At 73.7% G+C, this 114339-nt stretch carries 101 protein-coding genes and 2 pseudogenes (1 of these 103 only partly in view); 58 read left to right on the forward strand and 45 right to left on the reverse strand.

Features of this window, described 5'->3' with window-relative positions; all coding sequences use genetic code 11:
• Positions 1 to 181 precede the first annotated feature (181 nt).
• The 3 genes from AB0J86_RS00005 to AB0J86_RS00015 all read right to left on the reverse strand — a co-directional run bounded on the left by AB0J86_RS00005 (position 182) and on the right by AB0J86_RS00015 (position 2040).
• On the reverse strand, positions 182 to 451 hold the full coding sequence (locus AB0J86_RS00005; RefSeq protein ID WP_363849998.1) for a DUF4229 domain-containing protein: 270 nt from the start codon (positions 449 to 451) through the stop codon (positions 182 to 184).
• A gap of 11 nt (positions 452 to 462) precedes the next feature.
• A complete protein-coding gene (locus tag AB0J86_RS00010) occupies positions 463 to 885 on the reverse strand; it encodes a hypothetical protein (RefSeq protein ID WP_363850001.1) in 423 nt (140 codons plus the stop codon).
• 99 nt (positions 886 to 984) lie between these two features.
• Entirely contained in the window at positions 985 to 2040 is a 1056-nt protein-coding gene (locus AB0J86_RS00015) for an aminofutalosine synthase MqnE (protein WP_363851544.1), read from the reverse strand.
• Between the two features lie 291 nt (positions 2041 to 2331).
• Between AB0J86_RS00015 and AB0J86_RS00020 the strand changes: the two genes are divergently transcribed.
• The 4 genes from AB0J86_RS00020 to AB0J86_RS00035 all read left to right on the forward strand — a co-directional run bounded on the left by AB0J86_RS00020 (position 2332) and on the right by AB0J86_RS00035 (position 8789).
• Complete coding sequence (locus AB0J86_RS00020; RefSeq protein ID WP_363850004.1) at positions 2332 to 3861, forward strand: NlpC/P60 family protein; 1530 nt, start codon at positions 2332 to 2334, stop codon at positions 3859 to 3861.
• A gap of 185 nt (positions 3862 to 4046) precedes the next feature.
• Positions 4047 to 5975: a hypothetical protein gene (locus AB0J86_RS00025; RefSeq protein WP_363850007.1), complete on the forward strand. Its 1929-nt coding sequence runs from the start codon at positions 4047 to 4049 to the stop codon at positions 5973 to 5975.
• Between the two features lie 259 nt (positions 5976 to 6234).
• Entirely contained in the window at positions 6235 to 8085 is a 1851-nt protein-coding gene (locus AB0J86_RS00030; protein ID WP_363850008.1) for a DEAD/DEAH box helicase, read from the forward strand.
• Between the two features lie 77 nt (positions 8086 to 8162).
• On the forward strand, positions 8163 to 8789 hold the full coding sequence (locus AB0J86_RS00035; RefSeq protein WP_363850011.1) for a putative glycolipid-binding domain-containing protein: 627 nt from the start codon (positions 8163 to 8165) through the stop codon (positions 8787 to 8789).
• A gap of 16 nt (positions 8790 to 8805) precedes the next feature.
• On the opposite strand, the gene AB0J86_RS00040 is transcribed toward AB0J86_RS00035, so the two are convergent.
• On the reverse strand, positions 8806 to 9897 hold the full coding sequence (locus AB0J86_RS00040) for a PLP-dependent cysteine synthase family protein (protein ID WP_363850013.1): 1092 nt from the start codon (positions 9895 to 9897) through the stop codon (positions 8806 to 8808).
• Between the two features lie 79 nt (positions 9898 to 9976).
• Positions 9977 to 10435 carry an Lrp/AsnC family transcriptional regulator gene (locus tag AB0J86_RS00045; RefSeq protein WP_363850016.1) on the reverse strand — a complete coding sequence of 153 codons (459 nt, stop codon included), beginning with the start codon at positions 10433 to 10435 and terminating at the stop codon, positions 9977 to 9979.
• A 276-nt stretch (positions 10436 to 10711) separates the two neighbouring features.
• Here AB0J86_RS00045 and AB0J86_RS00050 point away from each other — a divergent pair, with 276 nt between their 5' ends.
• The gene (locus AB0J86_RS00050) at positions 10712 to 10984 is read left to right on the forward strand and encodes a BldC family transcriptional regulator (RefSeq protein WP_363850019.1); all 273 of its coding nucleotides are present in this window, start codon (positions 10712 to 10714) and stop codon (positions 10982 to 10984) included.
• A 41-nt stretch (positions 10985 to 11025) separates the two neighbouring features.
• On the opposite strand, the gene AB0J86_RS00055 is transcribed toward AB0J86_RS00050, so the two are convergent.
• The 10 genes from AB0J86_RS00055 to hemL all read right to left on the reverse strand — a co-directional run bounded on the left by AB0J86_RS00055 (position 11026) and on the right by hemL (position 22244).
• Positions 11026 to 11670 (reverse strand): UbiX family flavin prenyltransferase, encoded by a 645-nt coding sequence (locus AB0J86_RS00055; protein ID WP_363850022.1) that lies wholly within the window; start codon positions 11668 to 11670, stop codon positions 11026 to 11028.
• 16 nt (positions 11671 to 11686) lie between these two features.
• Positions 11687 to 12709, reverse strand: coding sequence for a menaquinone biosynthesis prenyltransferase MqnP (mqnP, locus tag AB0J86_RS00060; protein WP_363850024.1), 1023 nt, complete (start codon positions 12707 to 12709; stop codon positions 11687 to 11689).
• Positions 12706 to 14169, reverse strand: coding sequence for a menaquinone biosynthesis decarboxylase (locus tag AB0J86_RS00065; RefSeq protein WP_363850027.1), 1464 nt, complete (start codon positions 14167 to 14169; stop codon positions 12706 to 12708). The genes mqnP and AB0J86_RS00065 overlap by 4 nt, the downstream gene beginning before the upstream one ends.
• 135 nt (positions 14170 to 14304) lie before the next feature.
• Positions 14305 to 15786, reverse strand: coding sequence for an ATP-binding protein (locus tag AB0J86_RS00070; protein ID WP_363850030.1), 1482 nt, complete (start codon positions 15784 to 15786; stop codon positions 14305 to 14307).
• Between the two features lie 175 nt (positions 15787 to 15961).
• On the reverse strand, positions 15962 to 16963 hold the full coding sequence (gene ccsB, locus AB0J86_RS00075) for a c-type cytochrome biogenesis protein CcsB (RefSeq protein ID WP_363850033.1): 1002 nt from the start codon (positions 16961 to 16963) through the stop codon (positions 15962 to 15964).
• Complete coding sequence (locus AB0J86_RS00080) at positions 16963 to 18699, reverse strand: cytochrome c biogenesis protein ResB (RefSeq protein WP_363850035.1); 1737 nt, start codon at positions 18697 to 18699, stop codon at positions 16963 to 16965. Before AB0J86_RS00080 ends, ccsB begins: the two co-directional genes overlap by 1 nt.
• Positions 18699 to 19580 (reverse strand): cytochrome c biogenesis protein CcdA, encoded by an 882-nt coding sequence (locus AB0J86_RS00085; protein WP_363850038.1) that lies wholly within the window; start codon positions 19578 to 19580, stop codon positions 18699 to 18701. Before AB0J86_RS00085 ends, AB0J86_RS00080 begins: the two co-directional genes overlap by 1 nt.
• A complete protein-coding gene (locus AB0J86_RS00090) occupies positions 19580 to 20158 on the reverse strand; it encodes a TlpA disulfide reductase family protein (protein ID WP_363850041.1) in 579 nt (192 codons plus the stop codon). The genes AB0J86_RS00085 and AB0J86_RS00090 overlap by 1 nt, the downstream gene beginning before the upstream one ends.
• A gap of 1 nt (position 20159) precedes the next feature.
• Positions 20160 to 20807 (reverse strand): histidine phosphatase family protein, encoded by a 648-nt coding sequence (locus tag AB0J86_RS00095; RefSeq protein ID WP_363850044.1) that lies wholly within the window; start codon positions 20805 to 20807, stop codon positions 20160 to 20162.
• Between the two features lie 60 nt (positions 20808 to 20867).
• A complete protein-coding gene (hemL, locus tag AB0J86_RS00100) occupies positions 20868 to 22244 on the reverse strand; it encodes a glutamate-1-semialdehyde 2,1-aminomutase (RefSeq protein WP_363850046.1) in 1377 nt (458 codons plus the stop codon).
• 181 nt (positions 22245 to 22425) lie between these two features.
• Here hemL and AB0J86_RS00105 point away from each other — a divergent pair, with 181 nt between their 5' ends.
• Together AB0J86_RS00105 and AB0J86_RS00110 are read left to right on the forward strand one after the other, a co-directional pair.
• Entirely contained in the window at positions 22426 to 22761 is a 336-nt protein-coding gene (locus AB0J86_RS00105; protein WP_363850049.1) for an STAS domain-containing protein, read from the forward strand.
• Positions 22762 to 22772: 11 nt separating this feature from the next.
• Positions 22773 to 23639, forward strand: a complete 867-nt coding sequence (locus AB0J86_RS00110) for a TrmH family RNA methyltransferase (RefSeq protein WP_363850051.1) — start codon at positions 22773 to 22775, stop codon at positions 23637 to 23639.
• A gap of 108 nt (positions 23640 to 23747) precedes the next feature.
• Here AB0J86_RS00110 and AB0J86_RS00115 read toward each other — a convergent pair whose 3' ends face one another.
• Positions 23748 to 25370 (reverse strand): ABC transporter permease, encoded by a 1623-nt coding sequence (locus AB0J86_RS00115; RefSeq protein ID WP_363850054.1) that lies wholly within the window; start codon positions 25368 to 25370, stop codon positions 23748 to 23750.
• A complete protein-coding gene (locus AB0J86_RS00120) occupies positions 25367 to 26320 on the reverse strand; it encodes an ABC transporter ATP-binding protein (RefSeq protein ID WP_363850057.1) in 954 nt (317 codons plus the stop codon). Before AB0J86_RS00120 ends, AB0J86_RS00115 begins: the two co-directional genes overlap by 4 nt.
• Before the next feature lie 87 nt (positions 26321 to 26407).
• Between AB0J86_RS00120 and AB0J86_RS00125 the strand changes: the two genes are divergently transcribed.
• The 13 genes from AB0J86_RS00125 to AB0J86_RS00185 all read left to right on the forward strand — a co-directional run bounded on the left by AB0J86_RS00125 (position 26408) and on the right by AB0J86_RS00185 (position 44916).
• A complete protein-coding gene (locus AB0J86_RS00125) occupies positions 26408 to 26887 on the forward strand; it encodes a MarR family transcriptional regulator (protein WP_363850059.1) in 480 nt (159 codons plus the stop codon).
• Between the two features lie 108 nt (positions 26888 to 26995).
• Positions 26996 to 30232 (forward strand): BTAD domain-containing putative transcriptional regulator, encoded by a 3237-nt coding sequence (locus AB0J86_RS00130; protein WP_363850062.1) that lies wholly within the window; start codon positions 26996 to 26998, stop codon positions 30230 to 30232.
• Positions 30233 to 30299: 67 nt separating this feature from the next.
• Positions 30300 to 31328: a DUF6177 family protein gene (locus AB0J86_RS00135; RefSeq protein WP_363850065.1), complete on the forward strand. Its 1029-nt coding sequence runs from the start codon at positions 30300 to 30302 to the stop codon at positions 31326 to 31328.
• A gap of 204 nt (positions 31329 to 31532) precedes the next feature.
• Entirely contained in the window at positions 31533 to 31868 is a 336-nt protein-coding gene (locus AB0J86_RS00140; RefSeq protein ID WP_363850067.1) for a hypothetical protein, read from the forward strand.
• A 19-nt stretch (positions 31869 to 31887) separates the two neighbouring features.
• Positions 31888 to 32193, forward strand: a complete 306-nt coding sequence (locus tag AB0J86_RS00145) for a pore-forming ESAT-6 family protein (RefSeq protein ID WP_363850070.1) — start codon at positions 31888 to 31890, stop codon at positions 32191 to 32193.
• A 21-nt stretch (positions 32194 to 32214) separates the two neighbouring features.
• Positions 32215 to 32685, forward strand: coding sequence for a DUF6507 family protein (locus AB0J86_RS00150; protein ID WP_363850073.1), 471 nt, complete (start codon positions 32215 to 32217; stop codon positions 32683 to 32685).
• A 3-nt stretch (positions 32686 to 32688) separates the two neighbouring features.
• Positions 32689 to 35811, forward strand: coding sequence for an alpha/beta hydrolase (locus AB0J86_RS00155; RefSeq protein WP_363850076.1), 3123 nt, complete (start codon positions 32689 to 32691; stop codon positions 35809 to 35811).
• 170 nt (positions 35812 to 35981) lie between these two features.
• Entirely contained in the window at positions 35982 to 36248 is a 267-nt protein-coding gene (locus tag AB0J86_RS00160; protein ID WP_363850079.1) for a hypothetical protein, read from the forward strand.
• Positions 36249 to 36257: 9 nt separating this feature from the next.
• Positions 36258 to 37577, forward strand: a complete 1320-nt coding sequence (gene eccD, locus AB0J86_RS00165; protein WP_363850081.1) for a type VII secretion integral membrane protein EccD — start codon at positions 36258 to 36260, stop codon at positions 37575 to 37577.
• A gap of 10 nt (positions 37578 to 37587) precedes the next feature.
• A complete protein-coding gene (locus AB0J86_RS00170; protein ID WP_363850083.1) occupies positions 37588 to 38937 on the forward strand; it encodes a hypothetical protein in 1350 nt (449 codons plus the stop codon).
• On the forward strand, positions 38934 to 42896 hold the full coding sequence (gene eccCa / locus AB0J86_RS00175; RefSeq protein ID WP_363850085.1) for a type VII secretion protein EccCa: 3963 nt from the start codon (positions 38934 to 38936) through the stop codon (positions 42894 to 42896). The genes AB0J86_RS00170 and eccCa overlap by 4 nt, the downstream gene beginning before the upstream one ends.
• Positions 42893 to 43294: a hypothetical protein gene (locus AB0J86_RS00180; protein ID WP_363850087.1), complete on the forward strand. Its 402-nt coding sequence runs from the start codon at positions 42893 to 42895 to the stop codon at positions 43292 to 43294. Before eccCa ends, AB0J86_RS00180 begins: the two co-directional genes overlap by 4 nt.
• A 95-nt stretch (positions 43295 to 43389) precedes the next feature.
• Entirely contained in the window at positions 43390 to 44916 is a 1527-nt protein-coding gene (locus tag AB0J86_RS00185) for a hypothetical protein (protein WP_363850090.1), read from the forward strand.
• 82 nt (positions 44917 to 44998) lie between these two features.
• Here the strand turns inward: AB0J86_RS00185 and AB0J86_RS00190 are convergent, their stop codons facing one another.
• Together AB0J86_RS00190 and AB0J86_RS00195 are read right to left on the reverse strand one after the other, a co-directional pair.
• Positions 44999 to 45553: a response regulator gene (locus AB0J86_RS00190; protein ID WP_363850092.1), complete on the reverse strand. Its 555-nt coding sequence runs from the start codon at positions 45551 to 45553 to the stop codon at positions 44999 to 45001.
• Positions 45554 to 45608: 55 nt separating this feature from the next.
• Entirely contained in the window at positions 45609 to 49979 is a 4371-nt protein-coding gene (locus AB0J86_RS00195; RefSeq protein ID WP_363850094.1) for a HAMP domain-containing protein, read from the reverse strand.
• A 252-nt stretch (positions 49980 to 50231) separates the two neighbouring features.
• Here AB0J86_RS00195 and AB0J86_RS00200 point away from each other — a divergent pair, with 252 nt between their 5' ends.
• Positions 50232 to 52286, forward strand: a complete 2055-nt coding sequence (locus AB0J86_RS00200) for a SpoIIE family protein phosphatase (protein ID WP_363850097.1) — start codon at positions 50232 to 50234, stop codon at positions 52284 to 52286.
• A gap of 116 nt (positions 52287 to 52402) precedes the next feature.
• Here the strand turns inward: AB0J86_RS00200 and AB0J86_RS00205 are convergent, their stop codons facing one another.
• A complete protein-coding gene (locus AB0J86_RS00205) occupies positions 52403 to 52747 on the reverse strand; it encodes a helix-turn-helix domain-containing protein (protein WP_363850100.1) in 345 nt (114 codons plus the stop codon).
• Between the two features lie 107 nt (positions 52748 to 52854).
• Between AB0J86_RS00205 and AB0J86_RS00210 the strand changes: the two genes are divergently transcribed.
• From AB0J86_RS00210 to AB0J86_RS00225, 4 genes are all read left to right on the forward strand, one after another.
• Positions 52855 to 53958 carry an FAD-dependent oxidoreductase gene (locus tag AB0J86_RS00210; RefSeq protein WP_363850103.1) on the forward strand — a complete coding sequence of 368 codons (1104 nt, stop codon included), beginning with the start codon at positions 52855 to 52857 and terminating at the stop codon, positions 53956 to 53958.
• Positions 53959 to 54164: 206 nt separating this feature from the next.
• Positions 54165 to 56309, forward strand: a complete 2145-nt coding sequence (helR, locus tag AB0J86_RS00215) for an RNA polymerase recycling motor ATPase HelR (RefSeq protein ID WP_363851547.1) — start codon at positions 54165 to 54167, stop codon at positions 56307 to 56309.
• A 279-nt stretch (positions 56310 to 56588) separates the two neighbouring features.
• On the forward strand, positions 56589 to 57398 hold the full coding sequence (locus tag AB0J86_RS00220; RefSeq protein ID WP_363850105.1) for a helix-turn-helix transcriptional regulator: 810 nt from the start codon (positions 56589 to 56591) through the stop codon (positions 57396 to 57398).
• Positions 57389 to 57583: a DUF397 domain-containing protein gene (locus AB0J86_RS00225; protein ID WP_363850108.1), complete on the forward strand. Its 195-nt coding sequence runs from the start codon at positions 57389 to 57391 to the stop codon at positions 57581 to 57583. Before AB0J86_RS00220 ends, AB0J86_RS00225 begins: the two co-directional genes overlap by 10 nt.
• Before the next feature lie 210 nt (positions 57584 to 57793).
• Here AB0J86_RS00225 and AB0J86_RS00230 read toward each other — a convergent pair whose 3' ends face one another.
• Complete coding sequence (locus tag AB0J86_RS00230; RefSeq protein ID WP_363850110.1) at positions 57794 to 58417, reverse strand: TetR/AcrR family transcriptional regulator; 624 nt, start codon at positions 58415 to 58417, stop codon at positions 57794 to 57796.
• Between the two features lie 63 nt (positions 58418 to 58480).
• Between AB0J86_RS00230 and AB0J86_RS00235 the strand changes: the two genes are divergently transcribed.
• From AB0J86_RS00235 to AB0J86_RS00245, 3 genes are all read left to right on the forward strand, one after another.
• Entirely contained in the window at positions 58481 to 59320 is an 840-nt protein-coding gene (locus tag AB0J86_RS00235) for a methyltransferase domain-containing protein (RefSeq protein WP_363850113.1), read from the forward strand.
• A gap of 154 nt (positions 59321 to 59474) precedes the next feature.
• Positions 59475 to 60143, forward strand: a complete 669-nt coding sequence (locus AB0J86_RS00240) for a class I SAM-dependent methyltransferase (RefSeq protein ID WP_363850115.1) — start codon at positions 59475 to 59477, stop codon at positions 60141 to 60143.
• A gap of 96 nt (positions 60144 to 60239) precedes the next feature.
• Complete coding sequence (locus AB0J86_RS00245; protein WP_363850118.1) at positions 60240 to 60695, forward strand: MarR family winged helix-turn-helix transcriptional regulator; 456 nt, start codon at positions 60240 to 60242, stop codon at positions 60693 to 60695.
• A 72-nt stretch (positions 60696 to 60767) separates the two neighbouring features.
• On the opposite strand, the gene AB0J86_RS00250 is transcribed toward AB0J86_RS00245, so the two are convergent.
• Positions 60768 to 61349 (reverse strand): hypothetical protein, encoded by a 582-nt coding sequence (locus AB0J86_RS00250; protein ID WP_363850121.1) that lies wholly within the window; start codon positions 61347 to 61349, stop codon positions 60768 to 60770.
• Positions 61350 to 61665: 316 nt separating this feature from the next.
• On the opposite strand from AB0J86_RS00250, the pseudogene AB0J86_RS00255 reads away from it, so the two are divergent.
• The 5 genes and pseudogenes from AB0J86_RS00255 to AB0J86_RS00275 form a co-directional block, all read left to right on the forward strand.
• A pseudogene (locus AB0J86_RS00255) lies at positions 61666 to 62190 on the forward strand (M23 family metallopeptidase); the annotation flags it as partial.
• 523 nt (positions 62191 to 62713) lie between these two features.
• Entirely contained in the window at positions 62714 to 63052 is a 339-nt protein-coding gene (locus AB0J86_RS00260; RefSeq protein WP_363850124.1) for a metalloregulator ArsR/SmtB family transcription factor, read from the forward strand.
• A complete protein-coding gene (locus AB0J86_RS00265; protein ID WP_363850127.1) occupies positions 63045 to 63548 on the forward strand; it encodes an SRPBCC domain-containing protein in 504 nt (167 codons plus the stop codon). Before AB0J86_RS00260 ends, AB0J86_RS00265 begins: the two co-directional genes overlap by 8 nt.
• On the forward strand, positions 63545 to 64063 hold the full coding sequence (locus tag AB0J86_RS00270) for a pyridoxamine 5'-phosphate oxidase family protein (protein ID WP_363850130.1): 519 nt from the start codon (positions 63545 to 63547) through the stop codon (positions 64061 to 64063). Before AB0J86_RS00265 ends, AB0J86_RS00270 begins: the two co-directional genes overlap by 4 nt.
• A complete protein-coding gene (locus AB0J86_RS00275; RefSeq protein ID WP_363850132.1) occupies positions 64060 to 64776 on the forward strand; it encodes an alpha/beta hydrolase in 717 nt (238 codons plus the stop codon). Before AB0J86_RS00270 ends, AB0J86_RS00275 begins: the two co-directional genes overlap by 4 nt.
• 2 nt (positions 64777 to 64778) lie before the next feature.
• Here the strand turns inward: AB0J86_RS00275 and AB0J86_RS00280 are convergent, their stop codons facing one another.
• A complete protein-coding gene (locus AB0J86_RS00280) occupies positions 64779 to 66101 on the reverse strand; it encodes an FAD-binding oxidoreductase (protein ID WP_363850135.1) in 1323 nt (440 codons plus the stop codon).
• 82 nt (positions 66102 to 66183) lie between these two features.
• Between AB0J86_RS00280 and AB0J86_RS00285 the strand changes: the two genes are divergently transcribed.
• The 5 genes from AB0J86_RS00285 to AB0J86_RS00305 all read left to right on the forward strand — a co-directional run bounded on the left by AB0J86_RS00285 (position 66184) and on the right by AB0J86_RS00305 (position 75104).
• Positions 66184 to 68271, forward strand: coding sequence for a S9 family peptidase (locus AB0J86_RS00285; protein WP_363850138.1), 2088 nt, complete (start codon positions 66184 to 66186; stop codon positions 68269 to 68271).
• Positions 68272 to 68386: 115 nt separating this feature from the next.
• Positions 68387 to 69616: a family 16 glycosylhydrolase gene (locus tag AB0J86_RS00290; protein ID WP_363850141.1), complete on the forward strand. Its 1230-nt coding sequence runs from the start codon at positions 68387 to 68389 to the stop codon at positions 69614 to 69616.
• A 119-nt stretch (positions 69617 to 69735) separates the two neighbouring features.
• Positions 69736 to 73143, forward strand: a complete 3408-nt coding sequence (locus AB0J86_RS00295) for a BTAD domain-containing putative transcriptional regulator (RefSeq protein WP_363850144.1) — start codon at positions 69736 to 69738, stop codon at positions 73141 to 73143.
• Positions 73144 to 73221: 78 nt separating this feature from the next.
• Positions 73222 to 74250, forward strand: a complete 1029-nt coding sequence (locus AB0J86_RS00300) for an ATP-binding cassette domain-containing protein (protein WP_363850147.1) — start codon at positions 73222 to 73224, stop codon at positions 74248 to 74250.
• A complete protein-coding gene (locus AB0J86_RS00305) occupies positions 74247 to 75104 on the forward strand; it encodes an ABC transporter permease (protein ID WP_363850150.1) in 858 nt (285 codons plus the stop codon). The genes AB0J86_RS00300 and AB0J86_RS00305 overlap by 4 nt, the downstream gene beginning before the upstream one ends.
• 334 nt (positions 75105 to 75438) lie before the next feature.
• Here AB0J86_RS00305 and AB0J86_RS00310 read toward each other — a convergent pair whose 3' ends face one another.
• Complete coding sequence (locus tag AB0J86_RS00310; protein ID WP_363850153.1) at positions 75439 to 76281, reverse strand: LLM class flavin-dependent oxidoreductase; 843 nt, start codon at positions 76279 to 76281, stop codon at positions 75439 to 75441.
• A 108-nt stretch (positions 76282 to 76389) separates the two neighbouring features.
• The gene (locus tag AB0J86_RS00315; RefSeq protein ID WP_363850156.1) at positions 76390 to 77319 is read right to left on the reverse strand and encodes a chlorophyllase; all 930 of its coding nucleotides are present in this window, start codon (positions 77317 to 77319) and stop codon (positions 76390 to 76392) included.
• 179 nt (positions 77320 to 77498) lie between these two features.
• Between AB0J86_RS00315 and AB0J86_RS00320 the strand changes: the two genes are divergently transcribed.
• Positions 77499 to 78146 (forward strand): TetR/AcrR family transcriptional regulator, encoded by a 648-nt coding sequence (locus tag AB0J86_RS00320; RefSeq protein ID WP_363850158.1) that lies wholly within the window; start codon positions 77499 to 77501, stop codon positions 78144 to 78146.
• Here the strand turns inward: AB0J86_RS00320 and AB0J86_RS00325 are convergent.
• The 3 genes from AB0J86_RS00325 to AB0J86_RS00335 form a co-directional block, all read right to left on the reverse strand.
• Positions 78143 to 79861, reverse strand: coding sequence for a thiamine pyrophosphate-binding protein (locus AB0J86_RS00325; protein WP_363850160.1), 1719 nt, complete (start codon positions 79859 to 79861; stop codon positions 78143 to 78145). The genes AB0J86_RS00320 and AB0J86_RS00325 overlap by 4 nt on opposite strands.
• A gap of 90 nt (positions 79862 to 79951) precedes the next feature.
• Positions 79952 to 80755 carry an alpha/beta hydrolase gene (locus tag AB0J86_RS00330; RefSeq protein WP_363850162.1) on the reverse strand — a complete coding sequence of 268 codons (804 nt, stop codon included), beginning with the start codon at positions 80753 to 80755 and terminating at the stop codon, positions 79952 to 79954.
• Between the two features lie 21 nt (positions 80756 to 80776).
• Positions 80777 to 81721: a threonine/serine dehydratase gene (locus tag AB0J86_RS00335; RefSeq protein WP_363850164.1), complete on the reverse strand. Its 945-nt coding sequence runs from the start codon at positions 81719 to 81721 to the stop codon at positions 80777 to 80779.
• Positions 81722 to 81853: 132 nt separating this feature from the next.
• Between AB0J86_RS00335 and AB0J86_RS00340 the strand changes: the two genes are divergently transcribed.
• Positions 81854 to 83104, forward strand: a complete 1251-nt coding sequence (locus AB0J86_RS00340) for a DUF4352 domain-containing protein (RefSeq protein ID WP_363850167.1) — start codon at positions 81854 to 81856, stop codon at positions 83102 to 83104.
• A gap of 24 nt (positions 83105 to 83128) precedes the next feature.
• On the opposite strand, the gene AB0J86_RS00345 is transcribed toward AB0J86_RS00340, so the two are convergent.
• From AB0J86_RS00345 to AB0J86_RS00385, 9 genes are all read right to left on the reverse strand, one after another.
• On the reverse strand, positions 83129 to 84574 hold the full coding sequence (locus tag AB0J86_RS00345; protein WP_363850170.1) for an FtsX-like permease family protein: 1446 nt from the start codon (positions 84572 to 84574) through the stop codon (positions 83129 to 83131).
• Positions 84571 to 85284: an ABC transporter ATP-binding protein gene (locus AB0J86_RS00350; protein WP_363850172.1), complete on the reverse strand. Its 714-nt coding sequence runs from the start codon at positions 85282 to 85284 to the stop codon at positions 84571 to 84573. Before AB0J86_RS00350 ends, AB0J86_RS00345 begins: the two co-directional genes overlap by 4 nt.
• A complete protein-coding gene (locus AB0J86_RS00355) occupies positions 85281 to 85817 on the reverse strand; it encodes a PadR family transcriptional regulator (protein WP_363850175.1) in 537 nt (178 codons plus the stop codon). The genes AB0J86_RS00350 and AB0J86_RS00355 overlap by 4 nt, the downstream gene beginning before the upstream one ends.
• A gap of 77 nt (positions 85818 to 85894) precedes the next feature.
• Positions 85895 to 87442 (reverse strand): fused response regulator/phosphatase, encoded by a 1548-nt coding sequence (locus tag AB0J86_RS00360; protein WP_363850177.1) that lies wholly within the window; start codon positions 87440 to 87442, stop codon positions 85895 to 85897.
• 3 nt (positions 87443 to 87445) lie between these two features.
• Complete coding sequence (locus tag AB0J86_RS00365; protein WP_363850180.1) at positions 87446 to 88810, reverse strand: sensor histidine kinase; 1365 nt, start codon at positions 88808 to 88810, stop codon at positions 87446 to 87448.
• Between the two features lie 52 nt (positions 88811 to 88862).
• On the reverse strand, positions 88863 to 89891 hold the full coding sequence (locus AB0J86_RS00370; protein WP_363850183.1) for a SpoIIE family protein phosphatase: 1029 nt from the start codon (positions 89889 to 89891) through the stop codon (positions 88863 to 88865).
• Positions 89888 to 90307, reverse strand: coding sequence for an ATP-binding protein (locus tag AB0J86_RS00375; RefSeq protein ID WP_363850185.1), 420 nt, complete (start codon positions 90305 to 90307; stop codon positions 89888 to 89890). The genes AB0J86_RS00370 and AB0J86_RS00375 overlap by 4 nt, the downstream gene beginning before the upstream one ends.
• On the reverse strand, positions 90304 to 90750 hold the full coding sequence (locus AB0J86_RS00380; RefSeq protein WP_363850188.1) for an STAS domain-containing protein: 447 nt from the start codon (positions 90748 to 90750) through the stop codon (positions 90304 to 90306). The genes AB0J86_RS00375 and AB0J86_RS00380 overlap by 4 nt, the downstream gene beginning before the upstream one ends.
• The gene (locus AB0J86_RS00385) at positions 90750 to 91613 is read right to left on the reverse strand and encodes an STAS domain-containing protein (protein WP_363850191.1); all 864 of its coding nucleotides are present in this window, start codon (positions 91611 to 91613) and stop codon (positions 90750 to 90752) included. The genes AB0J86_RS00380 and AB0J86_RS00385 overlap by 1 nt, the downstream gene beginning before the upstream one ends.
• A gap of 178 nt (positions 91614 to 91791) precedes the next feature.
• On the opposite strand from AB0J86_RS00385, the gene AB0J86_RS00390 reads away from it, so the two are divergent.
• From AB0J86_RS00390 to AB0J86_RS00420, 7 genes are all read left to right on the forward strand, one after another.
• The gene (locus AB0J86_RS00390; protein ID WP_363850194.1) at positions 91792 to 92151 is read left to right on the forward strand and encodes an STAS domain-containing protein; all 360 of its coding nucleotides are present in this window, start codon (positions 91792 to 91794) and stop codon (positions 92149 to 92151) included.
• 175 nt (positions 92152 to 92326) lie between these two features.
• Positions 92327 to 92758 (forward strand): large conductance mechanosensitive channel protein MscL, encoded by a 432-nt coding sequence (gene mscL, locus AB0J86_RS00395; protein ID WP_363850197.1) that lies wholly within the window; start codon positions 92327 to 92329, stop codon positions 92756 to 92758.
• 407 nt (positions 92759 to 93165) lie between these two features.
• Positions 93166 to 93399 (forward strand): hypothetical protein, encoded by a 234-nt coding sequence (locus AB0J86_RS00400; protein WP_363850199.1) that lies wholly within the window; start codon positions 93166 to 93168, stop codon positions 93397 to 93399.
• Between the two features lie 242 nt (positions 93400 to 93641).
• Complete coding sequence (locus tag AB0J86_RS00405) at positions 93642 to 94061, forward strand: hypothetical protein (protein ID WP_363850202.1); 420 nt, start codon at positions 93642 to 93644, stop codon at positions 94059 to 94061.
• Between the two features lie 110 nt (positions 94062 to 94171).
• Positions 94172 to 94789 (forward strand): hypothetical protein, encoded by a 618-nt coding sequence (locus AB0J86_RS00410; protein ID WP_363850205.1) that lies wholly within the window; start codon positions 94172 to 94174, stop codon positions 94787 to 94789.
• A complete protein-coding gene (locus AB0J86_RS00415) occupies positions 94786 to 95442 on the forward strand; it encodes a hypothetical protein (RefSeq protein ID WP_363850207.1) in 657 nt (218 codons plus the stop codon). Before AB0J86_RS00410 ends, AB0J86_RS00415 begins: the two co-directional genes overlap by 4 nt.
• A complete protein-coding gene (locus tag AB0J86_RS00420) occupies positions 95439 to 96326 on the forward strand; it encodes a hypothetical protein (protein WP_363850210.1) in 888 nt (295 codons plus the stop codon). The genes AB0J86_RS00415 and AB0J86_RS00420 overlap by 4 nt, the downstream gene beginning before the upstream one ends.
• Here AB0J86_RS00420 and AB0J86_RS00425 read toward each other — a convergent pair.
• Together AB0J86_RS00425 and AB0J86_RS00430 are read right to left on the reverse strand one after the other, a co-directional pair.
• Positions 96302 to 97870: a hypothetical protein gene (locus AB0J86_RS00425; protein ID WP_363850213.1), complete on the reverse strand. Its 1569-nt coding sequence runs from the start codon at positions 97868 to 97870 to the stop codon at positions 96302 to 96304. The genes AB0J86_RS00420 and AB0J86_RS00425 overlap by 25 nt on opposite strands.
• A gap of 63 nt (positions 97871 to 97933) precedes the next feature.
• Entirely contained in the window at positions 97934 to 99046 is a 1113-nt protein-coding gene (locus AB0J86_RS00430) for an AAA family ATPase (protein ID WP_363850216.1), read from the reverse strand.
• A gap of 63 nt (positions 99047 to 99109) precedes the next feature.
• Here AB0J86_RS00430 and AB0J86_RS00435 point away from each other — a divergent pair, with 63 nt between their 5' ends.
• The 6 genes from AB0J86_RS00435 (at position 99110) to AB0J86_RS00460 (ending at position 105959) form a co-directional block, all read left to right on the forward strand.
• Positions 99110 to 99832: a PP2C family serine/threonine-protein phosphatase gene (locus tag AB0J86_RS00435; protein WP_363850219.1), complete on the forward strand. Its 723-nt coding sequence runs from the start codon at positions 99110 to 99112 to the stop codon at positions 99830 to 99832.
• Between the two features lie 253 nt (positions 99833 to 100085).
• On the forward strand, positions 100086 to 101123 hold the full coding sequence (locus AB0J86_RS00440; RefSeq protein WP_363850221.1) for a tripartite tricarboxylate transporter substrate binding protein: 1038 nt from the start codon (positions 100086 to 100088) through the stop codon (positions 101121 to 101123).
• Between the two features lie 2 nt (positions 101124 to 101125).
• The gene (locus tag AB0J86_RS00445) at positions 101126 to 101800 is read left to right on the forward strand and encodes a tripartite tricarboxylate transporter TctB family protein (RefSeq protein WP_363850224.1); all 675 of its coding nucleotides are present in this window, start codon (positions 101126 to 101128) and stop codon (positions 101798 to 101800) included.
• Positions 101797 to 103332, forward strand: a complete 1536-nt coding sequence (locus AB0J86_RS00450; protein WP_363850227.1) for a tripartite tricarboxylate transporter permease — start codon at positions 101797 to 101799, stop codon at positions 103330 to 103332. Before AB0J86_RS00445 ends, AB0J86_RS00450 begins: the two co-directional genes overlap by 4 nt.
• Positions 103333 to 103448: 116 nt before the next feature.
• Entirely contained in the window at positions 103449 to 104447 is a 999-nt protein-coding gene (locus tag AB0J86_RS00455) for a DUF5937 family protein (RefSeq protein ID WP_363850230.1), read from the forward strand.
• A gap of 225 nt (positions 104448 to 104672) precedes the next feature.
• The gene (locus AB0J86_RS00460; RefSeq protein WP_363850231.1) at positions 104673 to 105959 is read left to right on the forward strand and encodes an epoxide hydrolase family protein; all 1287 of its coding nucleotides are present in this window, start codon (positions 104673 to 104675) and stop codon (positions 105957 to 105959) included.
• Between the two features lie 29 nt (positions 105960 to 105988).
• Here AB0J86_RS00460 and AB0J86_RS00465 read toward each other — a convergent pair whose 3' ends face one another.
• The 3 genes from AB0J86_RS00465 to AB0J86_RS00475 form a co-directional block, all read right to left on the reverse strand.
• Positions 105989 to 106561 (reverse strand): hypothetical protein, encoded by a 573-nt coding sequence (locus tag AB0J86_RS00465; protein WP_363850234.1) that lies wholly within the window; start codon positions 106559 to 106561, stop codon positions 105989 to 105991.
• Between the two features lie 69 nt (positions 106562 to 106630).
• Positions 106631 to 106927 (reverse strand): hypothetical protein, encoded by a 297-nt coding sequence (locus AB0J86_RS00470; RefSeq protein WP_363851549.1) that lies wholly within the window; start codon positions 106925 to 106927, stop codon positions 106631 to 106633.
• A 14-nt stretch (positions 106928 to 106941) separates the two neighbouring features.
• Positions 106942 to 107244, reverse strand: a complete 303-nt coding sequence (locus AB0J86_RS00475; RefSeq protein ID WP_363850237.1) for a hypothetical protein — start codon at positions 107242 to 107244, stop codon at positions 106942 to 106944.
• 512 nt (positions 107245 to 107756) lie between these two features.
• On the opposite strand from AB0J86_RS00475, the gene AB0J86_RS00480 reads away from it, so the two are divergent.
• Together AB0J86_RS00480 and AB0J86_RS00485 are read left to right on the forward strand one after the other, a co-directional pair.
• Positions 107757 to 108347 carry an XRE family transcriptional regulator gene (locus tag AB0J86_RS00480; RefSeq protein WP_363850240.1) on the forward strand — a complete coding sequence of 197 codons (591 nt, stop codon included), beginning with the start codon at positions 107757 to 107759 and terminating at the stop codon, positions 108345 to 108347.
• Positions 108313 to 108435, forward strand: a pseudogene (locus tag AB0J86_RS00485) (DUF397 domain-containing protein); the annotation flags it as partial. The gene AB0J86_RS00480 and the pseudogene AB0J86_RS00485, both read left to right, overlap by 35 nt.
• Position 108436: 1 nt before the next feature.
• Here AB0J86_RS00485 and AB0J86_RS00490 read toward each other — a convergent pair.
• Positions 108437 to 109069 carry a MarR family transcriptional regulator gene (locus AB0J86_RS00490; protein WP_363850243.1) on the reverse strand — a complete coding sequence of 211 codons (633 nt, stop codon included), beginning with the start codon at positions 109067 to 109069 and terminating at the stop codon, positions 108437 to 108439.
• 124 nt (positions 109070 to 109193) lie between these two features.
• On the opposite strand from AB0J86_RS00490, the gene AB0J86_RS00495 reads away from it, so the two are divergent.
• Both AB0J86_RS00495 and AB0J86_RS00500 read left to right on the forward strand, forming a co-directional pair.
• Positions 109194 to 109724 carry a cupin domain-containing protein gene (locus tag AB0J86_RS00495; protein WP_363850246.1) on the forward strand — a complete coding sequence of 177 codons (531 nt, stop codon included), beginning with the start codon at positions 109194 to 109196 and terminating at the stop codon, positions 109722 to 109724.
• Positions 109721 to 110830 carry an FAD-dependent oxidoreductase gene (locus AB0J86_RS00500; RefSeq protein ID WP_363850248.1) on the forward strand — a complete coding sequence of 370 codons (1110 nt, stop codon included), beginning with the start codon at positions 109721 to 109723 and terminating at the stop codon, positions 110828 to 110830. Before AB0J86_RS00495 ends, AB0J86_RS00500 begins: the two co-directional genes overlap by 4 nt.
• A gap of 41 nt (positions 110831 to 110871) precedes the next feature.
• On the opposite strand, the gene AB0J86_RS00505 is transcribed toward AB0J86_RS00500, so the two are convergent.
• A complete protein-coding gene (locus tag AB0J86_RS00505) occupies positions 110872 to 111546 on the reverse strand; it encodes a response regulator (RefSeq protein WP_363850251.1) in 675 nt (224 codons plus the stop codon).
• Positions 111543 to 113195 (reverse strand): ATP-binding protein, encoded by a 1653-nt coding sequence (locus AB0J86_RS00510; protein WP_363850254.1) that lies wholly within the window; start codon positions 113193 to 113195, stop codon positions 111543 to 111545. The genes AB0J86_RS00505 and AB0J86_RS00510 overlap by 4 nt, the downstream gene beginning before the upstream one ends.
• A 210-nt stretch (positions 113196 to 113405) precedes the next feature.
• Between AB0J86_RS00510 and AB0J86_RS00515 the strand changes: the two genes are divergently transcribed.
• Positions 113406 to 114339: the 5' portion of a tripartite tricarboxylate transporter substrate binding protein gene (locus AB0J86_RS00515; RefSeq protein ID WP_363850257.1), read on the forward strand. Its footprint extends 209 nt past the window's final position; the window shows 934 of its 1143 coding nt (coding positions 1–934); the start codon lies at positions 113406 to 113408; the stop codon falls past the right edge of the window.

Here is a 114339-nt window from a genome sequence, read left to right on the forward strand (position 1 = left end):
TCTTTCCCCTCACGACGCTCTTCCGATCCGGCGAAGACATCAAGCCTGACGGGATTCGCCGGGCACGGCGGCCCCACCCCCAGCCCGGCCCACCCCCAGCCCGGCCCACCCCCAGCCCGGCCCACCCCCAGCCCGGCCCACGCGAGCCCGGCCGGCGGAACCAACCCGCCCCCGAACCGGCTCAGGCGTCCTTGGAGGACCCCGCCTCGTCGTCGCCCGCCAGCGCCGACCGCAACCGCTCCTTCTCCGCCTTGCGCCGCTCCGCCGCGCTCGCCAACTGCTGGGCCATCTGGTCGCGCCAGCCGCGGAGCAGGAAGAAGGAGACCGCCGCCGAGAAGGCCAGCGCCACCATCAGTTTGAGGAACAGGTTCATCTGGACCGGCCAGAGGGCCAGCACCACCACCACGAACAGGCCCACCCGGCCCAGCGTGTACTTTGCCGCGGCACTCATCTTCGCTCCGATCAGCCCGTCCGGCGGTCCAGCCACCGGATGACGTGAAACCAGATCGCCGCGTACGCCCCGGCGGCGACCGTGGCCGCCAGCGCGCCGGACCAGAGCGTGGGCAACTCCTGGGCCAGGCCGGCGGCGAGCAGCCCGGCGGTCACCGCCACGGCGGCGCTCACCAGCGCGGTCACCACCCGAGCGGGCCCGGACGGCCAGGCCCGGAAATCCTCGACGAAGATCCACGCCGGCAGGATCAGGGCGAGCCAGCCGTTGGCGCGGCCGAACTCGCCGGTGCCCATGATGGTGACGACCCAGTCGAACAGCACCAGCGCCAGCACGCCGACGACCAGCCCGGCGAGGACGACGCCGAGCAGGTCGCCCAGCCCGCTGATCCGCCCGGCGGTGTCGCGCCGCGGAAAGGTGCTCTGCCCCTCAGTCATAACCAGTCGAGGGTACGTGAGCTGGCCGGTCGGCCGCCGCTGCCCCACCGGCCGCCGGAGCGACCGGGGGCCGGGACGACCGAGACCGGGGGCCGGGGACTACGCCCAGACCCGCTGCGGTTCGGCCCGGCGCTCGGCCAGCGACGGCGGCGCGTCGTACTCGCGGAGCACCTCGTAGCGGGCGTTCCGCTCGACCGGGCGGAAACCGCCGTCCCAGATGAGCTGCAACAGGTCGTCGCGGTGCAGGAGGTCCGGTTCGCCGCCCGTCGCGGCGGTCACGGGCTCCGCGCCGGGGGTGCTGTCGAGGTCGTCGACGCCGAAGCTCAGCGCGAGCTGGGCCGTCGAGATCCCGTGCCCCGCCCAGGCGCCGTTGAGGTGTGGCACGTTGTCCAGCAGCAGCCGGGAGACGGCGAGGGTACGCAGCGTGTCGGCGGCCGGCGGAACCTCGTGCCCCGTGGCCGCCGGGTCGGGCCGGCGCCGCAGCGGGACGAAGGTGGGGAAGCCACCCGTCTCGTCCTGGAGTTCGCGCAGCCGCAGCACGTGGTCGACCCGGTGGGGCGCCTCCTCGACGTGGCCGTACCGCATGGCGGCGGCGGTACGCAGGCCCTTGGCGTGCGCCAGCCGGTGGATCCGGGACCAGTCCGCCCAGTCGCACCCGTCCCCGCCGGAGCGGGCGCGTACCTCCGGGTCGAAGATCTCCGCGTCGGCACCGGTCAGCGCCGTCAGGCCCGCCTCGACCAGTTCGTCCAGCAGGTCGTCGGCGCTCCGGCCGGTGAGCCGCTCGAAGCGGCGCAGGCCGGTGGCGGAGAGCGCCAGCAGCGCCACCCCCGGCAGCGCGGTACGGAGTTCGGCCAGCAGCCGCGGGTAGTGCTCCCAGGACAGCGCCGGGTCCGGGCCCTCGACGAGGTACAGCGCGGTGGGTTCCTCGTCGCGCAGCCGGGCCGCCGCCGCCACCGGTTCGTCGCCGGTCAGCTCCAGCCGCCGGTCGACGCCGAAGAGCACCCGGTCGCCGCCCAGCGCCGTGCGCCGGTGGTGGGCCAGCCGGCCGAGCCAGGCGAGGTCGTCGCTGTCGTAGAGGGCGATGCCGTCGGCGCGGCTGAGGCGCTCCCCGGCGTACACCTTCGCTTCGAGTTCCCGCTTGAGTCCGGCGTCCATTCCGGCCACGCCCCTTCCACCTGTGGTACTCCGGCGAGCGTACGTGGCCGCGCCGACGGGACCACGGCCGGTCAGGGACCTGTGGCAGCGGATTCGTGCTCCCGATCACACCCGTTGCCCGAAGGAGCAGCGAGTCGGTTCACGGACTCTCAGTGTCCTGTTACCCGAAGGGCAATCGACATGGCTGGTGATTTGCGGTAAGAAATTTTGGGACGGGCGGTACCACTCGGCGCGATACCACGCCGCACCACGAGTGCGGGCGAGGCGAGCGCGATCTGGACGGGGAGCGGGATGGCGAAGAACAGACGCGGACGGGCATTCAGGCTGGATTCGACCATCAACCCCGTGCTCCGCCCGCTGCTCTGGTCCGCGGTGCTCGGTGCGGCCGTGGCGTTCGCCTTCACGAACCCGGTCCAGGCGGCTCCGGTCTACGCCGATCCGCCGCCGCCGAACAGCATCCCCGACACGGGCAGCCGGCCGCAGCTTCCGGACGGCATCCAGTCCATCCAGCTGCCCGGCGGGCCCGCCGTCCCCGGCGGCGCCCCGATCCTGCCGGTCGGCATCAACGGTCCACTCGCGACACAGATAAACAACCTGCAGGTCGAGGTCAACCAGCTCGGCGAGAACCTGCTGGTGCTCCGGCAGAGCAAGGACGCCGGGAACGTCGAGCTGCAGGCCGCCACGGAGGCCCTCACCCGCGCCGAGCAGGACCTGACCGTCGCGCGGCAGGCCGCCGACCGGTACGCGGAGGAGGCCCTCAAGGAGGCCGCGGCCCTGCCGCCGGGCGAGTTCGGCACCGACCTGCACGGGCTGGGCGCGCTCAGCCGGCTCCAGAAGGGCGAGGCCGCGGGTGGCGACACCGACGCCGCCGCCCGGGAACTGGCCCGCGCGACCGAGGCGCAGCAGCACGCGCTGCAGACCAAGCTCGACGCGGAGAGCCGGCTCGGGAAGCTGACCGAGGAGTTCACCAAGCTAGAGGCGACCTACAACACGAAGGCCGCCGCGCTGGTGAAGCTGCGGCAGGACAACGCCGCGCAGGTCGAGGCGATCGAGCGGGCGCAGGAGGCCGCGGAGCAGCGGAACGGGGCCCAGTACCTCAACGGCTCGTACCTCAACGGCAAGGCGGCCCACCCGCGCGCGCTCGCCGCCGTGAGCTACGCGCTCGCCCAGCTCGGCGACCCCTACCTCTGGGGCTCCGAGGGCCCCAACCGGTTCGACTGCTCCGGCCTGATGTGGGCGGCCTACCGCTCCAAGGGGGCGGACTACTTCGACCTGCCGCGCGTCTCCCGCGACCAGTACTACGCCACCCGCTTCCGCGAGGTGGACCGCTCGGCCCTGCTCCCCGGCGACCTGCTCTTCTTCGCCTCCAACAGCAGCTGGACCAGCATCCACCACGTCGCCATGTACATCGGCGGCGGCCGGATGGTGCACGCGCCGACCACGGGCGACGTGGTGAAGATTTCCCAGGTGCCGTGGTCCCGCCTCTACAAGGCGACCCGCATCTTCGGCGCGGTCGACGCCCCGAAGACGAACCCGCCGAAGCCACCCACGAACACCCCGAAGCCGCCCACCAACACGCCGAAGCCGCCCACGGACGACCCGACCACGCCGCCGGACACCGACCCGCCGACGACCCCGCCCGACACTCCGCCGGCGACCCCGCCGAAGCCGCCGGCCCCGCCGCGCCCGCCGAAGCCGCGCCCGACGGCGACCACGCCGAGCCCGACGCCGCAGCCGCCGAGCAGCGAACCGTCGAGCGAGGAGCCGAGCGCCTCCACCTCCGCCGAGTCCAGCCCGAGCGCGGAGTCGAGCGGCAGCTGAGGCGCGCGGCGGCGGGCGGGCCCCGCCGAGGCGCGTTCCCAATTCGCATCCGTCGCGGCACTCCGGCTGTGCTCCGGCGGCCGGATGTGGCACCGTGAGACCGGAGTGGGGCCAGGTGTGTCCGGTCCCGCGTGCCCGGTCTCGCGTGGTCGGCCCGGGCGCGATCGTGGGTGCGGGAGGCAGTGATGGACGAAGTACGGAATCCGGCTACCGGCGGAGAGGCGGGTAACGGCCCCGATGCCGCCGGGTCGTCCGTACCGCGCTCCGACGACGCGGCCGAGCTGACCCCGCTGCCGCCCCTGCCGCCCGTCGGCACCGCCCCCGCCACGGCCCCGGCGGAGGAGGAGCTGCCCGAGCCGTACGAGCCGCCGCCCGCCCCGCTGGCCGGCACGCTCTGGCCCGGCACGGTCGCCACCGCCGAGCCGGACGCTCCGGAGGGGGCCGATCGGGACGCGGGCGGCGCTGAACGAGAGACGCCGGCACCGGCCGAGCCCTCGGTCCGGGGACGGGCCAGCGTCGCGGCCGTCGTCCGGCCCAGCTCGGACGAGATCGAGCGGATCGCCCCGGCGGCGACCGGGGGCGGCAGGACCTACCGGGCCGGCGAACTCGACGCGGGCGACCTCGGCTCGGGCGGAGCCGACGCGGTCGCGGCCCCGGCCGGCGAACCGGGCGGCCCGGCACCCGACGCACCGGCGCTCGGGGGCTGGGAGCCCGGCAGCCCGCCCCTCGGAGGCCGCGAGTCCGACGGGCCAGCTCTCGGAGGCCGCGAGTCCGACGGGCCAGTCCTCGGAGGCCGCGAGTCCGGCAGTCCGCAGGCCGGTGATCGCCAGCCCGACGGCGGCGAGGGTGACGGCCGCGAGCCCTGGGCTCCGGTCCGGCCGGCCGAGCAGTCGGTGCCGCCGCTGGCCCGCCGCACGCCGCGTACCCCCACGGCCACCGGATCCTGGTCGGCCTTCGCGAAGGCGAACGAGAAGTCGGAGACGGCGGATCCGAGCGGCAGCGGTACGGGCGAGGACACCGGCGCCCGTGACGCGTCCGGCGCGCTCGGCCCGTCCGGCTCCGTCGAGTCCTTCCTCGGCGCGCGCGGTGCCTCGGGCGCCGGCGGTACGGCCGCGGCCGAGGGGCAGCCGGCTCCGGCGGGGTCCGCGCCCCCGCCCGGCTACACCGTCCCGGCCCAGCGGATGCCCAGCCCGATGGAGTCGAGCACGGCCCGGGCCAGCGCCTCGGTACCCCAGCTGCGCCGGGTGACGCCGGACGAGATCGGCGCGAACGTCCCGGTCGCGGCCGGGGGCGCCAACGTCTACCGGGCCGGCGCCGGCCCCGCCACGGCGAACCCACCCCGGCCGGAACCGGTCGAGCCGGTGCAGCCGCCACGGCCGCCCGCTCCGCCCATCCCACCCGTGCCGACCCCGCCTCCGCCGCCGGGCCCCGGACCCACCCCACCCGGACCGACCCCTCCGCCGCCCGGACCGGTGCCGCCGGTGCCGCCCACCCCGCCGCCGCCCGGGCCGGTACCGCCGGCACCGGCACCGCCGCACCCACCGGGCCCCGTGCCCGAGCCGGCGCCTCCGTTCCCGCCTCCGCCGGTCACCTCGGGCGTCTCGACCCTGCTCGGCGGCGGGCCCGTTCCCGCCCCGCCCACCTCCGCGCCACCGGCCGCTCCACCGCTCTCCACCGCCGCGCGGTCCACCACCCCGATGCCCAGCGCGCCGCCGGCCGCGTCCAGCGCGCCGCCGTCGAGCGCGCCACCGGTGGTTCCCGCCGCCGCGCTGCCGAGTTGGCCCCCGTCCGCCAGCCCGGCCAGCGTGGCCGGTGGCGGGTTTCCGCCAGCGGCGGCGCAGGGCGCCGCCTCCCGCCCGCCGGGCAACGTCTACGGCGGCGGCGACCCCGGGGAGCTGACCACCGCGATGTCGCTGCCGGACCCGGCGGTGGAGAACTCCGGCTCGCTGACCGGCCACATCCTCGCCCAGGGCTGGGCGGACACCCCGGCGTCGAAGGGGAACACCACCCGGGTCGTGCTGGTACTGGTGATCGGCCTCGGCATCCTGGTCGCGGTCGGCCTGATCGCGGTACTCGTCGCCGGTGACGCCCTGAGCGGCCTGCTCGGCGGCTGAGCGGTACGGGCGGGCCGACGAACGTCGCGGCGCTCAGCGGCCCCAATTCCGTTGCGCGAACGGTGGGGTGGTGCCAAGGTGAGCCTCCCCACTGGGAGTGTCGCGCGCGTGTCGGTACCGACCGGCACCCGTACACTCGTAGTGATCACTGACCTGGCGTGCCCGGCGCACGCCCACGGGCGATCTTGCTGGCGAATCAGCGGCGACCACTCGGCCGCGGCGGGCCATCGCGAAGATGCGCCCCGCTTGAGAGGTTTACTTGACGTCCTTCGCTGACCCCAGCACGTTCCCGTCCGTCTTCGACGCCCCCGTGGAGTCCTCCCGCGCCGACGCCACCCCGGACACCGCATCGACCGAGCCCGTCGCGGCCGCCGCGCCGGCCGGTACCGGACCGGAGATCCCGCGGCAGGCCCCACCGGCGGCGGCCGAGACCCGCACCACCGAACCGCCCGCGGCTGAACCGCCCGCGGCCGAGCCCGCCGCCGAGCCGGACTTCGCCGCGCTCGGGCTGCCCGGGCAGCTGGTCCGGGCCCTGCGCCGGGAGGGGATCACCGCCCCGTTCGAGATCCAGCGCGCCACCGTGCCGGACGCGCTCGCCGGCCGGGACGTGCTCGGCCGGGGCCAGACCGGCTCCGGCAAGACGCTGGCCTTCGGGCTGCCCGTGCTGGCCCGGCTCGCCGCCGGCGGCCGGGCCCGACCGGGCCACCCGCGCGCGCTGATCATGGTGCCGACCCGCGAGCTGGCCATGCAGGTCAACGACGCGCTGCTGCCGCTCGGCAAGGCGGTCGGGGTGTTCCTCAAGACGGCCGTCGGCGGCGTGCCGTACGACCGGCAGATCGACGCGCTGCGACGCGGGGTCGAGATCATCGTGGCGACGCCGGGCCGCCTCGGCGACCTGATCGAGCGGGGCGCGTGCAGCCTCGACGACATCGAGATCACGGTCCTCGACGAGGCCGACCAGATGGCCGACATGGGCTTCCTGCCGGAGGTCACCGAGCTGCTCGCGAAGACCCCGGCGGGCGCACAGCGGCTGCTCTTCTCGGCAACGCTCGACGGCGACGTCGACGCGCTGGTCCAGCGCTTCATGACCGACCCGGTGACCCACTCCACCGCCCCGCCGACCGCCGCGGTCTCCACGATGGACCATCACCTGCTGCTGATCCCGCCGCAGGAGAAGTTCGCGGTGGCCGCGTCGATCGCCGCGCGCGACGGCCGCACGATGATGTTCGCCCGTACCCAGATGGGCGTGGACCGGCTGGTCGAGCAGCTCGCCGCGGTGGGCGTACGGGCCGGCGCGCTGCACGGCGGCAAGACCCAGCGGGTACGCACCCGCACGCTGGCCGAGTTCAAGGAGGGCCGGACGAACGTGCTGGTCGCCACCGACGTGGCCGCCCGCGGCATCCACGTGGACGGGGTCTCGCTGGTGGTGCACGTCGACCCGCCGAAGGACCCGAAGGACTACCTGCACCGGGCCGGGCGCACCGCGCGGGCCGGCGAGTCGGGCGCCGTCGCCACGCTGGTCCTGCCCAAGCAGCGCCGGAGCACCCTCGCGATGCTCCAGAAGGCGGGCGTCGAGCCGGCGCAGCTGCGCGTCCGCTCGGGTGACCCGGCGCTGGCCGAGCTGACCGGCGCGCAGGCCCCCAGCGGCGTACCGGTGGTGGACGAGCCGGCCCCGCGCCGGTTCGACCGGCGTCACGGCGACCGGGACGGGCGTTCGTACCGCGACGGCGAGCGCCGCGACGCACGGCCGTACCGGGACCGCGACGGTGACCGCCGCGACGGCCGCCGCTTCGGCGACCGCGACCGCGACGGCGCGCGCCGCCCGCAGGGTGACCGGGACGGCGAGCGGCGCTTCGGGGACCGGGACGGCCGGACCGGTGGCGAGTACCGCTACGCCGGTCGCGCCGACCGTGGCACCGGGCGGCCGGGCGGCGAGTGGCGCGGTACCGAGCGCCGGGGCGGCGAGTGGTCCCCGGGCGAGCGCCGAGGCGGCCTCCGCCACGACAGCCGGCCCCGGGACGAGCGGCCCGCCGACGACCGCGCCCGCGACGACCGCCGGCCGCCGTCCGATCGGCGTTTCGGCACTCGGCGCCCGAGCCGCAGCTACTGACGCATCCGCAAGCCCGAGCGCGCGGGTGCCGCACCGGAAGCGGTGCGGCACCCGGGCCGGGCCGGTAACGTCGGTCCATGCCGAGCATGCCGAAATCCCTCTTCTGGGCCCGCAGCGACACGGCGGGCAGCGAACACGTGCTCCTGGACGACCGGCGCGGCCTCTCGGCGCGCGGCGTCGCCCTGGCCGCCGAGCCGCTGCCGCACACCTGCCAGTACGAGCTGACCACCGACGAGACCTGGTCGGCGACGCGGCTGGAGGTGACCGTCACGGGGGCCGGCTGGCTCCGGACGCTCCGGCTGGAACGGGCCGCCGGCCGCTGGCGCTCCAGCACGGCCGAACAGGGCGACCTGGACGCGGCGCTGGCCGCCGCCGGGCAGCCGGGCGCGGGACTGCCGGGCACCGAGCAGCCGGAGCGGCTGGAGGCCGCCCTGGACGTCGACCTGAGCGCCTCGGTGCTGTTCAACACGCTTCCGGTTCGCCGGTTGGGGCTGCTCGACGCGGAGCCGGGCAGCACGCACCGGATCAGGGTCGCCTGGGTGCTGGTACCGAGCCTGCTGGTGCTGCCGGTCGAGCAGGTCTACACGGCGCTGGGCGGTGGCCGGGTGCGCTTCGCCAGCGAGGGGTTCCTGGCCGAAATCGAGTTCGACCGCGACGGGTACGTGGTGCGCTACCCCGGCCTGGCCGACCGCGCCGGCCGCTGATTACGGGCCGGCCGGGTCACTCGGGCCAGGTGCCGGTGGCCAGGAAGCGTTCCACGATGGACCGGTACGGCGCCAGCTCCAACCCCTGCGCGGCGACCCACTCGTCCGAGTAGTACGTGTCGGTGTAGCGCTCACCGCCGTCGCAGAGCAGCGTCACCACCGACCCGGTACGGCCGGCCGCGCGCATCTGCGCGATCAGGTCGAACGCGCCCCACAGGTTGGTACCGGTCGAGCCGCCCAGCCGGCGGCCCAGCACCTCCGACGCGGCCCGCATGGTGGCGAGCGAGGCCGCGTCCGGTACCTGGATCATCCGGTCGACGACGGCGGGCTGGAACGACGCCTCGACGCCGGGGCGGCCGATCCCCTCGATCCGTGAGCCGCGGCCGGTGGTGGCCGACCAGTCGGCGTCGCGCCAGGCCAGGTAGTAGGCCGAGTTCTCCGGGTCCACCACGCAGAGCTTGGTGGGCAACCGCCGGTACCGGGCGTACCGGCCGATGGTGGCGCTGGTACCGCCGGTGCCGGCGCCGACCACGATCCAGTCCGGTACGGGGTGCCGCTCCAGGGCGAGCTGCGCGTAGATCGACTCGGCGATGTTGTTGTTGCCCCGCCAGTCGGTGGCGCGCTCGGCGTAGGTGAACTGGTCCATGTAGTGCCCGCCGAGGTCCTCGGCCAGCCAGCGCGCCTCGACCACCACCCGGGCCGGGTCCTCCACCAGGTGGCAGCGCCCGCCCTGGAACTCGATCAGCGCGATCTTCTCGGGCGAGGTGGTGGCGGGCATCACCGCCACGAAGGGCAGTCCGAGCATCCGGGCGAAGTACGCCTCGGAGACGGCGGTGGAGCCGGAGGACGCCTCGACGATGGTGCTGCGCGGTCCGATCCAGCCGTTGCAGAGGCCGTACAGGAACAGGGACCGGGCCAGCCGGTGCTTGAGCGAGCCGGTCGGGTGCACCGACTCGTCCTTGAGGTAGAGGTCGATCCCCCAGGCCCTGGGGAGCGGGAACGGCAGCAGATGGGTGTCGGCGGAGCGGTTCGCGTCCGCCTCGACGATGGCGATGGCCTCGATAACCCAGGCCCGGTCCGCGTCGTTACACCTATCGAGATGTTCCACGCGACGACCGTAACAACGACCGGACCCGAAACACGAAGATGATCATGCTCCCCGGCCCCGCCAGCGGCGGCCCGGCTGGTCAGGGCTGCGGCGGGCTGATCGGTTGGGGGCGATTCTCCCACTTTGTCGACAACGCGATGGCGGTACGGGTCGAGGCGACCCCGGCGACCCGGTTCAACCGCACGATCAGCTGTTCCAGCTCGACGATCGTACCGACGCGGGCCTTGAGCAGGAAGGACTCCACCCCGGCCATGAAGTAGCAGGACTCGATCTCGGGCATCAGCCGGAACGCCTCGAGCACGTCGTCGGTGTCGGCCCCGGAATCCTGGACGATGCCGATCAGAGCGGTGACGCCGAGCCCGATCGCCTCGGGTTCCACGTCGGCCCGGTAGCCGCGCACGACCCCGCTGGACTCCAGCTTGCCGACGCGTTCATGCACGGCCGGTGCGGAGAGCCCGACCTGGCGGGCGAGTTCGGCGTAGGAGAGTCGGGCGTTGCCGCGCAGCAGCTCCACCAGGCTCCGGTCGATGGCGTCCACGGACTACAGACCCTAATCGGCCCGGCTCGGGGCGCTCCGGGCGCGGTGGCGATGTGGCCGCTCGTGGCGCGTCACGGGCGAGAAGTTACCCTCTCAGAGCAGGCAAATCGGGCAAATCGATGGGGCTAACTACCCAGTCGGTACGTTTTCGCGTTCGCCGGACACGCCTCGCCCACGGTGTTGTAATTGCCGTACGTCCCTAACTAGGGCTCTGGCAGACACCTGTCCGGGGGGCAGTCTCACCAGTCTGGGGGCTTCGTCGAGCGAGGAGGGGCCGTGGACACTGGAGATCGTCTGCTGACGCCGGGCGAGGTGGCTGCGCTGTTCCGCGTCGATCCGAAGACCGTCACGCGGTGGGCCGCCGCCGGGCGGATCGGCAGCATCCGGACGCCCGGCGGGCACCGGCGCTTCCGCGAGTCGGAGGTACGGGCCCTGCTTGAGGGCGAGGGCATGCTCGACGAGGTCGACACGAACGTGGCAGACCGCCCGCGCAACGCGGGACCGGCGGCACCGGGCGGGCCCGGACCCGCCAACGCCGGCATGTACTGACCCAGCGAAGACCCCACCGTCACCGGCAGCGCCGCGAAGAATCAGCTCCGGTCCGCGTTGAGCCGGCCGGACCAGCGGGTGAAGAGCGAGTGCGGCACGCCGAGCCCGTCGAGCACCTTGCCGGCCACGAAGTCGACCAACTGTTGCGCACTCGCCCCGGCGCCCGCGCCGTAGAAGCCGGGACTGGCCGGCAGCACCACCGCCCCGGCGTCGTGCAGCGTGATCAGATGCTCCAGGTGACTGCGGGTCACCGGGGTCTCCCGGGGCACCACCACCACCCGCCGCCGCTCCTTGAGGTTCACCTCCGCCGCCCGTTGCAGCAGGTCCTTCGAGAGTCCGAGCGCGATGCCGGCGCAGGCCGCCGTGCTGGCCGGTACCACCGCCATGCCGCGCACCGGGTACGAGCCGCTGCTCGGCCCCGCGGCCAGGTCACCGGCCGGCCAGTAGCGCACGTCGGCCCCGCCGAGATCGCGGCCCAGCCAGGCGGCCAGGTCGTCGGCCCAGTGCGCGTCCCGGAACGGCCGGCCGGTCTCGTCCAGGATCGTCAGCCGGGCGGCCCGGGAGACCACCAGGTCCACCGGGTGACCGGCGTCGAGCAGCCCGCCGAGCACCGCCGCCGCGTACGGCGTACCGGAGGCCCCGGAGACCCCGAGCACCCACGGAATGCGGCGTACCTCGTCCGTCACGGCGTACCGGGCCGGGTCAGGGCCGCAACTCCAGCCGGAGGACGAGGTCCAGCAGGGCGAAGGCGAACAGGGCGATGCCGACGAAGCCGTTGGCGGTGAAGAAGGCCCGGTTCACCCGGGTCAGGTCGGTCGGGGTGACCACGACATGCTGGTACGCGAAGGCGAGCGCGGTCAGCAGCAGGCCGATCCACCACGGCCACGCGCCGAGCCAGTCGCCGCCGGCGTCGCCGCCCAGCCCGACCAGCGCGCCGAACCAGAGGAAGAGCGCGAAGGTGACCACGTGCGCGACCGTGGAGGCGACCAGGGCGAAGCGCAGCCCGTACCGGGCGGGCACGCTGTGCACCCCGATCCTCCGGTCGATCTCCATGTCCTGGCAGGCGTAGATCAGGTCGAAGCCGCCGATCCAGAGCCCGACCGCCGCGCCGAGAATCCAGGCCGGCCCGGAGCCGGCGAACGTGCCGGTCACCGCGAGCCAGCCGCCGACCGGCCCGACCGCCTGCGCCAGCGCCAGGATGGCGTGCGGCCAGTTGGTGAAGCGCTTGCCGTAGGGGTAGACGACCAGCGGTACCACCGCCAGCGGCGAGAGCACCAGGCAGAGCGGGTTGAGCAGCGCCGCCGCGGCGAGGAAGACGACCAGCGCGACCACCGCCCCGGTCCAGGCCGTGCCGACGCTCACGGCCCCGGTCACCAGTTCCCGCCCGGCCGTACGCGGATTGCGCGCGTCGATGCGGCGGTCGATGATGCGGTTCGCCGCCATGGCGAAGGTACGGGCGCCGACCATCGCGATCGTGATCAGCAGCAGGTCCCGCCAGCGCACCCGGCCCCCGTCGACCGCCATCGCGGTGAGCGCCGAGAGGTAGGCGAAGGGGAGCGCGAAGACCGAGTGCTCGATCGCGACGAGCTTGAGGAAGGACCGGACCCGGCCGTTCGTCCCGCGCGCGCCGCCCGGGGGCGGGCCGCCCGCCGCCGCGGCTCCGGTCGCCGGATCTCCCGCCGTACCGGTCGTGGGTGTGGCCGCCACCGTGCCTGGCTCGCTCACTGGATCCCGTACTCCTTCCACCGCTTGTCCACGAGGCTGCGGACCTCCGGCGACATGGTCATGCGTTCCGGCCAGCCCCGGGTGTAGCCCTCGGTCGGCAGCTTCCGGGTCGCGTCGACGCCGGCCTTGCCGCCCCAGAACTGCTGGTACGAGGCGTGGTCCAGGTGGTCGACGGGGCCCTCGGTCAGCAGCAGGTCCCGCGCGTAGTCGACGTTACCGAAGGCGCGGAACGCCACCTCCTGGTAGTCGTGCACGTCGCAGTCCTCGTCCACCACCACGATCAGCTTCGACAGCGAGAGCAGGTGGGCGCCCCAGATGGCGTTCATCACCTTCTGGGCGTGCTTGGGGTACCGCTTCCGGATCGAGACGATCACACAGTTGTGGAAGACCCCGGCGGCCGGCATGTCGTAGTCGACGATGTCCGGGATCAGCAGCCGCAGCAGCGGCAGGAAGATCCGCTCGGTCGCCTTGCCGAGCCCGTGGTCCTCCTGCGGCGGCTGGGAGGTGACGATCGAGTGGTAGACCGGCTCCCGCTGCATGGTCATCGCCTCGATGTGCAGCACCGGGAAGGGCTCGACCGGCGTGTAGAAGCCGGTGTGGTCGCCGAACGGCCCCTCGGGCAGGCGCTCCCCGGGCTCCAGGTAGCCCTCCAGCACGATCTGGGCGTTGGCCGGCACCTGTAGCGGCACGGTCAGGCAGTCGACCATCTCGACCCGCTCGCCCCGAAGGAATCCGGCGAAGAGGTATTCGTCGATGTCACCCGGCAGCGGCGCGGAGGCCGCGTACGAGATCGCCGGGTCGCAGCCGATCGCCACCGCGACCGGAAGCCGCTCGCCGCGCCGCTCCGCCACCGCGTGGTGCGCGGTGGAGTCCTTGTGGATCTGCCAGTGCATGCCGAGCGTGTTCGGCGAGTGCTGCTGCAACCGGTAGAGCCCCAGGTTCCGCTTGCCGGTCTCCGGGTGCTTGGTGTGGGTCAGGCCGAAGTTGTGGAAGATGCCGCCGTCGTCCGGCCAGACCTGCAACCCGGGCAGCCGATTCAGGTCGACGTCCGCGCCGCGGTAGACGACCTGCTGGCACGGCGCGGTCTTGACCTTCTTCGGCGGTACCGACTTGAGCTGGAGCACCTTGCCCAGCCCCTCCCGGATACCGGACCAGCCGACCGGCAGCTCCGGCTTGACCAGCGCGCCGATCCGGTCGCCGATCTCGTCGAGCCGCTCGACCCCGAGCGCCATCGCCATCCGGCGCTCCGTACCGAACAGGTTGATCGCGACCGGCATCTCGCCCCGGGTGGGCCGCTCGAAGAGCAGCGCCGGCCCGCCCGCGCGCACGGTACGGGTCACCACCTCGCTGATCTCCAGCGTCGGGTCGACCGGCACGGTCACCCGCCGCAGCTCGCCGGCCTGCTCCAGGGCGGCGAGGAACTCCTTGAGGTCGGGGTACGGGAAACCACGTGGGGCCATGCCTGCCAGTCTCGCGCACCGCCCGCCGGCCCCGGCACCCAGCCCCGTCGATCTAGGGCAAATCATCGTGAGTTGATCTCTAATCACCACGATTTGCCCTAGATCGACGGGGCGAGGCGGTGGTGGCGGCGGGGGTTACTCGCCGGTGTAGAGGCGGGGCAGGTCCACGAGGAGCACGTCGTCCCGGTCGGCCGCCAGGTCGCGGAGTTGGTCGGTACCGCCCTCGGCGCTGGCCAGTAGCAGCCGGGTCCGCTCCGCGTCCACCCCCGGACGGCGGCGCAGCACCTCCCGGGCCTGGACCAGCCGGTCGAGATCGGCGACGCCGAGCCGCCGCCCCCACTTCGCCTCGCCCACCGCCAGCAGCGGGCGGGGCCCGTCGGCGGGCGGCTCGCCGAGCGCCACGAGGTCGAGTTCGTGGCTGGTGCGGCTCGCCGGGTCGGTCAGCGTGCCGGCGTGCGCCTCCGCCACCGGGCCGCCCAGCGTCTCGGGTGCCGCGAACCGGAGCACCCACTGGCGTACCAGGTCCTCGAAGCGCGGCCCGAGCACCGCGCTCGCGTACCGCCGCTGCGAGCGGCGCCAGACGTCGGCGCCCCGGCGCTGCTCCAGCGCGGTCCAGGTCGGCTTCATCACCGCCTGGTAGAAGGTCACCAGCGGCTCGGTGATGAGGTACCGGCTCCGGCCGCCGCGCAGCGGGTCCGGGTCCCGGGCCAGCAGGCCCGCGTCCTCCAGCACGGTGAGGGCGTGCGACAGGTCCGTCGCCTTGCGGCCGATGTACCCGGCGATGCCGCCCCGGGTCGCGTTCCCCTCGGCCACCGCGGCGAGCACCGAGTGGTAGAGCGCGGTCTCCCGCAGGTCGGGATCCTCGGCCAGCAGGTAGCGGGCCTCCCGGAAGAGCGGTCGGGCCGGGTTCAGCACCGCCCGGACGACCCAGTCGTCGAAGTCCTCCGCCCCGCTCGGGGCGTCGTCCTGGACGTACTCCCGCCGGTAGGCCGGCGTGCCGCCGACGATGGCGAAGACCCGCACCGCCAGCGCGGGGTCCGTCATCCCCCAGAAGGCGGCGGCGGCCCGGAAGTCCAGCGGGGCCACCGGCAGCTCCAGCCCGGCCCGGCCGCGCAGCGGGGCCGACCCGGCGAGCAGCCCGCCCATGAAGGAGAGCGCCGAACCGCAGAGCAGCAGGCGGGTACGGGAGGCCGTCCGCTCCGGGCGCCCGGGGGTCAGCGCGTGCTGGATGATCGACGGCAGGTCCCGGCTGGCCCGCGCCAGGTACGGGAACTCGTCCAGCACGACGGTGGTGGGTCGCTCGCGCCCGAGCGCGAGCAGCGCGTCCACGGCCTCGCCCCAGTCCGCGAGGTTCAGCGGTCCGGGCGCCTCCAGGTGGCGTCCGAGGGCCGTGCCGAGCCGCCGCAGCGAGTCCGTCTCGGTGGCCTCGGTCGCCCCGAAGTAGAAGCCCCCGGTCGCCCGCGCCAACTCGTACAGCAGCAGGGTCTTGCCCTGCCGGCGGCGTCCGCTGACCACGCCGAGCGTCGCGCCGGGGCGCTCGTCGCCGACGAACCGCGCCAGCTCCGCCCACTCGGCGTCCCGATCGAAGATCTCCGCGGGCTTGCCCGGTAGCACCATCGCCGCCCCAGGTTAGGACTACATTTATTAGAAGTGTAGTCCTAAATCTCGCGGGCAACCGCGGCGCGGGGCCGACGGAGGAATGTCCCGGTACGCCGAGGGCCCGCGAACGGATCGCGGGCCCTCGGGGACGGATCGCCGGTCCGGCCGGCGGCGCGCCGACCGAAGGCGCCGGTTAGTTCACACCGGCGTACGAGTGCAGGCCGGAGATGAAGAGGTTCACGCCGAAGAGGTTCATCAGCATGGTCGCGAAGCCGAGCACGGCGATCCACGTCGCCACGTTGCGCTTCACGCTCGGGGTGGCGCGGGCGTGCAGGTAGCCGGCGTAGACGACCCACGAGATGAAGGCCCAGGTCTCCTTCGGGTCCCAGCCCCAGTACCGGCCCCAGGCCGCCTCGGCCCAGACGGCGCCCGCCATCACGGCGAACGTCCAGATCGGGAACGCGAAGGTGTGCAGCCGGAACGTCAGCCGCTCCAGCGTGGCGGCGGCGGGCACCCGCGCGCCGAGCGTGTACGGGAAGCTCCGCTTGCCCTGCTCGTAGCCGTTGCGGATCAGGTACATGACGGCCGGCACCGCGGCGAGCAGCAGCAGGCCCGAGGAGAGCACCGCCGCCGTGACGTGGATGACGAACCAGTACGAGTTGAGCGCCGGCACCAGCGGCACGATCGGCGTGTAGAGCACCAGCCCGGCGACGCCGAGCAGCAGCACCATGGCGAGCGCGACGAAGAGCCCGAGGTGCCGGATCGCCGGCCGGCGGGAGAGCACGACCAGCCACGCGGTGGCGCCGACGAAGGTCACCGAGAGCACGAACTCGTACATGTTGCCCCAGGGCATGCGGTCCGCCGCGATACCCCGGGTGGTGATCACGCCGAGGTGCGCGAGCGCCCCGAGCACCGTCACCGCGACGGCGATGCGGCCGGCGAGCGCCGCACGGCCCGGGCCCCGGTCCACGTCGGCGGCGGGCACCTTCTCCACCCGCGGCGGCTCCGCGCCCGGGCCGGTACCGCCCGCGCCGCCGACGCCGGCGCCGACCAGCACCCGCTCGCGGGCCGGGCGTACCACGGTCCGGCCGACCATCGCACGGTTGCCGAGGGCGTACTCGGCCGCGTGGCAGATCATCGCGACGAGGTACGCGAAGATCGCGACCACCAAAAGTTGATCCGAGAGTGCGGCCATCACTCGCTCTCCTCCTGCGTCCCGGCGCGTCGCACCGCGGCGACCAGTTGGTTGAACTCCTCGGCGAACCCGGAATAGTCGGTGCGCGGCAGGCCACCGGCCTCCACGAAACTACTACGCGCCGTCGTGGATTCGCTCAGCGGGTCGGAAAGCGCCGGGTCCGGCGCCGCGGTTCCCCCGTTCGAGTCCGCCGCCCGGTCGGGATCGGGCCCGCCGGCCGGGCTCTGCGCCGACGGGTCGGCCGGGAGCACCCGGAACCAGACCCGACGCCGGCGCCCGGTCAGCGTCAGCATCAGCCCGACCAGCAGCAGCGCCGAGCTGACCAGCACGATCTTCTCGCCCGGGTCGTACCGGACGGAGAGCGTCACGAACTGGCGGCTGCCGACGAACTCCACCGACGAACCGTCGTCGAGGGTCCACTTCTCGCCGGGCCGCAGCAGCTTGCCGTCGCCGACCTGCTTGAGCTTGCCGGTCCGGATCTGCCGCTGGTCGAGCTGGTAGACCGAGCCCGGGATGCCGGCCTCCAGCCCGAGGTTGCCCCGGTACGGGATCAGCATCAGGCCGGGCGAGCGCTCGGCCGGAAAGACCGACCGCACGTACGGCGGCTGGTCCGGCATGGTCGGCAGGTAGATCCCCTCGAAGGCGACCTGCTGGTTCGGGTCGCGCTTGCCGGTCTTCGGGTCGATGTTCACGTCCTGGAAGGTGGCCACGCCCTCGCCGGTCAGCATCGCGTCGGTGGTCGGGAAGGGCGCGATGCTGGTCAGCGACTTCCCGTACCGGTCGGTGTACCGGATGATCGGGGCGTACCCGTGCCCCAGCAGGTAGACGTTGGCGCCGTGCAGCCGCAGCGGCGAGTTGACCGAGAAGGTCGCGCTGCGGGACGGCCGGCCGCGCTCGTCGACCCGTACCGTCGCGCTGAAGCTCTTCGGCTGCCCGGAGTCGAGGTAGCTGGCCTTGAAGTCGGTCAGCTCCAGGCAGAACGGCGGCAGGTCCCCGTCGTCGACGCGCGGGCCGAGGCCCTGCTCGTCGAACTGCTGGAGGGTGTTGCAGAACGCCTTGTCCGCGCCGCCGACCAGCAGGCGGTTGCCGTGCCAGCCGTACCAGGCGCCGTAGCCCACCCCGACCAGCACGGCGAGCAGGGTGACGTGGAAGAGCAGGTTCCCGGTCTCCTTGAGGTACCCCTTCTCGGCCGAGACCGTGCCGCCCCGGACCGCGACCCGCCAGCGGCGCCGGCGCAGCACGGCCGCGATGGCCCGCGCCGTACCCTCCTCGTCGTCACCGCCCCCGGACCTGGCGTCCCCGGACCCGGCGACCGACCAGCTCGCGTACTGCGGCAGCCGCCGCAGGTGGCGCGGCGGAGCCGGTGGTACGGCGCGCAGCGCGCGGTAGTGGTCGCGCAGCCGGGGCACGATGCACCCGATCAGCGAGGTGAAGAGCAGCAGGTAGATCGCGGAGAACCAGACCGAGGCGAAGACCTCGAAGGCGCCGAGCCGGTCCAGCACCGGGGCGAGCTTGGGATGCTGGACGAAGTACGCGTTGACCTTCTCGGCGCTGATGGCGCGCTGCGGCAGCAGCGAGCCCGGGATCGCCGCGACCGCGAGCAGGAAGAGCAGCACCAGGGCGGTACGCATACTGGTGAGCTGCCGCCACGAGTTGCGCAGCAGCGCCCACAGCCGGTTCGGCCGCCGGGGCGGCGGTTGTTCCGGGGCCGCCACCCGGTCCTCGACCAGGGTCATCAGATGCCCACCTCCCCCACGCCGACCGTGCCGCGCAGCCAGATCACGAAGTCCTGCCAGCCGCCGGTGAGCAGGGCGAGCCCGACGACGATGAGCAGCGCGCCGCCGAGCCGGGTGACCCAGCGGCTGTTGCGGCGGACCACCCGGAAGACCCCGAGCAGCCGCTGGAAGCCGAGCCCGAAGGCGACGAAGGGGAGCCCGAGCCCGAGGCAGTACGCCACCGCGAGCACCACCGCGCGGTCGGCCTTGCCCGAGACCGCGGACATCGTGATCACCGCGCCGAGGGTGGGGCCGACGCAGGGGATCCAGGAGAGCGCGAAGACCGCGCCGAAGACCGGCGCGGCGAGCAGCCCGGCGTTGGGCAGCCGGTGGATCCGGAACTCGCGCTGCATGCCCGGTACCAGGCCGAGGAAGGCGAGCCCCAGCACGATGACCAGCACTCCCGCGCCGATCTCCAGGGCCCGCCGGTGGGTGAAGAAGACCCCGCCGATCTGGGCGGCCAGGACCGCGGTGAGGACGAAGACCACCGTGAAGCCGCCGATGAAGAGCGCCGACCCGGCGAGCACCCGGCCCTTGACCACACCGATCGAGCGGGTCCTCGCGACGGCGAGCGTGGCGGTCGGGCCGGCGGCCCCGGCCCCGCTCCCGGCGGCCCCGGCCCCGGTCCCGGCGGTCGGGGCGGCGGAGCGGCCGGCGGGCGGCGTGCGGGTGGTCCGCCCCTCCAGTTCGCTGCCGGCCAGCCCGGTGATGTACGAGAGGTAGCCCGGCACCAGCGGCAGCACGCACGGGGAGAGGAAGCTGACCAGCCCGGCGAGCGCCGCCGCGCCGATGGCCAGCAGCAGCGGCCCGCCGTTGGCGATCTCCCGGAAGGTCTCGCCCATCAGCGCGCGCCGTCCGCCGGCCGCTCGGCGGCCACCCGGGCGACGATCGGTTCGAGGTCGTCCCGGCGGACCGCCTTGCGGATCACCACCGCGATGCGTCCCTGGCGGTCCAGCACCACGGTCGCCGGGGTGGAGTTCGGCGGGATCTCGAAGGCGAGCGCCTGCCGGCTGGCGGGGTCGAAGAGGCTCGGGTAGCTGACCCGGCCCTGCTCGAACGCCCGGGCCTTGTCCCGCTGGTCCTGGACGTTGACACCGAGGAAGCGCACCCCGGACGCCTTGGTCGCCTGGTACGTGCCCTCCAGGTCGTCGGCCTCGGCGACGCAGGGCGCGCACCAGGAGCCCCAGAAGTTGACCACCACGACCTGGCCGAGGTCGGCGCTCAGGTCGTACGTGCCGCCGTCGAGTAGCTCGCCGGAGACCTTCACCGGGCCCGGCCGGTCGCCGGGCGCGCAGGTGATGATCCCGTCGGCCGAGCTGTCGCACTTCTCCTGCCACCCGCCGCCGGAGCAGCCGGCCAGCGCCACCGCCGCGACCACGGCGAGCAGCGCGGCGAGAACGATCCGGGGCGGGCGGACCATGTCAGGCTCCCTTGGCCGTCCGGGCGCCCGGCGACATGGCCACCAGGTGCGCCGCCGGCTCGCTGTAGCCGATGCCGACGACCTTGGCACCGTCGAAGTGGAACGAGGTCAGGCTCGCCAGGCCGCACTGCCGCTTGCGCGGATCGTGCCAGAGCCGCTTGCGCTCGACGTACCGGCGCAGGGTCCAGATCGGCAGCTGGTGCGAGACGCAGACCGCCTCGCGCCCCTCGGCCGCGACCCGGGCGGCGTGCAGCGCGGCGAACATCCGCGACGCGATCACCCGGTACGCCTCGCCCCAGGAGGGGGTGACCGGGTCGCGCAGCACCCACCAGTTGCGCGGGTCGCGGAACGAGCCGTCGCCGGGCGAGACCCGCTTCCCCTCGAACCAGTTGGCGCTCTCGATCAGCCGCTCGTCCACCGCCACCGGCAGGTTGAACTGCGCGGCGATCGGTTCGGCGGTCTGCTGGGCGCGCTCCAGCGGGCTGGCCACCACGTACGCGATGTCGCGCTCGGCGAGCGCCTGCGCCGCCGCCTTCGCCATCTGTACGCCCAGCTCCGAGAGGCGGTACCCGGGCAGCCGGCCGTAGAGGATCTTTTCGGGGTTGTACACCTCGCCGTGCCGCAGCACGTGGACGACCGTGTGGCTCATCGCGGCGACTCCCCGCCGGTCGTCCGGAGCCCCGCACACCAACCCTGAGCGGTCAACCCACTACCCCCCGTGTCTCGCCCCTACCGCTGCCGCGGCGGCGGCCGCGGCCGGCAACGCCGCCTCGATCTGCGCCAGCGCCTCGTCGTCCAGCACCGCCGAGACGAACCACGCCTCGAACGCGCTGGGCGGCAGGTAGACGCCGCGGGCCAGCATCTCGTGGAAGAACGCCTTGAACGCGTCGCCGTCCTGGGTCCGCGCCGTGTCGTAGTCGTACACCTCGGCGTCGGTGAAGAAGATCGAGAACATGTTTCCCGCGTACGACAGCCGGTGCGGCACGCCCGCGGCGGTCAGCGCCTCGGTGGCCAGCCGGCTCACCAGCGCGGCGTTCTCGTCGAGCCGCCGGTAGACGGCCTCGTCGGCCAGGCGGAGCGTGGCCAGGCCGGCGGCGCAGGCGAGCGGGTTACCGGAGAGCGTGCCGGCCTGGTACACCGGCCCGGAGGGCGCGAGCTGCGCCATCAGCTCGGCCCGGCCGCCGAAGGCCGCGGCCGGCAGCCCGCCGCCCATCACCTTGCCGTACGTGTAGAGGTCGGCGTCGACCGGCTCCCGCCCGGCCCAGCCGCCCCGGGAGACCCGGAATCCGGTCATCACCTCGTCGACGATGAGCAGCGCGCCGTACGCGTGCGCGATGCTCGCGAGACCGGCGTTGAAGCCGTCGCGCGGAGCCACCACGCCCATGTTGCCGGCCGCCGCCTCGGTGATGATCGCGGCGATGTGCTGGCCCTCGGCGGCGAAGACGGCCTCGACCGCGGCCAGGTCGTTGTAGGGCAGCACGATGGTGTCGCCGGCCGCCGCGCCGGTGACCCCCGGCGAGTCCGGCAGCGCGCCGAGTTCGCCGCTCGCCTCGGCCGCGGCGGCGAGCGTGGCGACGCCGGAGCCGGCCGCCGCGAGCAGGGCGTCGACGTGGCCGTGGTAGCAGCCGGCGAACTTTACGATCTTGGAGCGGCCGGTGCAGCCGCGGGCGAGCCGGATCGCCGACATCGTCGCCTCGGTGCCGGAGTTGACCAGGCGCACCTGCTCGACCGGCGTACGGGCGACGATCTCCGCCGCCAGCTCCACCTCGCCGGGGGTGGGGGTGCCGAAGCTGGTACCGGCGGCGGCGGCCTGCTGCACGGCGGCGACGATCTCGGGGTGCGCGTGCCCGAGGATCAGCGGGCCCCAGGAGCAGACCAGGTCGACGTAGCGCCGGCCGTCCGCGTCGAATAGCCACGGGCCGGTGCCGCGCACCATGAAGCGGGGTGTGCCGCCGACCGCCCGGAAGGCGCGTACGGGCGAGTTGACCCCGCCCGGCACGATGGTGCGGGCGCGGTCGAAGAGGGCCTCGGAGGCCGGCGCGGCGGCTGGGTAGCGGTCGCTGCCGGGCGTATGCGTCTCGGTCACGGTGCCGCCATTGTGTCAGCGCCCACCCGACGTCACGCCAGCCACCCCTGCCCAGGGGTAACCCCGCTCACGCGGGTCCGCCCGCCACGGACCGGCCGAGAACGGCGCAGTGAGCGCGTTTCCGCCCATACCGGCCCGGCTTGCCGGGCCGGTACTTCTAGATCGCGATAGGCTGACAGCCGTGGAGCGCGCGGAGCTGTCCATCACGGTGCAGCGATCGAACGACGAGGCGGTGGTCAGCCTCGCCGGAGAGATCGACATGCTCACCGCCACCCGGTTGTCCAACGTCGTCAACGAGGTACTCAGCGAGGCGCCGCCCCGGATCGTGCTCGATCTGGCCGGCGTGACGTTCTGCGACTCGCAGGGTCTCGGCACCCTCGTGGTGCTCAGCCGCAAGGCCAGCCACGCGCAGAGCCTGCTGGTGCTCACGAACGTCGGGGAGTTCCTGCTCCGGGTGCTGGACATCACCGGGCTCCGGTCCGCGTTGATGATCCGCAACGAGCAGGCCGCCGGCTGAGCACGCGCACCGTGCCGAGGCCGCTGCGGGTCACCACCCGGAACGCCGCCTTCCAGCAGTGGCAGGCGCTGCTGACCAACCGTACGAAGCGCCAGCGCGCCGGCGAACTCCTGGTGCAGGGCGTACGCCCGATCACGCTGGCGGTCGAGCACGGCTGGACCGTACGGGCCCTGCTGCACGCCGACCGCGGCCCGCTCTCCGGCTGGGCGCGGGAGCTGCTGGACCGGGTACCGGCGACCCCGGTGGCGATGGCGCCCGAACTCCTCGCGGAGCTGGGCGGCAAGGACGACGAGGCGCCCGAACTGCTCGCCGTGGTGGCGCTCCCCGAGGACGACCTGGGGCGGATACCGGTTGGCCCGGGGCTGCTCGTGGTCGTCTTCGACCGGCCGACCACGCCCGGCAACATCGGCACGCTGGTCCGCTCCGCCGACGCGTTCGGCGCCTCCGGCGTCGTGATCACCGGTCACGCGGCGGACCCGTACGACCCGAAGGCGGTACGGGCCAGCACCGGCTCGGTCTTCTCGGTCCCCGTGGTACGGGTCCCCACGCACCGTGCGGTGGTCGAGTGGGTCGACGGGCTGCGCTCGGCCGGCCTGCCGGTGCGGATCGTCGGTACCGACGAGCGCGGCGAGGTCGAGCTCGCCGAGCAGGACCTGACCGGCCCGGAGCTGGTGCTGGTCGGCAACGAGACCCACGGCCTGAGCGCCGCCTGGCGGCAGACCTGCGACCGGATGGTCCGCATCCCGATCGGCGGGGCCGCCAGCTCGCTGAACGCCGCCGCCGCGGCCACCGTCGTGCTGTACGAGGTGGCGCGGCAGCGGTCGGTCGGGGCGGCCGGCGGCATCCCGGCCCAGCCGGGCCGGCGGCCCGCCGGCTGAGCGGCCCGCCGGCTGAGCGGCCCGCCGGCTGAGCGACCCGGCTCGGCCGAGGCGGGCACTCGCCCGGCTGCTCAGCTCACCGGCCGGGGCGGGCACTCGCCCGGCTGCTCAGCTCACCGGCACGTCCCGGCGACGGAAGCCGGCGAGCCCGGCGGCGGTCAGCACCAGCGCCACGCCGAGCAGCCAGGCCAGCGGCGGTACGGTCAGCTCCCCGCCGGGCAGCCTCGGTACGTGGGTGAAGGGCGAGACGTCGAGCAGCGCCTGGCTCAGCCGCAGGACCGCGCCGAGCTGGCCGAGCAGCACGCAGGCGGCCAGCGCGGCCCAGCTCACGACGGTCAGCCGCGGCACGAGGCCGAAGAGCGCGACGGCGAGCCCGGCGAGCACCCAGACGGCGGGCAGCTGCACCAGCGCGGCACCGAGCACCCGGGGCAGCTGTCCCCAGGTGTCGCCGGCCGCGGCGCCGTAGCTCAGGGCCGTGGCGGCCCCGCCCACGGCGAGCACGACGGCCGGCCCGAGCAGCGCGAAGACCAGGTGCCCGCCGGTCCAACGCAGCCGCGGTACGGCGGCGGCCAGCAGCGGCTCGCTGCGCAGCGCCGCCTCCTCGGTGCGCATCCGCAGCGCGGCCGAGATGGCGTACCCGGCGGCGCCGAGCGCGACGAGGCCCATCATCCCGGCCAGGTACGCGTCCACGAACCCCGTCTGGCCGCCCATCCGGACCAGGATCTCCTCCAGGTCGGGGCTGTTGTCGGCCGCCTCGCGGACCGCGTCGGCGGCACCGCCGAGCACCGTCCCGAGCACCCCGAACCCGACTGACCAGCCGATCAGCGCGTTGCGATGCAGACGCCAGGCCAGCGCCAGCGGGCTGCGCAGGGACGGTGCGGCCGTCGCCGGGCCGAGCCGGGGCGGCAGAACGCCGGCGGCCACATCCCGGCGGGCGGAGAGCGCGTACGCCAGCGCGGCCAGCGTGACGGCCAGCCCGGCGGCGGGCGCGAGCACCCACCACCGCTCCCCGGCGAAGGCCCGGATCTGCTGTACCCAGCCGACCGGGGAGAGCCAGCTCAGCCACCCCAGCCCGCCGTCGCGGCCGCCGGAGTCGCCGGCGAGGCGGAGCAGGAAGGCGAGGCCGAGCACGCCGAGACCGAGGCCCCGCGCCGCGCCCGCGCTCTCGCTCAGCTGGGCGGTGACCGCGCCGACGGCCGCGAAGACCGCGCCGCTGGCCAGCACCGCCAGGCCGAACGCGACCGCACCGGTGGCCGGCAGCCCCTGGCCGAGCAGCCCGAGCGCGGCCAACAGGCCGAGCACCGCGTCCGCGCCGACCGTGACGAGCAGCGCGGCGGTGAGCCCGGCGTGCCGGCCGAGGGCGGCGGAGCCGAGCAGTTCCCGCCGGCCCGCCTCCTCCTCGGTACGGGTGTGCCGGACGACCGTGAGCAGGCTGGCCAGGGCGATGATGGCGAGCAGGAAGCCGCACCGCTGGACGGTCAGCGCGCCGAGGCTGTCGCCGTGCAGCGGCCCGAGCAGCGCCACCATCGAGGGGTTGCTCGCCGTGCCGTTGGCGTACGCCGTGAGGCCGGCCTGGGTCGGATACAGCTCGGCGAGGCTCGACGCGTACACGGTCGGCAGGGCGGCGAGCGCGAGGATCCACAGCGGCAGGATCACCCGGTCCCGCCGCAGGATCAGCCGGACGAGCCCTCCCGCGCCGGGGGTCGCGCTCCCGCCGCCCGGCCCGCTCACCGCGTCACCTCGGCGTGCCGCGCCTCGCCGGCCGGGCCCGCCCCGCTCCCGGCGCCCGCCGAGCCCGGCTGCGCCTCGTAGTGGCGCAGGAACAGCTCCTCCAGCGTCGGAGGCTGGCTGGTCAGCCCGCGTACGCCGATCGCGGTGAGCCGGCGCAGCGCGGCGTCCAGCTCGGGGTTGTCGACGTCGAAGCGGACGCGGTGGCCGTCGACGCGCAGGTCGTGCACGCCCGGCAGGTCGGCGAGCCCGTCCGGCGCGCCGGCCAGCTCGGCCTCGATCGAGGTACGCGTCAGGTGGCGCAGCTCGCCCAGCGTGCCGGTCTCCACGTCCCGACCGCTGCGGATGATCGTGACCCGGTCGCAGAGCGCCTCGACCTCGGCGAGAATGTGGCTGGAGAGCAGTACCGTCCGCCCGTTCCGCTTCTCCTGGCCGATGACGTTCTGGAAGACCTCCTCCATCAGCGGGTCGAGCCCGGAGGTCGGCTCGTCGAGGATCAGCAGCTCGACGTCGGAGGCGAGCGCGGCCACCAGGCCGACCTTCTGCCGGTTGCCCTTGGAGTACGCGCGGCCCTTCTTGCGCGGGTCGAGTTCGAAGGCGTCCAGCAGCTCCGCCTTGCGCCGCTGGTCGAGCCCGCCCCGCAGCCGGCCGAGCAGATCGATCACCTCACCGCCGGAGAGGTTGGGCCAGAGGGTGACGTCGCCCGGCACGTACGCGAGCCGCCGGTGCAGCGCGACCGCGTCCCGCCAGGGATCGCCGCCGAGCAGCCGGGCGGTGCCGGCGTCGGCGCGGAGCAGACCGAGCAGGACCCGGATGGCGGTGGATTTCCCGGCCCCGTTCGGGCCCAGGAAGCCGTGCACCTCGCCGGTGCGGACCGTCAGGTCGAGCCCGTCGAGCGCGCGGGTCCGGCCAAAGGTCTTGACCAGGCCGGACACTTCAATGGCGTTTTCCATGTATCAGACGCTACGCTTGCTTCACAACTTTGTGAAGCGAGTGGAATCTGACAGGATCGGGGGGTGAGTCAGGACCGGGAGGCCCGCATGCCCGATACCAAACCGCCGCCGCGTGACGACGAGGCGATCCGCCTCTTCGTCGAACGGATGGCGCTGACCATGAGCGAGCTGGGCTTCCCCCGGATGGCGGCCCGGGTCGTCTACACGGTGATGAGCGCCGACGACCCGATGACCGCCGCCGAGATCGGCGAGCGGCTGGGCGTCAGCCCGGCGGCGATCTCCGGCGCGGTCCGCCACCTGACCCAACTCGGGATGCTGATCCGCGAGCCCGTGCCCGGCTCCCGCCGGGACCGCTACCGGGTGCCCGAGGACAGCTGGCTCGAGGTCCTCAACCTCAAGGGCGGCGTCTACAAGATGTTCGCCGACATGGCCGACGAGGGCGTACGGGCGCTCGGCGAGCAGACCCCCGGCGGCCGGCGCGTCGCCTACATGCGGGACTTCTTCGTCTTCGTCCAGGGCGAGATCGACGGGATGGTCGCCCGCTGGCGGGCCAGCCGCCAGGCCTGACGCGGCCCTTCACGTCGATCATGGACTTGTGGTCGGCGATACGTCCGGGAAGGGGCTTCTGTCCCGGCCACGACTCCATGATCGACAGCGAGGGCGTACCGTCGGCCCGTGCCCCCCACGCCGCCCCCGGCCGCCGTGACCGAGTTCCAGTTGCTCGGGCCGGTGCGGGCGTATCGGGCGGGGCGGCAGTTGCCGATCGGCCGGCGCCGGGAACGCTGCCTGCTCGCGGTGCTGCTGCTGGAGGCCAACCGCCCCGTCGCCGTGGCGCGGCTGCTGGACCTGCTCTGGGACGGCGAGCCGCCCGACTCCGCCCGGGCCAGCCTGCACACGCACGTCTCCCGGCTGCGCGGGTGCCTCGACCCGGACGGCGACGGCGACGCGGGCGTACGGCTGCACGCCCGCGACGGCGGGTACCTGCTGGAGACCGACCGCGACCGGGTGGACGCGCACCGCTTCACCGACGCGGTCGCCGGGGCCCGGGAACTCGGCGACGCCGCGGCCCGGGCGGCCCTGCTGCGCCGGGCGCTGGCGCGGTGGCGCGGACCGGCGCTCGCCGACACCGCGTCCGGACTGCTCTACCAGCGGGTCGCCGCCGAACTGGACGAACTCCGGCTGGTGGCGACCGAACTCGCCCTCGACGCCGAACTCGAATGCGGGCGGCACGAACGCCTGGTCGGCGAGCTGACCGGTCTCGTCGCCGACCATCCGCTGCGGGAAGGGCTGTGGGAGCGGCTCGCGCTGGCGCTGTACCGGTCGGGCCGGCAGGCCGAGGCGCTGGCCGCGCTCGGCCAGGCCCGTCAGCGGTTCGCCGAGGAGTTGGGGCTCGAACCCGGCCCACGGCTGCGCCGGTTGCAGCGGGCGATCCTGACCGGGGACCCGGAGCTGTCCCCGCCCGCCGCGCGCGAACCGACGACCGGCGCCGCGGGCGGACCTCCCGGAAGCAGGGGCGGGGGCGACGCGGCAGCCGGCGGACCGCCGACGGCCGGCGGCGCGGGCGGATCTCCCGGACGCGGGGGCGACGCGGCGGCCGGCGGACCGACGACCGGCACCGCGGGCGAACTTTCCCGGAGCGGAAGCGGCGCGGCGGCCGCCGGACCACCGACGGCCGGCGACGGAGGACCGCGCGCGACCGGGGACGGACCTGCCGCGAGCGACGGCGACGAGGCGGGCGGCGCCGTGCGGGCGCCCCGGCAGCTGCCGATGGACATTCCCCAGTTCACCGGCCGCGAGCACGAGATCGGGCAACTGGAGGCGATCGCCAAGCTGGTGCCGGAGCGGCTCTCCGACGGCAGCACCGGCACGGTGGTCTGCGTGGTCGAGGGAATGGCCGGGGTGGGCAAGACCCGGCTGGCGATCCACGCCGCGCACCGGCTGGTCGGGCAGGGCCGGTTCGACGAGATCCAACTCTGGGCCGACCTGCGCGGCTTCGACCCGGACCGCCGGCCCGCCGACCCGGCCGCGGTGCTGGAGACGTTCGTCCGGCTGCTCGGCGTACCGGGGCAGCAGGTCCCGGACAGCCTGGAGGCCCGGGCCGCCCTCTACCGCGACCACCTGGCCGGCCGGCGGGCCCTGGTGCTGCTCGACAACGCGGCGAGCGAGGAGCAGGTCCGGCCGCTGCTGCCCGGCAGCGCCACGTGCTTCGTACTGGTCACCAGCCGGCACCACCTCACCGGGCTGGAGGGCGCGTTGCCGCTGCCGCTGGACGTCTTCACCCCGCGCGAGGCGGTCGACCTGCTCGCCCGCGTCGCCGGGCACCAGCGGGTCGCGGCCCAACCGGAACAGGCCGCCCGGATCGCCGAACTCTGCGGGCACCTGCCCATCGCGGTCACCCTCGCGGCCCGTCGCCTCCAGGCCCGGCCGAGCTGGACCATGGGCGAGCTGGTGTCCCGGCTGGACGTCGCCGACCAGCGGCTCGGGCAGCTCTCGGCGGGGCGCCAGGCGGTGCAGGCCACCTTCGACATGTCGTACCAGGCGCTGACCCCGCCGCAGCAGGGGCTCTTCCGGCTGCTGGGGCTGCACCCGGGCGACGACGTGACCGCCGAGGCCGCCGCCGCGCTGGCCGACACGAGCCGGCACGAGGCGGACGGGCTGCTCGAAGCGCTGCTCGACGAGCATCTGCTCCAGCAGAGCACCCCCGACCGGTACCGGATGCACGACCTGGTCCGCCTCTACGCCCGGGACCTGGCCCAGCGGGAGGAGCCCGGGTCGCGCCGCGACGGCTCCCTGGCCCGCCTGCTCCGGCACTACCTCGCGGGCGCCGAACAGGCGACCCGGCTGCTGCACCCGACCGAGTCGCGCCGGGTCTCCGGCACCGCGCACTCCGGCGGCGCCGCCGACCCCGGGTGGCGCGGCGCCGCCCCGCTCGGTACGCCCGCCGCGGCGATCGCCTGGACCGAGGCGAACCTGGCCAATATGGTCGCCGCCGCGTACCAGGCCGCCGAGACACCCGGCGCGGGCCCGTCCGCCGAGACGCCCGACGCGGGCCCGTCCGCCGAGACACCCGGCGCCGGGCCGCCGCCCCCGGGCGCCGACGCGCGCGGCGGGCTGCCGGGCCTGGTCGTCCGCCTCATCGTGGCGCTCTACCGCCCGCTGGCCAACCGGGGGCACTCGCGCGAGCGGATCTCGCTCAACCAGCTCGCCGTACGGATCGCGCGGCGCACCGGTGACCGGCACGGCGAGGCGCAGGCGCTGGAGGACCTGGGCACGATCTACGGCCAGATCGGCGCGCTCGACGAGGCGATCGAGTACAACGAGCGGGCCCTGGCGGCCTGGCGCCGGATCGGCAACCGGATCGGCGAGGTGGGCTGCCTGGTCGGGCTCGGCATCACGTACCGGCAGCTGGAGCGCTACGAGGAGGCCGTCGCGCAGCTGCGGGCCGGCCTCGCGGTCAGCCAGGAGATCGGGAACGAGGCGGGGCGCTGCTCGATCCTGAACCACCTCGGCCTGGTGCAGCAGGCGCTCGGACACTTCGACGAGGCGATCGCCTCCCACCGGGAGAGCATCGACCGCTGCCACCGGCGCGGGGACGTGCTGGGCGAGGCTATCGCCCTGGCCAACCTCGGCTGGGCGTACCAGCGCTCCGGGCGGGGCGCGCCCGCGGTCGAGTGCCACGGGCGGGCGCTGGCGCTCTTCGAGTCCATCGAGGACCGGTACAACGTCGCCGAGCAGCTCTGGGGCCTCGGACAGGCGCACCACCTGCTCGGCGACCCGGAGGGGGCGCGGGCGTACTGGCGGCGCTCGACCACGCTGCTGCGCGAGATGGGCATGACCGACCTCGGCTGGGACGACGACCTGCCGGCCGGGGCCGCACCGGAGCTGCCCGAGATCATCCGACTCAACACCTGACCGTCCACTCCGGACGTGGCGGCCGTCGGTCCCGGCCGGCCGGCCGCGCCGGCGGTACGATCGCGCGATGACCTGGCCCGTCAGTGATCTGGTCACCGACCGCGTACGCGTGCTGCTCCAGGAGCGTCCGGTGGTCGCGCTGCACCGCGGGCTGGTCGACGCGATCGTCGCCGGCACCCGGGACGGCCGGGGCGTACAGGTGGTGACCCCGGACAGCAGCCGGATGACCGTACCGCTGCGGCTCGCCCTGGTGGGCGAGGAGAGCCGCTGGGTGGTGCAGGACGGGGACCGCCGCTACTTCGACGGGCTCACCGGCGAGCGGCTGCGCTGGGGCGACGGGGCGTTCGTGGCCGACGACGACACCGGCGCGGCGGACCACGGCGCCGCCGTGCTGCCGGGCAACGCCGAAATGCTGCCGGGCGGCGCCGCCGTGCTGCCCGGCGACGGCTGGGACGGCGCCCACCAGCTCTGGCTCGGCGTCCAGCTACACCACCAGCGTCCGCCGGCCGCCTTCGGGCTCGCCGTCGAGGCCGCCTGCCGCGCCCTCACCGGCGCCGCGCCGGCCGGCTGGGGCACGGCCGAGCCGGTGACCGAGCGGTGGCGACCCGCCGAGCTGAGCCTGCTCGCCGCGAGCCGGGGGCCCGGCGCGACGCTGCTGACCGTCGTGGGTGGGGGCGAGCGCGCCCTGACCGGCACGCTGGAGATCGGCGGCGCGGCCGGAGGCGTGGTGGAGCTGGCCACGCTGGCCGTGGGGTACGCCGCCGGCCAGCGCACGAGCCGGGCCGAGCTCTCCGACCTCGCCGACGCGCTGGCCCGGGAGCATCCGCTCAGCTCGCTGCTGGCCGTACGCTGCGCCGGGCGCGAGGACGGCACCTGCTCCCCGTACGACGGCGGGCGCGGCGAACCGGTGGGCCTCGCCGTCGGCCCGGGGGTGCTGGACCCCGCCGACCTGGCCGAGGCGCTGGCGCTGCCCGGGGCCGCGTTGATCGGTGCGACCCGGCGGCCGACGGTCTGGTACGACCTCGCGGGCGGCTGGGAGGCGTACGACCGGCTGTCCGAGCGCCTCCCCGCCGACCTCCCCGATCCGCCCCGCTGAGCCTCCCGCGCCGCACCGTCTCCCTGAACGGCCGGCGGGCGCCCGGCGGCGAGGTCGGTGGCAAGGGCTTTGGCAAGTCGCACCGGTTCTACTGGGCCGGGACGGCGGGTGGCCGCTCGTCGATCGAGTTCTGGCCGATCCGGGCGGAAGGCGCCGACGACGCGCGCCCGGGACCGACCGACCGCACCGCTTCAGGGAGCAGCCATGCGATTCGACATGGGCAGTGACGCGCTGCCGACCCTCATGAACCGGACCCAGGGTGCACACGACGACCTCGGCAGCCTGATCCACCAGCTCATCGCGGCGGCGGAACCGCTGGAGGGCAAGTTCAACGGCAGCGCCAAGGCCGCGTTCGACCGGTTCAAGGTACGCGGCGACCAGATCACCGCGGACCTCAACTCGGCGGTGGCGTCGATCCTCGGCGGGCAGCGGGGCATGCACGTCTCCTTCGTCGAGGGCGACCAGGGCATGGCGGACAACTCCCGCGGCAGCGAGGGCGCCGCGAACTTCGACGGCGCGTCCTTCCGGATCCGGGCCTGAGCAGACGGGAACGAGTGAGATGGCGACGCAGGACCGGATCAGCTACGACACCGGCGCCTCGGCGGAGGCGCAGGGCAACCTCCAGAGTGTGGTCTCCCGCCTGGAGGCGGTGATCGGCGACCGCGACCAGGCGGTCAAGTCGGCCATGGCGGACTTCCAGGCGGACGGGGTCTCCGACCTCTACCACGACAAGGAGGTGCGCTGGAACAACGCCGCCCAGGAGGTCCGCAACATCATCGGTCTGATCAAGAAGACGCTGGGCGACAACGACGCGACCGCGTCGCAGGCGCAGTCCCGGGCCCGCTCGGCCGTCGACTCGATCTGACCCGACGGAGGGAGACGACCGGTGGCAGCGCGATACAGGATCGAGCCGTACGGGGTCCAGTCGGTGGTCAAGTCGGTGGCGGCGCTCGCCGAACACGACCTCACCGCGAACGCGAAGGGCGTCGCCGCGGCGGTCGAGTCGGCGACCGGGCACTGCGATCCGGCCTCCCCGGTCCGCGCCGCGCTCGGCCCGTTCGGGCTGGCCGCGACCGGGCAGATCAAGGGGCTCGCCTCGGCCACCGGCACCGTGCTCACGGCGGCGGTCAACGCGACCAACGCGTACGTGGAGGCCGACGTCGAGATGGCCCGCCGGGGCGAGCAGGGCGTACGGGTCACCGGCAGCTACGTCTCGGGGCACGTCGGGGACCGGGCCCAGCACGACGCCGAGCGGCAGACCGGCGGGCTGCGCAACCTGCCCCGGCAGGACGCGCAGGACGCGCGGGACCGGCCGAGCCTGAGCGACTGGCTGGCGAAAGTGGGACAGGGGCACTAGGCGATGAGCGGCGACAACTTCTGGCGCCACGGCGCCCTGGGCAGGTTCGGCCAGGGCGGCGCGCTGATCGATCCCGCGGCGATCCCGGAGCTGCACTACGACACCGGCGGGCTGCACGCCGACGCGGCGAGGCTGAGGTCGCTGGGTGGCAAGGTCGCCGCCAGCGCCGGAAAGATCAACAAGCGCTGGCAGGGCGGCCTCCCCGAGCACTACGACGCTCCAGAGCTGGGCGATCTGACCGCCGGCATGTCCCGGGTGGTGAGCAAGGCGACCCACGTCCGTACCGACCTGGAGGCCGCCGGCGAGGCCCTGACCGCGCTCGCCTCCGCCGTCGACGGGGCGATGCAGACGCTGGAGTGGCTGCGCGGGCAGGCGAGCGCGTTCCGCGCCTGGGCACTGAACTTCACCGAGGACTCGACGCTGGCCCACAAGACGCCGAAGGACTGGCGTACCGAGATCTACCCGGTGAGCGGGCGGCACGGGCACGAGGAGAACCTGAGCCTCTGCAACCAGGTCGGGGACACGCTCGACGCCGTACTGCGGGCGGAGCAGGCGTGCGTCTCGGCGCTGGAGGGGCACACCGACACCACGGCGCTGCCGGCGCCCGAGGACCTCCCGCCGGTACGCCCGTTCGGCAACGGCGCCCTGCGCGCCGACGACGCCGCGGCGGCCCGGGCGTACGGCGACTGGCGCCGGCTCGGCCTCACCGGCGGCGCGAACCTGCCCTGGGGCGGGATCCAGTCGCTGCCGAAGGAGCGCATCGACGTCCTGACCAAGGTCATCGCCGGCTTCCTGGACAGCACGGTCATCTCCAGCGCCAAGTACGCGGCCGGCTTCCTCGGGCTCTCCTTCGTCACCGCGCGGGACCCGGCGCACCGCGGCCAGCTCGGCCTGAAGTTCTCGGTGAAGACGTTCAAGCAGACGATGAGCGCCAACTACCGGATGTTCCTGGCCGGCCAGCCCACCAGCTACCTCGACGCGGGCCAGCGCCGGCAGAACATCGAGATCATCAAGGGGATCGGCACGTCGTTCGTCGCCTCCGACGAGAAGGACGGCGCCGTCCGGACCGGCAAGATCCTCGGCAACGTCTGGGGGCTGGTCGGCCCGTCGCCGGTGAAGGGGGCGGGCATCGCCCACGCGCTGGAGACGGTCAGCGCGAAGGGTGCCCGCATCGCCGAGCACGGCGGCTTCCTCGGCAAGGCCGCCGGCACCGCGCTCAGGGTGCCCGAGCTGGCCGCTAACGGCAAGTGGATCGGGCTCGACGTCCGGCTGGCCGGCAAGGCCCTCGGCGCCGGCGTCGACCTCGCCCAGCACCGGCTGCCGACCGTCGGCCACCTGCTCGACCGGGCCCGGGGCCTGGACCCGGGACACCTCGTCCACGACGCGGACGCGGCGACCGGTCCCGCCGCCGGGATCTCCCCGGCCCGTGGGTCCGGCGACGCGGTACCGCACGCCACGGACTGGGCCGCCCGCGAGCACGCCCGCCTCTCCGACCGGTACCACGAGCAGCGCGCCGCGCTGCACCAGCAGAGGCTGGACGCGCTGCGCCACGCCCCGGTCGAGGAGCACCCGCGGATCACCGACCGCTTCGACGCCGAACAGCGGAGCCTCAAGGACCGCTTCGACGCCGACCGGGCGGGCATCGGCGCGGAGGCCGAGCGGCGGATCGGCGCGGCGCACCGTACCGGCCTGTCGACCGGTTCCGCGGCGCACGACGCGGCCCGGATCGACGACCTCGTCTCGCGGCATCCCGACGCGGCCGGGCGGAGCCACGCCGTGCGCGACTACGTCGACCACCTCACCGCCGAGGAGCGCACCGCCCTGGCCCACCAGCACCCGGACCTCGTCCGGTCGCTGCGCGACGCCGTGCCGCCGCAGATGTACGCCGATGCGAACCGGGCCCGGGCCGAGCGGGACCTGGCGGCGCTGCTCGGCAAGGTCGGGCCGGACCACGAGCGGGTGGCGGCGCTGAAGGCCATGCTCGCCCCGTACCGCGACCCGGTGACCGGCCGGTACGGCGAGCCGACGCTGCTGCGGTACGACCCGGCCGAGGGGCGCGCGGTGGTGGCGTACGGCGACCTCGCCACCGCCGAACGCCGGGCGATCTTCGTACCGGGCATGTTCAACAACCTCGACAAGTTCCCCGGCTTCCGGCAGAGCATCGAGCGGTGGCTGGCCGACGGGGCGCGGGCCGACGCGCACCAGCGCACCGCCATGATCGCCTGGCTCGGCTACCAGCCGCCCGCCGGCGTCGGTGGGCTGCACACCCGCATCGCCCAGCGGGCCGCCAGCGACCTGCACGACTTCGTCGACGGCCTGCGACGCCAGCACCCGGGTGGCGAGACGGTGCTGGTGGCGCACAGCTACGGCACCCTCGTCGGCCGGTACGCGATCGAGCACGGCGCCCGGTTCGACTCGGTCGCCTTCCTGGGCAGCCCCGGCGTCGGCCGCGACCTGGAGAACCTGCTCCACCTGCCGGCCGCGCCCGGCCACGACCGGGTCTTCTGGGTCAACGCGAGCCGCGACCCGATCGCCTGGACCGGGTGGCACGCGGCCCCGCAGCACGGCGTGCACGTCGACGCGACCGGCGGCACCGGCCACAAGGTCGCCACCGGGTACGCCGCGGGCGACACCTCGAAGAGCATCGGCGCGATCATCGCGGGCCGGTACGACCAGGTGCGGGAGGCGCTGCCCCCGCTGCTGCGGCAGCGGCTGGCGACCGCGGGCGGCCGGGGGCTGACCGCGCTCGTCCGGGCGGCCTACGGCGACACCCTCGTACCGCCGGGCGCGGGCGAGTGGCTCTCCACCGTCGACGGACCCCGGTCCTACCCGCACGCCGACCCGGCCCACAACGCCTTCCAGCAGGCGTGGGCCCGGCTGCCGGAGCCGGTACGGGAGCAGGCGCTCGGCGTGGTGCTCTGGCAGAACGGCCCGATCAACACCACCGGCAAGATGCCCGGCGAGATGATCTGGCCGCAGCCGCCGAACACGGCCGGCGCGCAGCCGAGCTACCAGGCGGCGGTGGCGTTCCTGCAGCGGCACCCGGACCTGGCGATCGTGGAGTACCTGCGCCGCCACCCGCTGGCGGTCCCGGTCGCGCCGGACGCCCCGGCGACCACGGGATGAGCGACCGGCGGATCAGGTCCGGCCGCGGGCGGGGGGCGGCGTCCGGCCAGGGGACGAGCGGCCGGCGGGGGGCGGCGTCCGGCCACGGGACGAGCGGCCGGCCGATCGCACCCGACCACGGGGCGGGTGCGCGGCGGACGAGGCCCGACGGCCGGGTGGGCGGGTAGCGGATGGCGCGCGACTACGACACCCAGCTGCTGGAGTCGGTGGCGGTACGTCGCCGCCGGCTCCGGGACGCGCTGCTCTACGGATCGCTCGCCATCCGGCGGTCCTACGAGGAGAACCTCGGCCGGGCGATGGCCGGTGTGGTGGTGGCCGCCGTGCTGACCGGCGGCTGCGTCGGCTGGTCGTTCGTCCAGCACCAGATCGCGGTGCAGCAGCAGCAACAGCGGGAACAGCTCAACCCGACGGTCGGGCCGACCGGACCGGGCCGATGAGGAGGCAGCGTGGCGGCGCGTTACAGCCGGGTGACCGTGGTCGGCACCCGGCGCCGGTTGGACACCGTACTGCCGTCTGACGAACCGGTCGGGCGGCTCCTGCCGGACGTGCTGCGGCTGCTCGACGAGCCGATCTCCCGGCCGCCACGCCCGCGCCACCTGGTCACCCGTACCGGGGCGGTACTCGCCAGCGACGCCACGCTCGCCACCGCCGAGATCGCCGACGGCTCGGTGCTGGAACTCGTGGGCGTCGACGACAGCCCGCCCGCCCCGGTGGTGCACGACGTCACCGAGGAGACCGCCGACGGGCTCGCCCGCCGCTCCTGGCGCTGGGGTCCGGCAGCACGCCGCTGGACCGCGACCGGCGCGGGCAGTCTCGCGCTGCTGCTCGGCGCCGCGTTCCTGCGCGAGCTGGTGCCGGGCGCGGCGGCGCTGGTCTGGCTCACCGTGCTCGCCGGGGCCGGCTGCCTGCTCGGCGTCGCGCTGGGCCGGGTACGCGAGCCGCTCGGCACCGGCGTACTGCTCGCGGCCAGCGGCGTCGGGCTGGCGGCGGCGTGGACGGCGGGCGAGGGCTGGCCGGGGTACGCCCGCTGGGCGCTGCTGGCCGGACTCGCCGCGATCCTGCTGGCGCTGCACGGCGTCGCCACCCCGCTGGGGCGCGCCGGACTGGTCGGCGGCGCCTTCGGGCTCGTACTGACCGGGCTCTGGCTCGCCGGCGCGCTGCTGGAACTCCCGGCCGAGCGGCTGGCCGCCGTACTGGCCGCCGTCTCGATCATCCTGGTCGGACTGCTGCCCCGGATCGCCCTCTCCAGCGCCGGGCTGACCCGGCTCGACGACCGGCTGACCGGCGGCGCCGAGGTCACCCGCCGGGACGTCACCACCGCGCTCGACGCCGCGTACCGGGCGCTCGGCTTCGCCGTACTGGCCACGGCCGGGTCGGCCGCGCTCGCGGGCTGGCTGCTCGCGGCCCACCCGAACCGCTGGACGGCCCCGCTGGCCGGGCTGCTCGTGGTGATCCTGCTCAGCCGGGCGCGTACCTATCCGCTCGTCGGCGAGGTCCTCTCCCTGCTGGTCGCGGCGGTCGTCGTGCTGGTGGCGCTGCTGCTGGCCTGGCGGCGCGGCGCGGGCGAGGTGTCGGTGGCGATGCCGCTCGCGCTCGCCGTCGTGGCCGCGGGCTGCCTGGCCCTGGTCGCCGTCGAGCCGCCGCCGCACGTCCAGGCGCGGCTGCGCCGGATCGCCGACCGGATCGAGATGGTCGCCGTGGTGGCGGCGCTGCCCGTCGTGGTCGGCGTCTTCGGCGTCTACGGCCGGCTACTGCATGCGTTCTGAGGAGTTCGTGGTGAACCAGCCTGGTTGGCACAGCGACGTACTGGCCGACATCGGCGGCACCGAGGCCCGGACCGGCCGGCCGGACGGGACCACACCACCGGACCGCACGCCGGCACCGGACCGCACGCCGGCACCGGACGGTACGTCACCGCCGGACCGGCCGGCGTCGGGCCGCGCGACGGTACCGGTCCGTCCGGTCGCCTCGGGCCACGCGCCGGTACCGGGACAGTCGCTGCCCGCGGTCTTCCCCCGCCCACCGGCCCACCCGCCCGCGACCGTCGCACCGCCGCCGCCCGTCCCCGCACCGCCGCCCGCGACCGCCACGGCACCGCCGCCGCCCGTTCCCGTGGCACCGCCGCCGCCCGTACCCGTGGCACCGCCCGCGCCGCCGGCCGTCGCCGCGACCGCGCCGGTGCCGACGTCGTCGGCGTACCCGGTGCCGGTGCGGCCGGCGCCGCTCGTGCCGTACTCCGACGGGCCGCCCGCCCCGGCCGGCCCGTCCGCGCTCGACGCGCTGGTCCGGCGCCAGCCGCACGGCGACGGCGTGCGGCGCGGCATCGTCCGGGCGGCCCGGCGGGCCCTCGGCGCCAGCGCCTCCGCCGACGCCTACGCCGTCGCCAACGACCTGCGCCAGGTGGTGCAGCCGGTCACCACCTGCCGCCGGCTGCTGGTCTGCGGGGTACGCGGCGGCGCCGGCGCCACCACCCTCGCCGCCCTGCTCGGCCTCGCGTACCTCGGCCACCGCCGCGAGCGGACGCTGACCATGGACGTGACCCGGGGCGACGGCTCGCTGGCGTTCCGGCTGAGCGACGCGGCGGTCTGGCCGTACCAGGAGGTCGCCGAGCTGGGCCGCCACCCCGACGTGGAGCGCGCCGCCCGGCTGGTGCGGGCCCGCGACCAGCTCAGCATCCTGCCCCGCCCGGCCGGCGTCGGGGTCGACGACTACTGGACGGCGAGCGCCGTGCTGACCCGCTTCTTCAGCCTCGCCGTCGTCGACGGCGGGCACGGCGCCCTGACCGAGCCGGGGCACCTCGACCGGGCGCACGTGCTCGTCCTGGCCATCCCGGCCACCGTGGACGGTCTGCGTACCGCCCTCGACTGGGTGGGCCGGGCGGGGCCTCAGACGTGGCGGCGGACCGTACCGGTGCTGGTCGAGCACGCCCCGGACGGCGGGCTGCGCCGGGACGCCACCCTGCGGGCCCTCGACGACGCCGCCGCCCCCGCGACCTGGGTCGGGTACGACCGCAGCCTCGCCACCGGCGGCGCCCTGCAACCCCGGCGGCTGAGCCAGCGGACCGTCGACTCGGTGCTGCGCGTGGCGGGCGCCGCCCTGACCCGGGCCTGCGGTGAGCGCCGGTGACCACCCGACTCGTCCATCGCCCGGCCCGCGCCACCCGCCCACCGGCCGAGACCGCGCCGCGCCCGGTGGAGTCGCCGCCCACGCTCCCCGACGGCAAGGCCGGATCCAACCTGCTCATGCTGCTGCCCGCGGTCGGCATCGCCGGCTCGCTGTCGATGATGCTCTTCTCCCGGGGCAGCGGCTTCGCCGTGATCGGCGCGCTGGTGCTGGTCGTCGCGCTGGCCGCGAGCGGGCTGCTGATGCTCTCCCAGCGGGGCCAGGCCGCGCGGGCCCGCCGGCAGCAGCGCGAGCGGTACCTCGACTACCTGGAGGAGCTGCGGGAGAGCCTCGCGGAGCAGGAGCGCGCCGCCCGGGTCCGGGGTCGGCTGCTCAACCCGTCGGTGGAGGCGCTGTTCGACCTGGTCCGTGACCCGGCGCGGCGGTGGGAGCGGCGCCGCGGCGACGCGGACTTCCTCGCCGTACGGGTCGGGCTCGGCACCGTACCGGTGCAGCGGCTCGACCTGCCCGACCGGGGTACCGCGCTGGTGCCCACCGACCCGTTCATGCTGGCCGAGGCGCGCGCGATGGTACGCCGCTTCGGCAGCGCCCCGGGGATGCCGCTGGTGGTGCCGCTGGACCGGGCCGGGGACGTCAGCATCGTCGGGCCGCGCGAATCCGTGCTCCGCGCGGCGCGGGCGCTGCTCTGCCAGCTCGCCGCGCTGCACGCGCCGGACGACGTGGCGCTGGCCCTGGCGCACCCGCCGGACCGGGAGGGCGACTGGGCCTGGGTCCGCTGGCTGCCGCACGTGCTCGACCCGGAGCGGCAGGACGGGACGGTCCCGCTGCGCCGGATCGCGGCCGACCCGGCGGCGCTGCGGATCCTGCTGCACGACGAGCTGACCCGCCGCGCCGCGCAGGTCGACGAGCTGCGACGCAACCTGGGCGACCGGCGCGGTACCGCGCGGATGCGCCGGCTGGTGGTGGTGCACGACACGTACGGTTCGGTCGCCCAGGAGCTGGCCCTGCCCGATCCGGCCACCTCCGCCGGGCAGCTCGGCGTCACCGTGCTGCACCTGGTCGCCGACCGGCTGCGAGAGCCGGACCAGGTGGCGGTGCGGCTCACCGTCGGCGGTACCGAGGTCGTGGTCGAGGAGTTGGGCGGGCCCGCGCCCGGGGTGCGTGCCGGCCGGGTCGACCCGGTCACGCCGGCGCTCGCCGAGGGGCTGGCCCGGCTGCTCGCCCCGCTGCGGCTCTCGCCCGACTCGGTCGAGGAGCACACCCAGGCCGGCCCGGTGGACGTGGTCGGGCTGCTCGGCGCCGACGACCCGGCCCGGCTCGACGTACCGCGGCTGTGGCGTGACCGCGGCGAGCGCGGTTTCCTGCGGGTACCGATCGGCGTGGACGACCAGGGCCGGCCGGTGGTGCTCGACCTGAAGGAGTCGGCGCAGCTCGGCATGGGCCCGCACGGGCTCTGCGTGGGGGCGACCGGCTCCGGCAAGAGCGAGCTGCTCCGGATGCTGGTGCTGGCGCTGGCCATGACCCATCCGCCGGAGCGGGTGGCGATGGTGCTGATCGACTACAAGGGCGGGGCGACCTTCGCGCCCTTCGGCTCGCTGCCGCACGTCGCCGGGGTGATCACCAACCTGGAGGACGACGCGGGGCTGGTCGAGCGGGTGTACGCCAGCCTCGACGGCGAGGTCAAGCGCCGCCAGCAGGTGCTGCGCGACGGCGGCAACATCGCCGACGTGGCCGACTACCACGCGCTGCGCGCCGAGCGGCCCGAGCTGCCGCCACTGCCGCACCTGCTGGTCATCATCGACGAGTTCGGCGAGCTGCTCACCGCCCGGCCGGACTTCATCGAGCTGTTCCTCACGATCGGGCGGATCGGCCGGAGCATCGGCATCCACCTGCTCCTGTCCAGCCAGCGGATCGAGGGCGGCAAGCTCAGGGGGCTGGACGCGTACCTGTCGTACCGGCTGGGGCTGCGGACGTTCTCCGAGTCGGAGAGCCGTACGGTGCTGGAGACGCCGGACGCCTTCCACCTGCCGCCGCTGCCCGGGTTCGGCTTCCTGAAGGTGGACACCACCATCTACCAGCGGTTCAAGGGCGGCTACGTCTCCGGCCGGTACCGCCCGCCCGCCGACCGGCCCCTGCCGGCCGTGCCGGAGGCGCCGAAGGTCGGCGAGTACCGCCAGTACAACGCCCCGGCCCGCGCCGACGACGAGGTCCCGGTGGAGCTGCCGGAACGCTCGGTCGGCGCCACCCTCATGGGCGTCGTGATCGAGCAGCTCGCCGCGGCGGCCCGGCCCGTGCACCAGATCTGGCTGCCGCCGATGCCCGCCCTGCTCACCCTCGACCGGGTGGCCGGGCCGGTACGCGCGGGCGCGGACGGGCTGGCGTTCGCCGTCGACCTCCCGCCGATGCGGATCCCGCTCGGGCTCGTCGACGACCCGGCCCGGCAGCGGCAGGGCGTCTGGGCGCTCGACCTCACCGACGCGGGCGGCCACCTCGCCGTCATCGGCGGGCCGCAGTCGGGCAAGACCACGCTGCTGCGTACGTTGGTCACCGCGCTCGCCCTCACGCACACGCCGCGCCAGGTCGCGGTCTACGGCGTGGACCTGGTCGGCTCCGGGCTCGGCGCGCTCGGCGCGTTCCCGCACGTCGGCGGAGTAGCCGGGCGGGGCGACCGGGAGCGGGTCCGGCGCACCGTCGAAGAGGTCCGGGCCATGCTGGAGCAGCGCGAGCGGCTCTGCCGGGAGCTGGGCGTCGACTCGGTCGAGCAGCTGCGCGCCCGCCACGCGCGGGGCGAGGTCGCCGAACTGCCCAGCGCCGACGTGCTGCTGGTGGTAGACGGCATCGGCGCGCTGCGCGACGACTTCGAGGAACTGGAACCGCTCGTCGCCGACCTGCTGCAACGCGGCGGCGGGTACGGCGTGCACGTGGTCGCGACGATGCTGCGCTGGAACGACGTGCGGATCGCGTTGCAGGCGACCTTCGGCAGCCGGGTGGAGCTGCGGCTCGGCGATCCGAGCGACTCGTCCATCGCGCGCCGGCTCGCCGAGACCATCCGCACCGACCAGCCGGGGCGGGCGCTCACCACCGACCAGCTCTTCGCCCAGGTCGCGCTGCCCCGGATCGACGGGGTCACGGCCACGGCGGGGCTCACCGAGGCGGTCGAGCAGGTCGCCGGGATGGTACGTCGGGCCTGGCCCGGCGAGCCGGCCCCGGCGGTACGGGTGCTGCCGCACCGCCTGCCGGCCCGGTTGCTGCCGGACGCGGCCCGCGAGCCGGTGCGGGTGCCGATCGGCGTGGACGAGCTGGCGCTGCACCCCGTCGGGCTGGACCTCTTCGGCACCGACCAGCACCTGCTGGTTCTCGGCGACGACGGCTGCGGCAAGACGAACCTGTTGCGGCTGGTCGCGCACGGGCTGGTCGAGCGGTACACCGCCAAGGAGCTGGCGCTCGCGGTGATGGACCCGCGCGGGCTGCTGCGCGACGTGGCGCCGGAGGAGTACGTCGGCGGGTACGGCCACAACCCCCGGCTCTGCGCCTCGCTGGCGGTCGGGGTCGCCAAGGAACTCGCCAAGCGGGTGCCGGACGACCCGGGTGGGCGTCCGCCGGCCGACGGTACGACCGACACCCGGATCGTCGTGCTCATCGACGACTACGACCTGCTCACGGCGACCAACCAGCGCCCACTGGAGGCGCTGCTGCCGTACCTGCCGGCGGCCCGGGACCTCGGGCTGCACGTGGTGGTGACCCGCCGCGTGGCCGGCGCGTCCCGGGCGCTGTACGACCCGTTCCTGCTCGCCCTGCGCGAGAACGGCGCGACCGGGCTGGTGATGGCCGGCGAGCGCGCCGAGGGGCAGCTCTTCCCGGGCGTCCACGCGGGACCACAGCCGGCCGGCCGGGGCTGGTGGGTACGGCGGGGCGAGCCGGTGCGGCTGGTGCAGACCGCGGTCGACGGGGAACAGCGGTGAGCCGGGACGTGATAGCGCTGCTGCCGGCGGCCCCGGACGTACCGGCGATGCTGGCCGCCATGGCCGCCGCGGGCGAGGAGTTGCTGGTGCTGCCGGCGGCCGGCAGGGCGGTACTGCAACTCTGCGACGCGGCCGACCCGGAGCACGTCCGGCCGCTGCTCAGCATCGAGGAACCGCTCATGGTGACGGTGCCGGGCGAGGTGACCCGGCTGCTCGGCGCGGAGGTGGGCGTCGAGGTACCCACCCCGGTCTGGTGGGTCGAGGCCCGGGCCGCCGCCACGCCGGAACGCGCCGTGCGGCTCGCGTACCGGTTCGCCGGAGCGCTGGTACGACGCCTCGGCGGCGTCGTCTGGCCACCCCCACCCGCACCCCACCCGCACCCCCGCCCGCCGATCTAGGGCAAATCCCCGTTGATTGATCTCCAATCACCACGATTTGCCCTAGATCGACGAGGCGGGCCGGCATGAGAAACGAGACGAGGAAGGCGTTGGGAATGGAACGGCATGAGCCGACGCGGCTGGACATGCGGACCTACCTGGAGCGGTACGCGCCGCTGGCCCCCGGTGCGGCCGCGGCCTTCGGCCGGGAGCTGGCCGAACGGCTGGCCGAACGGCACGCCGACGGGCGGGTCCAGGGCCCGGTCGAGAGCATCCTGGTCGACGTGGACGAGGCGGACGGTACGGCCTCGCCGGTGCTCACCGACCCCGATCCGGGGCCGGAGCCCGGCCCCGCCCCGGCCGGCTGGGCGCCGGCCGACGACGTCTTCTGCGTCGGCGTCGTCCTCGCCTACCTGCTCGGCAGCGGGCTGACCCCGCAGGGGGAGGCGCCGCCCCGGCCCGCGACCGTGCCCGAGCCGCTCTGGTCCCTGGTCGCCGAGGCCCTGCGGCCCGATCCGGTCGCGCGTCCGGCGGCGGCGGCGCTGGCGGAGCGGTTGGGCGAGACCGCCGATCGGCTCGACGAGGATCCGTCGGCGTACCCGGCCGCCGCCGGCGAGCCGGAGGTCGGGTTCGGGCCGGACGGTACGGCGGGCGCCCTGCGCGCCCCGACCCAGGAGTTCCCGCCGCTGCTGCCCGGCCACCGCCCGGCAAACCCGGACCGGTCCGCCGACCCCGGCCCGGCCTACCTCGCCTACGAAACCGCCGACCCGGACTTCGCCGACCCCGATCCCGGCCCGGCCTACCTCACCCACGGAACCGCCGACCCCGATCCCGTCCCCGCCTACCTCGCCCACGAAAGTGCCGGCCCCGATCCCGACCCGGCCTACCTCGCCTACGGAAGTGCCGGTGCCGGAACCGGGGCGGACCAGACCGCGGCCATGATCCCCGGTCTGGGCCCGGCACCCGAGCCCGGCGCGGCTCCGGAGTCGGGCCCTCAGCCGGGTCCGGTCGGGCTGGACGGCTCGCCCCGGCCGCCCGACCGGCGGGGCCCGTACCTGATCGCGGGCGTGAGCGCGGCGATCGTGCTCGTCGTGGTCGGCGTGGTCTACGCGGTGCTCGGCTCCTCGTCCGGCGGACGCACCCCGGCGGCGGCCGGTACGTCGGCCGTGACGGAGCCGGCCGGCACGGGACCGGCCGCGCCGCCACCGGTCACGCCGAGCGCCCTGCCGACCCTCACCCCCGTGGCGACGCCCACCCGGGCGACGCCGACCGCCCCGCCCACCCGGACCAGCCGCCCGACGCCGGCGCGTACCCCGTCGCGTACACCCGCCGAACCGCGTACGCCGACCACGGTCTGCCTGCAACCGGACTGCTCCGCCCGGGTCACCTTCCAGCCGCAGAACGGGCATCTGATCGTCTGCGACGAGCGCAAGGACGGCTTCTCGGCGATCGGCATCTACAGCCGGTCGGACGTCGTACCGACCGACGAGCGGCGGGTGTGGAACAGCGACGCGGTGGGCAGCTGCGTCGACCGGGACCTGGAGCTGCCGAAGGGGATCAAGGTCACCTTCAAGGCGTGCATCGGCGAGCGCCCGACCCTGACCGTCACCGCGTGCAGCGCGCCGGCCACCCGGTCGTACTGATCCCGGCGCCGGTCGCGCTGATGGGGCCGGTCGGGCCGGTCGCGCGGACCGGCCGCGCGGGGCGACCGGCCGTGCCTGGTCGTCAGCTCGGTGAGCCCCAACGGGCCTGCTCCAGCACCTCGACCGCCCGGGCCCGCCCGTCCGGGTCGTCCGAGCGGAGCAGCGTCGTGGCCTCGTCGACCGCCTCGGAGAGCACCCGCCAGCGGGCCTCGCGCTCGCGTACCGCCTCGGACTGGGCGCTGAGCTGGCGGGTCTTGGTCCAGAGTTCGACGAAGACGGAGACCTTGGCGCGCAGTACCCACGGGTCGAACGGCTTGGTGAGGTAGTCCACCGCACCGACCGCGTACCCGCGCAGGGCGAGCTGGGCGTCCCGGTCCGCGGCGGTCAGGAAGATGATCGGTACGTGCCGGGTGCGCTCGCGCCGCTTGATGTGGCTGGCCGTCTCGAAGCCGTCCATGTCGGGCATCTGCGCATCGAGCAGGATGACCGCGAAATCGTCCACCAGCAGCTGCTTGAGGGCCGCCTCGCCGCTCTCGACCGCCACCGAGCGGACCGGCAGGCCCTGCAGGATCGCCTCCAGCGCCAGGAGGTTCTCGCGCCGGTCGTCGACCAGCAGGGCCTTCGCCACCTCGCTCACAGCCGCTCCCCCGTCCGCCCGGTCATGCCAGCGCCCCTTCCCGTCCGGTCGTCCGTCACTCGGTGATCTCCCGTCCGGTGCCGTTGACCCAGGCGGCCATCAGCTCGATCAGCTCGTCCAGGTCCACCGGCTTGGTGATGTAGTCGCTCGCCCCGGCCGCCACCGCCGCGTCCCGGTCCCCCGGCATCGCCTTGGCGGTCAGGAAGACCACCGGCAGGTCGGCGAAGCGATGGTTACGGCGAATCGCCCGAGTCGTCTCGTACCCGTCCTGATCGGGCATCATCGCATCCATCAGTACGATGTCGACCTCCGGGTGCTCGGCGAGGAGCCGTACGCCGTCCGAGCCGTTGTCCGAGTAGAGCACCGTCATGCCGTGCAGCTCCAGGGCGCTGGTCAGCGCGAAGACGTTCCGCACGTCGTCGTCGATGATCAGCACCGTGGCACCGTCGAGCTGCCGCATGGCCGGCGTGTTCCGTACCTCGGTCTCCGGCTCGGTCGGCAGCAGCAGCGGCGGCAGGCCGCCCCGGGCCGGCGACGCCGGTACCGGCAGCGGCGCCGCCACCGGGGCCGACCCGAGCACGTCCGGCACGTACAGGGTGAAGGTGGAGCCCTGCCCCGGCGCGGACGAGACGCTGATCGTGCCCCCGATCAGCCGGGCGAGGTCCCGGGAGATCGACAGACCCAGCCCCGTACCGCCGTAGCGCCGGCTGGTCGTGCCGTCGGCCTGCTGGAATGCCTCGAAGATCAGCGACAGCTTGTCGTCCGAGATCCCGATCCCGGTGTCGATCACCGTGAACGCCACCACCTGCCGGGCCGTCGCCAGCGCCGGCACGTCGAAGTACGCGTTCTCCGGCGCCGGCGCGATCCGCAGCGTCACCGCCCCGTTGTCGGTGAACTTCACCGCGTTCGAGAGCAGGTTGCGCAGGATCTGCTGGAGCCGCTGCGCGTCGGTGACCAGCGTCTCGGGCAGCTCCCGGGAGATGCGTACCTGGAAGTCCAGCCCCTTCTCCTCGGCCTGCGGCGCGAACGCCTGCTCGACGTAGCCGCGGATCTCGGTGAACCGCACCTCGGTCGGCTCGACGTCCATCCGACCCGCCTCGATCTTGGCGAGGTCGAGGATGTCGTCGATCAGCCGGAGCAGGTCCGACCCGGCGCTGTGGATCGTCTTGGCGAACTCGATCTGCTTCTCGGTCAGGTTCTCCTCGGAGTTGTCGGCGAGCAGCCGGGCCAGCAGCAGCAGCGAGTTCAGCGGCGTACGCAGCTCGTGGCTCATGTTCGCCAGGAACTCCGACTTGTACGCCGAGGCCCGGGCGAGCTGCTGCGCCTTCTCCTCCAGCCCGATCCGGGCCATCTCGATCTCGCGGTTCTTGGTCTCGATGTTGCCCTTCTGCTCCGAGAGCAGCTGCGCCTTGTCCTCCAGTTCGGCGTTGGTGCGCTGGAGTTCGGCGGACTGTTCCTGGAGTTCGTGCGCGAGCCGCTGGGACTGGGCCAGCAGCTCCTCGGTACGCCGGTTGGCCTGGATGGTGTTGACCGCGATGCCGATGGTGGCGACCAGCCGCTCCAGGAAGGCCAGGTGCAGTTCGGAGAAGGCGGCCACGCTGGCGAACTCGATCACGCCGAGCAGCTCGCCCTCGAAGAGCACCGGCAGCACGACCAGGTCGGCCGGGGGTGTCTCGGCGAGTCCGGAGCGGAGCGTGAGCTTGTTGCCGCTGGGGGCGCTGACCCGAATGGTGCGCCGGGAGAGCGCGGCCTGCCCGACCAGCCCCTCGCCGGGGCCGAACGTGACGTCGTGGTGCCGGGCCACGTAGCCGTACGAGGCGGTCAGCCGCAGCCGCAGCACCGCCTCCTCCCGGTCGGCCAGGAAGAACGCGCCGAGCTGCGCGTCGACCAGCGGGGTGACCTCCATCATGATCATGCGGCAGACCTCGCCGAGGTCCCGCTGGCCCTGCAACAGACCGCTGATCCGGGCCAGGTTGGAGTCGAGCCAGCCCTGCTCGGCGTTCTTCTTGGTGGTCTCCCGCAGGGTCACGATCATCTGGTTGATGTTGTCCTTCAGCTCCGCGACCTCGCCCTGCGCTTGGACGGTGATCCGCTGGGTGAGATCGCCGCGGGTCACCGAGGTGCTGACCCGCGCGATCGCGCGGAGCTGGGTGGTCAGCGTGGAGGCGAGCTGGTTCACGTTCTCGGTGAGGTCGCGCCAGGTGCCGGAGACCCCGACCACCTGCGCCTGACCGCCCAGCTTCCCCTCGATGCCCACCTCGCGGCCGACCCGGGTCACCTCGTCGGCGAAGGACGAGAGCTGGTCGACCATCGTGTTGATGGTGTTCTTGAGCTCCAGGATCTCGCCCTGCGCGTCCACCGTGATCTTCTGGCCGAGGTCGCCCCGGGCCACGGCCGTGGTCACCGAGGCGATGTTCCGCACCTGCGAGGTCAGGTTCGACGCCATCGAGTTCACGTTGTCGGTCAGGTCCCGCCAGGTGCCCGAGACGCCCTTCACCTGCGCCTGACCGCCCAGCTTCCCCTCGGTACCGACCTCGCGCGCCACCCGCGTGACCTCGTCGGCGAACGACGACAGCTGGTCCACCATCGTGTTCACCGTCGACTTCAACTCCAGGATCTCGCCCTGCGCGTCAACGGTGATCTTCTGCGACAGGTCGCCCTTCGCGACCGCGGTCGATACCTGGGCGATGTTACGTACCTGGGCGGTGAGGTTCGACGCCATCGAGTTCACGTTGTCGGTCAGGTCCCGCCAGGTACCGGCGACGCCGCGCACCTGGGCCTGACCGCCCAGCTTGCCCTCGGTACCGACCTCGCGCGCCACCCGCGTGACCTCGTCGGCGAACGACGACAGCTGGTCCACCATCGTGTTCACCGTCGACTTCAACTCCAGGATCTCGCCCCGGGCGTCGACCGTGATCTTCTGCGACAGATCGCCCTTCGCGACCGCCGTGGTCACGGACGCGATGTTCCGCACCTGCGAGGTCAGGTTCGACGCCATCGAGTTCACGTTGTCGGTCAGGTCCCGCCAGGTACCGGAGACCCCCTTCACCTGCGCCTGACCGCCCAGCTTCCCCTCGGTACCGACCTCGCGCGCCACCCGCGTGACCTCGTCGGCGAACGACGACAGCTGGTCCACCATCGTGTTGACGGTCTGCTTCAGCTCCAGGATCTCGCCCTGCGCGTCGACCGTGATCTTCTGGCTCAGGTCGCCCTTCGCGACGGCGGTGGAGACCTGCGAGATGTTCCGCACCTGCGAGGTGAGGTTGCCGGCGAGCTGGTTCACGTTCTCGGTGAGGTCCCGCCAGGTGCCCGAGACGCCGCGTACCTGCGCCTGACCGCCCAGCTTCCCCTCGATGCCCACCTCGCGGGCCACCCGGGTCACCTCGTCGGCGAACGACGACAGCTGGTCCACCATCGTGTTGACGGTGTCCTTCAGCTCCAGGATCTCGCCCTGCGCGGCCACGGTGATCTTCTGGCTCAGGTCGCCCCGGGCCACCGCGGTCGAGACCTGGGCGATGTTGCGCACCTGGGCGGTCAGGTTCGACGCCATCGAGTTGACGCTGTCGGTGAGGTCCTTCCAGGTGCCCGCGACGTTCGGCACCTCGGCCTGGCCGCCGAGCTTCCCCTCGGTACCGACCTCGCGGGCGACCCGGGTCACCTGCTCGGCGAAGAGCCGCAGGGTGTCGGTGAGCGAGTTGATCGTGTGCGCCAGCTCGGCCACCTCGCCCTTGGCGGAGACCGTGATCTTCTGGCTCAGGTCGCCGCGCGCCATCGCGGTACAGACCTGTGAGATGGACCGCACCTGGTACGTCAGGTTCGAGGCCATCGTGTTCACCGAGTCGGTGAGGTCCTTCCAGGTGCCGGCGACGCCCCGTACGTCGGCCTGGCCGCCCAGTTCGCCCTCGGTGCCCACCTCGCGGGCGACCCGGGTCACCTCGTTCGAGAAGGACGAGAGCTGGTCCACCATCGTGTTGACCGTGCGGCCGATGCGCAGGTACTCACCGCGCAGCGGCCGGCCGTCGATCTCCAGGGCCATGTGCTGGGACAGGTCGCCGTTGGCGACGGCCACGATGACCCGGCCGATCTCGGTGGTCGGCCGCCCCAGGTCGTCGACGAGCGAGTTGATCGCCCGGTGCCCCTCGACCCAGGCGCCGTCCAGCCCCTCCTCGTCGAGCCGCTCGGTCAGCCGACCGTCCCGGCCGACGATCCGGCTGATCCGCCGTACGTCCAGGTGTTGGCGCTCCAGCAGCGCCACCACGTCGTTGAAGGCGTCGGCGACCTCCGAGGCCGCCCCGGAGCGCCGGGGTAGTCGTACCTTGAACTCGCCTCGGCGCACCCGTCGGAGGGCGTCAGCGAGTTCGCCGAGCAGGATCGCGTCGTCTGAGGCGGTTTGTTCCGCGGCAGGCAGTTGGTTCGCCGTGGTCATCGTTCCTCGCTTGCTCGGGGAGGTAGCACGTCGCGCCGACCCGCGCGCCGGCCGGCATTCCCATCATTGTGCCTTCACCCGGCCGAATCGACCCCCGCGCTGAGCTGGGTATCGGGCATCGGGTCGAGAACCACCCGACCGGGCCCACCGGAGCCGAGCCGGACTGGCGGGCACCCGCCGCCACGGTACGGCCGGCGACGCGGTCGGCTGGCCGGCTTGGAACAATGGTCCGCTGCGTGGAGGATACGAAGCGTGTCAGCGGAGGCGGGGCCCGTGCCGAACAGCAGCGGGACAGAGGGACATGTCCGCCGGGTACGGCTTCCCGCCGACCGGCGCACGCCCGCGGCGGCCCGGGCGGTGGTCCGGTCGGTGCTGGCCGAGGCCCACCTGGACGAGCTGCTCAACGAGGCGCTCCTGCTCACCACCGAACTCTCCACCAACGCGGTCGAGCACGCTCGTACCGAACTCGACATCGAGGTCGTCGCGGACGAGGCGGGGCTGACCGTCACGGTCTCGGACTTCGCGGCCGGGCGTATCGACGACGTCGCCGCCCGCCCGCGCAACGACCTCACCGACATCTCCCAGGTGGCCGAGCGGGGTCGGGGCCTGCTGCTGGTGGACCACTTCGCCAGCCGCTGGGGCACCACCCACCAGCCCACCGGCAAGGGGGTCTGGTTCCGGCTCGACCGAAAGAGCAGTCTGCCGCCCACCCCGCCGAGCGAGAACCGTGGGCAGCCGGCACCCGCCGGGGACCTGCCCAGCGCCGGGGCGCTCAACGCGCTGATGCACGCGGCGCCCGACCCGTACGCCGACGATCCGCTGCCCGACTTCGCCGGCAACCTGCTCGCCCGGGTCGCCGAGCTGCTGGGCGCGGCCGGCGGGGCGGTACGCCTCGACCGGGGCGACGGCAACGGCGCGCAGCTGCTGGCCCGGTACGGTCGCCAGCCCCGCCCCGGCGACGACCTGCTCCGGGTGCCGCTGACCGTGCACCGCCCGTACGTGGGCGAGCTGGAGCTGGACGCGGCACCGTCCGGGTACGCCCAGCCGCTGGCGGAGCTGATGGCCGAGCGGCTCTCGCTGCACCTGGAGAACGACCGGCTGCGCCGGGTCGACGTACGCCGGCAGACCTGGCTGACGTTCCTGGCCGAGGCGAGCGAGCTGCTCGCCCAGTCCCTCGACGTCGAGCTGACGATGGCGCTGATCCCGCAGCTCGTGGTGCCCCGGCTCGGGCAGTGGTGCGCGGTGCACATCACCGACGAGTGGGGCCGGTTGAAGCTCGCGGCGGCCACCCACGCGGACGAGTCGATGCTGCCGGAGCTGCACAAGGTGCTGGAGGAGAGCGGGCCCGAGGCGGTGCTGACGCGGCTGCGCGAGGCGTCCCGTACCGGCTCGCAGGTGCCGATCGTCGGTCAGATGGACGGCATCGCCGTACCGCTGGTCGCGCGCGGGCAGCGGCTCGGCACGCTCGCGGTCGGCCGCCACCTGAGGCACCGGCACGACCCGGACGAGATCGCGGTGCTGGAGGACGTGGCCCGGCGGGCGGCGCTGGCGATCGAGAACGCCCGCATCCACGCCGAGCGCCGGCGGGTCGCGCACACGCTGCAACAGTCGCTGCTGCCGCCGGTGCTGCCGGTGGTGGACGGCATCGGCTTCGCCGCCGAGTACGTGCCGACCGGCGACGACGCCGAGGTGGGCGGGGACTTCTACGACGTGGTGCCGCTGCCCGACGGCCGCTGGCTGGTGGTGGTCGGCGACGTTTCGGGCAAGGGCGTGCAGGCCGCCGCGGTGACCGGGCTGGTCCGGGACGTGATCCGGGTGCTGGTCGGCGACGGCAAGCCGCTGCCGGAGGCGCTGGCCCGGCTCAACGCCACGCTGGTCGAGCGGGGCGGTGGCCGGTACTGCACGCTCGCGCTGGCCGCGGTGGCGCCGGGCCCGGACGGTCGGCTCGACGTCGAGCTGCACCTCGCCGGCCACGACCGCCCGGTCCTGGTCCGCGGCGACGGCCGGGCCTCGTTCGTCGGTACCGGCGGCACGGCGCTGGGCCTGCTCGACTCGATCACCTCGCCCGCGTCGGACGTGCCGCTCGGCCCCGGCGACGCGCTGATCTTCTATACGGACGGGGTCACCGAGCGGCGGCGCGGCCGGGAGCTGTTCGGCACGGCCCGGCTGCGCGACGCGGCGGCGCCGCTGGCCGGCTACTCGGCCGACGTGATGGCCGCCCGGCTGCGGTCGACCGCGATCAACTTCTCGGTCGAGTCGCCCCGGGACGACATCGCCATCCTGGTCCTCCGCAACGACCACGGCTGACCCGCCCCCGCCGTCCGCCCCGTCGATCATGGACTTGTGGTCGGCAAAATAGCCCAGTTCGCCCCAATTGCCCCCGCCACAACTCCATGATCGACGGGGGCTGGCGGGGCAGGGGCTTAGTCGCGCAGGTGGGTGTCGGCCCAGCGGGCGAGTTGGTCGAGCGCCGGTAGCAGCTCCCGCCCGCCCCGGGTCAGCTCGTACGTCACGCCGACCGGCGGGCCGGATTCGACCGTACGGGCGACAAGTCCCTTTTCGGCCAGTTCGGCGAGCCGATCGGCGAGCACCGAGTCACTGACCCCGTCGACCGCGCGCGAGATCTCGCGGAAGCCGATGGGGCCGTGCCGCAGCACCTCCAGGATCGAGCCGCTCCAGCGCTTGCCGAGCAGCGTGAACGCGCTGACGAGCGCGGGCTCGGCGCGTACGCACGTCTCCGGGTCGGGCCGCGCAGTGGTGGTAGTCACGCTCTCATGCTAGCTCGGGAATTGCCGCTAGCATTCTCGAAGTTGCTACGGTCGACCGTGCTGCACGCGAACTAGTAGTCGCAGCCAGACTGAAACTGGAGAGCTTGATGAGTGAGAGCACCGGCACCCGGCCGTCCGTGGTGGTCCTCGGCGGCGGCTACGGCGGCATCTACGCCGCCAAGGGGCTGGACCAGGTCGCCGACGTGACCCTGGTCGACCCGTCCGAGGCGTTCCACCACAACGTCGCCTCGCTGCGCGCGCTCGTACAGCCCGAGTGGCTGGAGCGGATCTTCTTCCCGTACAGCCAGCTCCTGCGCCACGGGCGCTTCCTGCGCGACCGGGCCGTGGCGGTCGACGGCCGGCGGATCACGCTCGCCTCGGGCGAGCAGCTGGAGCCCGACTACCTGGTCCTGGCCACGGGCTCGTCGTACCCGTTCCCGCACAAGAGCGACGAGCCGGAAACGGCGACGGCCCGGGCCAAGTTCCGCGCCAACCACGACGAGCTGCGCGGCGCCGGGCACGTCCTGCTGATCGGCGCCGGACCGGCCGGACTGGAGCTGAGCGGCGAGATCAAGGCCGCGTTCCCGGAGAAGCGGGTCACCCTGGTCGACGTCAACCCGGACATCCTCTCCGGCCCGTACGAGCAGGAGCTGCGCGACGAGCTGCGCCGGCAGCTCGACAAGCTCGGCGTCGAGCTGGTCCTCGGCAGCCCGATCCACGCCCTGCCCGAGGTGCCGCCGGGCGTCGCCGCCCCGGTCAGCATCACCACCGAGGCCGGCGACACGATCACCGCCGACATCTGGTTCCGCTGCTACGGGGTGAGCCTCCAGACCGGCTACCTGCGCGGCTCGCTCGCCCAGGCCCGGGACGAGCACGGCTACCTGCGGGTGGACGAGTTCCTGCGGGTGGACGGCGCGGAGCGGGTCTACGCGATCGGCGACATCTCGAACGCCGACCGCAACATGGCCGGCTGGGCCGGCGCGCAGGGCCAGCTGGTCGCCGCGAACCTCGCCGCCGAGATCACCGGCGAGGGCGAGCGCAAGGCGTACGAGCCGGGCCCGATCGCGATCATCCTGCCGCTCGGTCCGGAGGGCGGGGCCGGCCAGTTCCCGACCGGTGTCGTGGGGCCCGAGCAGGCCGCCGCGATCAAGGGCCGCGACATGCTGCTCGACAAGTTCGGCGAGCTGTTCGACGTACCGGCCGCCGCCTGAGCCGTCCTCCAGGGGCCAGCAGAAATAGAAAAGGGGAGTGAGTAACACTCCCCGCCACTCTTAACGTATAGCGCACCCCGGGTCTTGCGGCAAGACCCGGGTCGTGCCGCACAATCGTCGGCCGAGGCCACCACCTGCGGAAACGTGGGTACGCGGTATGCCGTACCCACGCGCGGCCTCAGATCGGAGCCGATGACGTGAGTCCGCTGACCACCAGCGCGTTTGATCTCCCCGACAATCTCGCCGGGAAGGACGACCCGAGGCTGATCGCCGACGACGAACGGCACTTCGCCGCCATCGCGGCGAGCCTCGAAGGGTCGATCGCCAGCCTCTCGGACCGCCTCGACACGGCGCGCAAGGCGTCCGCGGGCAAGGGCCGGCAGGCGGTGGACCGGGACCAGGAGGTGCACCGGCTCACCGCCCGCCTGCGCGCGCTGCGCCGCTTCGGACTGGACCTGTGCCTCGGGCGCATGGTCGGCGCGGACGGCGCCGAGCCGGTCTACGTCGGGCGGCTCGGCCTCACCGACGGCGCGGGCCGCCGGCTGCTGCTCGACTGGCGCTCCCCCGCGGCGGCGCCGTTCTTCGGGGCGACCCACGCCAACCCGATGGGGCTGGTGAGCCGCCGCCGGTACCGCTGGACCCGCGGCCGGATCACCGACTACTGGGACGAGGTCTTCACCCCGGACGGGTTCGAGGGGCACGCGGCGCTCGACGACCAGTCCGCCTTCATCGCCAGCCTCGGCACCAACCGGTCGGCCCGGATGCGCGACGTGCTCGGCACCATCCAGGCCGACCAGGACGCCATCATCCGCGCGGGCTCCGCCGGTGCCCTCGTCGTCGACGGCGGTCCCGGTACGGGCAAGACGGTCGTCGCGCTGCACCGCGCCGCGTACCTGCTCTACTCCGACCCGCGCCTGCGCAACCGCCGGGGCGGCGTGCTCTTCATCGGCCCGCACCAGCCCTACCTCGCGTACGTCGAGGACGTCCTGCCCAGCCTCGGCGAGGAGAGCGTGCAGATCTGCACGCTGCGGGACCTCGTCGCCGAGGGGGCCACAGCGGCGATCGAGACCGATCCGGAGGTGGCCCGCCTGAAGTCGTCCGCGGCGCTGGTGCGGGCGATCGAGACGGCCGTCCGTTTCTACGAGGAGCCGCCCGCGAAGGGCATGACAGTCTCGACCGACGACGTCGAGATCCGGCTGAGCGCCGACGACTGGGCCGAGGCGTTCGAGGCGGTGGAGCCCGGTACCCCGCACAACGAGGCGCGCGACCAGGTCTGGGAAGAGCTGGTCGCGATTCTGCTGGCCAAGTACGACGGCGACGAGCCGGAGGACCTGGTCCGCCGGTCGCTGCTGCGCAACCGGGAACTGGCCACCGCCTTCAACCGGGCGTGGCCGCTGATCGAGGCGGCCGACCTCGTCGGTGACCTGTGGTCGGTACCCGCGTACCTGCGCAGGTGCGCGCCCTGGCTCAGCGCCGACGAGGCCCGGGCGTTGCGGCGTACCGACGCCCGGGCCTGGACGGTCTCCGACCTGCCGCTGTTGGACGCGGCCCGGCAGCGGCTCGGCGACCCGGAGGCGTCCCGCCGCCGGCGCCGGCAGGAGGCCGCGCTCGCCGTCCAGCGCGAGCGGATGGACCGGGTGGTCGAGGACCTGATCGCGTCCCAGGCGTACGACGACGGCGAGGGCCTGATGACCATGCTGTACGGCGAGGACATGCGGACGTCGCTGGTCGACGAGAGCGTGGCGCCCGCCGCCGACCCGGACCGGCTCGCCGGCCCGTTCGCGCACGTCATCGTGGACGAGGCGCAGGAGTTGACCGACGCCGAGTGGCAGATGCTGCTGCTGCGCTGCCCGTCGCGCAGCCTCACCATCGTCGGCGACCGCGCCCAGGCCCGGCACGGGTTCACGGAGTCGTGGCGGGAGCGGCTCGAACGGGTCGGGCTCGACCGGATCGAGCTGGCCTCGCTGACCATCAACTACCGCACGCCGACGGAGGTCATGGCCGAGGCCGAGCCGGTCATCCGGGCCGTGCTCCCGGACGCCAACGTGCCGACCTCCATCCGGAGCAGCGGAATTCCGGTGGTACGCGGATCGGTGACCGAGCTGGACTCGATCCTCGACGCCTGGCTCGCCGCGCACGCCGAGGGGACCGCCTGCGTCATCGGCGACGCCGAGTTCCAGGCCCGGCCCCGCGTCCGGTCGCTCACCCCGGAGCTGGCCAAGGGGCTGGAGTTCGACCTGGTCGTCCTCGTCGAGCCGGAGAACTTCGGCGCGGGGATCGAGGGTGCCGTGGACCGGTACGTCGCGATGACCCGGGCCACCCAGCGACTCGTCCTCCTCACCCGGCCCTGACCCCACCGCTCGCCCACGCGACCAATACAGCTGCCTTCGCCGTTACCACCACTCATTCGAACCGACACCTTTCCCGTCGCCGGAGCGGGATTCCGCACCGCCACGTAACAATCTGGACCTCCATTATTCGCGAACCCAGCAACCTCCAATTGCCTCTTTCCATTCTGGTCACCAGCCCACTACCGTCGGAAGTCACACGCTCCTCCAACAGCGGAGATCGCGAGCCGCACACACCAAGAGGAGCGCGATTGGGCAATAGCGCGAGATTTTGGAGGAGCTGTGGAGAAGACACGCGTACCGGCGAGGGAATTGATCGTCAAGCAATTACGGCGGCTGCGCCTAGCGGCCGGACTCACCCAGGAGGAATTCGGCAAACTGATTAACTACTCGGGCTCGCACGTCTCCGCGATCGAGCTGGGCAACCGCGCGCCCGACGAGGTCTACCTGACCCGGGCGGACAGGGCGCTGGAGACCGGCGGCCTCTTCATGGCCCTGCTCGAACTGGCCAAGCGCGAGGCCGAGCCGACCTGGTTCCGCCCGTGGCTGGACTCCGAGCGGACCGCCACCCAACTGCGCTGCTTCGAGCCGAACCTGGTCCCGGGGCTGTTGCAGACCGAGGAGTACGCCCGCGCGGTGCTCCGTGGCGACGTGACCCTCTCCGAGGCGGAGGTGGAGCGGCTCGTCGCGGTGCGGATGGAGCGGCAGAAGATCCTGGAGCGGGAGGACCCGCCGCAGGTCATCGCCGTGCTCGACGAGCTGGCGCTGCGCCGCTTCGCCGACGGCTTCGCGGAGATCATGGCGGCCCAGCTGCTGCACCTGGTCGCGCTCGCCGAGCGTCCCCGGGTCAGCGTGCACGTCGTCCCGGCCAGCCTCGGGCTCCACATCGGACTTTCCGGCCCGTTCGTGCTGGCCCGCGCGGAGGACGGCGGCTGGACCGGGCACCTGGAGAACCAGCTCAACGGGACCATCGTCGAGCGCACCGAGGACGTAGCCACCCTGCTGGCCAGGTGGGAGACTTTGCGGAACGAAGCCCTGCCACGCCGGCAGTCGCTCGACCTGATCAAGGAGATCGTGCAGCCATGGACCTGACCGGCGCCGTCTGGCGCAAGTCCACCCGCAGCGGCGCCAGCGGCGGCAACTGCGTCGAGGTGGCCGACAACCTGCCCGGCCTCGTCGCCGTACGCGACAGCAAGGACCGCGACGGCGCGTACCTCGCCTTCACCCCCGCCGCGTGGCGCGCCTTCGTCGCGAACCTCGACCACCGGCGCCCCTGACCCTCGCCCGCGCGGCCCGGATTCCTGCGACCCGCCCGGCCCTCGGGCCGGGCGGGTGCGGTCGGTCCGGCCGCGACCGCTCCGGCGCGAGCATCCGGGCCACCGCGTGGCACGCGACGGCCGTGAGCGGCAGCCCAGGGCGGCGTGCCAGGGCATCCGATCGCCAGGCGGCCGTCGAACCTGACGAAGATGCCGGTGACCGGGCGGTGACTAGGCGAGCAGCTGTGGGCGCAGGGTGTCGTACGCCCACTCCTCCCAGCGTTGCGGCGGCCAGGACCGGTCCCGGACCAGCACCAGGTACAGCTCGGGACTGAGCAGCGCGTAGAGCACGTCGGCGGCGTGCTCCACGGTGAGCCCGGGGCGGGCGTCCGGCCTGCCGACCAGCGCCTCGGCCGCCGTGGCGTAGACGGTGTACCGGGGATCCACCTCCTGCCGCCAGAGTTCGGCGATCTCCGGTTCGACCGTGGCGGCGGTGCGCAGTACCTCCATCATCGGGGCGACCCGGTCGAGGATCTGGCCCGCGCCGCGTACCAGTTGGCGGAGCTGTTCCTCGGCGGTGCCGGCCGCGAGCGCCGCGCGGAACCACGGCCGGTCCACCGTGGCGACCGGCTCGTCGTCGCCGGCGATGGTGACGTCGCCCAACTCCTTGAGCACCGTCCGCTTGTTGCCGAACGCGAAGTAGATCGTCTGTACCGCCACGCCGGCCCGGTCGGCGATGTCCTGGAGCGCGGTCGCCGCGTACCCCCGCTCCAGGAACAGCTCGCGCGCCGCCTCGATGATCTTCCGCCGCGTCTGTCGGCTCTTCTCGGCGCGCTTCCCCTTGACCTGCGTCACGGTTGGAGTCTATATCTAGAGTCGAACTCTAGAGTTGGACTCTAGATAAATGGGGAGACGAGCATGACCACGATCGTCAACATCCGACAGGCCGAGGCGTGGAACGGCAGCGAGGGGCGGCACTGGGCCGAGCACGCCGACCGGTACGACGTGATGGCCGCCGGCATCAACGAACCACTGCTCGGCGCGGCGGCGATCGAGCCCGGCGACCGGGTGCTCGACATCGGCTGTGGCACCGGTCTCGTCACCCGGCTCGCGGCCCGCGCCGCCGACCCGGGGCGGGTCACCGGCGTCGACATCTCCGCGCCGATGCTGGCCGAGGCGCGCGCCCGGGCGGCGGCCGAAGGGCTGGGCAACGTCACCTTCGAACGGGGCGACGCGCAGGTCCACCCGTTCCCGGACGCCGGCTACGACCTGGCGCTCAGCCGGGGCGGGGTGATGTTCTTCGGCGATCACGTCGCCGCCTTCACCAACATCCGGCGCGCGCTGCGGCCGGGCGGGCGGCTCGTCTTCGCCGGTCCCGGGCGCGGCGGGGGAGAGACCGACCACACCCGGGCGTTCGCCGCGCTGGCGCCGCTCATGCGGGCCCCGTCGCCGGCCGCGCGCGGGATGGGTTCGCTCGCCGACCCGGACCGGGTCACCGAGATCCTCGACGCGGCCGGCTTCGCGGACGTGTCGGTCACCCTCGTGCCGGTACCGGTCGTCTGGGGGCGGGACGCGGCCGACGCGGTGGACTTCTACTTCGGTACCGGCCCGGTGCGGCACAACCTCGCCGACGTGGACGAGGCGACGCGGGCACGGGTACGCGACGAGGTCCGCGAGGCGCTGCGGGCGTACGAGTCCCCCGACGGCGTACGCCTGATGGGCAGCATCTGGCTGGTCACCGCCGTCCGCCCCGCCTAACCCCACCCCGCTCCACCCCGTCGATCATGGAATTGTGGCGGGGATAAACAGGTGTAATACGGATATTTTCCCGACCACAAGTCCATGATCGACGGATGGTGGGGCGTGATCGACGGGCGGTGGGGCGTGATCGACGGAAAGATAGGGTCGGCGCATGACGGTCAGTGATCCGGACCGGGAGGTCCGACGGCTGGCGGCCGAATCGCTCGCGGTCCAGGATCCGACCGGCTGGTTCGAGCGCCTCTACACCGCCGCGGAACAGGGCGACCTGGAGGTGCCGTGGGACCGGGGCGCGCCGCACCCGCTGCTCGCGCAGTGGGCGGGGAAGCGGGAGCGCGACGGCACCGGGCGGCGGGCGGTCGTGGTCGGCTGCGGGTACGGTCACGACGCCGAGTACCTGGCCGGCCTCGGCTACGACACGGTCGCCTTCGACATCTCCGGCACCGCCGTACGGGCCGCCCGGCAGCGCTTCCCCGAGTCCCGGGTGCGCTACCGGACGGCCGACCTGCTGGCCCCGCCCGACGAGTGGCGGGAGGCGTTCGACCTGGTCTTCGAGTCGATGACGGTGCAGGCGCTGCCGGTCTCCGAGCGGGACGCCGCCATCGGCCGCGTCACCGAACTGGTGGCGCCGGCCGGCACCCTGCTCGTGGTCGCGATCCACCGGGAGGACGGGGAGCCGCCCGTCGAGGGTCCGCCCTGGCCGCTGGACCGGGCCGAGGTCGAGTCCTTCGCCCGCGACGGCCTCCGCCCGGTACGCATCGAGATCCTGACCGGCTCGACGCCGAAGTCGCGCCGCTGGCTCGCCGAGTTCCGCCGGCCCTGATCGTCCGCCGCCCGGCCCCACCGGCGCCGGCTTGACCTCGATCGCGCTTGAGGTCCTACGGTCGTCCCGTCCGGCCCGTCACGGGAGGGAGCGCCGGTGGCCATCAAGGAGTATTCGCACGAGGAACTTGCCCGCCAGCCGATCGGGTACTGGAGCGGCGAGACGTACCGTACGGTCGTGGGCCTGCTCCGCGCCGAGTTGGCGCGGGAGGACCTCACCCAACCGCACTGGTGGACGCTGAACCACGTCGCGGGCGCGCCCGGCGAGTGGACCCGTACCAGCCTTGCGGAACGGCTGCAACGGTTCGACGATCTCGGCATCAGCCTGCCGGAGGTGATCGACGACCTGCTCGGCCGGGGCTGGCTGCGGGCCGACGGCGACCGGCTCCACCTCACCGAGGCCGGCGAGGCGGGACGGCAGCGCGCCAGGGAGCGCAACGCCCGCGTACACGAGCGGACCCACGACGGGATCGACCCGGCGGAGTACGTCGCCGCGCTGAACGTACTCCGCCGGATGATCGACAATCTCGGCGGCGACAGCGACCTCCCCTGACCAGCCCCGCTCACGCCGCGACGGACGAACGTCGGCCCGCTGCCCGGCGGAAGAGCCGGGTGCCGCCGCCGGTCAGCGGGCCGGTCGGCGGCGGAAGAGCTGGATGATCGAAATGACCAGCAGGACCGCCCCGGTGCCGGCGCCGGTCACCGCGCTGGGTCGTACGTCGGTGAGCTGGGCGATCACCACGGCGGCGACCGCCACCGCGACCACGGCGGCGCCCGCCGGGATGAGCAGCCGGTCCTTCAGCACCGGCACCAGCGGCCAGAAGTGCACGCCGATGCCGAACGCGACCCAGGGGGCGATGTACTCGCTGTGGCCGGTGCGGACCACGGCGATGTTGCCGATCACGATCAGCGCGTAGCAGATACCGACCACGATCCCGTACCGCCGGGAGATCTCCCGGTCGCGGGCGGAGAGCTCGCGGCGGAGCCGCCACGTCCGTACCGCCCCGATCACCGCCACGGCGGCGCTGACGATGCCGGCCACGGTCAGCGGACCGGACCAGTGCGCCGGCGGTCCCTCCTGGGCCCAGCCGAACCAGGCCGCGCCGAAGAAGCCCAGGATCAGCGCGCTGAACTGCCCGTCCGCGCTGACCCGGGTGCGCGCGGGCGCGATGCGGTCCGGCGCCGCCGGGTGGGTCTCGGTCGACATGCTGCTCCTCAGCCTGGCGTCGCCGGCGGCCTTCTCGCCGCCAACAACTTTACGTTTTAAACCTCTTTGCAGTGTGCGGACCGTGGGGCCCGGTGTCAACCGCCGCCGGCCCGGTCGACCTGCCGGGTCAGGCTGGCCCGGGCCGGCGGAGGCCGACCGGGCGGGGCCGGGTCGGCCCTCGCAGGAAAACTCCACCTGGGCGGGCCGCGCCGTCAAACATTTACATAGATGGATGCTGTCGCTAACATCCTGCGTACCGCGCGCGTAACGACCGACTCCTCCCCACCCCCGGAAGGACGGACCCGTGCGACGACCCATCAGGTATTTCGCCGCCCTGGCGACCACGATCTTCGCGACCCTCGCGGCCACCCTGCTGGTGGCGACCCCGGCGCACGCCGCCCCGGTCTTCAAGGCCCCATTCCCGTGCGGTCAGCGCTGGACCTACAGCCACCACAGCGCCGAGGTACGGCTGGCGCTGGACTTCGTCCGGGCCGACGGCGGTACGACCGGCGGCACGCCGGTGCTCGCCTCGGCCTCGGGCACCGCGCGGCGGTACTCACAGCCCAGCGGCGCCGGCAACTACATCGTCATCGACCACGGCGGCGGCTGGACCACGTACTACTTCCACCTCGCCTCGTACTCGGTCCCGGACGGCGCGGTCGTCGGCCAGGGGCAGCAGATCGGCGTCACCGGCACCACCGGCAACTCCTCCGGCCCGCACATCCACTACGAGCAGCTGCTCAACGGCGTCGGCCAGAACATCGTGATCAACGGGGCGTCGCTGGCGCCGTACCCGGGCTCGTACAACCAGAAGTACCTGACCAGCGACAACGGCTGCGGCGGCGGTACCGCCTTCTGGACCTGGGGCAGCGGAGTACGGGTGCGCAGCGACGTCCGCCTCGCCGCCCCGGTCGTGACCACCCTGGCCGGGCCGACCCTGGTCTACGTGCTCTGCCAGAAGCAGGGCGACACGGTCTCCGCCGAGGGCTACACCAACAACTGGTGGTCGCGGCTGCGCGACCAGAACGGCTACCTCACCAACATCTACATCGACCATCCCGCCGCGCAGCTACCCGGCGTACCGATCTGCTGATCTGCCCGCACGAACGCGTGGCCGCCCGGACCACCGGTCCGGGCGGCCACGCCACGACCGGGGTACGGACCAGCGGTCCGGCACCGGTCGATGCCAGCCGGCACGGGTCGATGCCGGTCGGCGCCGGCGAAGATCCCTGATCTCCCGGCCACCGCCTCGGCCGGCTCCATCGCCGTACCTACTGCTTGCGCGCCCGACGGCCGCGTTGACAGGGCGACGTTGACCTGTATATTTAACGTCTCGGCTAATTAACCACCTAGCTAAGTAGGCCATGGATACGGATCAGCTCAACAGAACCTTCGCCGCCTTGGCGGATCCCACCCGCCGGGCGATCCTGGCCAGGCTGGCCGAGGGCGAGGCCACCGTCAACGAGCTGGCAGAGCCCTTGCCGCTCACGCTGCCGGCGGTCTCCAAGCACCTCAAGGTGCTCGAACAAGCCGGACTCATCACCCGCGGGCGCAGCGCCCAGTGGCGCCCGTGCCAGCTGGAACCCGCACCCCTGCGCGAGGCCACGGACTGGTTGGAGCGCTACCGGGAGTTCTGGGAGGGCAGCTTCGACCGCCTCTCCGCTCACCTGCACGAGATCCAGAAAGGCAGCACGAATGGCTGACAACCCGGTCGCCCACGGGGCACCCACCCGCGAATTCACGATCACCCGGGTCTTCGACGCACCGCGACGGCTGGTCTTCGAGGCATGGACCGACCCACGGCACATCGCCCAGTGGTTCGGACCCGTCGGCGTCACCACCCCCCTGTCCAGCATTTCGATGGACGTCAGGCCGGGCGGGATATGGCAGCTACCCATGATCGACGACGTCGACGGCACGGAGTACCCGGTGACCTTCACCTGCCGGGAGGTGGTGGAGCCCGAGCGGCTGGTGCTGACCACGCGGGTGCGGCCCGGGTCGGGGACCCTCCCCGACGAGGCGGTGCTGACCGTGACCTTCGCCGAACTCGGGGACCGGACCGAAATGACGTTCCACGTCTGCGGCCTCGCCGCGAGCGAAGAGAACGCCGAGCTGGAGAACGGCTGGTCCAGCTCGTTCGACCGGCTGGCCGAGCGGCTGGCCCGGGTCACTTCCGCATCGACCGGAGCAGCCCGATGACCGTCACGAGCGGTGCGGACCTGACGGGACTGCCACAGGGAGACCTCCGGCTGCTGCAGAGCCCGGTCGCACAGCGGCTGTTGGCCTCGACCGAACTGGCGCGCATCGCGTATGTGGCGTCGGACGGCACACCGCGGGTCTTCCCCATGCTCTTCCACTGGACCGGAACCGAGGTGGTGCTCTCCACCTTCGGTGGGGCCAAGGTGGCTGCCCTACGGGCCCGACCGGCGGTCGCGATCACCATAGACGCCGCGTCCACGCCACCGGAGGTACTGCTCATCCGCGGCCGGGCCGAGGTCACGGAGGTCGACGGGATCGTGCCGGAGTACATCCTGGCGCACTACCGCTACGGCGGTCCGGAGCAGGGCGCCGCCAACATCGCCGCGGTCGATCACCCGGGTACGAGGATGTTCCGCATCGCGGTCCGCCCCACCTGGGTGGGCGTGCTGGACTTCCAGACCCGGCTGCCGGGTGGGACCAGTCCAGAGGAGTTCGAGCGGCGGGGCCGATCGTGAACCGGATCCGCTCCGGTACGCCGGCCACGTACGTGCTGATCCACGGCGCGGCGGCCGACTCGTGGTGCTGGCACCTGCTCGCCGCCGAGTTGCGTGACCGGGGCCATGACGTGGTGGCCGTGGACCTGCCGTGTGACGACGAATCGGCGGGCCTCACGGAGTACGCCGATTCGGTGATCGCGGCGGTCGGGGCGCGTACCAACCTGGTCGTGGTGGCCCACTCCTTCGGCGGGTTCACCGCTCCGCTCGTGTGCGACCGGGTGCCGGTGCGGCTCCTGGTGATGCTGCAGGCGATGATCCCCAAGCCGGGCGAGCTGCCCGGCGAGTGGTGGGCTGCCACCGGTCACGACCAGGCCAGGCGTGAGCAGGACGCACTCGACGGCAGGGCCGAGAACGACCTGGTGACGCTGTTCGTGCACGACCTCCCGCCGCGGCTCGCGGCCGAGGCGCTCAGCCGCGGGAAGGCCCAGGCCAGCACGCCCTTCACGCAACCGTGGCCGCTGGCGGCATGGCCGGAGGTGCCGACGAGGTTTCTCCTCAGCCGTGGCGACCGTTTCTTCCCGGCCGACTTCATGCGGCGCGTCGTACGCGACCGGCTGCGCATCGTCCCGGACGAGATGGCCGGCGACCACCTTCCGATGCTCGGCCACCCCACGGAGCTGGCCGACCGGCTTGAGGCGTACCGGAGCCAACTAGAGGCGGAGACGGCCTAGCCTCAGAGGCCGCCGACGAAGCGGCCGGGGGCGAGTCGCTGCGCCGGGTCGAAGCGCTGCTTCACCCGGCGCAGCAGCGACAGGTCGGGCACGTCGCCCCAGAGATCGACCGATCCCCGTACCGCGGGCGGCGCGGCGATCACCACGCATCGGCCGCGCCGGGCGAGCAGGACGTTCCGGACGGCGGCGAGGATCGCGCCGACCCGGTGCGGCGAGGTCTTGCCCGGCAGGACGGCGTGCACGGTACCGAGCCCCGCCGAGCCGCGGATCGGCACGGGCTCGCCGACCGCGTCCCGCAGCGCGTAGACCGCGGCGGGCAGGTCCGGCAGCGGTACGTCGACCCGCAGCGCCACGTCGTCCGGCCCGAACGGGTACCGCCGCCACCAGGGTGGCGGCGCCGCCGAGGTGGTCTCCTGGCCGTCGAGCAGGTTGCCGAGCCGGCGTACCCGGTCGGCGACGTCGGCCGCACCGCCCTCCAGCAGTACGGCCAGGGTCCCGGCGAGCGGACGCCCGGCGGCGTCCCGGCGCGCCGGGGCGGCGCCCTCCTCGGCGAGGAGGTCGACCTCGACCGCGGCCGGCGAGAGCTGGGCGGCGAGGATGTCGAGGACGAGGTTGGGAACCTCCAGCGGGGTCCAGAGCGGCCGGGTCACCCAGATCCGGCTCGCCGGCAGCGGCTGCACCCGCAGGGTCGCCGAGACCAGCACGCCGAGGGCGCCGTGCGAGCCGCAGAGCAGCCGGGCCAGCTCCGAGGCGGTGTTGTCGCCCGCCGACCACCCGCCGGCGTGGGTCAGCACCCCGGCGGCGTCCACATAGCTGATGCCGAAGAGCTGGTCGCAGGGGGTGCCGTGGCGGTGCCGCAGCGGCCCGGCCTCGTCCGCGGCGATCACCCCGCCGATCGTGGCGCCGTCGGAGGGCACGTCCAGCGCGAGCCGCTGGCCGCGGCGCTCCAGGACCGACTGGACCGAGCGCACCGGCGTGCCGGCCCCCACCTCGACGACCAGTTGGTCCTCCGGCCGGTGCCAGATCCCGGCGATCCGGCCCGTGTCCAGCACGATGTCCACCGGGGACGACGACGGGGTGGCACCCCAGTCGATCTTCGTGCCGGCGCCCCGGGGTACGACGGAGAGGTCGTGCTCGGCGGCGACCCGCAGGATGGCGGAGACGCCCTCGACGTCGGGCGGGGCGGCGACCCAGCGGGACGGGGCGCCGGCGACCTCGTCGGCGGCGCCGGAGGGACGGGTGAACTCGGGCCCACAGATCTCGATGAGACGTCGCGCGATCGCGTCACCGGACGGTCGTTCGATCAACACATCCACCCCCCACATCCCGGCCCATCGTACATATGTTCGAACGTTTCGCAACGACCGCTGCGGCCCGTGGCGCCGCTCGCGCGGTAACGTGACCGGGGTGACGACTGAGACGCCGACGCCCCCCGTCGCCAAGCGGATCCCGACCGAGCGCACCCACCACGGCGACACGGTCGTCGACGAGTACGCCTGGCTCGCCGACAAGGACGATCCGGACACCATCGCCTACCTGGAGGCGGAGAACCGCTACACCGAGGCGAGCACGGAGCGGCTGGCGTCGCTGCGCGAGACGCTCTTCAACGAGACGAAGCGGCGCACCCAGGAGACCGACCTGTCGGTGCCGGTACGCAAGGGCGGCTACTGGTACTACACCCGCACCGTCGAGGGCCAGCAGTACGGCATCCAGTGCCGGCGCCCGGTGCGCGACGGCGAGACCGAGCCGCCGGCGACGGCGGACGGTACGCCGCTCGACGGCGAGGAGATCCTGCTCGACGGCAACGCGCTGGCCGAGGGGCACGACTTCTTCTCGCTCGGCACCTCCGACGTCAGCCCCGACGGGCGCTGGCTGGCGTACTCCACCGACTTCTCCGGCGACGAGCGGTTCACGCTTCGGATCAAGGACCTCTCCACCGGCGAGGTGCTCGCCGACGAGGTGCCCGACACCTTCTACGGCACCGCCTGGTCCGCCGACGGATCGGCCCTGTTCTACCTGACCGTGGACGAGGCGTGGCGGCCGTACCGGGTCTGGCGGCACACGGTCGGCGCGCCGGCCGCCGACGACGTGGTCGTCTACGAGGAGAGCGACGAGCGGTTCTGGGTCGGCGTGGAGCTGACCCGGTCGGAGAAGTTCATCGTCATCGAGGCGAGCAGCAAGATCACCAGCGAGGTACGGGTGATCCCGGCGACGAACCCGACTGGGGAGCCGGCCGTGATCGCACCGCGCCGGCAGGGCGTGGAGTACTCGATCGAGCACCACGGTCACCGGTTCCTGATCCTGCACAACGACGGCGCCGAGGACTTCGCGCTGGCGTACACCTCGGCCGACGCGCCCGGCGACTGGGTACCGATGATCGAACACTCTCCCGGTACGCGGCTGGAGGGGGTCGACGCGTTCAGCAACCACATCGTGGTGTCGCTGCGGTCGGAGGGGCTCACGGGTCTGCGGGTACTGGCGACGGGCGGTACGGACTCGTACGACATCGACTTCCCTGAGCCTATCTACAGTGTGGGACTGGATGCTAACCCTGAGTACCAGACAACTTCCATCCGGTTGCACTACACCTCGCTCGTCACGCCGGACTCCATCTACGACTACGACCTGGTGACCCGGGAACTCGTGCTGCGCAAGCGGAAGCCGGTGCTGGACGGGTTCGACCCGGCCGACTACGAGCAGCACCGCGACTGGGCCCTGGCCGACGACGGCACCCGGGTACCGATCTCGCTGGTCTGCCGGGCCGGTACGCCCCGGGACGGCTCGGCGCCCTGCGTCATCTACGGCTACGGCTCGTACGAGGCGAGCATGGACCCCTGGTTCTCGATCCCCCGGCTCTCGCTGCTCGACCGTGGCGTGGTCTTCGCGGTGGCGCACATCCGCGGCGGCGGCGAGCTGGGCCGGCGCTGGTACACCGAGGGCAAGCTGCTGGCCAAGAAGAACACCTTCACGGACTTCGTGGCCTGCGCGCGGCACCTGGTCAAGTCGGGCTGGACCAGCACGGACCGGCTGGTGGCCCGGGGCGGCTCGGCCGGCGGCCTGCTGATGGGGGCGGTGGCGAACCTCGCCCCGGACGCCTTCGCCGGCATCGTCGCGCAGGTGCCCTTCGTCGACGCGCTCAACTCCATCCTGGACCCGTCGCTGCCGCTGACCGTCACGGAGTGGGAGGAGTGGGGCAACCCGCTCGCCGACCCCGAGGTGTACGGCTACATGAAGTCCTACACCCCGTACGAGAACGTGGCGGCGGTGGACTACCCGCCGATCCTCGCGGTGACCAGCCTGAACGACACCCGGGTGCTGTACCACGAGCCGGCGAAGTGGATCGCCCGGCTGCGGGCGGTGGCGCCGCAGGGCTCGTACCTGCTCAAGACCGAGATGGGCGCCGGGCACGGCGGCCCGAGCGGGCGGTACAACGCCTGGAAGGAAGAGGCGTTCGTGGCGGCCTGGACCCTCGACCGGCTCGGCCTGGCCGGCTGACACCCTCGTCCCGCGCGGCCCGTCCGGTATCCGGGCGGGCCGCAGGCCGTTATCGGCTACCCACGATTAGTTAACAATCTTGCGAGAGAGCGCTTTCTCGCGTAGAAACATTTATATGCGTACACGACGAACCCTCCTGGCCATGACTCTGGCCAGCGTCGGCCTGGCGGCGACGCTGGCGGTACCGGCCCCCGAACCCGCCAGCGCCGAGCCCGGTGCGGTCACCTGGAGTGACGACTTCAACGGTCCCGCCGGCAGCGCCCCCGATGGCAACAAGTGGCGACGCGACATCGGTGGCGGCGGCTGGGGCAACAACGAGCAGCAGTACTACACGAACAGCACCAGCAACGCCGCGCTCGACGGCAACGGGAACCTGGTCATCACGGCCCGCCGGGAGAACCCCGCCAACTACCAATGCCACTACGGCTACTGCCAGTACACCTCGGCCCGGCTGCTCACCTCCGGTACGTTCAGCCAGGCGTACGGCCGCTTCGAGGCCCGCATGAAGCTGCCGCGCGGGCAGGGCATCTGGCCCGCGTTCTGGATGCTCGGCGGCGGCAACTGGCCCGACGGCGGCGAGATCGACATCATGGAGAACATCGGCCGCGAACCGGGGACCGTGCACGGCACCATCCACGGGCCGGGCTACTCGGGCGCCGAGGGCATCGGCGCCGCGTACACGCTGCCGAACGGGCAGTCGTTCGCCGACGGCTTCCACACCTTCACGGTCGACTGGGCGCCGGACTCGATCACCTGGTACGTCGACGGCAACCAGTACTCCCGCAAGACCCCGGCCGACCTCGGCGGTGACCGCTGGGTCTTCGACCACCCGTTCTTCATCATCATGAACGTCGCGGTCGGCGGCTACTGGCCCGGCTACCCCGACGGCAGCACCCAGTTCCCGCAGCAGATGGTGGTCGACTACGTACGGGTCCAGGCGTGGAACAACAGCGGCGGGGGCGGCGGCAGCCGGCTGATCGGGTCGGCCAGCAACCGCTGCATCGACGTCCCGGGCGCGAACCCGGCCGACGGTTCCCAGTTGCAGATCTGGGACTGCAACGGCACCGCCGCCCAGCAGTGGAGCTTCCCCGGTGACGGCACCATCCGGGCGCTCGGCAAGTGCATGGACGTCGCCGGGGCCGCGACCACCAACGGGACGAACGTGCAGCTCGCGACCTGCAACGGCAACGCGGCCCAGCAGTTCGTCCTCAGCTCCGCCGGCGACCTGGTCAACCCACGGGCAAACAAGTGCGTGGACGTACGGGACCGGGTGACCACCAACGGCGGCAAGCTACAGATCTGGGACTGCACCGGCGCCACCAACCAGAAGTGGCGCCGCGGCTGACCCCACCCCCACCCCACGCGCCGATCTAGGGCAAATCCTCGTTAAATGATCTCCAATCACGTGGATTTGCCCTAGATCGCGGGGGCGGGGGTGCGCGACGCGGTGGGCGACAATGGGCCATGCGCTTCGGCATCCTCGGCCCGACGCAGCTGCACCTGGCCGACGGGCGCGCGGTCGCCCTCCGCGGGTCCCGGCTGCGCGCCCTGCTGGTGCTGCTGCTCCTGGACGCCGGCCGGGTGGTCCCCACCGACCGGTTGATCGCCGGCCTCTACGGCGACCAGCCGCCGGCCGGGGCCGCCAACGCGCTCCAGTCGCAGGTCTCCCGGCTCCGCCAGGCGCTGCCGGCCGAGGCGGGGACCCCGCTCCCGGTCGAGTTCCACCGCTGGGGATACCGGCTCGCGGTCGACCCCGAACAGGTCGACGCGCACCGGTTCGACCGGCTCGCCGCCGAGGGACACCGCGCCCTGACCGCCGGTGACCGGCCCCGGGCGGTGGCCGTACTGCGGGCGGCGCTCGACCTGTGGCGGGGGCAGCCGCTGGCCGACGTGCTCGACGCGCCCTTCGCCGCCGCGTCCGCCACCCGCCTGGCCGAGGCGCGCCTCGCCGCCGTCGAGGACCGGATCGAGGCCGAGCTGGGCCTCGGCGAGTCCGCTCCGCTCGTACCGGAGCTGCGCGAGCTGGTCGCCGCGTACCCGCTGCGGGAACGGCTGCACGGCCAGCTCATGCGCGCCCTGCACGGCAGCGGGCGGCAGGCCGAGGCGCTGGCGGTGTACGGCGACGCCCGCCGGGTGCTCGCCGACGAGATCGGCGCCGACCCCTCGCCCGAGCTGGCCGCGCTGCACCTGGCCCTGCTCCGCGCCGACGAACCGCCCGCGCCGGCGCCGGCCGTCCGGTCCGCCCCGCCGGGCCACTTCACCAGCTTCGTCGGGCGGGACGAGGAGCTGCGGCGGATCGGGAAGCTGCTCGGCGAGACGCGGCTGGTCACCCTCACCGGGCCCGGCGGTGCCGGCAAGACGCGGCTGGCCGTGGAGGCGGCCCGGCGGCGCTCCGGCGAGGTCTGCTTCGTGGAGCTGGCGCCGCTCGGCGACGGTACCGAGCTGCCGCAGGCGGTGCTCGGCGCGCTCGGGCTGCGCGCGGCCGGGCTGCGGCCGGGGCTCGACCAGCAACCGCAGGATCCCGCCGAACGGCTCGTCGCGGCGCTCGCCGACCGGTCCCTGCTGCTCGTCCTCGACAACTGCGAGCACCTCGTGGACGCCGCCGCGCGGCTCGCCGCCCGGCTGCTCGGCGCCTGCCCCGGACTGCACGTCCTCGCCACCAGCCGGGAACCGCTACGCCTCACTGGCGAGGCACTCTGCCCGGTCTCGGGGCTGGCCCTGCCGCCGGCCGAGAGCACCCCCGAGCACGCCCGAGACTACCCGGCCGTACGGCTCTTCGCGGAGCGCGCCGCCGACGTGGTACCCGGCTTCGCGGTGACACCCGCCAACGCCGAGGCGGTACTGCGCATCTGCCGTACCCTCGACGGCCTGCCGCTGGCGATCGAGCTGGCCGCGGCGCGGGTCCGCGCCCTGCCCGTGGCGGAGGTCGCCGCCCGGCTCGACGACCGGTTCCGGCTCCTGTCGCGGGGCAGCCGCGTCGCCGAGCCACGGCACCAGACCCTGCGCGCGGTGGTCGAGTGGAGCTGGGACCTGCTCGAACCGGCGGAGCAGGCGCTCGCCCGCCGGCTGTCGGTCTTCGCCGGCGGGGCCAGCCTGGCGGCGGTCGAACGGGTCTGCGGGCAGCCCGGGTTCGACGTCGTGGGCGTGCTGACCAGCCTGGCCGACAAGTCGCTGGTCGAGGTCGGCGGCGCGGCGGAGGGGGTCGGCGGCGCGGCACTCCAGCCAGGCCAGGCGGCGGCCGAGGTCGGCGGTACGGGCCGTTACCGGATGCTCGAAACGGTCCGCGCGTTCTGTGCCGAGCGGCTCGCCGAGGCCGGCGAGACGGAACGCTTCCGACTCGCCCACGCCGGATACTTCCACGAGCTGGCGGCCACCGCCGACCCGCATCTGCGCGGAGGCGAACAGCTGGAGTGGCTGCGCCGCCTCGACGCCGACCGGGACAACCTGCACGCCGCGCTCCGTCGCTCGATCGACTCCGGTGCCGTCCGTACCGCGTTGGGGCTGGTCGCGACGCTGGCCTTCTACTGGTGGCTGCGCGGCCTGCGCGCCGAGGGGGCGGCGCTCGCCGCCGAGGTGCTCCGCCGCGCCGAGGCGGGCCCGCCGGAGGGGCTGGCGGAGGAGTACGCCCTCTGTGTCGCGTACGCGGCGCTGGGCGGCGGCATCCCGCCCGGGAACCTCCACGCGGTCCCTCCCGCACATGCCGGCGCCGCACCGGCCGAGGACCTCGACGCCGCCCTCGGACGCCTCGGGACCGCCCCGCCCGGAAACCTCGTCGACGCCGCCACCGTCTGGCAGACCATGACCGGTCCGCCCCGGCTGCCGTTCCTGCTCGCCCTCTCGGGCATGACCACCGGACCACCCGGCGACCCCGAGACCACCGCGGCCATGATGGCCCAGCGCCGGGTGCTGCTCGGCGGCGACGCGTGGTCCCACGCGCTGGCCGCCACCGGACTGGGGATGACCTGGCTGCTCGACGGCCAGACGGGACCGGCCGAACGGGAGCTGCGGGTCGCGCTGGACGGCTTCCGGGCCATCGGCGAACGGTGGGGCATGATCATGGTCCTCTCCGCCCGGGCCGAGCTGGCCAGTCTGCGGGGCGACCACGCCGGTGCCGTAGGACCGATGGACGAGGCGCTGCGCCTGGCCGAGGAGCTGGGCTCCACCGTGGACATGGCGGACGTACTGCGCATCCGGGGCGACGGGCGGCGGCGCGCCGGTGACCTGGCGGGGGCGCGGGACGACCTCGACCGGGCGGCACGGCTGGCCCGCCGCTCGGGCGCGCCCGAGGTACTGGCGGCGGCGCGGGCCGGCCTCGGCGAGATCGCCCGCCAGCGGGGCGACCTCGCCGAGGCCCGGCGACTCTGCGAGACGGCGCTCGCCGAGTGCCCCACCGGCTGGTTCGTGCCCGAGGCGATCCGGCTCGGCCTGCTGCTCATCCTCGGCCGGATCGCCGCCGCCGAGGGCGAGGCCGACGCCGCCCGGGACTGGTACCAGCGGGCACTGCGCGGGTCGGACCTGCCGTGGGAGTCGGAGACACTGGTCGGCGCGGTCGAGGGGTTGGTCGAGCTGGCGCTGCGCGAGGGCGCCGTCGAGCACGCCGCCCTGCTGCTCGGCGCGGCCGGGGCGCTGCTGCCGGCCACCGCCGCCGGACGGCTCGACGGGACCACCGCCCTCGGCGGGCACGGTGACCTCGGCGGGCACGGTGACCTCGGCGGGCGCGGCGGCGCGCTGGCCGCGGTACGGGCCCGGCTCGGCGAGGCGGCCTGCCGCTCGGCGTACGAGCGGGGCGCCGCCCTGAGCCGCGAGCAGGCGCTGGCCGTGTTGGGCGCGGCCCCACCGACCGGCCGGCAGCGCGGTTCACCGGCCGGCTGAGCGCGTTCGCACGCGGTCGCGGCCCGCTCGTGCGCGCGCGGTGCGTGGCTGGTCAGCGGCGGGTCCCAGCCTGGGGACATGACCACATCGACACCTGCGGTCGTCGCCGAGGGACTGCGCAAGCGGTACGGCACGACCAGAGCTCTGGCCGGGCTCGACCTCGCGGTGCCGGCCGGCACGGTGCACGGCCTGCTCGGACCGAACGGGGCGGGCAAGACCACGGCGGTACGGATCCTGTCAACGCTGGTGCGCTGTGACGCCGGCCGGGCCCGGGTGGCCGGGTTCGACCTGGCGCGCCAACCCGACCTGATCCGCACCCGGATCGCGCTGACCGGGCAGTACGCCGCGGTCGACGAGATCCTCAGCGCGCGGCAGAACCTGGTCCTCTTCGGCCGGCTGCACCATCTCGGCGCCGGCGACGCCCGGCGACGCGCCGACGAGCTGCTGGAACAGTTCGGGCTCACCGAGGCGGCCGGCCGCTCGGCGCGCGAGTTCTCCGGGGGCATGCGGCGCCGGCTCGACCTCGCCGCCAGCCTCATCCGGACGCCGGAGGTGCTCTTCCTGGACGAGCCGACCACCGGCCTCGACCCGCGCAGCCGCAACCAGCTGTGGGACGCCGTACGGGCGCTGGTCCGCGAGGGCACCACGGTGCTGCTCACCACGCAGTACCTGGAGGAGGCCGACCAGCTCGCGGACCGGATCTCGGTCGTCGACACGGGCCGGGTGGTGGCCGAGGGCACCGCGGACGAGCTGAAGTCCCACATCGGCGCCGACCGGATCGAGGTGGTGGTGCGCGACGCGGCCGGGCTCGACCGCGCCGTGGCGCTGGTCCACCAGTCGTGCGGTACGCCCCCCGAGGTCGACCGCGACAGCCGCCGGGTGACCGCGCCGGTGCGCGACGACCGGGTCGCCGCGCTCACCCGGGTCATGCGGGCGCTGCACGGCGCCGGGGTCGTGGTCGAGGACATCGGCGTCCGCCGGCCCACCCTCGACGAGGCGTTCCTCCAGCTGACCGGGCACGGCACGGCGGACGCCGCCGGCCCGAACGCGACCCTGCCCTCGCCGGCGCACGCCGGCCGGACGGCGACGCCCGGAGGTACGGCATGACCGCCACGCTGCGGGCCGAACCGCACCGGCCGCCGGCGCCCGGGCCGGTCACGGCCCGGGCCGGACGGCTCCGCCGGGTGGTACGCGACGGGTGGACGATGACCTTGCGCTACCTGGCGCACGTGCTCCGGTCGCCCGAAGAGATCATCATCTACTTCTCGCTGCCGATCATGTTCGTGCTGGTCTTCGGGTACGTCCTCGGCGGCGGCATGGCGGTGGCCGGCGGCGGCAACTACCGGGAGTTCCTGCTCCCCGGCGTCTTCGTGATGACCATGCTGTACGGTCTCGGCGCGACCGCCTCCGCGGTGGCCACCGACGTCAGCCGGGGCGTGGTCGACCGGTTCCGCTCGATGCCGGTGGCCCGCTCGGCGCTGCTCGTCGGCCGGGGCGCCGCCGACCTGGTCCGGGCCGTGCTGGAACTGGTCACCCTGGTCGTCTGCGGGCTGCTGGTGGGCTGGCAGTGGCACGACGGGATGGGCGGGGCGCTGCTCGCGGTCGCGCTGGTCCTGCTGCTGCGGGTGGCGGTGACCTGGGTCGGGATCTACCTCGGCCTGGTCGTACCGAACCCCGACACGGTCGCGGTGATCATCTTCCCGGCGGCCTTCCCGTTCAGCGCGCTGTCGAACGTCTTCGTCTCGCCCCAACTGATGCCCGACTGGCTCGGCGTGGTCTCCGAGTGGAACCCGCTCTCGGCCACCACGGCCGCCGCCCGCGAGCTGTTCGGCAATCCGGGGCTCGGCGGTGACTCCTGGGCGGCGCAACACCCGCTGCTGTTGGCGGTGGCCTGGCCGGTGGCGCTGATCGCGGTCTTCGCGCCGCTGGCGGTACGCCGCTACCACCACCTGAGCCGGTGACGGGCCGGGCCGGGCGCGCGACCTGACCGGGTACGCGGCCGAGCCGGGCAGCCGGCCGGGGCGGCCCGGCCGCCGCCCTGGCCGACCCGCTCCGCGTGGACACGCCGGGTGACCCTGGCGAAGGTGGTTCGCTCTTTTCTCTCCACACCGAATTCGTTGTGATCACACCGGCGATGGTGTGGAGAGAAAGAGCGAACCACTTTCCGGCCCGGCACGGCGAGGACGAACCCGCCGGCCAGCCCCGACGGCCGCACCCGGTCGTACCCTCACCGGCCGGCCCACGACCAGCCTCCTGATCACCTACGACCACTGACCAGGCTTCGGACCTACTCGGCTAGCGCGACGGGGCGACGAACTCGTCGACGACCCACCGGACGACGTCGGCGGGGTAGGGCGCCGTCAGCCCGAGGACGATGTGCGAGAAGCCGGCGGCGAGCGCCTCGCCGATCTCCGCCCGGGTCGTACCCGGCCGGTCGTAGGAGACCGGCAGGTGGATCGAGCGCGTGATCGACGCGGGGTCGCGCCCGATCTCGGCGCAGTACCGGTTGAGCAGCGCGCCGCGACGGACGACGTCGGCGATGTCACCGCCGGGGATGTTCCACAGGTCGGCGTGCTCGGCGACCACGCGCAGCGTCGCGGACGAGCGGCCGCCGATCATTATCGGCGGGTGGGGACGCTGGACCGGCTTGGGATTGCAGAACGCCCCGGTGAGCTGGACGTACCTGCCGGCGAAGTCGAACGGCTCGGTCTCGGTCCAGAGGCGCCGGACGACGGTGCACGCCTCGGCGAGGCTCCCCACCGAGTGGGCGAAGTCGTGGTATGGCAGGCCGTGCGCCTCGTACTCGCGCCGGGCCAGCGGATGGCCGGGGCGCGAGCCCGCGCCGATACCGAAGTCGAGCCGCCCGCCGGCGACGACGTCGACCGTCGCGGCCATCTTGGCCAGCATCGCGGGCGGCCGGAAGCGGTTGCTGGTCACGAGCAGGCCGAGGCGCAGCCGCCGGGTCTGCGCGGCGAGGGCCGCGAGCAGCGTCCAGCCCTCGTACGTCGGTCCGGCCGGGTCGCCGCCGATCGGCATGAGGTGGTCGAACAGCCAGGCGTGCTCGATCTCGGCGATGGCGTCCGCCTCCCGCCAGACCCGTTGGATGTCGTGGTAGTCGACCTGCATGGGGGCGGTCATGATCCCGAAGCTGGGCATGGGTCCGTGGGTCCTCTCCGTGATCGGGGGGTCTGCTGCTCTGGTGATCGGGGGCCGTCCCGGTCGGATGGGCGACCTGTCCCGGGAACGTCACTTGGAGTCGATCCGGCCCAGCGGATGGGCGCGCGCCGCCAGTTCGGCGCGCGCCGCGGACCAGCTGCCGTCCCCCGGGTACAGCGCGCCGCGCAGGAAGGCCCAGGTGAGCCGGCGGACCAGGGCGACCCGCTCGGGGTTCTCGTCCGTCGTCTCCGTGCTGGCGTACCCGGAGATCCCGCCCAGCGAGTGCTCCGCCCCGAAGAGGGTGAGCAGGCTCTTGGGCCCCGGGCTCAGTACGTACGGGTCGGTGAACCACTCCGGGCCCCGTACGGTCAGCGCGGACTGGTCCTTGTCCCCCGCGACCACCAGGGCCGGCGTGGTCATCCGCCCGAAGTCCGGGTTCATGAAGGGGAAGTGCTCGGCGGCGAACGGCGTCAGGTCGGCCCCGCCCGTGCCCGGTGCGGCGAGCAGCACGCCGGCCTTGATCCGCCGGTCGGACCGGTCCTCGCCCGGGACGCCGTCGGCGTCGAGGATCCGCGCGCCGAGCAGCATGCTCGCCGTCTGGGCGCCCCAGGAGTGTCCGGCGACGGCGATGCGGCCGCGGTCGAGCCGTCCGGCGAGGCCGGGGAGGGCGGCCTCGACGAGGTCGAGCCGGTCGAGGACGCGCGTCAGGTCCTCGACCCGGAACCGCCAGATCTCCGGGTGACGGGGATCGTCGGGCGCGACGTCCAGCGTCCGCGAGTCGAGGTGGGTGGGCTGGACGACCACGAAGCCGTGGGCGGCCCAGAAGTCGACCAACGGGGCGTAGCCGTCCAGCGACTCGCCGAAGCCGTGCGAGAAGACGACGATGGGCAGGTCTCGGCCGGTCGCCGGGGCGGAGACCCGTACCCGCAGGTCCTCGCCGCGACCGGGCGCCGGCAGCAGCACCGGGCGTACCGAGACGACGGGTGCGGCCGGGCCGACGGGTTCGTCGGAGTGGAGCATGGTTTCCTCCCGGGAATGAGGTGGACGGCGACGCGCGGCGCGGGTCGGCTCCGGGGGCCGGCGGCGACGAGGTCGCGGGAACGCCGGCTCTGGCATCATGGAGTAGCGGATCAGCGTTCCGTTTAACGATACGGAACGCCGTTCCGGTTAGCAAGGCGAGTGACGGAGGAGACTGCGCGGTGGCTGGCATCGGTGGCGGATCGGGATCGAGATCGGGATCGTCCGCCCCTCGTAAGCGGGCCGACGCCCGGCGCAACGAGGAGACCCTGCTGGAAGCGGCCGCCGCGGCCTTCGTCGCCGCCGGCGTCGACGCGCCCGTACGCGACATCGCGGCCCGGGCCGGCGTCGGGGTCGGCACGATCTACCGGCACTTCCCGACGCGGGCCGACCTCGTCGTCGCCGTCTACCGGCACCAGGTCGAGGCGTGCGTCCAGGCCGGCCCGGACCTGCTGGCGAGCAGCGACTCACCGTACGACGCGCTGACCCGGTGGATCGATCTCTTCGTCGACTTCCTGGTCACCAAGCACGGGCTCGCCGAGGCGCTGCAGTCCGACGACGCCACCTTCGTGAGCCTGCACGCCTACTTCGTCGATCGCCTCGCCCCCGTCTGCGCCGAACTCCTCGGCGCCGCCGCCCGGGCCGGCGAGATCCGTCCCGACATCCAGGCCCTCGAACTGATGCGCGGCGTCGGCAACCTCTGCATCGGCGCGGGCAAGGACCCCCGGTACGACGCCCGCCGCCTGGTCGAACTCCTGCTCGCCGGGCTGCGCGTCACCGCCCGGCGCGCGGGTGGGCCGGCCGGCGGCGTCGAGCCGGCCCCGGCCTAGGACAGACCGCCCCACGGCAGCCAGCCGGAACGCGTCACCGCCTGCTGGTAGTCGACCGAGGCGGTCTCCCGACCCCACTCGGGCATGCCGGCGGGCAGGTCCTGCGGATCGGCGAGCACCTCGACGATGGTCGGGCGGGCGGGCGTACCGCGCAGGCGGCCGAAGACCTGCGCCAGCTCGCCCTCGGTGCCGACCACGTACGAGTCGCACGGCACGTGCCGGTTGAAGACCGAGAGCAGTTCGCTGTACCGCCAGTTGTCGATGTCGTTGTAGTGCTGGTGCGGCCCGTTGATCGCGCGCTCCACCGTGTACCCGCCGTTGTTGACCACGATAATGATCGGCCGCTGGCCGGTGGCCACGACCCGGCTCAGCTCCTGCACGGTCTGCTGCAACGAGCCATCCCCCGTGATCAGCACGAGCCGGCGCTCGGGTGCCGCCGTGCCGGCGCCGAACGCGGCCGCCGTGGCGTAGCCGATCGCGCCCCACAGCGGCGGCTGCACGCAGGTCACCCCGCGCGGCAGCCGCAGCGTCGCCACCCCGAACGACGGCGTGCCGGTCTCCGGTACCACGATGTCGCCCGGTTCGAGCAGCTCCTCCACGGCCGGCCAGAGCCGGGCCTGACGGATCGGCGCCCGGCTGTCGGGGTCGAGCACCGCGGGTGGCCGCTGCTCCCCGAGGTACCGGGGCCACTCCACGGTCCGCTCGGGCGCGATGTCGCGTAGCCGGCGCACCGCCTCCTCCGGCGCGACGGGGGCGAACGTCGTACCCGCGACCGTGGCGGAGGCGGCACCGACGACGACGATGCGGGCCGGGTCGAGGTCGGCGCTGAACAGGCCGTCCCAGTCGAAGAACTTCGTACCGACGCAGACCAATGCGTCCGCGCCCTCGATCACCTGCCGGACCGGCTCGGTGCTGTCCCCGCCGTTGTAGATGCCCAGGAAGTTCGAGCGGGTCTCGTCCAGCAGGCCGCGGCCGAGGCTCTGCGTGGCGGCCGGCCAGTTCCGCTCCTCGACGAACGCGTTCACCGCGCCCGTCAGGCCGTACCGCATGGCCAGGTGACCGACCAGCAGGGCGGGGCGGACCGCCTCCGCCAGCAGGCGCTGCGCCGCCGCGGTGAACGCGTCGAGCGGGTCCGGCGCGGGCGCCGGGACGGGCCGGTCCAGCCGGCGCGCGGGCGGCGCGACCCGCTGGCGGGCCACGTCACCGGGGATCCGGACGTAGACCGGACGCCGTTGCAGCCAGCACTCCCGCAGTACGCGTGCGGTCTCCGCGTCCGCGTTGGCGGCGGTCAGGGTGGTCTGCGCGACGGTCACCTCGGCGGCGATCCGGACCCAGCGCTCGAAGTCGCCGTCGCCGAGCGAGTGGTGCATCGCCGCGCGGCGCTGCATGATCTCCGTGGTCGGCCCGCCGACGATCGACACGACCGGGACGGATTCGGCCATCGCACCGGCCAGCCCGTTGACCGCCGACAGTTCGCCGGGCCCGAAGGTGGTCACGAGGGCGCCGATGCCGGCCAACCGGGCGTACCCGTCGGCCGCGTAGGCGGCGTTCAGCTCGTTGCAGCTGCCCACCCACTCGATGCCGGGGAACGCCTCGATCTGGTCGAGGAACTCCATGTTGTAGTCGCCCGGCACGCCGAAGATGTGCCGCACGCCGAGGTCGTGCAGCCGACCTAGCAGCAGCTCACCGACCCTGGTCTCCTGGCCCGAACCCACTTCCGCCCCCCGCCCGCACCGGCCCGCCCGCGCGGGTGGGCGCGGGAACGCGGGCGCTTTCCCGAGCGCCCCGGGGCTAAACGCGGGCGGTCAGGCCGGGCCGGCGGTCCCGGCGAGCATCGCGGCGACCTCGGCCGGGTGGGCCAGGTGCGGGAAGTGGCCGCTGCGCGGGAGCACGGTGATCGTCACCGCCGGCAGGGTCGACTCCAGCCACCGCCGGTACGCCGGATCGGGCTCGTCGCCGGTCACGTACCGGTACGCGACGCCGCGCGAGCGGAGCACCGCCAGCTCGCGCTCCCGCTCGGCGCCGAGTTCCTCGGCGGGCCTGGTCAGGATCTCGTGCCAGTACCCGAGTAGCAGGTCCTGGCGGGGCGTGGTGGCCGTGCGGACCAGCTCCCGCGCGGCCGGGGGCAGCAGGTCGATGTGCATCCGGGCGAGCATCGAGTCCCAGACCTCCGCCCAGCCCGGACCCCGCAGCACCGGCTCGACGCGGCGCAGCGCCGCCCCGAAGTTGCCGACCAGCAGCCGCTGGTCGATGTTGACGACCTCCCGGGCCGGGTACCGCGCGGCGTAGCTCGTCGCCAGCACACCCCCGAAGGAGTGGCCGACCAGGACCGGGGCGTCGAGCCCGGCCTCGGTCACCGCCGCGTGGACCGCCTCGACCAGCTCCGGCAGGTCGTACGAGTCGCGCCGGGGCGAGCCGCCGTGCCCGGGCAGGTCGAGGGCGAGCACCCGCCGGCCCGGGTCCACGGCCGCCAGCTCGCGCAGCACCGGCCCCCACTGGCGCCGGTCGTACGTCAGGCCGTGCAGCAGCACCAGCGGCGGCCGTGGGTTTGTCCCGCCGTGCCGCTCGGCGGCCATGCCGCCCAGGTGGGTCTCGGGTACGTCGTGCATCTGCGGTTCCTCCGGTGACGCTTATCCGTTGACGATCTGGACCAGCCGCGCCGGGTCCAGGTTGCCGCCGCTGATCACGGCGACGGTACGCCCCGCGGGCAGCTCGGCGGCGTGGAAGAGCCGGGCCGCGGTCGCCACCGCGCCGCTGGGCTCCACGACCAACCGGGTCTCGCGTACCAGCCGGGCGGTCGCGGCGGCGATCTCCTCCTCGGTCACGGTCACGATCGCGTCGAGGCGTTCCCGCAGGTGCGCGAAGGTCAGCTCGGAGAGGTTGGTCCGCAGCCCGTCGGCGGAGGTACGGAACGTCCGGTCCACGTCCCAGCTCACCACGGCGCCGGTCGCCAGTGACTCCCGGGCGTCGGCCGCGAACTCCGGCTCGACCCCGATCACGGCGACGTCCGGGCGGAGCGCCTTGACGGCGGTGGCGACGCCCGAGGCCAGACCCCCGCCGCCGACCGGCACCAGCACCACCTCGACCTCCGGCAGGTCCTCGACGATCTCCAGCCCGACGGTGCCCTGACCGGCGATGATGCGGCGGTCGTCGTACGGGGGCACCAGCGTCCGACCCTGCTCGGCGACGAACCGCTCGGCGCGGATCTCCCGCTCGGCCGGCGGTACGAGCACCACCTCGGCACCGAGCGCCCGGATCTGGTCGACCTTGACCGCGGGCGCCCCCTCCGGCACCACCACGGTGCAGGGCGCGCCGGCGGCACGGGCCGCGTACGCCAACGCCTGCCCGTGGTTGCCGGAGGAGTGGGTGACCACACCCCGGCTCCGCTCGGCCGGGTCGAGCTGCGCCACCGCGTTCGTCGCGCCGCGCAGCTTGAACGAGCCCACCGGTTGCAGGCTCTCCGGCTTGAGCCGCAGGTCGGCGTCCCACCGGCCCGGCAGGAGCGTGGTGCGTACCACCACACCGGCGATGCGGAGGGCGGCGGCCCGGATGTCGTCGAGGGTTACCAGATCCATTCCGCCATCCTGCGCCGCGGAACGAGCATCGTCCGGCGCGGGGTCGGCGCGGAAAACGTGATCCCCGTAGGACGAATAACGCAAAATACTAGAATCGCCCATAATACGTCGCGCGAATTCGGGGGACCGCGAATGACCACGCCCGATCCGGACAGCGGCGCCAGGCCATCCGCTCCGGACGAGAGCGGCGCCGGACCGTCCGCTCCGGAGGAGAGCGGCACCGGGCCGGCGCGCGGGGACGACGGCTGGATCCCGGCCCGCGAACCGCCGACCGGCGCGGAGACCTGGGCGCCCTCGACCGGTCCGCCGCCACCGGCCGGCGACCCGTCCCAGCTCACCGTCTTCCCCGACCCTCAGCCCTACCCGACGATCGACCCGACGCCGCAGCCTCCCGCCGGGCGCCCGGACGCACCGACCTTCCTGCCACCGCCGGAACCGGTCGCGCCCGAGCCGCCCCCGGCCGAACCCCCCACGGGCGAGCCGCCCCCGACCGAACCGAACCCACCCGAACCGCGCACGGGCGAACCGAACCCACCCGAACCGCGCACGGGCGAACCGAACCCACCCGAGCCCCGGGCGCCTGAACCGCCCCCACCGGAGCCCGGCGCGCCGGAGGCCGGCGGACCGGCCCTGCCACCGCCGGACTGGTCCACGCCGCAGACCCGGGCGACGACCGCACCGTACGGCGGGCAGCCGGCCCCGCCACCACCGTGGTCCGGTGAACCACCGTGGCCCGGCGAACCACCGGCCTGGTCCGGGGAGCCCTCCGGCGAGCCACCGCCCTGGTCGGGTGAGCCACCGCCCTGGTCCGCCGAGCGGGCCGGACAGCCACCGGGATCGTCCCCACCGCCACAGCGCGACCAGCGGGTCTGGTTGATCCTCGGTATCGTCGCGGTGCTGCTCTCCTGCTGCTGCGTGGTCACCGTGTTGATCGCGCTGACCTGGGGCCAGCAGATCTACGACGAGTTCCTCGACCGGCGCGACACCGTCGGGCTGAACCAGACCGCCCGCGACGGCGACCTGGAGTTCCGGGTGACGGGCGTCGAGTGTGGCATCGGCCGGGTCGGCGACCCGCTGATCAGCCAGGCCGCCGTCGGACAGTTCTGCGTGGTGGACCTCGCCGTACGCAACGTCGGGTCCCGGCCGGTCGTCTTCGCCGAGACCCTGCAACTGGCGTACGGGCCGCGGGGCGAGTTGTTCCTCGCCGACAGCACCGCCGGCATCCTCGCCAACGCCGACCAACAGTCCTTCCTCAACGAGATCAACCCGGGCAACCGGGTCACCGGGGCGCTGGTCTACGACGTACCGCCGGACGCCCGCGTCGTACGGGTGGAGCTGCGCCAGTCCGCCCGCTCCCCCGGCGTGACGGTACGGACCGGGTAGGCCGGGCGCACGCCGCCGGGCGGGTCACGCCACCCGTAGCTCCTCCAGGTCCGTGCTGGTACGCAGGAAGAGCAGGCCGACACCGAGGGCCGCGAGCAGCGCCAGCAGCGAACCGGCGGCGTAGCCCGCCAGGTGGTCCAGCGGCAGCTCGGGTGTGATCCGCGCCCCGACCGCTCCGCCGTCGGCGACGGCACGCCAGACCAGGTTCAGCCCGACGGTCAACGCGACCAGGACGGCCGGCACGGCGGGGGTCAGCACCTGCCAGGCGACCGAACGGGCCAGCACCACCCGGGGCACTCCGCTCGCGACCAGGCCCGCGTACGTCCGCCGCCGGGCCACGATCCCCTCCGCGAGCGCGATCAACATCCCCGCCACGGCGATCGTCAGCGCCACGGCCAGCGCCAGGTCCACGAGGTCCATGGTCGAGAGGTAGAAGTCCTGCTGGTCGGCGTTGTTCCGCCAGGCCTCCTCACCCTCGGCCATCAGGTTGCGCGCCCGGGCCTCGAAGCCCGCCCGGAACCCCGCCGCCACGCCCGCGATCACCAGCGCGGCCAGCAGCGCCATCAGGCTGCGGCTGCCCGCCCACGGGTCGGCCATGAGCCGCCGGGCGGCCAGCAGCGCGGCGGGGCCCCGGCCCAGCCGGTGCAGCACCCGCCCGCTGCTGTACGAGAACCAGCCCGCGCTGGAGACGACCCCGAGGACCGCGAGGAGCACGCAGCCGAAGGCCGCCAGTGGCAGCAAACCGTCCGCTCCCTCGCCGATCCGCCCGGTGCGGATCAGCCAGTTGGCCAGCGGCGGTACGGCCAACCCGAGCGCGATCGGGATCGCCGGCCACGGCAGGGGCGCCCGCCTGCGCCGGACCCGGCGCAGCACGCCGAACGGGGTGACCACGACCCGGCGTAGCAGCACCGCGCTGGCCAGCGCCGCGAGCAGCGGCAGGACGAGCACCACGCCGACCAGTTCCGACACCGGCGGCAACACGTCGGTGGGGAGCGCGAGCTGCCCCAACGGGTCCGGCCGGTGCAGCAGCCGGCGCCCGACCAGGTACACCGCGAGCCCCGCGAGCGCGCCGAGCAGGGTGGCGACCCCGGTCTCGGCGATCGCGATCCGGATCGCCTGGCCGGGCGTCGCGCCGGCCAGCCGGAACGCCGCCAGCCGACGGTCCCGGGCCGGCGCGCCGAGCCGGGCGCACTGGGCGGCCAGCGCCAGCACGGGTATCGCGAGCAGGAGCAGCGTGATGGCCAGGCCCCCGCGCAGCCCCGGCTCCATCAGCAGGTGGTTGGTGTACTGCATGGAGTAGTTGGCCGCCCGGTTCTCCGGATCGCCCGGCGGGGTCGGGATGGCGCGTACCGTCAGCGCGGCGAGGAACGCCAGCGCCGCGAGCGCCGCGCTGAATCCGGTGAGGACCACCCGCAGCGTATCCGTGCGGGTGCCGGCCAGGGCGAGGCGTACCAGGGTGGCGGGCCTCACCGGGTCGCCCCCGGCGCCCGGGGGGCCAGCCCCAGCCCGTCGCCGTCGACCAGGCCGTCGCGCAGCTCCAGCTCGCGGTCGGCGTACCCGGCCACCCGGACGTCGTGGGTGACCAGCAGGACGGTGGTGCCCCGCTCCCGGGCCAGCCGGACCAGTTCGCCGAGCACCTGCTCCCCGGCGAGGCTGTCCAGCGCCCCGGTCGGCTCGTCCGTGAAGAGCACCCGCGGCTCGGTGACCAGCGCCCGGGCCAGCGCGCAGCGCTGCTGCTGACCGCCGGACATCTCACCGGGCCGCTGGTCGGCCAGCTCGGCCACGCCGAGCCGGTCCAGGCCCTCCAGCGCCGCGGTCCGCGCCACTCGCCGCCCCGTGCCGGCGAGGAGCAGCGGCAGGGCGACGTTCTCCGCCCCGGTCAGCTCCGGTACGAGCTGACCGAACTGGAACAGCACCCCGAACTCGGTGCGGCGCAGCCGGGACCGGGCCCGCTCGGACCAGGTGTCGAGTCGGTGCGCGCCGTAGTAGATCTCGCCCTCGTCCGGGGTCAGGATCCCGGCCAGGCAGTGCAGCAGGGTGGACTTGCCGCAGCCGCTCGGGCCGGTGATGGCGAGGATCTCGCCCTGCGCCACCGTCAGGTCGACGCCGCGCAGCGCGGGCGTCCGGCCGTACGACCGCACGACCCCGTGGGCTCGCAACAGCGTGGTCGGCTCTGTCATGAGTGCACCTCCCGGTGCCAGTCGGCGACTCGTTCGAGGGTGGTTTCCAACCACCTCAGATCGGCGTCGAGATGGGCGATCGCGTAGTCGGCGGCGATCACGTCGTCGAGCGTCGCCACCGGGTCGTTCTTGACCTTCGTCAGTTCGCGTACCCGGGCGATGTGCGCCCGGCGTTGGGCGGCGAGGGTCGCGCGGGCCCGCTCGGCGCCGGCCACCAGCAGGGCGACGGTGACCTTGGCCAGCAGCTCGCTGTTGACGTGGGGCGCGGGCGGCTCGGTGCTGGCGAGCCAGCGGTCGAGTTCGTCGCGTCCCGCGCCGGTCAGCGCGTACGACGTGCGGTCCGGTCCGCCCTCGCGGTCCTGGCCGGCCTGCTCGACCAGGCCGTCCCGTTCCAGCCGGCCGAGGGTCGCGTAGACCTGCCCGTAGGCGAGCGGCTTGGCGCGGGGCAGCCGCTCGTCGTGGGAGCGCTTGAGCTCGTAGCCGTACCTCGCTCCCGCCGCGAGCAGGCCGAGCAACAGGTGGGCGGTGGACACGGCCACACTATTCACTGATTGAATAGTTGCCGTCAAGGCGCCGCCCCGGTCCGATCAGGATCTGAAGCGTGCCGCGGTCAGTGCCGGCGGAGCACGACCATGGCGAGATCGTCCTGGATCTCGGCCGGCGCCAGCTCGGCGAGCAGCCGGTCGCAGTACCGGTCGAGGTTCCCGTCGACGCTCGCGGCGACCCGCGCCAGCGCGCGCAGCCCCTCGTCGATGTCCGCGTCGCGGCGCTCCACCAGACCGTCGGTGTAGAGCACCAGCGTCGCCCCGGCCGGCAGGGTGAACTCCAGGTCCGCCGGGCGATCCGCCCGTACGCCGAGCAGCGGCGCCCGGTGCTCGACGAACTCGATCCCGCCGTCGCGCACGATCAACGGCGGCAGGTGGCCCGCGCTCGCCATCCGGATCCGGCCCGTCGACGGCTCGACCAGCAGTACGCAGATGGTGGCGAACTCGCCCGGCAGCAGCGTACGCATCAGCGCGTCCACCCGCTCCAGCATCGCGCCCGGCTGGTGCCCCTCGACCGCGTACGCCCGCACCGCGTGCCGCAGCTCGGCCATGACGGTGGCCGCGTGCAGCGAGTGCCCGGCCACGTCGCCGATCGCCACGAGCAGGTGCCCGTCGAGCATCACCAACTCGTAGAAGTCGCCGCCGATCTCGGTCTGCGCGCTCGCCGGCTCGTACCGCACCGCCAGGTCCAGCCCGCCGATGCGCGGGATCCGCTGGGGCAGCAGGCTGCGCTGGAGGGTCACCGCGATCCGGTGCTCCTCGTCGTACGACCGCTGCGCCTCCACCGCCCCGGCCACCGCCTGCGCCAGCTGCCCGAGCACCGGTACGCCCGGCACCGGTCCCCGGCCGGGCACGGCCACGTAGAGCGGGGGCCGGTCGGGGCGCAGCCGGGCCTCGGCCACCGCCACCGCCTTCTCCCCCTCCGGCCACTCGACCAGCGTCCAGTTCTCCAACGGCTCGGTCCGGGTCCGCCAGCCCACCGGCACGTCCGCCTCCGGCATGGACCAGGGCACCACCAGGGGCGACCCGTCCGGACCGGGCGAGACGGCGGCCACGCACTCCCCGTCGGCGGTCACCGCCACCACCGCCGTCGGCGCCTCGTAGATCCGCGACGCGCCGGTGGCCGCCGCCTTGATCAGCCGGGTGAAGTCCGGCGCCGAGTTCACCGCGAGCGTGACGTCGGCGAGCCGGGACAACCGGCTGGCGAGCAGCTCCGCCCGCTGGCGGGCCTGGTAGTAGCGGAGCACCGCCTGCGCGGTGGCGACCAGCTCCTCCGGGTTGATCGGCTCGGTCAGGTAGGCGTCGGCGCCCCGGTTGAGCCCCTGGGCCCGGTCCGCCACGTCGACCGCGTGCGCGGAGACGTGGATCACCGGCAGGACCGGCCGGCCGGGCATGGTCTTGATGCGCTCGCTGACCTCGAACCCGCTCATGTCCGGCAGCCGGACGTCGAGCACCACCAGGTCGACCGGATCCCGTACGACCCGGTCCAGCGCCTGGGCGCCGCTCTCCGCCTCGATCGTCTCGAAGCCGGCCCGACGCAGCCAGTTGACCAGCAGGTACCGCTTCGTCGCGCTGTCGTCGACCACCAGCACCGTCGCCGGGGCGCTGTCCACCGGTCAGCCTCCGGCGACCGGCAGGGTCACCGTGAAGGTGCTGCCCCGACCCGGCTCGCTGGTCAGCTCCAGCTCACCGCCGAGCAGGGTGACCAGCCGCCGGGCGTACGGCAGCCCCAGTCCCGTACCGGCCACCCGGGACGGGCCGGGCACCTGGTAGAACTCCTCGAAGATCCGCTCGCGCTGCTCGGCGGGAATGCCGACACCCGTGTCGGCGACCACCAGCCGCCAGTGGTCGTCCCGCAGTCGCGCACTCATCCGGACCTCGCCGCGCTCGGTGAACTTCAACCCGTTGTGCAGCAGATTACGCAGCACCTGGGCCAACAGCACCTCGTCGGTGCGAATCCTCGCCGGTGGCGGCGGGTCGACCACCACCAGCTCCACCTCCGGCCGGGTGGCCAGCGCCCGCAGCGTGCCGCGCAGCTGCCCGAAGAGGCTCCGCAGGTCGACGTCGGCCCAGGTCGGCTCGATCCGGCCCGACTCCGCCTTCGCGAGGTCGAGCAGGTCGTTGACGAGCGAGAGCAGGTCGGCCGCGGAGTCGCGGATCAGCTCCACCTGCCGGCTCTGCTCCTCGGTGAGCGGGTCGGAGGCCGAGTCGGCGAGCAGCCGGCCCAGGCCCATGATCGCGGTCACCGGGGCCCGCAGCTCGTGGCTCACGTTGGCCAGGAACCGGCTCTTCGCCTCGCTCGCCGCCCGCAGCTGGGCGGACTTCTCGTCCAGCTCCGCGTAGAGCGCCACCACGCCGCGGTTGGTGGCCTCCATCTCCTCGCTGAGCTGGTTGTAGAGCGCCAGCACGCCCCGGTTGGTCTCCTGGAGTTCCTCGTTGAGCACCGCCAGCTCGTCGCGCTGGCTGCGCACCTCGTCCAGCGCGGCGAGCAGCTGCCGGTTCTGGGACGCGAGTTCGTCGAGCGGGGTACCGGGCGCGCTGGCCGCGACCTCGGCCCGTACCGCGTCGAGCCGCGCCTGGTCCAGGGCGGCGGAGGAGGGTGGCAGGCGACGAGACATCCGTACGACCGTATCCGCCCCGGCCCCCGTCACGTCCAGTCCGTCCACCAGTCGCGCCACCGCGGCCGGCGCGTCGCGCCGCGGATCCCAGTCGCCGAGCGAACGGATCGGCACCAGCTCCACCCGCAGCGCGGGTCTGCCGGCCTCCCGGTCGGCCAGGAACGTGACGTCCGCGCCGCCGGTCCGGGCCAGCAGTTCCCGGCCGATCTCGCTCAGCGCGGTGGCGATGCGGATCTGGTCCTGGTGCTCCAGGCCCAGGGCCGCGGCGACCTCCCGGCCGCGCTGCCGGATCAGGAAGATGTCCTGCTCGACCCGGAGCGGCAGCTGAAGCACCACGCCGGGCCGTAGATCCACCGGGTTCACGGCCCTACCCTGGGGGCGCCGGCACCACGGCGGAAGATCACGTCGTTCGCGGTCATTCCGGTGTCCGGGCCGCGAGCACGCACGCGTCGTCGCGCCGGACCCCGGAGTCGCGCAGTACGGTCGCCGCGAGCAGCAGCGGCGAGCGGTCGAACAGCCCCGGGTAGTCCGCTGGCCGCCACCGACCGGTCACCCCGTCGCTGTGCAGGACCACGGTCGCGCCCGCGCCGAGGTGGTAGTCGTACTCCCGCACCGTCCGGCGCTGGTGGCCGGCGATCCCCGGCAGCGAGATCATTCCGCGCTGGTGCGGCCCGTCGTAGACGGTACCGACGATGTTGCCGAGCCCGGCGTAGTGGACGACGGCGTTCGGGGCGTCCAGCTCGGCCACCGCGAGCGCGGCGCCCCGCGTGTGGGTCAGGGACCGGTGCAGGTACTCCACCACCGCCGCGGGCGGGGCCGCCGGCGCCTGGCGGAAGGCGTGCACCGCGGCGGTGCTGGCCGCCGCGGCGAGCGGACCGTGTCCCAGCCCGTCGCAGACGAGCAGCTGGTGCCGTCCGGCGGCGACCCGTACGGCGAAGGCGTCGCCGCTGACCGTCTCGCCCGCCATCGGGCGGGTCAGCCCGGCCGCCCAGGGCTGCGCCGGCCGCCGCTCCGGCCAGACCTGCACGGCGAGCACGGTGCCCCGACCCGGGACGGAGTGGCCGTCGTACCAGCTCGCCTGCCGGAAGATGGCGCCCAGGCCGATGCCGAGCGTGCCCGTGGTGGAGTGCCCGTCCAGGGCGGAGCCGGCCAGGTCGGCCATGCCGGGACCGCTGTCGATGGCGATCAGCTCCACCCCGGCCTCGGCGCCCTCCCGTACCGGGCGCAGCAGCAGGACCCCTTCCTGCGCGTGCTTGGCCAGGTTGCCCGCCAGCTCGGCGGCGACGATGGCCAACGCGGCCGTACGCTGCTCGTCGAAGCGGAACTGCCCGGCGAGCCGCTCGGCGGCCCGGCGCACCGCGCTGGCGGTGCTCGGCGCCTCCACCCGGAACCAGACGCCCTCGTCGCTGGCCTCGTCGGTGATGGACACGGCGCCTCCGCTCATCGGGACCACTTGGTCACCGTGACGCGGGTGCCCTGGCCCACCGCCGTCTCGATGTCGAACTCGTCGACCAGCCTACGCGCGCCGCTGAGCCCGAGCCCCAGGCCGCCGCCGGTGGTGTAGCCGTCGGTGAGGGCCAGGTCCAGGTCGGCGATGCCGGGTCCGTCGTCGATGAAGGCGATCCGGATGCCCCGGCGCCGGTCCCGTTCCGCCGTCGACACCTCGACCCGACCGCCGCCGCCGTAGACGAGCGTGTTCCGCGCCAGCTCGCTCGCGGCGGTGACCAGCTTGGTCTGGTCCACCAGCGACAACTTCGCCGCGACGGCGACGGTACGCACCAGCTGCCGGACCCGGACCACGTCCTCGTCGCTGTCGATCTGCTGGACCCGCGGGGAATCCAGGTCTAGCCCGGAGGTCATGGCGACGTCGCTGTGGGATCACCCGACGGCGAGCGCGTGGGGCCGGAAACGGCCTCGTCGTCGGTGTCGTACTCCTCGGGCCACTCCTCGGCCCGGGCGGCGGCCAGCAGTTCCATGCCGCGCTCGACGTTCAGGGCGGTACGGATCCCATTGAGCGAGAGTCCCAGCTCGACCAGCGTGATCGCGACGGCCGGGCGCATGCCGACCACGACCGTCTCCGCGTCGAGGACCTTCGAGATCGACGCGATGCTGGAGAGCATCCGCCCGATGAAGGAGTCGACGATGTCGAGGGCGGTGATGTCGATGATCACGCCGTGACAGCCGGTCGCCACGATCCGCTCCGCCAGGTCCTCCTGGAGCTGGAGCGCCGTCTGGTCCGCCATGTCGACCTGGATGGAGACCAGCAGGATGTCACCGATCTTGAGGACCGGTACCCGCTCCATCACGACTCCCCGCGGGCGGTGGCCCGGCGACTGGTCTCGACGCCGGTCAACCGCAGCGTGTACCGCAGCGCGTCGGCCAGCGTCGCCTTGGTGGCGATGTCGCCGAACTCGATGCCGAGCGCCACGATGGTCTGGGCGATCTGGGGCCGGATGCCGGAGATGACGCACTCGGCCCCCATCAGCCGGGCCGCCACCACCGTCTTGAGGATGTGCTGGGCCACCTGGGTGTCCACCGCCGGCACGCCGGTGATGTCGATGATCGCGTACGGCGAGCTGGTGTCGACCAGCGTCTGGAGCAGCCGCTCCATCACGACCTGGGCGCGGGCCGAGTCGAGCGTGCCGACCAGCGGCACTCCGACGACGCCCTCCCACAGCTTCACCACCGGGGTGGAGAGTTCCAGCAGTTGCTCAGCCTGGTCGGCGATAAGCTCCTCACGGGCCTTCGAGTAGCTCTCGAAGGTGAAGAGCCCCAGCTGGTCGATCAGCGACGAGTAGGCGACGAAGTCACGCAGCGAGGCAGCGTCCCCGTCGGCGACCTGCATCACCTCGAGCAGCGCGTCCTTGAGACCGAAGACCGCGATCGCCGTCTCGGTCGCGGTGAAGCCCTGCCGGGCCCGGTTGCGGGACAGCTCGCCCAGGGTCGCGCGCAGCTCGGACCCGGCGTCGCCGTGCAGCTCGAACTCGCCGCCGAGGGCGACCAGGAGGGTGCGGTACACCTCTTCGTTCTGGCGCTGTAGTTCGGCCCGGGTGAGCCGGCCCCGCAGGGAGGTGGCGACGATCTCGGTCCACCGCTTGATCAGTTGGTCGGCGTGCTCGTCGAGCAGGCTCGCCAGCCGGCTGCTTTCCTCCACGCCCAACGCCATCGCTACCTCCTGAGCTGGGGTCCGGCGGACTTGAGCTGGGATCCGGCGGACTCTATCACCGCTCGAACACTAACTAGTTGCCGCGATGCAACCAAAAATGGTGATGTAGGGCGCTCCGGTTCTGCGCTTCCCGCCCCGGGTGGAGTACGGTTCGAGCGACACCAGCGGGAGGTCGGCAATGTCGTTGACGGTACAGACGGAACAGCGTGGCGACGCGGTCGTCGTCTCGGTCGCGGGCGAACTCGACATGGCTACCGCACCCCAACTCCAGGACCAGATCACCGATCTGCTCGACAAAGGGCGCGCGAAGCTGATCTTCGACCTGGCCGAGGTCTCCTTCTGTGATTCTACCGGATTGTCCGTTTTTGTGCGCGCCAAGAACAGCTGCGACGAGGCCGGCGGCGAGGTGCGCCTGGCCGCCCCGCAGCGCGGCGTGCTGCGCATCCTGGAGGTCAGCGGGCTGGTAGAGGTGCTGCGCACCTTCCCCACCGTCGACGAGGCCGCGACCGCCGACGCCACCCCCGCCTCATCCTCCTGAGCGGCCCGCCCGAGCCGGATCACCCACCGCCCGAGCCGGGTCGCCGCCGCCCGGTCGGGCCCAGATCCGCGAGACCCGCCCGAGTCGGTCGACGGGCGGGCACGTCCGGATGCGCTTCCTCCTGCCGGGGACTAGGTTGTCGCGGACAGCGAACCGGACACCTCGGGAGCAACGAATGCTCAAGGGCTTCAAAGACTTCATCATGCGCGGCAACGTCGTCGACCTGGCGGTCGGTGTCGTCATCGGCAGCGCCTTCACCGGCCTGGTCACGGCGGTCACGAACTCGCTCCTCAAGCCGCTGATCGACCTCCTCGGCGGCGGTACCAAGACGTCGGGCGACTGGCACGTCGCCGGCGTGGTCTTCGAGTGGTCCGCGGTGGTGAACGCCGTGATCACCTTCTTCCTGACCGCGGCCGTGCTCTACTTCCTGGTCGTCTTCCCGATGAACAAGCTCGCCGAGCGGCGCCGGCGCGGCGAGGTGCCGCCCCCGGCCGCGCCGAGCGAGGAGGTCCGGCTGCTCACCGAGATCCGCGACGCCCTCGTCGCGGGCGCCCGGGTGCCGTCGCAGCACCGCGCCGCGTTCGACGACGGCGTCAGCAAGGGCTGAGGCGGCTCCCCGGCGGTCGGCGGTCACGCCCTCGGCCGCACCTCGCTCGCGGTGGCGTCCGGGCCCGCGCTCCTGCTGGCGGGCGCGCCGCCGTCGTCGGTGGTAGCCCGGGGGGTCACCTGAACACCAGAGGCGTTACCGGTCTCCGGTAGCGCCTCTGACGTTCAGGTGACGGTGCCGGCCGGGCGCATCCGAGCTGACGGCCGCGTGGCCGGCACCTCGCTCGCGGTCGTCGGTGGTCACCCTTTGGGCGGGGGCCCGCCGTACCCGGCGGATCCCGTCACGCTTGATGTCTCCGCCGGGCACGGCGGGCCCCCGCCTCGACCTCCCGGCCGCCGTCCGAAACCCGCCGGAGAGATCGTCGGGGGGTCGCACATTGTCGTACGTATGTTCTATAGGCTGCCCGCATGGAGCAGCGAAAGCACTGGTGGAACGGCAAATGGGGGCGGCTGGCTCGACGGGACGTCTTCCTGCGCACCGATGCCGACCAGTGGCACGTCGAGCAGCGCGCCGGTGGCGCCGAGGGCATCTCGCGGTTCTACGAGTACGACAGCGAGGATGAGGCGTACGAGACGATCCGCAGCCTGCTCTCCGGCCCGGAGAACTGGCGCGAACTCTCCGCCCGTCCCAGCCTCGACTGACTGCCCGAAACGCCGCGCCGCCCGACGGGGCGCGGGTACGGCGGCGCGGAAAGCCGGCGCGGACCCGCGGACGCCGCCGCGAGCGGGGGTGGGCCCGCCGCGCCTGGCGAAGACATCAAGCGTGTCGGGATTCGCCGGGTACGGCGGGCCCACTCCGGAACCCCGCCCACGACGCGCGCGAGCGACGGCCGGGTTCACCCCGGACCGGTTTATCCCGGACCGCGCAAGGGAATTGGCCGACTATGCGCCCGAACATCCCGACCAGCGCCAACACGAGCACGTCGACCAGCACGAGCGCGCCGACCAGCACGGACGCGATCGCCCAGGTCACCACCGGCATGCGCGTCGTCGACGCCGACGGCAACGAGGTCGGTACGGTCCTCAGCACCGCGCCGGGCGACCCGAACGCGGTCGCCGCGCAGAACCCGCCGGGCGGTACCGGCATGCTGAGCGGGAAGGTGCCGCACACCGAGGACGGCGACGAGCCGGAGGTGCCGGCGGACCTGGCGGCCCGGCTGCTGCGTACGGGTTATCTCCGGGTGGACGGCAAGGGGCTGCTCGCCCGGGACCTCTACGTCGCGGCCGACCAGATCGCCCGGGTGAACCAGGACGTGGTCGAATTGACGGTGCCACGCACCATGCTCGCCACCCGCGAGGCGTGAGCCCGGCGGGAGACGTGAGCCCGGCGGGAGGCGTGAGCCCGGCGGGAGGCGTGGGACGGCCCATCCAGGCGGGCCGATGATCGGCGCGGGATGCCCTAAGCTCTCTTCCCGTGTCACGCGTCAGCGCCGGTTCGGGGGCCGGTTCGCGAAGGCTCGCCGCCCGCCTGTTCGGGATACCGCTTCGTTGGCTTGGCCTGAGCGCGGGCGCGGCCACGCTGGCGGTCTCCGGCTTCTTCGGCGGGCTGGAGGGGCCGGACGAGCCCGCGATACCCGTGGTGCAGCCGGGTACGGTCGATCGCGGCTCGCCGTGGAACGTGACGGTGTCGCGGGTCCGGCTCGTCAACGACCTGGGCACGCTGCGGCTGACCGTACCGGGTGACCGCTGGCTCGCCGTGGTGGCGACCGTGGAGGTCACCGCAGACGAGAGCCGCAACGACCTGGACGACGTGCTGCGGTTGACCGGGGTCCTCGGGCTGATGTCGCAGGAACCGGCGCACGTCATGCTCATGCGCGACGCCACCGAGTTGGGCCGGCTCAACCCCGGCATGCCCGAGGAGATCGCCTTCGTCTGGGAGCAGTCGGCCGGCGCCGCGCCGCCCGGCACCGTGACCGTGCAGATCTACGGCAAGACGTACCGGATGGACAACCTCGCCAACCGGATGGAGTGGCTGGACCCGGCGGTACGGGCCGAGGTCGTGGCCCCGGTGCAGGACCGTCGGGCCGGATGAGCGAGCCGCCGCGTTCCGCGAACCCGCCCGCCCCGGCCGCGCCGGCCGCGCCGGCACGGTCGGGCCTGGCCCGGTTCGGCGCCCGGCTCGGGGTCGGTGCGCTCTTCGTCGCCGCGCTGGCGGCCGGTGGCGCGCTCACCGCCCTGCGCCCGAACAGCGACGTACGGGAGCGGCCCTTCGTCACCGCGGGTGGTCTCGGCGAGCGGGTCTCGACGCGTACCTTCGACGTCACGGTGCTCGACGTGCGCGGCGCGGCGCAGGTGGCGCGGTTCCGCCAGGCGCACGACACGGGCGGGGTCTGGATCGTGGTACGACTCCGGCTCACCGCGCGGAACGATCCGACCACGGTCGGCTACGCCGCGCTGCGGGACGAGCGGGGGCGGCTCTACCAGCAGTCGGAGCGGTTCACCCAGCCGTTGACCAACTCGTGGGTGCTCCAGCCGGGCATTCCGGTCGAGGGCGAGGTCGCCTTCGAGGTGCCGCGCGCGGCGGCGAGCCGACTGTGGTTGCGGCTCGCGGAGAACCTCGCCGAGCAGGGGATGGACTCGATGGCCGAGGTGGCGCTGTTGCCGGTTGATCCGTCCACCGTGGATGGTTGGACGAGGTCGACGGCGCCGGTGCCGCTTCAGACGCCGGGGGCGGTGGGGACGTGAGCGACCCGACCTTCGACAACACCGAGACCGCGAACCTGCCCCGCGTCGGCGCGGCGGATCCGCTCTCCGACACGGCCGTGCTCGGTCCGCTCCGGGGCATGCCCGCCGCCGGGCCGCAGCCCGCACCGGCACCGGGACCGGGACCGGTGCCGGTGCCGGGAGCGTGGGAGCCCACCGCCCCGACCACCGGGACGTGGGAGCCGCCCCCTCCGGGCAGCGGAGCGTGGCCGCCGGCCGGACCGACCGCCGGAGCGTGGGCACCGGCCGCGCCGGGCACGGGACCGGCGCAGCCGGTCGCGCCAGGGACGGTACCGCCGGAGCCGGCCGGGCCGCCGGAGCCGGCAACGCCTCAGGCGGGCTGGTGGCGGCGAAACCGCTGGGGGCTGGTGGCGCTGCTGCCCGCGCTGGCACTCGCCCTCGGACCGCCCGCGAAGGACGCGTACGACCAGATCACCGGCCTGGAGCCGAGTCGTCCGGTGACGGCGGGCGCGGACGGCTGGACCGAGTACGCCGGCGCGCGGATGCGCCTGGTCGAGCTGACCGACGCCACGACCGAGGTGACGGCCGCGCGCCGGCCGGTTCGGCTGCCGCCCGGGGTGCGGGTGTGGCGGGCGCGGCTGGGTTTCGAGTCGGCGGAGACCGAGCGGATCGGGGGCTGCAAGCTGCTCCTGGAGAGCCTGGACGGCCGTACCTTCGGTGCCGACCCGGACGAACTCGACGAGGCGTCGCTGTACTCCAACTTCTGCACGCCCGGGCTGGAGAAGCCGGGTCCGGCGTACGAGACGCAGTCCTACTTCGTCCTGCCCACGTCGGCGCAGCCGACGGCGGTACGGGTCGTGCTGAGCGTGGAGTCGCCCCGCTACGCCCGGCTCTCGCCGGGCTGACCGCCCGCACCCGGCGCGCGGTCGAACGGACCCGGCTGGCCTGACACACCGGGCGGCGGGCCGAACGGACCCGGCTGACCACCTACATTGGACGGCGGGCCGAACAGACCCGGCTGGCCGGGCGGCCGGTCGAAGGCGGGCGGCCGGTCGAAGGCGGGCGGCTGGCGGAACGGGCCCGGCTGGTCGAACGCGGCCGATTGCCCGGGGGTGCTCCCGTCGAGAGCGTCGGCCGCGCCGTCCTCGGCAACCGCGGCCGGGCGGGCGCCGAGCACCCGGTCGATGGCCGCGGCGAGCAGGCAGACGAGCAGCACCATCCCGATCGCCTGGTTCAGCAGCGAGAGCGGCCCCGAGTACGGCCGCCAGAAGCTGGCGAGGTCCCGTGGACCGATGACCAGCCGCTCCAGCTCCCAGAGCCAGTCCTCGGCGGTCTCCGCCGCCAGGAACGCCATGCAGAAGAGCAGCATCGGCGCCAGCCCGGCGGCGGCCAGCAGGCGTACCCCGCCGAGCAGCGGACCGAAGCGCTCGCGGACGTCCCGCGCGACGCCACGGACCATCGCCCGGACCGGGCCGGGCAGCAGCACCCAGCGCCGCGCGGCCTGCCGGTACAGCTCGGTCGAGGGCGGCGTGACGACCTGGTGGCCGTAGACGACCGCGCCGACCGTCAGCCACGCGATCGGTACCACGATGACCGCGTCCGCCGAGCCGAAGAGCCCCGCCAGCCAGCCGACGGCGGTGCCGAGCGGTTCGGCGAGCGGGCCGGTGAACGAGACGAGGCGGTGCCAGAGCCCGCCCAGCCAGTCGACGATCCGGCGGTCGCGCACCCAGTCCATCGCCGGGTCCTGGGCACCGCCGACCACGGCGGCGCTCACCACCAGCCAGATCACCTCGACGTACGCGCCGATCACGCCGAGCCAGAGCCAGCCGGAGCGGCCCTGCCAGCGGCCCAGCAGCCAGCGCAGCACGACGGCCACCACGATCACCGAGATGAGCCCGAGCCCGACCTGGCTGACGTTCCGCTCTTCGAGCGACGCCCGCTCCCCGACGTCGACGCCGCCCAGGACCTTCTCGATCGTGGCGGCGCTGTCGTCCTGCCAGACCAGGTAGAAGTAGTTGAGCAGGTCGTCGACGAGGTAGTTCATGGACGCGTACACCGCGAGGAACGGCACGAGGGCGCTGCCCAGGTAGTCCAGCAGGGTACGCGGCCGGGCCCCGGGCCCCGGAGCGTCGCCCGTACCGCTGGTGGCGGCGGTGAGGTGCCGCAGCGACGGGCGCACCGCCCGCAGCATCAGGATCAGCGAGCTGAGCAGGGCGATCGGGGCCAGCACCATGATCAGTAGGCCGAGCACGCCGTTCACCCGGCTCGCGTAGACGGCTCCCCTGATCACGAGGTCACGCACGCCGAGCCCCGCGAGGATCAGCGCGAAGAGCACCGGCCAGTGGCGGCCGAGCAGCCGCAGCGCGCCCCACACGATGGAGACGGTGCCGCCCAGCGCGGCCAGCAGCCCGGGACGGCGCGGCGCCGCCATCACACCTGTCGCCGTCATCGCCGCACAGGTTAGCCGAGATCGATCCGCCGCCACGGCCCGCCCGGGCGACGACGATGTCCGCTAACGGCGGGGCGGTACGGCGAGCCGGTGCCGCACCGCCCAGAGGGCGGCCTCGGTGCGCGAGGCCGAGCCGGTCTTGCGGAGCAGGTTCGACACGTGCACCGTCACGGTGCGTACCGATATCCCCAGCGACCGCGCGACCTGCTTGTTCGACATCCCGGCGGCCAGGCAGGTGAGCACCTCGACCTCGCGGCCGGTCAGCTCGGCGGCGACCGCCGCGTCCGTCGGCGGCGGGAGCGGCTCGTCCACCAGCGACGGCAGCCGCCCGGCCGCCCGCGGCGGATGCGGTTCGGCCGGCGGCCCGGCCGGCTGGGACGGCAGGCGCAGGTGCCCGGGCATCGGGCCGGCCACCAGCCCGTCCGGCCCGTCGCCGGAGCGGGCGGCGAGCAGCTCCACCAGCCAGTACGGGTTCCCGCCGGTACGTTCCCAGACCGCGGTCACTACCTCCGCCGGTACGGCCGACCCGGCGTAGACCTGGGCGAGCACCTCGGCCACCTCGGCGCGGTCCAGCGGGTGCAGGTGCTGCCGGATCGCGCCGGGCGCGCCGGAGAGCCGGGCCATGGTCCGGGCGGCGAGCTGCGGCGAGAGCGCGGCGTCCGGCGGCCGGCCGGCGACCACCAGCAGCGCCGGCAGTTCGGGCGCGGTGGCCAGCTCGCCGACCAGGTTGAGGCTCGCCGGGTCGAGCGCGTGCAGGTCCTCGACGACCAGCACCGCCGGTCCCGCCCCGACCAGCGCCCGGACGGTACGCACGGCCAGGCGCAGCAGCGCGCCCGGGGCGTACCGCTCGCGGGGCGCGGTCGGGTGCTGGGCCAGCCAGGCCAGCGCGTCCGGCGGCAGGGGCAGGTCGTCCAGGTCCCGCCCGCTCAGCACGGCGGCGAGCCAGTCGTACGGGGCCGGCTCGTGCACGCGGGCCGTACCGGTCAGCACGGTGGCGGGTCGCGGCGTGAAGGCGTCCAGCGCGGCGGAGACGAGCAGGCTCTTGCCGACCCCGGCGGCACCGGTGATCACCGCGGTCCGTGGCGCGGCGGGGCGCTGCGCCCCGGCCACCGCCGACCAGGCCCGGGCGAGCTCGGTCAGCTCGCCGGCGCGCCCGACCATGGACACCGGCATCATCGCTACACACTACGCAGTAGTGCGTAGTGACGACTCCGCGGTCCGCTTGGCAAGCTGCTTGGCATGACCCTGATCCTGCACGCGGCCATGATCAGCGACCCCGGCCTGGTACGCACCAACAACGAGGACGCGGCGTACGCGGGCGACCGGCTGCTCGCGGTGGCCGACGGCATCGGCGGGCAGCCGTCCGGCGAGGTGGCCAGCGACATCGCCATCTCGACGCTGGCGCCGCTGGAGCGGTCGACCGGCGGCCAGGAGCCGGTGGCGGCGCTGCGCGGGGCGGTCGAGGTCGCCAACCGCCGGATCCGGGAGATGGCGCAGTCCCACCCGGAGAGCGAAGGCATGGGTACGACGGTGACGGCGCTGCTGCTCACCGGCGACGAGTTCGCCGTGGTGCACGCCGGCGACTCCCGCGGCTACCTGCTGCGCGACGGCGCGCTGCACCAGCTGACCCGGGACGACACGTTCGTGCAGGAGCTGGTGGACCGGGGGGTGCTCACGCCGGAGGAGGCTCGGTACCACCCGCAGCGCTCGCTGGTGACCCGCGCGGTGCAGGGCGCCGAGGTGCCGCCGGACACGTGGACCTTCCCGGCTCGGGCGGGCGACCGGCTGCTGCTCTGCAGCGACGGGCTCTCCGACTACGTGGAGGAGTCGCTCGTCCGGCAGGCCCTGACCGGCCTCGCCGACCGGTACGAGTGCGCGGAGCAGCTGGTCAAGCTCGCCCACCAGGCCGGCGCCCCGGACAACGTCACCGTGGTGATCGCCGACCTCACCCCGTCGACCTGACCTCCCGACCCGACCTCGTCGATCTAGGGCAAATCGTCGCTAGTGGATATCCACTAACGCGGATTTGCCCTAGATCGACGCGCAGACCGCGCAGAACCGCGCGGGGTGGCTCCCGCCCGCCGCCCGTGCGACCACAACGACCACAACGAACTCCGCGACCGTAACGGTGACCCCGGTCACTCCGATCTTGCAGCATCGGCGCAACGCAGCCGAAACGGTGCGGCAACAACGATCACGGTCGAGGGAGTTCGGTATGAGGCAACGGCAAGGCGGCGCAACGGTGGGACGTCGTACCGTCCTGGCGGCCTGCGTACCGCTGCTGGTACTGGCCGCGGCGGGCTGTTCGAAGGACGGCGCCGGCGCGGGTTCCGGCGGGACGGTGAAGTACCCGACCCGCACGGTGCACCTGATGGCGCCCGCCGCGCCGGGCGGCGGCTGGGACGTCACCGCCCGTACGCTGCAGAAGGCGCTCACGGACGGCAAGCTGGTCGACGAGTCCGTCGAGGTCTACAACGTGCCCGGCGCCGCCGGCACGCTCGGGCTCTCGCAGCTGGTCACGAAGAACCGGGGCGACGCGCACCAGCTGATGGTGACCGGCCTCGTCATGATCGGCGGCGTGGTGACCAACAAGTCGCCGGTCAAGCTCGACCAGGTCACGCCGCTGGCCACGCTCACCTCCGAGCAGGAGGTGATCGTCGTACCGGCCAGCTCGAAGTACACCACCCTCAAGCAGCTCATGGACGACGCCAAGGCCAACCCGTCCTCGATCAACTGGGGTGGCGGCTCGGCCGGCGGTACCGACCAGATCCTCGTGGGCCTGCTCGCGAAGGCGGCCGGTGCCGACCCGAAGGCGATGAAGTACGTCGCCTACTCCGGCGGCGGCGAGTCCAAGGCCGCCCTTCTCTCCGGCGACCTGACCGCGGCGGTCTCGGGCGCCAGCGAGTACGCCGACCTGGTCGCCAGCGGCAAGGTCCGCGCGCTCGCGGTCTCCGGCGCCGCCGGCATCGACGTCGGCGCGGGCACGCTCGCCCCCACGATCAAGCAGTCCGGGTACGACGTCGAGCTGCTGAACTGGCGCGGCCTCGTGGCTCCGCCCGGCATCAAGCCCGCCGAGCGGACCGCCCTGATCAAGCTCCTCGACGACCTGCACGCCTCGGCGCAGTGGAAGCACGCCCTCACCGCCCAGAAGTGGGACGACTTCTACCGCAGCGGCGACGCGGCGGCGGCGTACTTCAGCAGCGAGAGCGCCCGGATCACCGCGGTGCTCACCGAGATCGGGCTGGCCGGCTAGCGATGACCACCACGTCGGAATCCGAGGGGCGGGTGGCGCCGGTCGCCGCCCGCCCCCGGGCACCGCTCGGCCCGCGCGTGCTCGGCGCGGTCGTACTGGCGGTGGGGATCTTCCTGCTCTGGACCGCGTACGAATCGTCCGGCGGCGACCTCGCCCTCGACGGGCCCTGGCTCGCGCCGCTGGTGGTGACCGCCGGTTGGGTGCTGGTCTCGGCCTGGTACCTGGTCGCACAGTTCATCGGGCCGCGGCCCGCGACCGAACCGCCCGCCGAAGCCGCGACCGGCGAGCCGGGCGACGAACCGACCGCCGAAGCGGCCGACGCCGAGCCCGGCGAACCGACCGCCGCAGCCGACGCGACCGCCGAGCCGGCCGACGAGCCGGCTGGCGAAGCGGCCGACGCCGAGGACGCGGCCGACCGGGCCGAGCCGGGCGACGGTCGGGTCCAGTGGCTCACCCCGGCCGCGCTCGCCGCCACCCTCGTCGGGTATGTGCTGCTGCTCGAACCGGTCGGCTTCCTGCTCGCCTCGGCGCTCTTCTTCGTACTGGTGGCGCGGATCCTCGGCAGCCCCCGGCTCGTCCGCGACGTGGTGATCGCGGTGCTGCTCGTCCTGGCGATCTACCTCGCCTTCACCCGCCTGCTCACCATCCAACTGCCGAGCGGGGTGCTGCCGCTGTGAACGACCTGCTACACGGCTTCGCCACGGTGCTGAGCCCCGAGTACCTGCTCTACGCCGCGATCGGGGTCACCCTCGGCACCTTCGTCGGCGTGCTGCCGGGGATCGGGCCGGCGCTCACCATCGCCCTGCTGCTGCCGGTGACGTTCAACCTGGACGACCCGATCGGCACGTTCATCATGTTCTCCGGCATCTACTACGGCGCCATGTACGGCGGGTCCACCACCTCGATCCTGCTGAACACGCCGGGCGAGTCGTCGTCGGTGGCGACGGCGATCGAGGGGTACCAGATGGCCCGGCGCGGACGGGCGCGCGCCGCGCTGGCGACGGCCGCGATCGGTTCCTTCGTCGCCGGCACCATCTCGACCCTGCTGCTGACGCTCTTCGCCCGGCCGGTCGCCTCGCTGGCCACCAGCTTCCGCGCCGCCGACTACTTCGCCCTGGCGCTACTGGCGATGGTGGCGGTGACCGCCCTGGTCGGGCGTTCCCTGGTACGGGGCCTGATGTCGCTGAGCCTCGGCCTCTTCCTCGGGCTGGTCGGCCTGGACGGGCTGACCGGTCAGGCCCGGTTCACCTTCGGCACGCTGGAGCTGCTCGAAGGCGTCGACATCGTCGTGATCATCGTGGGGCTCTTCGCCATCGGCGAGACCCTCTACGTCGCCAGCCGCCTGCGGAACCTGCCCGAGCACGTCACCCCGCTGGAGCCGGCGCGCGGCGGGTTCGGCTGGATGACCCGGCAGGACTGGTCCCGGTCCTGGCGGCCGTGGCTGCGCGGTACCGCCGTCGGGTTCCCGTTCGGCGCGCTCCCCTCGGGCGGCGCGGACGTGCCCACGTTCCTGTCGTACACGTTCGAGAAGCACCGGGCACGCGACCGGGCCGAGTTCGGCAAGGGCGCCATCGAGGGCGTGGCCGGGCCGGAGGCGGCGAACAACGCGGCCTTCTCCGGCGTACTGGTGCCGCTGCTCACCCTCGGCATCCCCACCTCGGCGACGGCCGCGGTGATGCTGGCCGCGTTCCAGATCTTCAACCTGCAACCCGGCCCGCAGCTGTTCGACAAGTCGCCGGAGCTGGTCTGGGCGCTGATCGCCTCGCTCTACGTCGGCAACGTGCTGCTGCTGGCGCTGAACCTGCCGCTCATCCGGGTCTGGGTGAAGGTGCTCCAGATCCCGCGCCCGGTGCTGTACGCGGGCATCCTGGTCTTCGCCACCCTCGGCGTGTACGCCGCCTCCGGCAGCGTCGTCCAGGTCCTCATCGCGTACGGGATCGGCGTCATCGGGTTCTTCATGCGGCACTTCGACTTCCCGATCGCACCGGTGATCCTCGGCGCCATCCTCGGGCCGATGATGGAACTCCAGTTCCGGCGCGCCCTGGTGCTCGCCAACGGCGACCTCACCGTCTTCGTCACCCGCCCGCTCACCGTCGTCCTGCTCGCCCTCGTGGTGCTCGCCGTGCTGGTGCCGTACCTGCCGCGGATCGTCGCGCGGCTGCGGGGGCGGCGCCCGGGGGCCCGGCTCGCCTTCGGCGAGGACGACTGAGACACGTCCTCGCCGCCGGCCGGTCCGCCCGGTGCGGACCGGCCCAGGGATCGTCGTCATCCGTGGAGCCGCGCTGAGCGCCGTCCCCGTGTCGCCGACTAGTTAGGCTGACAGGGGTGATCCGGTTGCGCATGGGACTGGCCGACGTGGCGAGGACGCGCTTCATGTTCTCGCCCCTTGCCGAGGTGGTCGAGAGCCTGTACCAGTTGTCGTCGGGGCGGGTGTCGCCGCTGCACCAGGGCTGGTGGGAGGCGACGCGGGACGGCCTGCGCGGGGTGGACATGGCGCTGCTGGGCGCGGTGGTGCCGACGCGCGCGTACGTGGCGGATTTCCTGCTCGTGGCGGCCACCGACGCCGGCGCGATCGACGACCAGTTGCGGTTGGTCGCCGAGTCGCCCGTGGCGGGAATCCGTGCCGACCTGGAGGCGGTGTGGGGGCGGGAGCCGATGCCGGCGCGGGCGCGGGCGTTGGTTGCCGAGGGGGCGGCTGGCGCGCGGCGGCTGGCCGATGAGCTGTGGCGGTACTGGTCGGTGGCGATCGAGCCGCATTGGCGGGAGCTGAGTGCGGTGCTGGAGGACGACGTCGCGTACCGGGCCGGCCGACTGACCGGCGGGGGCGTCGAGGCGCTGCTGTCGAGCCTGCACCCGGAGATCAGCGTGCGGGGTGAGGTCCTGCGGATCGACAAGCCCCGGCACTCGGTGGACCATGACCTGGCCGGTGACGGGCTCGTGCTGGTGCCGTCGGTGTTCGCGTGGCCGAACCTGGTGGTGGACAAGCGCCCCGACCGCAGCGCCAGCCTCGTCTACGCCTGTCGGGGAGTCGGCACGCTGTGGGGAGGCGATTCCCGGGACGCCGAGTACGACGACGACGCGCTGGGCGCGCTGCTGGGGTCCAGCCGCGCGGCGATCCTCGGCTGCCTGGCGCTGCCGAAGTCGACCACCGACCTCGCCCGTGAGCTCGGTCAGAGCGCACCGTCGGTCAGCTTCCACCTGTCGGTGCTGCGCCGCAACGGCCTGGTGACGTCGTGGCGTTCCGGCCGCCGGGTGTTGTACCGGCGCACGTCGTTGGCCACCGAACTGGTCACGGGTGGTGGTGCGGGGTTCGAGCGGGGCTAGGCCGCGTTTCATAAGGACTGGCCGGCCTGCGGCGGGCCCAGACGACGGCGCCGGATTCCAGCACCGTCGAATCGTTGGTGGGCTCCCGGGCGGGCTGCGACGGTGAGCGAACGCAAGCATTCGACGCGCCGCGCGGCCCGGTCGAGTCGCACCCTGGCGTTCGTCACGACCACCACCGCAAGCCGTCGATTCTTGCCGACCACTCGAACCGGAAAGGCAGGAATCGTGCGGAACGAAGACACCCGTGGCCTGACCCGTCGCACCGCCTTGCGGGCGGCCGCCACGGCCGGCGCCGTCGCGGCCCCGCTCGGGTTGACGGGAGCGGTGGCATCCCCGGCAGCCGCCGAGCCCGGGGCGACGTTGCCGGTGGCCACCACGGACGTGACACCGTACCGGCTGTCGGTGCCGGACAGCGCGCTGCGCGACCTGCGGTGGCGGTTGGCGACGTCCCGGTTGCCGGAGCGGGAGACCGTTCCCGACGGGTCCCAGGGCGTGCCGCTGGAGCGGGTACGCGCCCTGGTCGAGCATTGGCGGACGCGGTACGACTGGCGCCGGGTCGAGGCCCGGCTGAACGGGTTCGGCCAGTTCCGCACGCGGATAGACGGGTTGGGGATCCATTTTCTGCACGTACGTTCCCGGCACGCCGACGCCGTACCGGTGGTGTTGACCCACGGCTGGCCGGGTTCGGTGGTGGAGTTCCTCGACGTGATCGGGCCGCTGACCGATCCCACGGCGTTCGGCGGGAGCGCCGCGGACGCGTTCCACGTCGTGGTGCCGTCCCTACCGGGCTTCGGGTTCTCCGACAGGCCGGCCACGACCGGGTGGAACATCCCACGCATCGCCAGGGCCTGGGCCGAACTCATGTCCCGGCTCGGCTACCGCCGCTGGCTCGCCCAGGGCGGCGACCTGGGCGGCTCCGTGACGCACGAACTCGCCAAGCTCGGGCCCGCCGGACTCGCCGGGATCCATCTCAACTTCTTCCCCGTGTTCCAGCCCCCGGTCAGCGACCCGCCCACGCCGCCGGAGCAGGAGGCGCTGAACAAGCTGCAACGGTTCTTCGACGACGCCGCCGGCTTCGTCTACGAGCAGTCCACGCGCCCGCAGACGGTGGGGTACGCGTTGACCGACTCCCCCGTGGGGCAGGCGGCGTGGATCTACGAGAAGTTCCTGGAGTGGACCGACAGCGACGGCGACCCCGAGCGGGTCCTCGGCGTCGACCGGATGCTCGACGACATCATGCTGTACTGGCTGCCCGGCACCGCGGCCTCCTCGGCCCGCATCTACTGGGAGGACGCACGGACCGCCGGTACGCCCGACGACTTCAAGGTCCCGGTGGGATTCACGGTCTTCCCCCACGAGATCATCCCGACTCCGCGCATCTGGGCCGAACGCGTCTACGGGCCCAAGCTCGTCTACTTCAACACGGTCGCCCGTGGTGGCCACTTCGCCGCGTTCGAGCAACCGGAGATCCTTACCGAGGAGCTGCGGAGGTTCGCTCGCCTGGTCCGTTGACCTACCAGGTTTCCGGCCCCGGAGTTGAATCAGCCCGAGACGATGCGCAGCACAATGGCGCCGTCACTGGTCTTGCCCGGCACCTGCAGCGCGACCACACCGGCCTGCGGTTCGGGCGCGGGCAGAACGCTGCCGTCGGCGTTGCAGAAGCTCCCGGATCCGCCACCGCCGGAGCGGTCGAACCGGACGATCGTGCCGCAGGAGTCCTTGAACTTCAGCGTGCCGGAGCCACCACCGCCCCGCGCGAGGGTCAAATCGAAGTCGAGTCCGTCGTCGAGGACTTCGCGGACCACGAGGGTGCTGCCCGATCCGGCCCGCCCGCCCAACCGGATGGTGCCCGGTCGGGACACCGCTACCTCGCAGGTCCCGTCCGCACAGGCCCGGTGGTTCGTACCGTCCGCCGCGGTCACCGGCGACGGCGCCGGCGGGACCGTGGGGCTCGGCGTGGGGGTCGGCTCGACCGACCCGGGGGTCGCGCCGACGGTCGCGGTCGGGCTGGCGGCGGGTCCGGGGTTCTCGCGCGACGACCCGCAGCCGCCCGCGAGGACCGTCGCGGCCAGGAACACGCACGAGAGCCGCCAGGCTCGGGGAGAGTACGGCATGCGGCCAAGCTAGGCGGATTTCCGGGCCGGTGAACGTGCGACGGCAGCATGCGGACAGGCGCCGGCGGGTCACCTTGGCGACGGACGCGGACTTGGCGACGGACGCGGAACCGGTCGCGCGGGCCGGCGTGGGGCGACGCGCGGTCGCGCGACGTTCACGGTGATCCAGCGCAGCCCCGCCGGCTGTACGAAGATCGAGCGTCGCTCGACCGCCTCACCTGTCGTGCTCAACTCGTACCCGTCCAGCCAGATCCAGCCGTGGTAGGTCTCCCAGGGATGCGGGCGGATCACCCGGAACCGGATCGGCGCCACGAACTGCACGCTCGCGGCCCGGCACACGTACAACACGTCACCCGCCTCCGGAATCCGCGCCGGACCGGTCACCGCAGGTCCCCGGGGCTGTCCGGCGCCGGGCGGTCGCGCGGCGGTACGCAGCTCAGAAACCGGGCGAAGAGCGTGGCCGGTTCGGGGGCGGTCTCCGGGTTCAGGGAGTACAGGTCGCGGACCGCCTCGGCGTAGTCCGCCGCGAGGCAGAGGATCAGCGGTACCCGGTCGCGCCGCGCCTGTCGGGCGAGCGCGACCCGGGCGGGGCCGCACGGCCACGGCTGGCCGTCGGCCCGGCACAGCCACAGCGGCCGGCGCGGTGTGTGCTCTCCCGCGCAGGCCAGCGCGGCCCGGCTCACCAGCGGCCCCCGGTGGGGAACACGCGCCGCTCCGGCTCGCTCCGTCGCGCGTCCCGGCGCATGGGCGGATCGGTAGTGGCCGGCGTCGAGGCGGTTACTGCCGCACCACGGGTGCGCCTGCGCCAGCGCGTGATGGGGCAGTAGCGCGCGAGCCGGTAGATGGACTGCTGACGGATGGGCATGTCGGGCGACCTCCTTGGCTGGTGGGGGGCCGCCCCGCGCCCCTTTCGCGGGGCGGCCCACGCGGCGTCTCCCTGCGTTTGGTGCCGCCACACGAGGGTTGCGCCGCTGGACACACCGTGCCGAAGGAGTGCAGACGCGGTAACCGTCTGTATGAGACGATCGAGGGACGTCTTCGAAAGGTCCCTACCTTGTCGCGGAATGAAGTGCTTCGTCGGGCCATCCGCGCTGCCGGCGCCACGGCCTCGGATCTCGCGGCGGCCTGCGCCGTAGACGTCAAGACTGTCGAGCGCTGGATAAGCCGAGGTCGTACGCCACATCCTCGGCACCGGGTGAAAGCGGCCGAGTTCTTGCGCGAGGATGTAGAGGTGCTGTGGCCTGACCTTATGCGCCGTGCTGTCAAGGTAGGGGCGGATCGGGAGCTAGTCGCCGTCTATCCCCGCCGGTCAGACATGCCTAGGGCGCTTTTCCGTGAACTCATCACAGCGTCTCGCTCTCGGCTCTGGTTCGGCGGGTACACCTCGTACTTTCTGTGGCTGGATACGCCTGACGCCGGACCGCTGCTCTCGGCGAAAGCACAGGCGGGGGCCGATGTCCGATTCCTGCTCGGCGATCCCGACAGCGAGGTGACGCACCGCAGGGAAGAGATCGAGTCAACACCGCTGACCGTCTCCACCCGCATTGCCCTGACCCGGGCGGAGATCGCAAAGTTGGACGCTCCCTTGGCGGTACGCCTGTCGGACCGCCACATCGCAATGTCCGTCTGGATCTTTGATGACGAGGCGCTGGTCTCCACCCATATCGGCGACAGCCTCGGGCAGGACTCGGTGACGCTGCACTTGCACCGACGACAGCAGGGCGGGGCGACCGACCGATACATCGAACACTTTGAGTCTCTGTGGAGCGCCGCACCAGCTGCGTAGCGGCGCGAACCGGGTCGAGGTCGCCGACAATCTTCCGGGGCGGGTGCTGGTCCGGGACACCAAGGACCGCGACGGCGGGACCCTGACGATCATTTCGCGCCGAGGCCGCGCAGCAGCGTACGCAGCGCGCCGTCCAGCGCCTCGATCTGCTCCGCGGGCACGGACGCGACCAGTCGTTGCAGGTTGGCGGCGTGTTCGGTCATCGTCTCGTCGATCACCTCGCGCCCTCGTTCGGTCAGGGCGACGAGGAAACTCCGCCGGTCCGCCGGGTCGAGTCGGCGCTCCACCAGCCCCGCCGCCTCAAGGCGGTCGATCCGGTTGGTCATGCCCGCGCGGGACATCATCAGGGTGTCGGCCAGCTCCGACGGGATGAGCGTGTACGGCTCTCCCGCGCGGCGCAGCGCCGTGAGTACGTCGAACTCCCCCCGCCGTAGGCCGTGCCGGGTGAACACGCTGTTGACCCGGGGTTCCAGGAGTTGGGCCAACTGCCAGAGCCGCCCGAGCGGACCCATGAGCGACAGGTCGAGGTCGGGTCGCTCGTGCCGCCACTGTTCGAGGATCACGTCCGTCGCGTCCCGTACCGGCGGATCACCGCCGTCGCCGTCGCCGCCGCTTTTGCTGCCCGCGACCGGCCGACCGTCGCCCTCGCCCGCGACCGGCCGACCGCCGCCGTCGCGACCCGTCCGCCGGCCGGGCCCATCTCTTCCGTCGTCGCCCGTCACGTTGCCGAGCCCCTCCTTGTCTCCTGAGCGGGGACATCATATTTGACGCACGATAGTTAGCCTTCGTACTATCAGACCTGGAACTACTTCCCTTAGAACCAGGAGCGGAACGAAGATGTCGGAAATGTCCAACGATGACCAGACGCCGGAGCCGGTGCTGCGGCGTGCCTACGAGGTGGAACACCTCGGCCAGTCCCCCAACTCGACCTGGCTGCTCGCCGACGCCGACGAGACGGGCGGGGTGATGAACGCCGTACGGACCAAGCTGGGCCCCGGCACCGACGGCCCGCCGCCGCACTACCACAAGGAGTCACCCGAGCTGTTCTTCATGCTGGACGGCGCGCTGCGGGTACTGACCGGCGAGCGGATCGTCACGATCAGGAAGGGCGACTTCCTGCTGGTCCCGCCGCACCTGACGCACGCCTGGGGCACGCCGGGCGGGGTCGGCGCGGACGTGCTCATCATCAAGGCGCCCGGGAACAACCGCTTCGACTACTTCCGGCTGGCCGACCGCATCCGCCGGGGTGAGGCGAGCCCGAAAGCGGTCCTGGAGACGCAGGAACGGTTCGACAACCACTTCGTCGAGAGCGCCGTCTGGCGGCAGGCGCTCGCCGCCGACGGAACCGGCCGCCGCAGCCAGTTGGTCGAGCTGTGACCCGCGTCGTCGTACTCGGCGCCGGATACGCCGGGCTCGTGGCCGCCAAACTCGCGGCCAGACGCACCAGGGCCGAGGTGACGCTCGTCAACGCCGGCGATCGGTTCGTCGAGCGGGTACGCCTGCACCAGCTCGCGGCGGGACAGCGCCTGCGCGACCTGCCGCTGACCGAGCTGCTGGCGGGCACCGACGTCAACCTCGTCGTGGGCCTCGTCACGGAGATCGACACCGCCCGGCGGGTCGTCCGGCTGGACGGCGCCGCCCAGCGCCTCCAGTACGACGTGCTGGTCTACGCGCTGGGCAGCGCGGCGGACCTCACCTCGGTTCCCGGCGCGGCCGAACACGCCCACGCCGTCGCCGACGCCGGACAGGCCCGCCGGTTACGGGATCGGGTCCGCGACGGGACCACCGTGGCCGTCGTCGGCGGTGGCCTCACCGGCATCGAGACGGCCGCCGAGCTGGCCGAGTCGTACCCGGGGGCGAAGGTGCGGATGGTCACCGGCGGCGTACCGGGCGCCGCCCTCTCCGCGAAGGCCCGGCGGCACTTCCTGCGGACCTTCCACCGGCTCGGCATCGAGCTTCGGGAGAACGTCCGGGTGACCGAGGTCCACGCCGACGGGCTGTCGCTGGCGGGCGGCGAGCGGCTGGACGCCGACATCGTCGTCTGGACCACCGGGTTCCGCGTGTCGAGCCTGGCGGCCGAGGCCGGGCTCGCCGTCGACGGCCACGGGCGCATGCTCGTGGACGACACCCTCCGCTCCGTCTCGCATCCCGAGGTCTACGGCATCGGGGACTCGGCCGCCGCCCGCCTGCCGAGCGGGCAGGAACTGCGGATGGCCTGCGCGACCGCGATACCGTCCGCCGCCTGCGCCGTCCGGGCCATCGCCGCCCGCCTGGCCGGCCGGGAAGCGCGTCCGCTGAACTTCCGGTACGTCACGCAATGCGTCAGCCTCGGCCGGCGGGACGGGCTCATCCAGTTTGTCCGGCCTGACGACACGCCGGCCCGCGGCCTGCTCACCGGGCGGCCGGCGGCCCTGTACAAGGAGGCCATCGTCCGGGCGGCCTACTGGTCGCAGCGGCACCCCGGTCTGACCGCCGCCATGTGATCCTGGCCCGGCCGCCGGTCGGCCGGGCCGGGTCCGGCCGGTTACGCTCCGCCGGTCCAGCGGTAGCGGCGCTCGGGGCGGCCGGCCGAGCCGTACCGCAGGGTCACCGCCGCCTTGCCCGCACCGACGAAGTGTTCCAGGTACCGCCGGGTGCTCACCCGGGACAGCCCGACCCGCTCGGCGCACTCGCTCGCCGACAGGTCCGTACCGGCGCCGCGCAGCGCCCCGGCGACCAGCTCGGCGGTCGGCGCGGTCAGCCCCTTCGGCAGCTCCGGGGGGACCGGGCGCAGCGCGACGAAGAGCCGGTCGACGTCGTCCTGCACCACCTCGCCCGACCCGGAGAGCCGGTGGTGGGCCACCGCGTACCGCTCCAGCCGGTCCCGCAGCGTCTCGAAGGTGAACGGCTTGATCAGATAGTGGACGACGCCGCTGCGCAGCGCGGTACGGATCGTGGTCACGTCCCGGGCGGCGGTGACCGCGAGCACGTCCACCACCGCCCCGCCCTCGCGCAGCCGGCGCAGCACCTCCAGCCCCGACAGGTCCGGCAGGTAGATGTCGAGCAACACCAGGTCGGGGCGGAGCCGGTCGACGGCGGCGAGCGCGTCCTGCCCGCTGTGCGCGACCCCGGCGACCGCGAAGCCGGGCACCTTCGCGACGAAGCCGCTGTGCACCTTGGCGACCATGAAGTCGTCGTCCACCACCAGCACCCGGATCATCGGCCCGCCACCCGACGGACGGGCGCCGAAGCCGCGGACGGTTCGACCGGCACCGGACCGGACGTAGCCGGCTCGACCGGCGCCGGACCGGGCGCGGCCGGCTCGACCAGCGGCAGTACGGCCGTGAACGCCGACCCGTCCACGGCGATGCTGCCGCCGCGATGCAGGCAGATCAGCCGGATCAGCGCCAGGCCGAGGCCGTGGTGCCCGCGGGCCGGGTCCTTCGTGGAGTAGCCCTGCCGGAACACCTCCTCGGCCAACTCCGGCGGCACCCCCGCCCCGGAGTCCCGTACCGTCAGCCGCACCTCGCCCTCGACGGCCCGGATCGTCACCTCCACCCGGCCGCCCGGTCCGATCGCGTCCAACGCGTTGTCGACCAGGTTGCCCACGATGGTGACCAGGTCCCCGGCGAGCCGGTCGTCGACGCCCGGCAGCTCCGACTCCGGCGAGACCAGCAGCTGCACCCCCTGCTCGGCGGCGAGGCTGGTCTTGGCGATCAGCAGGGCGGCCAGCGCCGGGTCCCGGACCACGGCGGCGACGTCCCGGTTCAGCGCCTCGTGCGCCTGGCTGGCCCGGGTGATGTAGCGGACCACCTCCTCGTGCTCGCCGAGTTGCAGCAGGCCGGCGATGGTGTGCAGTCGGTTCGAGAACTCGTGCGCCTGGGCCCGCAACGTGTCGGTGGTGTGCCGGCTGACGTCCAGCTCGCGCCGCAGCGCGGTCAGCTCGGTCCGGTCCCGCAGCGTCGTCACCGAGCCGACCCGGCGACCGCGTACCACCACCGGCCGCCGGTTCAGCACCAGCACCCGGTCGTCGCTGAGCACGATCTGGTCCACTCCGGTCACCCGGCCGGTCAGCACGTCGAGCAAACGCGGCTCCATCGGCTGCGCGTGCAGCGAGCGCCCCACCGGGGAGTCGCGCAGCCCGAGCAGGCGTACCGCCTCGTCGTTGACGAGGGTGACCCGGTCGGCGGTGTCGGTGCCGACGACGCCCTCCTTGATGCCGTGCAGCATCGCCTCCCGGTGCTCGACCAGCCCGGTGATCTCCCGGGGCTCCAGCCCGAGCGTCTGCCGCTTGACCCGGCGCGCCAGCAGCAGCGACCCGGCCACCCCGAGCGCCCCGCCGATCAGCAGGTACGTCACCAGGTTGGTGACCGCCCCGGCGAGCTGCTCCGGCAGCGTCGGGTAGGTGTGCCCGACCACGATCAGCCCCAGGAACTCGCCGTCCCGCTCGGCCAGCACCGGCACGTGCGCGACCAGCGCCTTCGAGCCGTCGGCGAGCACCCCGATCCAGGATCGGCCGCGCAGCGCGTCGCTGCCGCCCAGCGGCACCGGCGAACCGGCGTCCGGGCCGGTGACCAGCTTGCCGGTGGCGTCGGTGATCAGCACGTACGAGGCGCCGGAGACCGCGCGGGCGCTCTCGGCGACAGCGGCGAGCGGTTCGCGGTTGGCGGCCGGGTCGAGCAGCCCCATCCGGACCGTACGGTTGATCGCCGCGTTCTCGCCGACCGAGCGCAGCCGCGCCCCCTCCTCGCGCCGGAACGCCGCGTCGGACTCGGCGATCGAGACCGCCGCGACCGCGCTCACCACCAGCAGCACGATGCCGAGCTGGAGCAGCAGGAACTGGCCGGCCAGGGACATCCGCTGGCGCATCGTGCCCTCCCTCCCCGCCGTCGGAACGCCGAGCTGGCCCGCTCGGGCGCGCCCGGCCCGGCTGAGCACGACCGGCCCGACGCGTGCGCCCAGCAAAGTGCCTCCGCCCCGCCCGCGCAACCGTCCGCCGCCGGCGGATCGGTCGTTGTTACCGCATCTTGTCGGCGCCGAGTCTTCCCAGGTACCGGCGGCGACGCGCAGGATCGGCGGGTGCGACGGTCGCCGCGTCCCGGTCGCGCCCCCGGCCCGGCCCGCCGGCGGGTGCCGGTGGCGGCCGGTCTCGCCCTGCTCCTGGCCGCGGTGGCCGGCGGCGGCACGATGGCCGGCTGCGCCGCCGGCCACGACCCCGCCGGGCCGGCCGAGCTGCGGATCATGGTGCCCAACGCGCCGGGCAGCGGGTACGACGTGACCGCCCGCACCGCCGCGAAGGCGCTGGAGGACGCGGGCGTGATCCGCGGCGTGGAGGTCTTCAACCTGCCCGGCGGCGGTGGCCTCGTCGGGCTGCGCCGGCTCGGCTACGAGCGCGGCAACGCCCGACTGACGATGCTGATGGGGCTGGGCGTCGTGGGCAGCCAGTACGCGACGCCGGCGCCCGTGACGCTCCAGGACACCACGCCGGTGGCCCGGCTGATCGAGGAGCCGGCCATCGTCGTGGTCACCCGCGACTCGCCGTACCGGGAGCTGGCCGACCTGGTCGCCGCTTGGCGGTCGCGGCCGGCGGCGGTACCGGTCGGCGGCGGCTCGGCGGCGGGCGGCCCCGACTACCTCGCCCCGATGCTGCTCGCCGAGGCGGTCGGCATCGCGCCGTCCAAGGTCGCCTACCGGGAGTACGACGGCGGCGGCGACCTGCTCGCGGCGATCCTCGGCAAACAGGTCGCGTTCGGCGTCTCCGGGCTCAGCGAGTACGCCGACCAGATCACCTCCGGCCAGCTCCGGGTGCTCGCGGTGACCAGCGCCCGGCGGATACCCGGCGTGCCCGCCCCGACCCTGCGGGAGTCCGGTGTCGACGTGGTCTTCGCCAACTGGCGGGGCATCGTCGCGCCGCCCGGACTGGCCGCGCCCGACGCGGCGGCGCTGCGCTCGGCCGTTCGGCGGCTGCACGACAGTCCGCAGTGGCGGGCGGCGTTGGCCAAGTACGGCTGGA

The sequence above is a fragment of the Micromonospora sp. NPDC049559 genome (genome assembly GCF_040676675.1).
In the GTDB taxonomy this organism is placed as follows: Bacteria; Actinomycetota; Actinomycetes; order Mycobacteriales; family Micromonosporaceae; genus JBFAPK01.

Coding starts and splice junctions, on each gene's coding strand:
- AB0J86_RS00005 (WP_363849998.1), bottom strand. CDS start 451: ATGAGTGCCGCGGCAAAGTACACGCTGGGCCGGGTGGGCCTGTTCGTG.
- AB0J86_RS00010 (WP_363850001.1), bottom strand. CDS start 885: ATGACTGAGGGGCAGAGCACCTTTCCGCGGCGCGACACCGCCGGGCGG.
- AB0J86_RS00015 (WP_363851544.1), bottom strand. CDS start 2,040: ATGGACGCCGGACTCAAGCGGGAACTCGAAGCGAAGGTGTACGCCGGG.
- AB0J86_RS00020 (WP_363850004.1), top strand. CDS start 2,332: ATGGCGAAGAACAGACGCGGACGGGCATTCAGGCTGGATTCGACCATC.
- AB0J86_RS00025 (WP_363850007.1), top strand. CDS start 4,047: ATGGACGAAGTACGGAATCCGGCTACCGGCGGAGAGGCGGGTAACGGC.
- AB0J86_RS00035 (WP_363850011.1), top strand. CDS start 8,163: ATGCCGAGCATGCCGAAATCCCTCTTCTGGGCCCGCAGCGACACGGCG.
- AB0J86_RS00065 (WP_363850027.1), bottom strand. CDS start 14,169: ATGGCCCCACGTGGTTTCCCGTACCCCGACCTCAAGGAGTTCCTCGCC.
- AB0J86_RS00070 (WP_363850030.1), bottom strand. CDS start 15,786: ATGGTGCTACCGGGCAAGCCCGCGGAGATCTTCGATCGGGACGCCGAG.
- ccsB (WP_363850033.1), bottom strand. CDS start 16,963: ATGGCCGCACTCTCGGATCAACTTTTGGTGGTCGCGATCTTCGCGTAC.
- AB0J86_RS00080 (WP_363850035.1), bottom strand. CDS start 18,699: ATGACCCTGGTCGAGGACCGGGTGGCGGCCCCGGAACAACCGCCGCCC.
- AB0J86_RS00085 (WP_363850038.1), bottom strand. CDS start 19,580: ATGGGCGAGACCTTCCGGGAGATCGCCAACGGCGGGCCGCTGCTGCTG.
- AB0J86_RS00090 (WP_363850041.1), bottom strand. CDS start 20,158: ATGGTCCGCCCGCCCCGGATCGTTCTCGCCGCGCTGCTCGCCGTGGTC.
- AB0J86_RS00095 (WP_363850044.1), bottom strand. CDS start 20,807: ATGAGCCACACGGTCGTCCACGTGCTGCGGCACGGCGAGGTGTACAAC.
- AB0J86_RS00120 (WP_363850057.1), bottom strand. CDS start 26,320: ATGGAAAACGCCATTGAAGTGTCCGGCCTGGTCAAGACCTTTGGCCGG.
- AB0J86_RS00125 (WP_363850059.1), top strand. CDS start 26,408: ATGCCCGATACCAAACCGCCGCCGCGTGACGACGAGGCGATCCGCCTC.
- AB0J86_RS00135 (WP_363850065.1), top strand. CDS start 30,300: ATGACCTGGCCCGTCAGTGATCTGGTCACCGACCGCGTACGCGTGCTG.
- AB0J86_RS00140 (WP_363850067.1), top strand. CDS start 31,533: ATGCGATTCGACATGGGCAGTGACGCGCTGCCGACCCTCATGAACCGG.
- AB0J86_RS00145 (WP_363850070.1), top strand. CDS start 31,888: ATGGCGACGCAGGACCGGATCAGCTACGACACCGGCGCCTCGGCGGAG.
- AB0J86_RS00155 (WP_363850076.1), top strand. CDS start 32,689: ATGAGCGGCGACAACTTCTGGCGCCACGGCGCCCTGGGCAGGTTCGGC.
- AB0J86_RS00160 (WP_363850079.1), top strand. CDS start 35,982: ATGGCGCGCGACTACGACACCCAGCTGCTGGAGTCGGTGGCGGTACGT.
- AB0J86_RS00185 (WP_363850090.1), top strand. CDS start 43,390: ATGGAACGGCATGAGCCGACGCGGCTGGACATGCGGACCTACCTGGAG.
- AB0J86_RS00195 (WP_363850094.1), bottom strand. CDS start 49,979: ATGACCACGGCGAACCAACTGCCTGCCGCGGAACAAACCGCCTCAGAC.
- AB0J86_RS00210 (WP_363850103.1), top strand. CDS start 52,855: ATGAGTGAGAGCACCGGCACCCGGCCGTCCGTGGTGGTCCTCGGCGGC.
- AB0J86_RS00225 (WP_363850108.1), top strand. CDS start 57,389: ATGGACCTGACCGGCGCCGTCTGGCGCAAGTCCACCCGCAGCGGCGCC.
- AB0J86_RS00235 (WP_363850113.1), top strand. CDS start 58,481: ATGACCACGATCGTCAACATCCGACAGGCCGAGGCGTGGAACGGCAGC.
- AB0J86_RS00240 (WP_363850115.1), top strand. CDS start 59,475: ATGACGGTCAGTGATCCGGACCGGGAGGTCCGACGGCTGGCGGCCGAA.
- AB0J86_RS00250 (WP_363850121.1), bottom strand. CDS start 61,349: ATGTCGACCGAGACCCACCCGGCGGCGCCGGACCGCATCGCGCCCGCG.
- AB0J86_RS00260 (WP_363850124.1), top strand. CDS start 62,714: ATGGATACGGATCAGCTCAACAGAACCTTCGCCGCCTTGGCGGATCCC.
- AB0J86_RS00265 (WP_363850127.1), top strand. CDS start 63,045: ATGGCTGACAACCCGGTCGCCCACGGGGCACCCACCCGCGAATTCACG.
- AB0J86_RS00270 (WP_363850130.1), top strand. CDS start 63,545: ATGACCGTCACGAGCGGTGCGGACCTGACGGGACTGCCACAGGGAGAC.
- AB0J86_RS00280 (WP_363850135.1), bottom strand. CDS start 66,101: ATGTGGGGGGTGGATGTGTTGATCGAACGACCGTCCGGTGACGCGATC.
- AB0J86_RS00290 (WP_363850141.1), top strand. CDS start 68,387: ATGCGTACACGACGAACCCTCCTGGCCATGACTCTGGCCAGCGTCGGC.
- AB0J86_RS00295 (WP_363850144.1), top strand. CDS start 69,736: ATGCGCTTCGGCATCCTCGGCCCGACGCAGCTGCACCTGGCCGACGGG.
- AB0J86_RS00300 (WP_363850147.1), top strand. CDS start 73,222: ATGACCACATCGACACCTGCGGTCGTCGCCGAGGGACTGCGCAAGCGG.
- AB0J86_RS00305 (WP_363850150.1), top strand. CDS start 74,247: ATGACCGCCACGCTGCGGGCCGAACCGCACCGGCCGCCGGCGCCCGGG.
- AB0J86_RS00310 (WP_363850153.1), bottom strand. CDS start 76,281: ATGACCGCCCCCATGCAGGTCGACTACCACGACATCCAACGGGTCTGG.
- AB0J86_RS00315 (WP_363850156.1), bottom strand. CDS start 77,319: ATGCTCCACTCCGACGAACCCGTCGGCCCGGCCGCACCCGTCGTCTCG.
- AB0J86_RS00330 (WP_363850162.1), bottom strand. CDS start 80,755: ATGCACGACGTACCCGAGACCCACCTGGGCGGCATGGCCGCCGAGCGG.
- AB0J86_RS00335 (WP_363850164.1), bottom strand. CDS start 81,721: ATGGATCTGGTAACCCTCGACGACATCCGGGCCGCCGCCCTCCGCATC.
- AB0J86_RS00340 (WP_363850167.1), top strand. CDS start 81,854: ATGACCACGCCCGATCCGGACAGCGGCGCCAGGCCATCCGCTCCGGAC.
- AB0J86_RS00350 (WP_363850172.1), bottom strand. CDS start 85,284: ATGACAGAGCCGACCACGCTGTTGCGAGCCCACGGGGTCGTGCGGTCG.
- AB0J86_RS00370 (WP_363850183.1), bottom strand. CDS start 89,891: ATGAGCGGAGGCGCCGTGTCCATCACCGACGAGGCCAGCGACGAGGGC.
- AB0J86_RS00375 (WP_363850185.1), bottom strand. CDS start 90,307: ATGACCTCCGGGCTAGACCTGGATTCCCCGCGGGTCCAGCAGATCGAC.
- AB0J86_RS00380 (WP_363850188.1), bottom strand. CDS start 90,750: ATGGAGCGGGTACCGGTCCTCAAGATCGGTGACATCCTGCTGGTCTCC.
- AB0J86_RS00385 (WP_363850191.1), bottom strand. CDS start 91,613: ATGGCGTTGGGCGTGGAGGAAAGCAGCCGGCTGGCGAGCCTGCTCGAC.
- AB0J86_RS00390 (WP_363850194.1), top strand. CDS start 91,792: ATGTCGTTGACGGTACAGACGGAACAGCGTGGCGACGCGGTCGTCGTC.
- mscL (WP_363850197.1), top strand. CDS start 92,327: ATGCTCAAGGGCTTCAAAGACTTCATCATGCGCGGCAACGTCGTCGAC.
- AB0J86_RS00400 (WP_363850199.1), top strand. CDS start 93,166: ATGGAGCAGCGAAAGCACTGGTGGAACGGCAAATGGGGGCGGCTGGCT.
- AB0J86_RS00405 (WP_363850202.1), top strand. CDS start 93,642: ATGCGCCCGAACATCCCGACCAGCGCCAACACGAGCACGTCGACCAGC.
- AB0J86_RS00415 (WP_363850207.1), top strand. CDS start 94,786: ATGAGCGAGCCGCCGCGTTCCGCGAACCCGCCCGCCCCGGCCGCGCCG.
- AB0J86_RS00425 (WP_363850213.1), bottom strand. CDS start 97,870: ATGACGGCGACAGGTGTGATGGCGGCGCCGCGCCGTCCCGGGCTGCTG.
- AB0J86_RS00430 (WP_363850216.1), bottom strand. CDS start 99,046: ATGATGCCGGTGTCCATGGTCGGGCGCGCCGGCGAGCTGACCGAGCTC.
- AB0J86_RS00435 (WP_363850219.1), top strand. CDS start 99,110: ATGACCCTGATCCTGCACGCGGCCATGATCAGCGACCCCGGCCTGGTA.
- AB0J86_RS00440 (WP_363850221.1), top strand. CDS start 100,086: ATGAGGCAACGGCAAGGCGGCGCAACGGTGGGACGTCGTACCGTCCTG.
- AB0J86_RS00445 (WP_363850224.1), top strand. CDS start 101,126: ATGACCACCACGTCGGAATCCGAGGGGCGGGTGGCGCCGGTCGCCGCC.
- AB0J86_RS00465 (WP_363850234.1), bottom strand. CDS start 106,561: ATGCCGTACTCTCCCCGAGCCTGGCGGCTCTCGTGCGTGTTCCTGGCC.
- AB0J86_RS00495 (WP_363850246.1), top strand. CDS start 109,194: ATGTCCAACGATGACCAGACGCCGGAGCCGGTGCTGCGGCGTGCCTAC.
- AB0J86_RS00505 (WP_363850251.1), bottom strand. CDS start 111,546: ATGATCCGGGTGCTGGTGGTGGACGACGACTTCATGGTCGCCAAGGTG.
- AB0J86_RS00510 (WP_363850254.1), bottom strand. CDS start 113,195: ATGCGCCAGCGGATGTCCCTGGCCGGCCAGTTCCTGCTGCTCCAGCTC.